The organism is Verticiella sediminum (genome assembly GCF_007558815.1).
In the GTDB taxonomy this organism is placed as follows: domain Bacteria; phylum Pseudomonadota; class Gammaproteobacteria; order Burkholderiales; family Burkholderiaceae_B; genus Verticiella; species Verticiella sediminum.
This window is the reverse complement of record NZ_VLTJ01000004.1, coordinates 112,539-221,215: the sequence shown is the minus strand read 5'-3', so window position 1 is coordinate 221,215 and position 108,677 is coordinate 112,539. Positions and strand designations below refer to the sequence as shown.

The following is a 108,677-nucleotide window of genomic DNA, read 5'->3' as shown; positions in this document are numbered from 1 at the left end:
TGCGGCGAACCGCGGATCGATCTTCGGCGCCGACTTCACTGGTTTGCAATATACCGTGCGGCGTGGCACGCCGAGCCAGCGACACAAACTTGGCGATCGAGACGGCGATACCACCGGCTTGCAGTCCCTGGCGGATCGTTTCGATGACTTGTATTGACCCAGTGAAAACCTGCTCAGGTCATAATCGAGAAAACGACGATGAGCCTGAAGATGGAAGACGAGATCAAACGGTGGACGGCCTGGCGCAAGAGCGCCTTGGTGCTGGACATCATTCAAGGCAAGACGACGGTGGCCGAGGCGAGCCGCCAGTACGACCTATCCCCCTCGGAGATCGAGCAGTGGGTCGATGATGGCAAGCGTGGCATGGAGAATGCTTTGCGGGCGAACCCGCAGGACGTACGGGAACAGCGCGAACGCCAGCTCAAGGACCTTCAGGAAGCGTACGGCGAGGCGATGCTGGAGCTGCGTGCGAGAAAAAAGTTGCAGTCCCTGCTGGGCGAGGACGAGAAGTGATCGAGACAATCCGCCAGGGACTGCAAGCTGACGGCATCACCGTCTCGATCGCCAAGCTGTGCCGCTGGTTCGGGGTGCCGCGCCGCACGGTATATTGCAAACCAGTGAAGTCGGCGCCGAAGATCGATCCGCGGTTCGCCGCATCGATCAAGGCAATGATCGAGGAATTGCCTTCGTTCGGCTGCCGGACGGTTGCGCACCTGCTGGGATTCAACAAGAACACCGTGCAGCGCGTGTTCCAGTTGATGGGCTGGCAGATTCGCAAACGCCCAATTGACGTCAGACTTCGTATTCAGGCGCTACCATCGGTGGCGACGATGCCCAACGAGCGCTGGTCCACGGATCGGTGCCGTGTCTGGGCAGGTCGGGACGGCTGGGCAACGCTGGAGCTGGTGATCGACTGCCACACGCGCGAACTGCTGGGCTGGCACCTGTCGCGCAGCGGCAAGGCCTGCACGGCCGCCAGAGCCCTTGAGCATGCCTTGATCGCTCGCTTCGGGACGCTGGCCGTGTGCCAACACCACTCCTACTGCGCTCGGACAATGGCTTGGTCTTTACCTCACGCAGCGACACCGCGCTGGTGCGCGGCTACGGTCTGCACCAGGAGTTCATCACGCCGCACTGCCTACAGCAGAACGGTATGGTCGAGCGCCTCATCCGGACACTGAAGGAGCAATGCGTGCATCGGCATCGCTTCGAGACGATCCAGCATGCCAGCCGCGTGATCGGTGACTGGATACGCTTTTACAACGACCGGCGCCCACACCAGGCGCTGGGAATGAAGACACCGGCCGAGGCATTTACATTAGCCGCTTAGCCTGAGCAGGTTCCGCTGGGTCAATACATACCGACCGATTGATCGATGACTGGATACGCCTTTACCGCGATCGGCACCCGCATCCGGCACTGGGTATGACGGCCCCGGCTGAAACATTTGCATTAGGAGCTTAACCTGAGCAGGTTCGACTCGGTCAATACACAACTTACGCACGTGCAACAGTCCGAAGCCCTGACCTCGCAACAGGCCGAGCGCGTGGCCCGAGATCATTCAACAGCCAGCTCTGCGGCTGAGTTGGTCACTAATTCACCTGATGGCGGCTTGCTCTTGCTCGAGCCGATTAACGAGACCCGAATACAGGCGCACGATATAAGCGGCATCTAGGCGTGCTCGATGTAACACTAGCATATTAACGGAGTCGATATCTTGGATATCCTCCTTCTCCACGGTGGAGCCCTTTATTGCACCTCCAGCAAGCGCGGCCTTAACGAGCTCCAGCGCCAATTGTTGATTAGAAATTGAAACGTTAGTTTTGTTAGGACGAATTGCCATGGTTTCCTCATATAATAAAACCGAACTATCAAATCGATAAACCTTCGCATCAAAAAAAAGGAAGTATTTGCCGCTCTCCTTAGAAACTTTCGATCCTATAAAACCTAATTGTAGACTTTCGGCCAACTGCCCCTATGTATCCCTACGATACGTCCGCGGGTTGGCTGAAATACCGCGTTCTAGCAGCAGCTTGAGCAATTCGTCCGCGATTATCTCAGGGTCTAATTGCACATTCTGAAGATGCAGACGCATATCGGAAAAATTCCGGCGTTCGCCCTCATCGACAACGTCCCCCACGATATAGAGAGGCACTTGACTTCCTTCAGCCTCCCAAGCACCCACCCGCTTTTCTACCGGCCCGGCAACGAAGCCCGGCGAGGTATAGACAATACCGGGAGCCTCTGTGAACCAGCCGACCTTATGCTGGGTAGTTCCTAGTGGTGATACATAGGCGTCTATATGTCGAGCGTATGCGACCGTCTCCGAAAGACTTCGGCCGACTAGGGAGGTTATAGCGTCCGAGTGCTCGCTCTGCGATATTATGCTATTTACCATCATGTCTAATTTCTGATAGGCAGCAGCCCATGCCGGCGGCACCTGATGGATTCCACTGGGTAGTGAAAAAGCATCTATCAGAAACCTAGCACCGGGATGCGTGTCGACAACCCTGGCTATTATTCTAATTATCCCCTCCTGCTGTCCGATCCAGCTTTTGTCGCCTATACGGACACCGATCCACACTAACGGTTTACCCGCAGGAATTTCTATCTCGCCAGCAAGCTGCGCCACCCTGTTTAGCATGTATCTACTCATAAAATACCCCCCCGGCTGCACCAGCATCTCTTTCATAGAAAAAGGGCATGGATCAATTACAACCTTATTTTCCACTTTTTCTAATGGCTTACCGTAAAAACATCTGAAGACGAGCCTTGGGTCTCCGAAATATAACGTTCCGGAATAGACTATCCTCGAAACGTTTTCAGCGAGGTCTGCTTTGTTTATTCTTTCAAAGCCGGGGTAGAAATTGAACAAGTGATGGGCGAAGTTCTCTATCTTTCCATGAAATAAGACGACCTTGCGGGGCCCGGCATCCTCCGCACCAGCACTTGCCTCGAGATATCGACTGTATGCTTTCTCGGCTCTCTTATAGTAGACAGCCATTACATTCGAGATATAGGCCGGCCCTATATGCCTAGGAAGACGCGCCTCTAAGTCCAAAACCAAGTTATGCGTGGGAATATATATGCAAAGCGCCTTCCCGCCGGCCCCCCCAGACATAAAAATAAAAAGGCTCTTCCCGCGAAACGAGAATACTTGCCTATCATGGATAACCACGCTGTCAAAGGCCTTCGTGGAACGACCGGACCAAGGATCTGGTAATTCAAATACTCCGCTGGAGACTATTCTATCCTGATATGCTGTGTATCTCTCTAGTAAATGAATATGCTCTTTAGCCACGGTCGAGCTGTAAATGGCCTGATCCAGTTCTAGCTCTCGGCTGGACGCTAGCTGCAAGAAATCGGAAAAGAAGCCTTGCAGAACTTGCCATTGGATGCCTAAAGACGAGAGATACTCCTCATCGTCTCGATTCGGTCGCATAATTTTTATAGACCGCATCCCTCCCCGGTTAAATCTTACTACCATATGCGCAGTATTGTGCGGGACACTGGCGACCAGATTCGTCTTTGAGAGGAAGGTAAACGTTGCGATGTTTGCTATTGCTGACGTATATTGTTTTAAGACGTCGCCTTCAGTAAATATGTCAATCTGCTTAGCAAACCGCTCTTTTATTTCTGCTTCCGAGCAAGGGTCGGTCAAGCATAATATGACACTCGGAATAATTGACTTCGCGTTGACCTGTAATTCGGAGAGCAAGGTAACCACATCACCTTTGCGCCCAGTTGCACCGATATAGCTAATCCATTCGTTGCAGATAGAGCGGTCATCGCTGTTCTGAAGGATTACGTAGCGATATATATCATCTACCGCCTCGAAGGGCGCGTTAACCGATCGCAGCGCTTCGATTACACGGCGATATGCTCCCAGCATACCTGGAAGCGGGCTGCTGCCACCCGCTTTTCGCAGAAGAGCTGTAGCTACCTCCCAATTGCCCTGGGATGCCGCACGCTCAGCCGCCAAGGTGAGAAACGGGAGATGATTTGGAAAGGAGCCAGCCGCTTCGTTCACACATTTCCATGTTTCTTCTGAAGCATCTGCGTTTAACATATCTACTGCAGCTGCGCGAAAGGCCTCTGCTCTAGTGTGATCTGACCTCAGTTGTCGTAGCGCATGAACGTAGAATTGGCGCGCCTCCGCTATCTGCCCCAATTTAGCGCTCGCTCGCGCGGCAACCAGACCAAGAGCCGGCTTGCTCGCGCTTCCGCGCATCGCCACTCTAATAGCGTTCAACCAATCTGCCTTCGCTACATATACCGATGCAAGCTCAGTGTCGTACCAATCCGGAAGCTGTGCACCAACAAGATCAGCCATTGCCCCCGCCTTTAGCAACAACTTTTCTGCTTCATTCGCGTGGCCGTTCATGCGCTTTGCGTGAGCCAGACGAACACACAGGCCTATAGGAGAGCTAAGCAAGCGCCTCAAGCCACGCTCTAAAGCCCTCTCGGCTGAACCAGTGTCGCCCGTTGCGATGGCTATTTCTACGTGCTCAAATTCCATCTCAGGCTGCCCATTGCTTCCATGCAGGGCGATAGCAAGAAGAGCCTCCGTGTACTTTCCTTGCGCGCGCAATTGCCGTATCTCAGACAGTTTAGGTGGTGTTGACATACTCATTTTCATCCTTTTCCCAATGAGTGCGGGCGCAACAGCGCTGTCTCGGAAATTAAGAAAGCGAGAGAGACCTTCCGGTACCCCAAACATCCCGACAAGCGAGGTCGGCGATCGTATGTCCAGCCATATCCAAAAAAGCCCTCATCTTCAATTGTTGCTTTCTGCCTTGCACAGCATCGCTTCAACGTTGGCCGAATCCTTCCGGATGCGTGCACTGCCAGCGCCACCCATCTCGACACATTTCCTCAATACCGAACTTTGCGCTCCAGCCTAGCCTCGCTCTAGCCAGCGCGGCGTCTGCCCACATAGAGGCCACGTCTCCGGGGCGACGTGGCCCGATCCGCAACGGAACTGTCTGCGCACTTACGTTCTCAAAAGCTTTCACCAACTCCAAAACACTAGTGCCGACTCCGGTTCCCAGATTAAAAACGCTAACGCCAATATTCTCGGAGGCGCAAAGTTCAAGCGCAAGAGCGTGTGCAGCGGCGAGGTCCATGACGTGAAGATAATCGCGCACGCCAGTACCATCGGTGGTGGCATAATCGTTTCCAAACACCTGAAGTTCCGGTAGTTTTCTAACGGCCACTCTGGTGATATAAGGAAACAAATTATTTGGTTCGCCCACCGGATCTTCGCCTATGAGACCACTAGCGTGAGCACCTATCGGGTTGAAGTATCTCAATATAACGACACGAAATTTCGGATTTGCTAAAGCGACGTCGGTTAAGACCTTCTCGACCATCGCTTTCGTATTGCCGTATGGATTGGTGGGCGCTATCGGATGATTCTCATCGTAGGGCAAATATTGCGGATTACCGTAGACGGTTGCTGAAGAGCTGAAGACAAAATGATCGGCATCATTTTTTCTCATTACGTCTAACAAATTTAATGTGCCGTAAACGTTGTTTTCGTAGTATTGCAACGGCTCCCTCACCGACTCCCCTACTGCCTTTAACGCTGCCAGATGCAGTACACTCGTTATCGGCCTGCCTTCCTCTCTCAATCTGTCAAACACGCCCTGAAGAAACGATTTTTCTCTTATATCGCCAAACAATATCCTTACTGGCGTTCCAATTATTTTCTCCACTGCCGCTATAGAGCCGGCGCCGCTATTGGAATAGTTGTCTATCACCACGAACGGCATACCTCGTTCGTGCAGTTCAACTAGCGAATGGGTTCCGATGTATCCGGCGCCGCCGGTGACGAGAGTAGTCATAATCTACGTAAAAAGTATGAAAGCAGTCTAATACAGCCTAGGTAGCTGATACCTTTGGTATAGAGGCCTATCGGAGCTTCACGGACGTTAATTGAGGCTAATGGTCGTACGCCGGCTTACTTATGCATTTTTCACTGGCTCTGTGAGCCTCTGAAGTCTCTAGTGGCAGGGCTTTCGTAAGGCCTTGCTTGCCTCGAATAACGGGGCTTCGTGGATCGCAATATTGAGATTCGGTACAAATCACTTTCAATAGCCCGATTAGGAGCAGTATCAGATCTGTACTCGGTCACTCAGCAGCCCACGTAAATATTGTCCGTAGCCATTTTTCTGCAGTGGTTTGGCAAGCACGCGTAGGTCCTCATCGCTGATATAGCCTAACCGCCATGCAATTTCTTCGGGGGATGCTACCTTAAGTCCTTGGCGGCGCTCAATTGTCTGGATAAATTGTGCGGCTTCAAGCAAGCTGTCGTGTGTGCCAGTGTCCAGCCAGGCATATCCGCGCCCCATTAATTCCACGTGTAAAGCTTCCTTTTCGAGGTATAGACGATTCAGATCAGTAATCTCAAGCTCGCCTCGTGCCGAAGGCTTTACTCGCTTGGCCATTTCAACGACCTGACCGTCGTAGAAATACAGCCCCGTGACTGCATATCGCGACTTAGGATCTTCGGGCTTCTCTTCGATGCTGATCACCCTGCCATCACGACTGAACTCTGCAACACCGTAACGTTCCGGATCCGTCACCGCATACGCAAAAACGGTGGCCCCTTTCTCACGGGTGGCGGCGCTTTTCAGCAGTGCGGCAAAGTCATGGCCATGAAAAATGTTGTCACCTAAAATCAGTGCGCAAGAGGAGCCGGCCAGAAACTCCTCGCCGATCAAGAAGGCTTGGGCCAGCCCGTCAGGCGACGGTTGAATCGCGTAGTTCAGCTTGATTCCCCATTGTTCGCCGCTACCCAGCATCTGCTGGAAACGTGGGGTGTCTTGCGGGGTGGAAATAATCAGTATCTCGCGAATGCCCGCCAGCATCAGAGTTGATAGCGGATAGTAGATCATTGGCTTGTCGTACACTGGCAGCAATTGCTTGCTGACGCACAGAGTAGCTGGATATAAGCGTGTGCCGCTGCCGCCAGCCAAAATGATGCCCTTGCGCATGATCAGTCCTTCAAGAGTATTTTCAACGTTCTAGTGACCTGTTGCTCCCAACCGGGAAGTGCGAGCGAGAATGTGTCCTGTAGCTGCGAAGTTCTGAGCTTCGAATTGGCCGGACGCGTAGCGGCCGCAGGATAATTCGCGGCAGCGATAGGTTCTACGTTACTGGGACTGCATAAGATCTTGGCGCCCAGCCGACCGGCTTCTGCCATGATGAATTGAGCATATCCATGCCACGACGTTTCGCCGGTGGACGTTAAATGATACAAGCCGCTGGCGTTTGAGTTCCTCAGGGCCTGTTTTAGTGCATGTGCCGTAACATCGGCGATCAAAGCTGCACTCGTAGGGGCACCGACTTGGTCGGCCACAACCCTGACGCTCTTCCGAGTCCGTCCCAATCGCAACATGGTCTTCAAGAAATTACTGCCATGGCTGCCGAATACCCAACTAGTACGGAACACCAAATGCTTAGCCGTGTCACGAGCGCTACGCTCACCTGCGAGCTTGGTCCTACCGTACACGCTCTGTGGGTTCGTCAATGCACTTTCGTCGTACGCGCCCACCGACGCGCCGTCGAATACATAGTCGGTTGAATAATGTATAAGCCACCTACCGCCGCGCTCGGATTCCTCAGCCAGCACACGCGGCAAATCGGCATTGAGTACGGTGGCGGCCGCCTCGTCTGCCTCCGCGCGATCTACGGCGGTATATGCAGCGGCGTTAACGATCACGTCTGGCGCCACTTTGTTAACGAGAACACGCACTTGATAAAGATCAGACAAATCGCATTGCTGACGAGTGATTGGCACGATGTCGCCTAACACCCCTAAGGCCCGCTGTGCTTCCCAGCCAACTTGGCCTTCACTTCCCAGCAGCAGAATGCGGACGTTCATATCGCCCCCGTTGGCTGTTCGCCGTATTGCCGATCAGTCCACTCACGGTAGGCCCCGCTAGTTACTCGTTCCACCCATTTCGGGTTCTCAAGATACCAGCGTACTGTCTTGGCCAATCCTGTCTCGAAGGTTTCCTGGGGACGCCAGCCGAGCTCTCGTTCGATCTTTCTCGCGTCGATGGCATACCGACGGTCATGACCGGGTCTGTCGCCAACAAACGTAATCTGCTCTGCGTAAGACTTACCGTCAGCACGCAGCCTAGCCTCATCCAGCAGGCAGCACAGCAGCTTCACCACAGAAAGATTAGTTTGCTCGTTAAGACCACCGACATTGTAGACTTGCCCAACGATGCCCTTAGCGAGCACCACGTTGATGGCCCGGCAATGGTCCTCCACGTAGAGCCAATCGCGAATCTGCTGGCCGTCGCCATAGACCGGCAGTGGCTCGCCGCACAGTGCCCGGTGCAGCACCAAGGGGATCAGTTTCTCAGGGAATTGTCTCGGGCCGTAATTGTTGGAGCAGTTCGTCGTCAATGTGGGCAGGCCATACGTGTGGTGATAAGCACGCACTAGATGATCCGAACTAGCCTTCGAAGCCGAATAGGGGCTGTTGGGAGCATAGGGTGTCTGCTCGGAGAAGGCGGGATCGTTGTGCTCCAGCGTCCCATATACCTCGTCCGTTGAAATGTGCAAAAAGCGAAAACCTGTTTGGTCTTCGGCAAGAAGCCCGCGCCAGTAACTCAGAGTAGACTGAAGCAACCTAAAGGTGCCCACGACGTTGGTATGGACGAATGCCTCCGGCCCCAGGATTGACCGATCGACATGTGACTCTGCTGCGAAATTCAACACGGCACGTGGACGGAACTCGTCCAGAATCTGGCCCATTTTGGCAGCATCACTGATATCACACCGAACAAAGGTGTATCGTGGATCGTCTTGGACGGACGCCAAGTTCTCTATGTTGCCGGCATAAGTCAGGAGATCGACGTTGACGATTGGTTCGTCGCTTGTAGCCAACGTGTGGAGAATATAATTGGAGCCGATGAAACCGGAACCGCCTGTAATCAGAATTGTCATGATCGGGCACGGAGAGTTACGTTTCAAGACATCTTGATAAGGGTACGCCGAAATATACGGCATGATTAACCATGCTCAACAAGGCTCATGCGTACTCGCGCCGGCCCCTCTCTCAAAAATGCACTATGAGGCCGCACGCAAATATGCGTAACGTTACATATAACGGCTATTTTGTAAAAAACGCCTTAAATTACAACTAGGTACAAGTTACGATAATTACAAATAGAAGTGCCTCAAGTGTATGCGCGATAGGCTGCATGTTGCATTGTGCACCTGCAGCATGCCGTAGTCTAATACCGATTGTCTAGCCCATCTAGCGCGCTGTGGAGAATGCCATGAAAATCGCAACGGCCGGTGTGGGCTATGTCGGCCTCTCGAATGCCGTGCTGCTGGCCCAGAGTCATGACGTCACCGCCGTGGACATCTGCGCAGAGCGAGTGAAGCTCGTCAACGCACGTAAATGTCCGTTCGCAGACATGGAGATGGAAGCGTTCCTGGCTGAACGGCCGCTCTCACTCACAGCGACAGTCGACACCTACGTTGCGTATAGCGAAGCCGACTTCGTTGTGGTAGCTACGCCAACGGATTATGACCACCGCAGTAACGCCTTCGACACCAGCACGGTAGAGACAGTGATTCAAGCGGTACTGGCCGTCAATGACAGAGCAAGCATCGTAATAAAGTCTACGGTACCGGTGGGGTTCACTCGACGCATGTGTGAAGAACACGGTACAGACCGCATCATCTTCTCGCCGGAGTTCCTGCGTGAGGGACGTGCGCTGTACGACAATCTGTACCCGACACGTATCATTGTGGGAGATCGTACTGAGCGCGGCAGAGTGTTTGCTGCCCTAATGCAAGAAGGAGCGATCAGCCGGAACATGCCAGTACTACTCACGGACTCATCTGAAGCGGAAGCCATAAAGCTATTCGCCAACACCTATCTGGCAATGCGAGTAGCGTTCTTCAACGAGTTAGACACGTATGCTGAGATGCGCGGGCTCAACTCACGTCAGATCATCGACGGAGTCGGCCTAGACTCCCGCATCGGAACGCATTACCGCAACCCTTCCTTCGGTTACGGAGGTTATTGCTTGCCTAAAGACACCAGGCAGCTCCTCGCTAACTATGGCGATGTACCGAACAATTTAATACGTGCCATTGTGGACGCAAACACTACACGAAAGGATTTTATCGCCGAGTCGATCCTCTGCCGCCAGCCGCGTACCGTCGGTATCTACCGACTCATCATGAAATTCGGCTCGGACAATTTTCGGACCTCGTCAGTGCAGGGTGTAATGAAGCGCATCAAGGCCAAAGGGGTAGGCGTAGTTGTGTATGAGCCCTCGCTGGACGACGAGCACTTCTTTAACTCACCCGTAATGCGCGACTTAAGCGAGTTCAAAGCTGTATCGGACGTGATCGTGGCCAATCGACTCACCCTGGAGATTGAAGACGTTATAACGAAGGTCTACACGCGAGACCTTTTTGGGACCGATTAAATCCCTATCTTCGGAATCAAACGGGAATATAGTCTCCGGCGCTTTTTTTAGATGGTGTCGGCAATGGTCAGCAACTTCAGTACAGTAGCGATATGCGCGACCTTCTTCTGCTTCTGAGCGTTGGCAAGCGTTGATTAACTTTTCGGTATAGGGCGGTAATGTGCTCAGGGCGTCGCTGTATACGTCCGGGTGCTTCTTTAGGGCTTACCCCTGTTATACGAAAAATTAAGGCACTCCCGTGACGATACTAGGTCAGAAGCTAGGAAGTGATGGGTCCGTGCGGTTCTCAGAATGCTTGTCAAACTTGCGTAGCTCCTGTCGAAGAATGCTCTGGAAGCATTCGAGCGGATGCTGGCGCACTGCAAGACCTGCGGTCTGTCCTGTAATTCTACCGACCTATCCCGGCGGGATCCAAGGCTTACCCTCGCCCTCTCTCCCGCCGCCGGGCCACCTCCGCGATCTCCAATATGTCGGCGTAGATCGCCTATGACGAGCCACCTCTACGCTGCGCACAGGAGTTCGTGTTTGCTTCGCCAGTCCGCAGTACACTGGATTCTCATTTTCGATTTTGAACTGAGCTCAATATCGACTCTGCCGGTCAGACCACGAACCCGTCGGTGTAAGCGAACACCTCTGCACTGAACTGATCATCTCTCCTATGCGCCTCTCGTGCTGTGCAGAACCAACAATCAATGCTATGACGGCATCCAACAGGTGCCTAGTTCTCCGAAACTGTCAGAGCGAAGAATGCGCCCATCGATTTCTCAGCCTTTCCTTTTTTGACTGAGTCATTCTCTCGTGTTTAGGCGAGTGAATGCGGTAGGGAACTGATATTGACGCGCTTTCGGACCGCGGAGCCGTGGGCGTGTGAGCCGGCGGGGCTAATGACTATTGGCATGAAACGGAAAGGTCATCCGACCGAAGAAGGCCAACCGGCATTGACTTCATAGGCAGCCAAGCTGGCTATGGCTACAATGGTATCGTGGTGCGTACGCTTGGCGCTAGCTGGCCCCGAACGAACGGGCTGTTTGGCCGGCGGATCCAGGGGCTTGCGCTTCCCGTGGGTAGCATCGCGGTATCGTAGAGCGGCCGACGGAGATCTCAACAGGCATGTGCAACATGGATGGTTGCCTCGCCACGACCACTACAACGCCAGATCCGATGCGAGCACCACGGATGCTGGACCGCATGGTACGCGTGTCCTGCAAGCAGGTTGGTTAGCCAGACCATATCGTCTGGATAGCTGCTGCTAAGCGGGCGGCCACACCCCGTATATCTTGGCGGCTGTGACTGGCAGGATGACGCGAACTTGCGCCCTGCCGCGCCGCGTCTAATCTCAATACATCGCATATCTGCTGTCTTTCTCCTTTGCATCTGTTCAGGGCCGTAATGTACATGTTTTCTCGTTACCAACGAGGCCTCAGGAAGACCCGAACAGAAGCGTTGACTGGACAAGCCATGGACCATCCTACCCACCGTAATGAGTCACGCTTGATTTCTCGCCGCAAAGTGCTTGCGTATCCGCTGTGCCATTTCGCTTTGTCGCTGTCGCCCCCGATCTCGCTCGCTCAGATGAATGGTCGCACGTCTGCCGCTGATCGAGCGTTCGTAAACCGAATAACCTGGGGGCTCAACTCCCTCGTGGCCACAACCTATGCGCAGGAAGGGCGTAATGGATTTGCGATTCAACAGCTACGGCCTGGCCCGGCAGCATTACCTGTTTCGGTGCAGGAACGCCTTAACGCAATGGAACTAGGGCAGACGCCAGCCGATAACGTGGCAAGAAGCATCCGCGCGGATGAAAAAAGAATTCAGGCGGCGCCAGAGAACGAGGCGCGTCAGGCGCTGCGGGACGAACTAGGCAGACGTATGCAGCGATTGCAAAGCGAAGCCCTGGAGTATTCTTTGCTGCGCCATCTGCATTCGCCTCACCAGTTTCAAGAACGGCTTACTTGGTTCTGGACAAATCACTTTAATGTGTCGATCCGAAAAGCCGCCGTGTCGCGTGTCCTTGCTCCCAACTTTGAAGAACACGCCATACGTCCTCACGTCTTCGGCCGCTTTGAAGATCTACTTATGGCCACACTCCGCCATCCAGCGATGCTGATTTACCTGGACAATTTTCAAAATCGCGCTGGCAAGATCAATGAGAACTACGGCCGCGAGTTGATGGAGCTTCACACCTTAGGCGTGGATGGCGGCTACACGCAGGCGGACGTGACAGCTCTCTCACGTTCGCTCACGGGCCTCGCCGTGAACTACGAAAAGGACGAGACTGGGCTAGCGGAGCAGTACCGCGCGGGTTACGAGCACGATGGGCTGTTCGAGTTTCGTCCGGAGCGACACGACGCAAGCGACAAGGTATTGCTGGGTAAACCAGTGAAGGGCGGAGGCATGGATGAAGTACAAACGGTCGTTCGCCGTCTGGCGCGACACCCTTCCACAGCTCGGCATATTTCGCGCAAGCTTGCCACATGGTTAGTGGCCGATGAGCCGCCCGAAGAGCTGGTAAAGGCGATGACGGCGACGTACAGTCGCACCGGGGGCGACCTGTCAGCGGTACTGCGCACGATGCTCGGACATCAGGGTTTCGAGGCCTCGCTGGACGATAACGATTTCAAAGACCCGATGCGCTATGTGCTCGGGGGGATGCGCATGTTGTATGACAGCCCGGAGACTCTCGTCGTAAATGCTCAACCACTGATCCAGTGGTTGAGCGCTCTTGGCCAAGCACCTTTTATGCGGGATACGCCGGACGGCTACCCGATCCGCCGCACGGACTGGCAGAGTTCCGGGCAGATGGCTGCACGCTTCGATGTAGCCCAGCGCATGGCTGCTGGGCCGACCCAGCTTTTTTTTATCGACTCGCCGCCTAACGATACTAAGCCACTTGTGCCAGACGCCGGCCACCTCCTCTATGACAAATGGCTGGCTAATAACGTACGCCCGGCTACTCGTCAAGTGCTAGCGCAGGCGCGCACTCTTCACGAGTGGAATGTGCTGTGGCTTGCTTCGCCAGATTTCATGCATGCGTAAATTCGGCCTTATCCTTCCCGCACCCAACGTCCCCATCGCCTCGTCTGGCTGGAATGGTCGAAATTTGGCCCATTGCTGAATGGGTATTGGGCTTCATTGCTTGAAGAATTTGCTCGTTTTCTTTGTACGACTCCAAGCTACTCACCTTCGTACATGCCACAGCGACGAGTCGTTGTCGAGCTGCCCCTATTAGAACGCTAAATGTGGATGCAGGGATTTCGCCGAACTCATCTGCAGCGTTACGTAAACACCGTCGGCTCATCCCGAGCTCGGTTTGGGCGGGGCTTAACGGAGAATCGACTCAGAATTACCAACGTGTCATAACAAGCCGTACGCTTTCCTGGCCAATGTAAATGGCATTTGTTTCATGATCGCCGCCGTCCGGACATTGCCGTGCACAAGTCCACTGTCGGCTTGATGATGGAGCTTACCGCGCTGATTCTGGCCACGCTGCTGCCGGTGCCATACTGCCGATGTAGCATGCGATCTTCGGAGAGGCGCCCCCCTGCCTGTTTGGTGCGCCGGCCCGCTCAAAGTGTCTGATGCTGTGCAACGCCAAATGTAACAAAAATGGCAAGCTCTGCGTTGGAACGCGGGGAGAGTTATCCTGCTTGGCGCTCCGTCTGCCGTCACCCTCAGTAGCAATTTTTCCGCACTGCACAATACCGTTGGCGCGTGTTACCAGGTACGATCCCTGCGAAACGAATGGGAATCATATAAGGCGGAGTTGGCGTTCTCAGTACCCCTGCGGGTGCTTTCAGTATCGGGCCCTCGCCTGGATGAAATCGGATCGGTTATAGGCCTGGGTACACATCCGGGCGAATCATCAGGAGTGACGCATGTTCATTCTCGAAATCCATCGTGCAGGTGAATTTGTGGAACATGTCGGCTGGTTTGACGGCCGGGCGCAAGCCCTGGCTGTTGCACCTTCGGTACAACGGGAAGGCGAACTGGTGCTCGTGCACCCGGACGGCCGCGAAGAGAGACTAAGCGCGCTGTCGACGGGGCTTCCGGCGCAGTCTGCCCAGGCCACGGGCACGTGGCAACACGCGGCTTAGCCCCCTACCTGCAGCCTTCGCGTGCAACACGCTCTGGCGTTCCTACGCGCGAGACTTATTGACCGGCGAATTGTTCGCCTGCTGAGTGTGTGAGAGGCACGCGGTGGGTCTCAACAGCCGCCCACTGATGAAGAGTTCCCGGTAGTGACTCACCTTTTTTTGTAGGGCCACTCAAGCTCTGCATATGAGCAGACTGGCAAGGGGAAACCAACTGTCACAGGAAGGCTTCTAGCACGCATTGTCGGCGGACGACATCCCCAGTTCAGCGCTTCTCAAGATCGTACGAGCCTTGGATTACGCGTCGAGGTCTTCTGAGATTTTTGAGACAAAACGGCGTTTGAATTGAGATGATTGAGACATATCTTGTATCAATCGTTTCTATGCCGATACACTCTGCAGCGTTGCCTGTATCCAGGCGTTCGCAGGGGCTTTCCGTGGCTGCTCAACACTTCCCGCCGCATCGTGCGGCAAGACGATGGCTGCGCGCTGGCGCAGCGCTAACGCTGTTGTCAGCCCTGGCCGCCTGTGGCGGCGACGGGAGCGACGACGGTCCGGCGCCATCCGCCGCACGCGCCGGGCATCTGCTCCTCGTCAACGGCGACAACTCCGTCGTGAACTGCACGGTGGGCCGCGACGGCGACATCACGACCTGCGAGGGCGGGTTCGTCGACGGACTGGACGGTCCGGGCAGCATCGAGGTAAGCGGTAGCCGCGCCTTCGTCAGCGATTTGTCGGATCATGCGATCGCGGTGTGCCAGCTCGGCGCCGGCGGCCAGCTCTCCGCCTGCGCCAGCACACCGGACGACAGCTTCGTGGCGCCGCTGGGCATGCACATCGCCGAGGGGCGCCTGTTCGTGGCGCGCAGCGACGATGCGGTGGCGGTGTGCGCCACGTCGGGCGCGGCGCCGTCGGATTGCGTGACGTCTTCCGCCGGCGGGCTGCTGCGCGGCCCGACCTCGGTGGCGGTGCACGAGCGCACGCTCTACGTGGCCAACCAGCACGACCAATCCATCGTGAGCTGCCGCCTGGATGGCGACTTCGCGCCCACGAGCTGCACGCGCCAGGCGGGCGACGGGGTGTTCGACGGGCCCACGGGCCTGGCCTACGAGGCGGGCCGGCTCTACGTGACCAACGTGGGCGACGACTCCATCACGGTCTGCCAGGCCTCGGCCATCGGCCACGTGTCCGACTGCCGCAGGTTCACCTTCGAAGGGCAGCTCAGCAACCCCACGGACATTGCCCTCAACGGCGACCGGGCCTACGTGACCAACCTCGGCGACAACACGCTGGCCACCTGCCGGCTCGACGGCGACGGCGGCATCGCGGGCTGCGAGGCGGGCGAGGCCGGCACGCTGTTCATGTATCCGAGCGGTGTGGCTTTCTCGCCCTCCGCTTCCTGACGCTCCCGCACGAGGTACGACCATGTTCCGACAGATCCAGGCCACGCTGCTGGCAGCGGCGTTGACGACAGGTTTCGGGGCCGGCGCGGCGCACGCGGGCACGGACACGATCATCCACTTCGCCAATCTCTCGCCCTACACCGCCAAGGTGGAGTTCCCCACCGCGATGCAGGATTGCTGGCACGATACCGGCGCCGAGGAAGATTCGCGGGTGGCCGAGTACTACGACTATTTTCGCCGCGCCGCGGTGTCGGCCGACGGCTATCGCGACTTCCTCGCGCAGTTCCAGCAGCACGTGGGCGTGAAGGACTTTGCCGCCCTGCCCGGCAACACGATGGCGGGCACCAGCGCGGCGCTCGCCCCCAGCGCCAACGGCAAGCCGGCCGCGATGGCGGTGTTCCGTGGCGAGACCTCGGCTGAACTCTTCGGCGGCTGCAAGGATGCCACCTCGTCGCGCGGGTTCCGGGTCACGCTGCTCGATGGCGCCGGCAGCGAACTGAGCCGCCAGCACTACGTGATCCAGGATCCGCCGGGCAGCCAGTGGCGCGTGATGCGCCTGGGCGCTGACGTACGCACACCCGACCAGACCGTGGTGATGGGCTCGGGCGGCACCGCGCATCCGCTGGACATCGCCCTCACGGCTTTCGACGTGGTGAGCGTGGGCCTGACCGTGGTGTCGCTGGGCACGGCCACGGCCGAGCTGCTGGCCGCGCGGGTGATGATCCGCGAGGCCGCCGCCGAACTCGCCAAGTACGGTCTGGAGTACAACCTGCGCAAGGCGATGTTCAACTATGCTCTGGTGGGCGGCATGCGCACACTGCAGAGCGGCACCAACGTATACGTACGTGCCGGCCTGACGCGTGCCGTGGCCGCGCGTGTCGTCTATACGATGATGGCCGACGGCGCGGTGTGGTATCTCAATACCCTGCGGGACGACAGCAACCCGAACGGCTTCGACGGCACGACCGCGGACGTCGACTACGACACGGTCGGCCTGGACCTGTCCAAGCCCGACCTGGTGGTGATGAACGGCTTGCCCGACGATCGCTCGATCTGCGTGTACGAAACCACCACCTTCGGCATCCGCGAATGCCGCTTGGTGGGTGTGAGCTTCAACATCATGGCCGATGGCTCGCTGGTGTTCATGCCGCTGCCGGGGGTGGGCGCGGGTGACTGACGGCCACCTCGACTTGTGACCATGTGCAGCCGCCGCCGCAGGAGGCGCGCGGCGGCGCGACGGTCATCGTTACCAAACTGACGGCCGAGCGACTGGACGGTGCGTAGACTGGCGTAAGCCCGCTTTACGTCACGCGGCCACGGCTACGCTCTGCGCCAGCGCCGGGCGCGAGGCCTTCGTGATGGACCAGAGACTGCCATGAACCGCCGCGACACCCTCAAGGCCCTGGCCGCCCTGCCCCTGCTGCACGGCACCCGCCTGTACGCCGCGCCCGAAGCCGGCAGCCGCCTGCTGCTGGTCTTCATGCGCGGCGGCTACGACGCCGCCAGCCTGCTCGTGCCCACGAACAACGCCTTCTATGCGGAGTCCCGGCCGAACATCGGCATCGGTTCGCCGGGCAGCGGCGAGGGCGCCGCCCGGCCCCTGGACGCCGACTGGGGCCTGCACCCGGCGCTGGCCGATTCGCTGCTGCCGCTCTATGAGCGCAAGCAGATCGCCTTCATTCCCTTTGCCGGCACCGAGGATCTCTCGCGCAGCCATTTCGAGACGCAGAACAGCATCGAGCTGGGCCAGTCGCTGGAGGGCTCGCGCGACTATCGCTCGGGCTTTCTAAACCGGCTCGCGACAGTGTTGGGTGGCGAACGCGCCCAGGCCGGCGCGTTCACCCGCCAGTTGCCGCTGGTCCTGCGCGGCAAGCTGGAAGTGCCGAACATCGCGCTCACCTCGCCGCGCCAGGCGGCCGCCGACGAGCGCCAGCGCTCGCTTATCGAGGGCATGTACGCCGGCACTCCGCTGGCCGGTGCGGTGGGCGAAAGCTACCTGCTGCGCGCCGATGCCCGGGCCGCGCTGGAAAAGGAAATGCAGGAGGCCGATGCCGGCGCCATCTCCGCAGCGGGGCTGGAAGGCGAGACGCGGCGCATCGCCACCCTGATGCGCGATCGCTTCCATCTGGGTTTCGTCGACGTGGGCGGCTGGGACACCCACGTCAACCAGGGCAATGCGCAGGGCGTGCTCGCCAACCGCCTGGGCACCCTGGGCCGTGCGCTTGCGGGCTTCGCCGAGGGCATGGGCCCGCGCTGGAAAGACACGGTGGTGGTCGTGATCAGCGAGTTCGGCCGCACCTTCTGCGAAAACGGCAACAAGGGCACGGACCACGGCCACGGCACGGTGTACTGGGTGCTGGGCGGCGGCATCGATGGCGGGCGCATCGCAGGCGAACAGGTGCGCGTGGCGCACGAGACCCTGCACCAGGACCGGGACTATCCGCTGCTCAACGAATACCGCAGCGTGCTGGGCGGCTTGTTCGGGCGGATGTACGGGTTGGATGCGAAGCGCTTGGGCACGGTGTTTGGCGATGCGCCGCCGCAGGAGCTTCGGCTGGTCTGAAAATTGCTGCATCGCAGCATAAACAGCATCAAAATCAGGGAATGAATTGATTTGTCACACATGAGTCGCGTATTTCCCTGTTTTTCGCTGCATAAAGCCGACACTGTAACCTTTTATATCACTTGGTTGTAAGGATTGATAGTAATTTGTGCACTGCAGTAACCCTCGGGGAATGCTATGCACAAATCCATACTGTTCTTCGTGCTGTACGTGCTGGCCATCGCGAGCGCCAGCGCGGTGCTGCTGGTGTCCTACTGGTCTATCGCGCGCGACCTGCGTCTGTTGAGTCTGTTCTCTGCCTAACCCTGGTCATGGAAACGCTACGCGCGTTGTGGAAACAATTGGATGCCGCCGCTGCGGGGCCCTACCCCCTGGCCGCCTTGCTCGGCGCGCTGGCCATCCCGGCGCAATGCGCCGAGATCGAGCATCCCGAATGCAGCACCGCGGCCGACTACCAACGGTGGTTCGATACCTGGGTAGCGCCGACCTACATCGAACATCCCGATCTGCAGCCGGTGCTGGACGGCGAAACCTGTTATGCCTACCGGCTCGCACTGCGCCGCAATGGGCACCGAAGCGACGAATACCTGCCCGTGCGCTTCGTGGTCGGACACCCTGACGTGACCATGCACCGGATTGCGTTCGATGGTGTGCTGCATATCGAGATCCGGCCCTTCGTGCGCGACGTGATCGAGGGCGCCGAACGGTGGCTGCTGCAATACATGGAAACGAACCCTTCCCGGCCCGCCGCTTCCGCGATGCTGGCCGCCTGGTTCGACTGAGCCGCGCCCGCATCGGCGGCGTGCACCGGCGGCGTCAGCCCTGCACGCGCGTGTCGTCGGGCTCGCCGAGGTTTCGGCCCTGCACCGCGTCGTGGAGGACGCGGGCGACGGCGGGGTCGTCCAGATAGCCGGTGATGCCGTGCCGGTTGTCGGTCGCGTTGTCGACATCGGACTTGTTGACGATCCCGGGCGTCACGGGAAAGTGCGTGGCGTCCAGGGGATACAGCGCCACGACGTCGCGCGGGTCCCGGGCGTTGAACCACCCGTTCAAGCCAGGCGGGCGCCGGATCGGGTTCAGGCGCTTGCGCAGCGCGCGCACGCCCAGCGGCGAGCCCAGGGTCACGAGCAACGGCACGCGCCAGCCGCGCTCAGTGGCCAGGCCGTGCATCAGCCGGTAGGCGACCAGGCTGCCCAGCGAATGCGATACGACGATGTTGTCGTCCTGCGCATCGAAGGCGTCGGCGACACCGTCCTCGATGCGCAGGCGGATGCTGTCGTTGCTCAGGTACTGATGCACGTCGTTGACGAGCAGGGCGAGCAGCGCGCCGGCGCCTGCGGTGGTGCGGCGGTCCAGCAGGCGTATGACGGCCTGCACCCAGCCCCAGTTCTGCGGGCCTTTCTCGATGACGCGGCCTGGCTCCAGCGCGCGTTGCTCCTGCTCGACGGCCGCGTCGTCGATCTGCAGGGCCTGCCGGTATTCCTCCAGCATGTCCAGCATGCCGTCGGCGCCGGCGGCGGTCGTCGCCCCACGCACGACGATCTTTGCGGCGTCCGCTTCGCTCATGCCATCGCACATGTCGCGCAGCGTGTCGCCGTAGTAGGCCAGGCGGATGCGAGACTCGGGCAGGGGCAGCTCGAGGCCGGTCTTCTGCAGCCCGCGCCGCCAGGCCTCGATCCAGACGCGCTTGAGTTCGCCAGGGTCCTTGTCCTGCTGGGCGCGGCCGTGGATGAGTACGAGTCGCTTCATGGTGGGCCTCACGGGGTGGGCTGCAGTTGAACGGCATCCGCGTCGGGCACCAGCCAGGTCTGCAGGGCGTGCACGCCGCGCGGCGTGTACCGCGCCCACAGCGGGCCGTGGATTTCGCCGCGCAGGCTGGCGGCGAGTTCCGGCGGGAAGCCAGGGTGCAGCGCCTGCAGGTAGACCCAGTTCTGCGCCAGCATGGGCACGCTGGGCAGGACCGGCTCGACGGGCGGGGCGTCGCGCAGGAATTCCCGCGACAGCAGGGCGAGATCGAAGAGGCGCAGGCCCCAGCGCGCGGCGACTTCGTCCTGCAGGGTGCGAATCCAGTCCAGCCGGCCGATGCGCTCGAACGCGCAGGCTGCGTATATGGCCAGCACGGGGTCGATGGACGGCGCCCCCAGCAGGCGCGCCATGAGCTGCGTCGCGCCCTGCCGGTCCAGTGCGAGTCCGCCCCATGCCGACACCCGGCAGGCGGCCGTGCGCAGCCCGTCCAGCGCGAACCGGCTGGCGTCGGCCGGCGCCGTGTCCACGGGCTCATAGCGGAAGTCGCCTGGGCGGCCATCCTCGAACGGCAGGACGGCCAGTTGCCCCGGCAGGGCCGGCAACAGCACACCGCTGCCATCGTCGAATTCGATGAGCACCTCGGCCGGGCGCTGCAGCGACTCCATGACGATGGCGCTGCCCGCCAAGCCGCGCTCCACGCGCAGCGCCTCGCCCGGGCAGCTCGCCTCGCGCACCTCGCGGCCGGACACCAGGAAACCGACGTGGCGCTCGAATGGCCCATCGCGGACGACGGCCGGGCCGGCATCGCGGCCGAGAGGGCGCCAGCTCCCGGACGAGACGCCGAAGGGCCATCGCGACTTCGGCAGCAAGTCAGCCAGATCGCGCGGCAGTTCGAACGGCCGGCCCAGCATCTCGGTGAAGCGCGCTTCGGCAACCAGGAGTTCATCGGGGGCAAGCGCATCCGCGTCGGTTGCCTGCCCGTCAGCGTCCGTATCCGGCGTGTCTGGCCCCGCGTCCGGGTTCGGCGGCGCCTGCCCGGCAGCCTGCGGCGGAAAATGAAAGCGCGCCAGCCAGACCTCGTCGCCCGAGGCGATGTCCGCGTAAGGGCGCTGCGACGGCGGTACGCGCAGCTTCTTGTCGGCGAGGCTGCGCGGTACCGCCTTCATCAGCCAGTCGCCCAGCGGCCGTGGACGGAGCAGGCCGTTCTGGATCAGCGTGGGCGGCCGACCGTTCAGCGCCTCCGCGAGCACTTCGCTATACACCGCGACGTAGTTTTCGCCGTCTTCCGCCACTTCCAGCGCGGGTGCGCCCAGTTGTGTCGCATAGAACACGTCGGCGGCCTGGGTCGTGTCCGGGTTGCCGATGCTGGGAAAAATGTGGCTGCCGTTCAGGAAGAAGCTGGTTTGCAGTGTGTTGGTGGGCGTGCGGCACGCGTCGGAGATGAACACGACGTGCGGCACGCGGCCGGCCCGGGCCAGCGCCACGCTGCCGGTGAGATTGACCGTTTCGTCGACATCGTAGGGCGCGCGGGACAGAAGCCAGAATTCGCGGTAGTCCCGCACCACGCCGTGTCCGGAAAAGTAGACGATCAACTGTTCCAGATCGTCCCGATCGTCGAGCAGCCCGAAGATGGCTTTCTTGATGCCGCCCGCCGTGACCTCCTGCGTCCCCTCATCCGTGAGCGCGATGACGTCCGGGATGCCCTGGCTGTGCGCCCAGTCCCGCAGGCGCGCGATCGCGTCGCCGACGCCCTTGAGCGGCGGAAAGCCGTGCCCACGGACCTTGCTCACACCGATCAGCACGATAGCCCGCGTCATGTCCACCCTCCCGGCGAGGAGACTCACTGGCAACGATGTTACGCAGGGCGCGGGACGGATTCAATGAGGACAAGCGCGGCCTCGCGCGAGCGTCTGCCGCCATTCATTCCGGCCCTTGCGCATCTCATGGCACACTCGGCCCATCGCACTCGGGAGGAACCACCATGAAGACCATGCTGCTGCGCGCCCCTGGCGGGCTGGACAACCTGCACCTCGTGGACCAGGCCGACCCCGGCCAGCCGGGGCCGGGCGAGATCCGGGTGCGCGTACACGCCACCTCGCTCAACTTCCACGACTACCTGGTCGCCAAGACGCCGGGACGCGCCGCGGGCGAGCTCGTGCCTATGGCGGACGCGGGCGGCGTCGTCGAGGCGGTGGGCGAAGGCGTGACGCAATTCCAGGCGGGCGACCACGTGGTGTCGTGCTTCTTTCCGGACTGGCAGGAAGGCGGCCCCACGGCCGGCGACTTCAAGCGCGTGCCCGGCGACGGCCTCGACGGCTATGCCCGCGAATGCGTGCTCACGCCCGCCACCTGGTTCACCAAGGCGCCCTCGGGCTACACCCATGCCGAAGCGGCCACCCTCACCACGGCCGGCCTGACCGCCTGGCGGGCGCTGGTGGTGGACGGCAACCTCAAGGCGGGCGACGTGGTGCTGGCCCTGGGCACCGGCGGCGTATCGATCTTCGCGCTGCAGTACGCCAAGGCCATGGGCGCCACCGTCGTCGTCACCTCCTCGTCCGACGAGAAGCTCGAGCGCGCCAAGGCGCTGGGCGCCGACCACGTCGTCAACTACCGCAGCACGCCCGAGTGGGGCAAGGCCATCCGCAAGTGGGCCGACGGCGGGGTTGACCACGTGATCGAAGTGGGTGGCCCGCGCACGCTCGGCCAATCGATCCAGGCCTGCCGCGTCGGCGCGCATATCGCCCTCATCGGCGTGCTCACCGGCGCCGCCGGCGACGTGCCCACCGCCGTGCTGATGGCCCGGCAGGTCAAGCTGCAGGGCTTGATCGTCGGCAGCCGCCGCCACCAGCAGGACCTGGTACGCGCCATCGACGCCATGCAGACCAAGCCGGTGATCGACCGAACCTTCGCCCTGGACGAACTGGCGGACGCCTTCCGGTATCAGGAAAGCGGGCAGCACTTTGGGAAGATTTGCGTGGCGTGGTGAGGGGGCGGGCCTACGCGCACCACGCTTTCTCTCCCTTACGTGTCGCGGAGCGTCCGTGATGACTGCAACATCAAGCCGCACGTTTAAACCTACCGGCCCGCAAATGCCGGCGGGCGCTTCTCCCGCCAGGCCGCGCGCCCTTCACGTAGATCATCGGAACGCTGCGCACGTTGGATATCGCCGTCGAGTTCCTGGAGGTCCAGCGCGCCGCGGGCGATGCGATTCAAGTGCTTTTTCATGCCCAGCAAGGGGATGGGCGCCATGCCGGCCAACTTGCGGGCCAGGGCGTCGGTGGCCTGGGCAAGCTGCTCCGGCGCCACCAGCGAGGTCAGGAATCCGCAGCGCAACAGCTCGTCAGCATCCAGGCGATCGGCGGTCAGGAACAGGCGCTTGGCGGTGTCCAGGCCGAGCCGGCTGACGTAGCGTTCGAGCCCGCGTCGGTAGAAGTGCAGGCCGAGGCGGGCTGCGGGCATGAACATGTCGACGCTGGTCGTGCCCAGGCGGAAGTCGCACGCCAATGCCAGGTCGGTGGCCCCGCCGTAGACGCCGCCGTTCAAGGCGGCGATCGTGACGGGGCGGCAATCCTCGAGCGTGTCGACCAGCGCCTCGAAACCGGCCCCCTCCCGCCGGTTCTCCATCCTGCCGATGTCGAAGCCGCTGCAGAAGTACTTGCCCGTGCCGCCAATGATCAACACCAGCGCGCCCGCGGCGTCGGCTGCCTTTATATGGCGTATGAACTCGGCGATCTCCTCGGGCCCGAGCCGATTGGCCACCTCGGGTCGGCGCAGGGTGATCGTTGCGGTCCGCCCGCGCAGCTCGAGCCTGGGCGGGCCCGTCTCGTCTCCTGCGGCGATGGGGCCGGTCATGTGGGTAGGGTCTTGTGAATGCGGCATGATGTCGGTTTCCTGCGCTCAGTCGATCGCAACGCCCGCGCCTTCGGCGAGCTGGCGATGCGATCGGCCCTGTTCCACCACCCAACGGCCAAACGCCTCGGGCGATTCGGACCAGTCGACGGCGTTGCCCGACAAGGCCAGGCTTTTCTTGATTTCGGGATCGCTCAAGGCTTCGACGCTGGCGGCATACAACCTGTCCACGATGTCCTTGGACACACCGGCCGGCGCGAAAAGGCCGAACCAGAAAGACAGCTCGTAGTCCGGCACACCCTGCTCGGCCACCGTCGGCAGCTCTGGAAACAGCGCGGAACGCCCCTCGGACGTTACGCCGAGGGCACGCAGCCGCCCGGCTTCGATGAGCGGGATGACGGACGGCGGGGTGCCGAAGGTCAGTTGTACATCGTTGGCGACGATCGCCTGCACTGCCGGCGCCCCGCCGTTGAAGGGCACATGCTCCATGCGGACCCCGGCCATGCGCTGAAAGAGCAGGCCGGCCAAGTGCGGCGACCCACCATTGCCCGACGATGCATAAAACAGCTCGCCAGGGCTCGCCTTCGCGTACTCGACCAGTTCCGTGACCGACTTCACCGGCAGATCGTTGTTGGCGGCCAGGATCAAGGGCGCCGTCGTCCAGCGGGTAATCGGCGTGAAGTCGTCCGCGCTGTAAGTGACCGATTTGTAGAGCACCTTGTCGACACCGAACAGCATGGGCGTACCCATATACAAGGTGTAGCCGTCGGCCGGGGCCTTGGCAACGGCGGTGGCGGCCAGCGTGGTGCCCGCGCCCGGCCGGTTCTCGATCACGATCGACTGCCCCAGCGCCTCTGACATGCGGTTCGCCACGATGCGAGCCACGGCGTCGGCCCCGCCGCCGGGGGGAAAGCCCACGAACAGCCGGATCGGGCGCTCCGGGTACGACGCTGCCTGGCTCGCACCCGGCATGCCGCCGGCGGCCAAGGCCGACAGGGCCAGCAGCGCGGCAACCACGTTTCTACGATGCATGTTTCGTCTCCTTTTTATTTATCGCGGCATGCCGCGGTACGTCCCGCAGGCGCCGGCGTTCCCGGCACCTGCGACGGTGATGCCCGCCCCAGCGCTAGGAGATGACCTCCTTCGCGCGCAACGCTGCGATCGTCGTCGCCTCATAGCCGAGAGAACGCAGTAATTCCTCGCTATGCTCGCCGGGATCGGGTGCGGGCATCGCGAAGTGCTCGGGACATGGGCAATCCGACAGATTGATGGCCGAACGTATCAGGGGCAGCTCACCCAGTTGCGCATGCTGCGCCGGACGCGTCATGCGCAGATGATGCGTCTGCGGGTTCTCGAACGCTTCCCGGATGTCGTAGATCGGCCCGCAAGGCACGCCCGCACCGTTCAGGCGTTCCACCAGTTCCTGCACGCCGAAGCGCCGCGTGGCTTCATTCAAGGCTTCGTTCAGCCGGGTCCGGTTGGCCAGTCGAGCGGAACGGTCCCGATATTCGGGCGCGGCAAGTAAGTCGCCGGCGCCCAGGACCTCGCACAGATGACGCCACATGCGGTCCGTGCTCGCGGCGATGTTCACCAGGCCGTCGCGGGCCTCGTAGGTCCCCATGGGCACCAGCGTCGGATGAAAATTGCCTTCCGGCGCTGCGACTTCTCCGGCCACGGTGTAGCGCGCGGCCTGGAAATCGAGTTTGTTGAGCATGGCCTCCAGCAAGGAGGTATGCACCCACTGCCCGCGTCCCGTCCGTTCGCGGTGCAGCAGCGCGAGCAGGATGCCTTGGCCGAGGAACATTCCCGCCGTCGTATCGGAAATGGCAACCCCGACGCGCGTGGGGCCGCTCTCGGGCGTCCCGGTCACCGACATGAGCCCGCACATACCCTGCATGACCTGGTCCACGCAGGGCCTGTCCGCATACGGCCCGCTCTGTCCGAAGCCGGAGATGCTCGCCAGGATGATGTCCGGCTTCGCCGCGCGCAGTTGTTCGTACTCCAGCCCCAGCCGCTGCTTGACGTCGGCGCGAAAGTTCTCGACCACCACATCGCACCGGGCCACGAGACGACGCAGGATGGCCGCCCCTTCGGGCGTCTTCAGATCGACGCAGAGGCTGCGCTTGTTGCGGTGCATGTTCTGCTCGTCGGGCCCACGGCGCTTGCCCGTGACCGATCCGCGATCCTGCCGGGGAGGCGGTTCGACGCGGATCACCTCGGCGCCCCAGTCGGCCAGCAGCCGCACCGCCACCGGGCCGGCCCGGGCGACGGAAAGGTCCAGTACCGTGTACCCCGAAAGCGGCAGCGCGCTGCCCATGGCGGATTGACCGTTCAAAACGTGACCTCGCTTCTTGGGCGCCGCGACTGCACGGCGCACCTTCCCTTGGATGGAATGAAGTCTACGAAGACGGCGCAGATAAGGAAAATTGATAGTTCAAATCTACATATCTACTGCGTCAATAAGTGCAGCGCAGTAGCGCGCTTGAGCAGCTCGGTGAACTGCATGGCGGCAGGCGACAGGCTCTTGCCCTTCAGATAGGCGATGCCCAATTGGCGCGACAAGGTGGGCTGCACGAGCGATGAACACCGCAGGCTGCCTGTACGCTGCCCGGCCATGGTGTAGCGCGGCGCGATGCAGGCGGCCCGCAGCGATTCGGTCAGCGCAATCACGCTCAGCCAATGGTGAGACTGGACGAGTGTCTGCACGCCGCGGGCGCACACGGCCTTGAAGGTCTCCTTGACCAGCTTGCCGACGCTGCTGTTGTCGACGATGCCGACCAACCGCTGCCTGCTGAGCAGTTCCCAGGAAACCTGGTCCGGAAGATCCAGCGAAGCATGCGAAAGAACGATCAACGGATCGTCGAACAGCGCCTCGATCTCGATCTCCGAGGACTTTCCCGCGAACGTACCGATGGCGATCTCGATGTTCTGGCTCAGCAGATGCGAAAACAGCTCCGCCGTGGTCGCATCCTCCAGCCGTATGTCGATGTCGGGGTGGAGCAGGTTGAACCGCGCGATCGGGCCCGCCAGCAACGTGCTGCCGAGCAGCGGCGTGAAGCCGACCGCCAGCCGTCCCTTGCGGAGCTGGCCGACAGAGCGCACGTTGTCGACCTGCGCCTGCAGGTCTTCCAGCAACGGGTCGATGCCGCGTACGAACTCGCGGCCGGTGGCCGTCAGGCTGACGGCCTTGGTCGTGCGATCGAAGAGCCGCACGCCCAGCACGCTCTCGGCTTCCCGGATGGTCGTGCTCAAGTTCGACTGCGTCGTATGCAGATGGGCCGCCGCCACCGTGAAACTGCTCGTCGCGGCGAGCTCCTTGACGGCATAAAGCTGCTTGATGGTGAGCTTGATCACCCCCGCGCCAACCACGCCCGCGCCACCTTCGCCAGGAACGTCGCCCCCAGCGGCAGCACCTCGTCGTTGAAGTCGTAGCTGGTGTTGTGCACCAGGCAGGGCCCCGCGCCGTGGCCATGGTCGCGGTGCGCGCCGTCGCCGTTGCCGATGAAGGCGTAGGCGCCGGGCTTGGCCTCGAGCATGAAGGCGAAGTCCTCGGCCGCCATGATCGGGGTCTGGGTGATGAGGCGTTCGGGGCCGACGATGCTTTCGATGACCTGGCGCGCGAAGAGCGCTTCGGCTTCGTGGTTGATGGTCGAGGGGTAGATGCGCTGGAAGTCGAAGTCGCAGCGGGCTTCGTTGGCCTGGCAGGTGAGTTCGGCCACGTCGCGCATGCGGCGTTCGATGAGGTCCAGCGTCTCGGCGGTGTAGGCGCGCACGGTGCCGCGCATCTGGCAACTGTTCGGGATGACGTTGGCGCTGTCGCCGGCGTGGATCATGGTGACCGAGATCACGGCGGCTTCCAGCGGCTTCTTGTTGCGGCTGATGATGTTCTGGAAGGCGGCCAGTACCTGGGCGGCGACGGGGATCGGGTCCACTGCGAGATGCGGCATGGCGGCATGCCCGCCCTTGCCGTGGACGGTGACGGTGAATTCGCTGTTGGACGCCAGCACGGGCCCGGGCGAGAGCGCCATGGTGCCGGCGGGGATGCCGGGCATGTTGTGCATGCCGAACACGGCCTCCATGGGGAATTGTTCGAACAAACCGTCGCGGATCATCTCGCGCGCGCCGCCGGCCTGCTCCTCGGCGGGCTGGAAGATCACGTACACGGTGCCGGCGAAGTCGCGATGCTCGGCGAGGTGCTGCGCGGCGCCCAGCAGCATGGTGGTGTGGCCGTCGTGGCCGCAGGCGTGCATCTTGCCCGGATGCTTGCTCGCGTGCGCGAAGGTGTTGGCCTCGGTCATGGGCAGCGCGTCCATGTCGGCGCGCAGGCCGACCGTGCGGCCGTTGTCCGGCCGGATGCCGCGGATGGTGCCGACCACGCCGGTGCCGCCCAGGCCTCGGTGGATGGGGATGCCCCAGGCGGTGAGGCGCTCGGCGAGCAGGTCGGCCGTGCGGGTTTCCTCGAAGGCGAGTTCGGGGTGGGCGTGGATGTCGCGGCGGATGGCGCGCAGGGCGTCGGCCTGGGCGACGATGTCGTCGATGAGGTTCATGGTCGGTTCTGTCATGGCAAGCTGTCTATGCTACGTGATCGCGCGGCAACGCGTGCCCGGAGGGGCCGTTGCTGCGGATTCGTGCACGCGGCATGCCGTGCCGGCAATGAGCCGCCGGCGCAACGCTACACCGCCATCAACCCGGGTTCAACCCCATCTTCTCGAGCACCGGGTCCCAGGTGGCGCGATCGCTCTCGATGCGCTGGGCGAACTCGGCGGCACTGCCTTCGAGCAGCAAGGCGCCGTGGCTGTCGAAAGCCTGTCGCATGGACGGATCGCGCGCGGCTTCGGCGACGGCGTGGTTCAGCCGTTCGACAGTCTGCGCCGGGGTGCCCTGGTTGGTCACCACGCCCAGCCAGACGACGCCCTCCAGCCCCGGGAAGCCCGCATCCTGCAGCGTGGGCACGCCGGCGAAGGGCTCGCCCGGCACACTCGGGCTGACCGCCAGCAGGCGCAGCCGGCCGTCTCGCACCATGGGCGCGACCAGCGAAGTGCCGGCGAAGTAGATCTGCGTGTCGCCCGCGGCCACGGAGGTGAGCGCGTCGGTGCCGGTCTTGAACGGCACGTGCACGATGTCCGCCTCGGCCTGGCGGCGCATCATCTCGAACAGCACGTGCGGCGGGCTGCCGTTGCCCGACGACGCGTAGTTGAGCGCGCCCGGCTTTTCCCGGGCCAGGTCGAAGAGTTCCTGCACGGTGTTGACCGGCAGCGCGGGGTTGACCACCAGCGCCATGGGAATCGTCGCCACCGGGCTGACCGGCACCAGGTCGGTCTTGGGATCGTAGGTGAGCTTGGCGAAAATGTGCGGATTCCAGACGGCGTGCGCGTTGGTGATGACCGCCAGGGTGTGGCCGTCCGCCGGCGCTGCCTTGAGCGCCTGGATCGCGATCATGCCGCCCGCGCCGGGCTTGTTGTCCACCACCACGGGCTGGCCCAGTGACCGCGAGAGGCGGTCGGCCAGCGGGCGCGCGAACAGGTCGGGCAGGCTGCCCGGGCCACCGCCCACGAGTACGGTCATGGGACGGGCTGGAAAATCAGCGGCCCGCGCCAAGGGCAGCACGCAGGACAGGCCGAGCAGGACGAGACCGAGGCGCTTGAGCAACATGCGAAGGATCCAGAAAGAAGAAGTAACCGTTCATTCTAAGGAAGATGGGCTGTGCGATGGGCTATGCGCAACGCCGAAGCGCCGGGCGGCGCGTATCAGTGCCTCGCCTGGCCGCGGTTCGCGAACGCGGCGATCACGCGCTCGCGAAACACCGACATGGTGGCGGAGAAGTAGGCGCTGCGGCGCCAGAACAGGCCCAGTTGCAAAGTCCAGTGCGGCGCCGGCAGCGGCAACGGCCGCAGCCCCTTGCCATGCGAGGAGGCCAGGGAATCGTTTGCCATGACCGTCAGCGCGTCGGTGCGCCGCAAGAGCTCGGCGAAGACGGCGGGCGTGGCATCGGTGTGCACGAAGGCGGGCGACGACGCGATCCCGGCGTTCACGAACAGCGCATCCACCCAGGCCCGCAGGGAAATATTGGCGGGCGGCAGAACCCAGGGCTGCGCGGCCAGATCGCCCAGCGTGAACCGGCGGCCTTGCAACGGGTGCCCCAGCCGCGCCACGACGTGCGAGCTTTGCGTGCCCAGCACCGTGCTGGCCAGGGCGGACGAGGGCCGCTCGGGATTGACGGCGGCGATGGCGACGTCCAGAGCGCCGGCCTCGAGCTGCTGCAGCAGCACGGCGCTCAATTGAACGCTGGTGTGAAAACGGATGGCCGAGCCTTCGGCCAGGAACTCGCCCAGGACGGGCGTGAGCACCGACTCCACCAGCGCCGGCACCACGCCCACGCGCAGTTCGCCGGATTGGCCGGTCTTGAGATCGTGCACCAGCACCCGGGTGTCGTGCACCCAGCCGCCCAGCAGGCGCGCGCGCTGGTACAGCGCTTCGCCGATGGGGGTGGGCGCCACGCCGCGGGGCGTGCGCTCGAGCAGGCGAACCCCGAACTCGGCTTCGAGCCGGCGTATGGCCTTGGACAGCGCCGGCTGGGATATGCCCAGCGCGTCCGCAGCCGCATGCAGGCTGGCCATTTCCACGGCCTTGCCGAACCAGGCGAGATCCTTGATCACACGACACACTCCGTACTCAGGGCGATTCCTGGAAGTTATCGCAAAACCCCGAAAGCTGGCTGGGCCGGCCCACACGCCCTTCCTATACTTTTCGCCAGAGCGGACGCCGAGCCGCCCACCGAATCCTCGAGGAGACCCCATGATCCTGTACCGCACGTTCCGCGGTCGCATCCTGGCCATGCTGACGGCATGCCTGGCATCCGCGACCCTGGCGCACGCCGCCGCGGCGGACTACCCGGAGCGCCCGCTGCGCGTCGTCGTGCCGTATCCCGCCGGCGGCAACACCGACATCATTGCGCGCGACGTGATGAAAGGGCTGTCGGCCCGGCTCGGGCAGCCCATCGTGATCGACAACAAGCCCGGCGCCAACAGCATCGTCGGCACGGACCTCGTGGCCAAGGCGACGCCCGACGGCTACACGCTGGGCGTGGTGATCGGCGCCTACGCCAACAACACCGCGCTCTACCGCAAGCTGCCGTACCGGCCGGACGACCTGGTGCCGGTGACCCAGCTCACCCGGACCTCGCTCGTCATCGTGTCGGCGCGGCCGGACCTGCGTTCGCTGGACGAGCTGATCCGCGCGGGCCGCGACGGCGCCGCACCGCTCAGCTTCGCCAGCAGCGGCATGGGGTCGGCCGCGCACCTGCTCGGCGAACGGCTGGCCCGCGAGACCGGCATGAAGGGCGCCATGCACGTGCCCTACAAGGGCTCGACGGACGCCACCGCGGACTTGGCGAGCGGCCGCGTGGGCTTCATGTTCGACGCCATCTCGGCGATGGGCCCGCTGATCCGCGCGGGCAAGCTCAATGCCCTGGCCGTGACCAGCGCCGAGCGTTCGCCGCTGCTGCCCGAGGTGCCGAGCATCGAGGAGCTGGGCCATCCCGACCTAGTGTCCTACGCCTGGGCAGGCGTGCTCGCGCCCAAGGGCACACCGCCCGCCATCGTCGAGCGCCTGGCCGGCGAACTGGCCACGGTGCTGCGCGACCCTGCCCTGCAGGCGCGCCTGGCGGACATCAGCACCGAGGCGGTGGGCAGCACGCCCGCCGAGTTCGCACGCTTTCTCGAACAGGAGAGCCGTATCAACGGCGACCTGATTCGCCAGCTCAACCTGACTCTGGATTGAACGATGGACGACCGGATCGTGAGAATCGGCGGCGCCTGCGCCTTCATCGGCGACAGCGTGCTCGGCCCGCGCCAGCTAGCCGCCGTGCCGGGCATGCATTACCTGGTATTCGACTACCTGGCCGAGATGACGCTGTCGAGCTTTGCCCAGGCCCGCAAGATGAACCCCGACGCGGGCTACGCCGGCGACTTCGTCCAGGTGACCCTGCGCGAGATCCTGCCGACGTGCCTGGAGCGCGGCATCCGCCTCGTGGCCAATGCCGGCGGATTGAACCCGCGCAGTTGCGCGGCCGCGATCGAGGCGCTGGCCCGCGAGCTGGGCTGCGCCCCGCGCGTGGCCTACGTCGAGGGCGACGACTGCCTGGCGCTCGTGCCCCGGCTCGCGGCCGAGGACGTGCGCGACTTCTACGCCGGCACGCCGATGCCCGCGGGCATCGACAGCGCCAACGCCTACCTGGGCGCGGCGCCCATCGCGCAGGCGCTGGCGCTGGGCGCCGACGTGGTGGTGACCGGACGCATCGTGGACAGTGCGGCCACGCTCGGCATCCTGATGCACGAATTCGGCTGGACGGCCGACGCGCTGGATTGCCTGGCCGCGGGTTCGCTCGCCGGCCACATCCTGGAATGCGGCGCGCAGGCCACGGGCGGCATCTTCACCGACTGGGAGCAGGTGCCCGATTGGGAACACATCGGCTATCCCTACGTGGAATGCCGCGCCGACGGCAGCTTCGTCGTCGCCAAGCCCGCGGGCACGGGCGGGCTGCTCAACACGGCCACCGTGAGCGAGCAGATCCTCTATGAGGTGGGCGACCCGGCCTGCTATGTCCTGCCCGACGTGGTGTGCGACTTCACCGGGGTGCGGGTGACGCAGGCGTCACCGGACCGGGTGCGCGTCGACGGCGCGCGGGGACGGCCCGCCCCGCCCGCGTACAAGGTGTCAGCCACCTACCAGGCCGGCTATCGCTGCATCGTCCAGCTTTCGGTCTTCGGGGCGGACGCCATCGCCAAGGCCAGGCGCACCGGGCAGGCGCTGGTGGCGCGCGTGCGCGAGTTGCTGGGCGAGGCCGGTCTCGAAGACTTCGAGAAGCTGCAGGTGAGCGTGCTCGGGGCCGAGGACGGCTATGGGCCGCACGCACAGGCGCTGGCCCTGCGCGAGGCCGTGGTGCGCATCGCCGCCGTGCATCCACGCCAGGAGGCCCTGGCGCTGCTTGCGCGCGAATCGCGCGCAGCCGGCGTGTCCTTCGCGCCCGGCACGACCAGCGGCAGCGCCCTCACGCTGAACACCCATGCGCCGGTCGAGCCACGCTATCGGCTTTTCTCCTGCCTGCTGGACAAGCGCCGGCTCGGCCCGGTGCAGGTCTGCATGGATGGCCGAGCCCACGCCGTGCCGACGATGCACGGCCACACCGCCATGCCGCACAGCCCCGTGCCCGAGGCCGGCGCCAGCGCTCCGCCGCCTCACTCGGCCCGCAGCGTTGCCTTGATCGCCCTCGCCCACGGCCGCTCCGGCGACAAGGGCGACTCATCGAACATCGCCATCATCGCGCGCCGCCCGGAGGACCTGCCCGTGCTGCGGCGCGAACTGACGCCCGAGCGCGTGCGCAACTACCTGGCGCACCTGGTGCACGGCGACGTCACGCGCTACGAAGTGCCCGGCCTGCATGCCTTGAATTTCCTGCTCACCGAGGCGCTGGACGGCGGCGGCCCCAGCTCGCTGCGGCCGGACCCGATGGGCAAGGGCATGGCGCAGATGCTGCTGGGGATGGCGGTGTGCCCGGACTAGGGCGGCCCGGGGCCGCCCCCCGGGCCGGATCATTCCGGCTGGATGCCGGCGTCCTGCATGACCTTGAGCCAGCGCTGGTTCTCTTCCAGCGCGAAGGCCTGGGTTTCGGTGTGGCTCAGGCCGCTGGGTATCGTGCCCTGGGCCGCCAGCGTCTCGGCCACCTTGGGTGAGCTGGAAGCCTGGACCATTGCCTGGTTCAACTTCTGTACGACCGGCTCGGGCGTGCCTTTGGGCGCCCAGAGGCCGTACCAGGTAACGATATCGAAGTCCGGCAGCACGGTCTCGGCGATGGTCGGTACCTCGGGCAGATCCTTCAGGCGCTCTCGGGTAGTCACCGCGAGCGGCTTGAGCCGCCCCGATTGAATGAGCGGCATGGCGGGCGCGAGCGGCGCGTACATCACGTGAACATGGCCGCCGGCCACGTCGGTGAGAGCGGGGTTGCTGCCGCGATAGCCCACGTGTTCCAGACGCGCTCCCGTGGAGGTATTGAGCAGCTCGCCCACCAGGTGTGGCAGCGTGGCCACGCCCGGCGACGCGAACGACAGCGCGCCGGGCTTGGCCTTGGCCGCATCGATCAATTCCTGGAAGCTTGAATAAGGCGAATCCGGCGGAACGACCGCGACCATGGGCACCGTTCCCAGCACCCCGACAGCCGTGAAGTCGTCCATGGGATCAAAGGGCAGCGACTTGAACTGCCCAGGGTAGATCACCTGGACCGAGGCGTTCATGAGCAGCGTGTAGCCGTCGGCAGGCGCACGCGCCACTGCAGCCGCGCCGATGGTGCCGCTGGCCCCCGGCCGACTCTCGATCACCAACGGCTGCCCGAGAATCTGTCCCATCTCTGTCGCGATGACTCGCCCGACGACATCGGTGGGACCGCCCGCCGCGAACGGCAGGATCACCTGCATCGGCTTTGTCGGATAGTCGGCGGCGGCGCGCGCGGGGCCGGCGCCGAGAACGCACGCGAACGCGGCCGCCGCGGTCAGCGCAAGGGTTCTTCTTTTCATTCTGGGTCTCCTGTATCGAAATCGATGCGCGTCGGGGCGAGCACATCGGCTAGTTGCTGGCGGATTGCGGGGAAGATCCGGGCGATCTCCTCCTCGTGCTTCTGCATGCGCGCCACGGGGCCGGCGACCACGATGGCGAACGATTGCTCATGGACGCGAAAGCCGAACGCGAGCGACATCACGTCCTCGACGTTCTCGCCCACCGAACGCTGCCACCTGCGCGCTACGCCGGCAGCGACGTCCTGTTCGAAACGCTCACGCGAGGGCAGCGTGTTCGGGGTGATGGGCGTCCAGTCGGTGTAGCTGTCCAGCAGGGCACGGCGACCCTTGGGGTCGAGCACCGATACCAGCGCCTTGCCCGAACTGGTGGCGTGCAGGCTCTTGAATCCGCCGGGCTGATGGCTATAGCGGATCGTCTGGGTGGACTCGACCACGCTGAGGTAGACCACCTGCCTGTCTGCCAATTTGGCGAGGATCGCCGTCTCCCGGGTCGAGTCGCGCACCGTGAGCAGCACGGGTTCCAGGGCCGTCACCAGCGGATCCCGGCGGCAGATGACGCTGGCCACGTGCAGCAGTTTCTGCGTCGGGTAGTAGCCGCTCTTCTTGCCCAGCTCGTACAGATAGCCCTTGGCGACCATCGTCTTCAGCAAGCCGTGACAACTCGACAGCGGAATGCCCATCGCTGAGGCGATCTCGCTGTAGAGCAGAGGTTTCTGCTGCTCGGCGAACAAATTGAAGACGTCGAGGACACGGGTTGCGGTTTTCACATCCATGATGAACATATCCTATACGTGATAAATTAATCGTGTCAATGAGACATCAACACGCTTTAGAGGGAGATCGAGCATGCGATGGAAGCAGCGGCCCGAAGGGTCGAACTGGGGCGATTTCGGGGCCGACGACCAGCGCGGTTGCCTGAATTGGATCACTCCCGAGGCGGTACGCCAGGCCGCCGGCCTGATCCGCACGGGTGAGCGCTTCTGCCTGTCGCTGCCGCTGGACTACCCCGGCGGCACCGCCGTCAACCCGCGACGCCATCCACCGCGCCTGACGCCGACCGAGCGGGACGGCGATCCGTATCTGAACTTTCCACTGGGCCGCTTGCGGCCAGGCTGCGTCGACGTGCTCAGCGACGACAACGTGACAATGAGCCTGCAGTACTCCACCCAGTGGGATTCGCTCGCGCACGTCGGTGCGCTGTTCGATGCCAACGGCGACGGCATTCCCGAGCGCGTTTACTACAACGGCTTCCGGCCGAACGAACACATCCAGGGGCCGGTGGACTACGCGGTAGGCGAAGGCTACGCCAAGACGGATCTGGGCCAGGGCCCGACATCGAAGGCCACCCGGCTGGACATCACCCAGCTCGCCGAATCGGGCATGCAGGGGCGCGGCGTGCTGGTCGACCTGGCCCGGCACTACGGACGCGCTGCGCACTCGGTCGGCTATGACGATCTCATGCGCATCCTGGAGGCGGACCGTATCGAGATCCGCCAGGGCGACATCCTGCTCTTTCACACCGAATACGGCGATGCGCTGCTGGAGATGAACCGCAATCCGGACCCGGAACTCGTGCACGAGATATGCGCTGGCCTGGATGGCAGCGACGAGCGCCTGCTGCAATGGATCACCGACAGCCGCATCGGCGCCATGGCCTCCGACAACCACGCGGTCGAGACGTACCCGGTCAAGAAAGCCAATGCGTGCTGCGCCGCCCTGCCGCTGCACCATCATTGCCTGTTCAAGCTGGGATTGCCGCTGGGCGAGATGTGGTATCTCGGCCCCCTGGCCCGCTGGCTGCGTGCCCACGAGCGTTATGACTGCTTCCTGACCGCCCCGCCCCTGAACCTGCCCGGCGCGGTCGGCTCGCCCGTCACCCCCATCGCCACGGTATAGGCCATGCCTTATCTCATCGAAACCTTCGACAAGCCGGGCACGCTGGCGTTGCGCCAGGCCACGCGCACCGCCCACCTGGCGTACCTGGACGCGCACGAACACCTACTTCTCGCCTGCGGCGCCAAACTGCAGGACGACGGCAGCGACCTCGGCGGCGGCGTGTACATCCTCGACGTGGACACCCGGCAGGCAGCGGACGCGTTCCTGCGTGCCGATCCGTTCTACGCAGCGGGCCTGTTCGAGCGCTACCAGATCGTGCGCTGGCGCAAGGCATACCTGGACGGGCGCTCGTACTTGTGAGAACGCCACCTGCGTATGCATCGGAGGGAGCAGCAGGCGCTGTGGCAGCAGGTGATTCAGGAGGCCGGCATCCGGTTGAGTCGACGGCGGCACCTGGGTCAGGTACCTGAAGTGATGGCGTGTGGCCCTGGCGCTGCAAGGACATGCGTCCATTCAATTCGATTACGATTGCGTGGCCCTGACCGGGCTGCGCGGTGAGTCCGCGTTCGAGGTGGGTACTCCGTTCTCGTTTGCCGACGGAACGGCAATCGTCTTGTACCTGCTCGAGGAAAACCAGCATGTGCTCGTGTCGGACAATGGCGACACGATGGCTCACCTCTCGTCCATGGGGCTCGAGCCCTACAAGCATCGTCGTCTGAACGTCCTGAGAGAGCGTGTCGCGCCTTTTGGCTACGCTCTGGGGGAAAAGGCCGATTTCCGTGTGCTGTCGCCGCGAGATCAGGTCCGGCACGCATTTTCGCAGGGGGTTGCAGCGAACGCATACGTTCGACTACCTGCTGGACGGGGAATACATCGACGTGATCCCTCCGAACCACATGGCGGCAGGTGTCGCCATGCGCAACTGTTTTCCCGACTAGCTGCACTGGCTCAGCAAAGTACGAAGCACTGAGCCAGGCGTTAGCCGATGCCGCGCAGTATCCCCCCGGGTGGCGTACGCTACGAAGGTCGCTAATCCGCAAACACCTCCATCCCCAGCAGCATCTGCGCCATGCCCTTGCCCCTCGGGCAAGGAAGAAGTGGGTTCCGCGCGACGTGGTGGACTGAACGCGCATGGCCGGGGACGGCGTCGGTCGGTACGCGCCGGCCGACGAAACCCCGCAGGCACCCTCGGCAGCGCGCCGGCCGTGCATTATCATGCACCGATGCCCATCCTGCCGCCACGGCTGCTGCAATCACCATGCGCGTGCATTCCCATTACGAGAACCTGAAAGTCTCCCGCGATGCACCGCCGGCGGTGATCCGCGCGGCCTATCGCGCGCTGACGCAGCAATACCATCCCGACCGCAACCCCGGCGACGCCAAGGCGCAGCGCGTGATGGGCATGCTCAACCGCGGCTACGAAGTGCTGTCCGATCCGGCGCGGCGCCGTGCGCATGACGCCTGGATACGCGAGGAGGAAGCCGCCTTGCTGCGCCAGCACGACGAGGCTGTGCGGCGGCAGGCGCTACGGCGCGCACAGGACGAACCACCGCCCGCCGCCTCGCGCCACGGGCTGCGCAAAGGCCGGGTGGCCGGCCTGGCCGCGGTCGCGCTGCTGCTGGTTGCGGCCTTCGTCTGGGCGCCCGGCGGTTCCGATGCGCCGGCACCCAAGCCGCGTGCGGCGGCGGCCGCCGCTTCGCGCTGATGCCATCTCCGGGAACCTTCATGAACACCACCCTGCGTCCCCGCCGTTCCGTGCTCTATATGCCGGCGGCCAACCAGCGCGCCATGGACAAGGCGCGCAGCCTGGATGTGGATGCCGTCATCTTCGATCTGGAAGACGCCGTCGCGCCCTCGGCCAAGGAGCAGGCGCGCGCGCAGGCCTGCGCGCAGGTGCGGGCGGGCGGCTACGGCCATCGTGAAGTGCTCATCCGCGTCAACGGCCTGCACACGCCATGGGGCCGCAGCGACTTCGAGGCGGCGCTGGACGCCCGCCCCGACGGCATCGTGCTGCCCAAGGTCGAGGACGTCGCCACGCTCGAGCACTACCGCGACCGCATGAACGACGTCGGGACGGCCATCCCCCTGTGGCCCATGATCGAGACGCCGGCCGGCGTGAGCCGCGTCGATCAGATCGCCGCGCAGGACGGCGTCGCCGTCCTGGTCATGGGCACGTCCGACCTGCAGAAGGAACTGCGGCTGCCGGACACGCCCGACCGGCAGGGCCTGCTGTACGCCCTGTCGCGCACGGTCAACGCCGCGCGGCGCCATGGCCGCGACGTACTGGACGGTGTCTCGGCGGTGCTCGACGATACCGAGGCCTTCACCCGCCTGTGCGAACAGGGGCGCGCCCTCGGTTTCGATGGCAAGACACTGGTTCACCCCGCCCAGGTGGCGCCGGCCAATCGGGTCTTCGGGCCGACCGCGCAAGCGGTGGAGCACGCGCGCCGCGTGCTCGCGGCATGGCAGGCGGCCGAACGCGAGGGCAAGGGCATCGCCGTGCTCGACGGCAAGATGGTCGAGAACCTGCATGCCGCCGACGCCGAACGGGTGGTGGCGTTCGCGGAGGCGATCGCGGGGCGGGCCGGCTGAGCGCGCGCACTACGCCGTGCGGGCGCGGCGTGCGCCTGCGCAACGCCCTTCCCCTTCGCACCAATGAAAAAGGCCGCCCCGGCAAACCGACCAACGTCTTGGGGGTCGGTTCGCCGGGGCGGCCTGCTCGTTCAACGCCGGGGCGGCTACGCGCTCAACCCTTCACCGCATGCCACTCGGCCGACTTGCCGCCCGTGGTCTTGCCCTTGATCGCACCGCTTTCCACCGTGCCCTCGTAGGTGACATCGCCCACCTTGAAGGTGATCGCGTTGCCGAGCAGCTTGCCCTCGGAAATCGCTTGGCCACCCAGGGTGCCGGTGAGCATCTGGTAATCCTGTTCGAGCACTAGGGGCTGGCCGTCGATCTGCCAGTTGCCTTCGACCTGCGCCGGCACGATCCAGAGCAGCGCGTTGCACCAGCTAGTGCAGTTGTCCGTGACCATCACTTCCTGGTCGGGCTGCCAAGAGCCCATGCGGAAGGAGTTGGAGACGATGCGCGTGCCGGGTTCGAGCTGCACCAGCTTGGGCGCGAGCTTCTCGTTGATCGAGGGCAGCAGGAACATGGTGATGACGTTGGCCTTGCTGAAGTCGGTCTCGAAGAGATCGGCCTGCTCGAAGGTGGCCTTGTCGCTCACGCCTTCCTTCTCGGCGTTGCTCTTGGCGAGCGCGACCATGTCGGGGTTGTATTCGATGCCGCGCGCGGTGAGGCCGCGCTTGGCGGCGGTGATCACCGTGCGCCCGTCGCCGGAGCCCAGGTCCATGAGGTAGTCCTGGGGCGTGACCTTGGCCAGATCGAGCATGGTGTCGACCAGCACTTGCGGGGTGGGCACCCACACGACGTCCTTGCCGGCCTGGCCGACGGTGGGCTCGTACGTTGTGCTCGCAGCGGCGGACTCCGTCGCAGCGGGGGCGGCAGCCTGGGCGCACGCACCCAGCAAAAACAGCGAAGAGACGAGCGCAGCGCCCGCGGTGCTTCGGGCGTTGAAACGGGTAGCGACGCGATCTTGCAAGACGGACATGACGGCTTTCCTGTGAATTTGGCAAAGAGGCGGCCCCGGGGTGAGCCGCGACCAACCCAACCTTACAGCAAGGAGGGTACCCAACGACAGTTCACCGAGGGCGCTGGCGTGCATTGAGGGCTGAATGAACGCGGTGGGAACGCCGGTTGCGAAAGATCACCTGACGATGCGGGTTTCGCATCCCGATGTTTTTACTCGACTTTTCATGCTGTACAGCTCAGGAGACTTCAATATGAAACGCGCTACTCTCGCCCTACTCGTTTCCGCCGCCTTCGCCTCGCCCATGGCCCTTGCTGCCGCTACCGAGAGCCCGGCTACGCCGGCGCCGGCGGTGAACAGCCCGGCCACGGAAGCCTCGGGCGCCAACCCAGGCCCGGCCAGTACGCCGGACACGACCAACCAGGCCATGACGGATGACGAGCGCGGCCGTCTGAACAAGGCCCTGGGAACCGGCACCGCCGGCCCGGACCGCGCCAATGCGAAGATGCAATCCCTGTCGGTGAAGGACATCAACGGCAGGGACGTGCAAAACGGCCAAGGTGAAAAAATCGGCGAAGTGTCCGATGTGGTCGCCAGCAACGACGGCACCCACTACATCGTGATCGGCAAGGGCGGCTTCTTCGGCATCGGTGAAGACCGCGCTGCGCTGCCGGCCGACCGCTTCTGGGTGCGCGACGACGATCTGGTCGTACTGGGGGTGACCGAAACCGACATCGAAACCATGGACGACGCCCGCACGGGCGATGACGAGGCCTACAAGGACGTCGACAACGACGTCATGGTCGAACTGGCGGTCTGGCAGCAGCCCTGACCGAGCCGTTGCCCATCGCCCGCCCTCCAGGGAGGCGGGCATGGCACCCAGCCGCCCGGCCCCTGGCCGGGCGTTCGCTTTTGGTCGATCAGACCATCAGCGCCGCAAGGTTCAGCGGGCGTACGGCACCCATCCAGATCGCGTGATCGCGGTGGTCCGCGAGATCGTCCCCGGTGAGCGGATGCAGGAACACCACCAGCCCCTGCCGGTGGACAGCGAGCCAGGGCACGACGCGACCGAAGGTCTCCTGGTCGAACGCCAACTGGCAGCTCCAGTCCGGATGCGGCCCGACCGGGCGCTCGTGCATGCGCCCCATCTGCACGCCGAATTCGCGCTGGGCGGTTTCGCAAATGGCGCGCGCACGCTCCAGCGTGTCGGCGTCGTAGTACACATGGGCGTGATAGCCGTGGATGGCGGGTTCTGACATGGTGTGTGTCCTCAGCGTTTGCGCATCTCGTGGGGTTGCGCGCCATAGGCGATCTGGAACAGCGCTTCGCGCAGTACGCCGAATTTTCGCGCACCCAGCAAGGCTTCGTACTCGTGTTCGATCTCGGTGATGGCCTCGTGCGTACTCAGCAGGCGTTCCAGGCCAAGCTCTGTGAAGCACACCAGGAACGCCCGCCCGTCGCCCTTGTCCGGGCTGCGCTCGAGCAGGCCGAGCGCTTCCAGTTCCTTCACCACCTTGGCGACCACCTGCTTGGAGATGCCGGCGCGCTGGGCGAGCACGGTGCTGCGGGTGCCCTCGATATCGATGTAGGGCAGCAGGCCGGCCCACGACGGCGGCAGGCTCGCGCCGCCCGAAGCCAGGCGCTCCTGCACCCGGGCGAGAAAATCGCGCCGGGCCAGCAGCAGCATGCGGCCGATGCCGGTCGCGCGCGCGGCTCTCAGCGTGTTGATACGTTCCTGATCGATCATCCGTCTTCCAGATTGCCAGCGGGGTAAGCCGCCCGCATTGTAGACAGGGGCAATGTAGTAACCCTAGTTGACTATAATCCGGCGCTGGATTAGTGTGGGCCCTCGCACGCTCAAGCAGAACACCACGACAACGGCGTGCGCGGGAGGAGACCCATGTCTGTACGTTCGCCATACCGCAGGCGATTCGAGCGCTGGGCGGCTGCCCTGCTGTTCGTTCTCGCCCTGCCAGCCGCCGCGGCGGACTGGCCGCAGCGCCCCATCACCCTGGTGATTCCCTACCCGCCCGGCGGCAGCACCGACATGATCGCCCGGCAGTACGGCGAGCTGCTGGGCCGGCAGTTGGGCCAATCCGTCATCGTCGAGAACCGCCCCGGCGCATCGACCAACATCGGCGCGGACTGGGTGGCCCGGGCGCCGGCCGACGGCTACACCCTGCTTTTCGGCGGCAATGGCCTGGCGCTCAATCGCACCTTCGGCCCGCAGCCGTCCTTCGACCCGGATAAGGCCTTTGCGCCCGTCGCCTTGCTCGCGCGGGTGCCTTTCGTGGTCGCGGCCCACCCCGCCACACCCTACGGCACGCCGGCCGAGCTGATGGCTGCCGCGCACAAGACACCCGGCAAGCTGACCATTTCGAGCGCGCAACTGAACCTGTACGTCGAACTGCTCAAGAAGCGCGCCGACATCGACCTGCTGCACGTGCCCTACAAGGGTGGCGCACAGGCGGTCACCGACGCCATCGCCGGCCAGGTGAACATGGTGTTCGCGCTCACGCCGGTGGTGCTGCCGCACATCCAGGCGGGCACGCTCAAGCCGATAGCGGTGTCTTCGGCCGAGCGCGTCGCGGTGCTGCCGAATGTGCCCACCTTCAAGGAATCGGGCGCGCCCGAGTACGTGGTCACCGTCTGGTACGGCATCCTCGCGCCCGCGGGCACGCCGCCGGCCATCGTCGAGCGCCTGGCGCAGGCCACGCAGACCATCGTGCACGACAAGGACTTCTCGGACCAGCTCACCAAGACCGGCGTGGTGCTCGAGGCGAGCACGCCGCAGGGCCTGGCCGACATCCTCGCCGAGGAGACGGCCTTCTGGCGCCAGCTCGCCGTGGCCGTGCCCACGCTCGTCACCGATTCGCCCCGCTAGCAGGATACGCATGAACCACGACAAGCACATCGCCGAACACGAGGCCCGGACCCGCGCCGCGCTCGCCATGGGCGGCCCCCGCAAACTCGAAGAGCGGCGCGCCCAGGGCATCCTGAACGCCCGCGAACGCATCGACCGGCTGGTGGATGCCGGCACCTTCCTGGAGACCGGGCGCTACGCCACGTCGATCCGTCCCGAGGTGCGCGAGGTCACGCCCGCCGACGGCAAGATCGCCGGCTACGGCCGGATCGACGGCCGCGAGGTCGCCGTGGTGTCCAACGACTTCACGGTGATGGGCGCCTCCAGCAGCACGGTGAACACGACCAAGGTCGGGCACGTCAAGAAGATCGCCACCAGCCGCGGCCTGCCCATGGTGTTCCTGGGCGAATCCACCGGCGCCCGGATGCCCGACGTCATGGGCGCGGCGGGCGTGGGGGCCGGAGACCGGCCCACGCAGTACCGGCGCATGCGCGAGACCCCGTGGGTCTCGGCGGTGCTGGGCCACTGCTACGGCTCGTCCTCCTGGTACGCCGCGCTCGCGGACTTCGTCGTGATGCGCAAGGGCGCCATCACCGCCGTCTCCAGCGTGAAGCTCACCTCCCGTGCCGTCGCCGAGGCGGTCGACCCGGAGTCCCTGGGCGGTTGGCGGCTGCACACCGAGGTCACCGGCATGGTCGACCTGGCGGTCGACACCGACGAGGAAGCGCTCGACGCCGTGCGGCGCTTTCTGTCCTACCTGCCCAGCCACCACCAGGAGCCGCCGCCCGTGGCCGCCGTCCCGGCGGGTTCGGGCGAGGACGCCGAGCGCATCCTCGAGCTGCTGCCCGAGGAGCGTTCCAAGGTCTATGACGTGCGCAAGATCCTGGCGCTGATCTACGATCGCAACTCGCTGTTCGAACTCAAGCCGCGCTTTGGCAAGTCGGTGGTGACGGCGCTCGCGCGCCTGGACGGCCATACGGTGGGCGTGGTCGCGAGCAACCCTCTCTTCAAGGGCGGCGCGATCGACCCCAGCGCCTGCGAGAAGGTGGTGAGTTTCCTGGTGCTGTGCGATTCGTTCAACATTCCGCTGGTCTTCATGGTGGACCAGCCGGGCTTTCTGATCGGCGTGGAGGGCGAACGCCAGGGTGCGATCGGGCGCGTGATGAACTGGATGAACGCGATGTCGCTGGTCAGCGTGCCCAAGCTGTCGGTCGTCATGCGCAAGACCTACGGCCAGGCGGTGCTCAACATGGGCGGCGGCGGCAATGCCGACGAAGTCGTCGCCTGGTTCTCGGCCGAGGTGAACTTCATGGACCCGCGCTCGGCCGTCGCCATCGTGCACGGCGTGGACCCTCAGACCGAACCTGCGCGCTACGCCGAGCTGCTCGCCGAGATGACCAAGGGCACCAGCGCCTACGACGCGGCCGCCGTGCACGCGGCGCACCACGTCATCAATCCGGTGGACACCCGCCAGACCCTGATCCGCCTGCTGCAGGTGCATCGCCTGCGCCTGTCCGGCGGCGTCGGCGAGCACCTGATGCGCACGTGGCCGACGAGCTATTGAGGAGAGGCCGCATGGAGTCGGGGCAACCGCAGGACCGCCGCCAGCCGTGGCGCGCGCTGCTCGACCGGCACGCCGGGCAGGGCTGGCTGGACGAGCCCACCGCCAAGCGCCTGCTGGCCGAGGCGGGCATCGCCGCGCCGCGCGGCGCATTCGTGCCGGGGCCCGGCGCACATGCGCAACTGGCCGCGCTGACGCCGCCCTACGCGGTGAAGATCGTGTCGCCCGACGTGGTGCACAAGAGCGACGGCGGCGGCGTGCGCCTGAACGTCGCCGCGCAGGAGGTGGATGCGGTCATGCAGGCCATGGCCAGCGCCTACCTGCAGGCCCGCATCGCCGGCTACCTGGTCGAGGAAATGGCCGCGCCCGGCGTGGAGCTGCTGCTGGGCGGCGTGGTCGATCCGGTGTTCGGCCCCTGCGTGATGCTCGGCGGCGGCGGCACCCAGGCCGAACTCTGGCAGGACGTGGCCATGCGCCTGTGCCCGGTCACGGCGCACGACGTGCGCGACATGCTGCAGACCCTGCGCATCCGGCCCCTCTTGGCCGGCTATCGCGGCCAGCCCGCGGTGGACGTGGAGGCGGTAGTGCGCGCCGTGCTGGCGCTGGCCGGCCCCGACGGCCTGCTGCCCGCCTGCGCCGATCGCATCGCCGCCATCGACGTCAATCCCCTCATCGCCAGCGCGCAGGGCGTGGTGGCCGTTGACGCCCGCGTGCAGTTGCACGAGCGCCACCGCCCGGCCGCCCGAAGGGGGCGCGATTCCTCCCACGGACAGGAGGATCTCCTCCTTCGTCACCGCCCGGCCGCGCCCCCCCTGGCGCCGGCCTTTGCCGACGACGCCAGCCTGGAGCGCCTCTTCGCGCCCCGCAGCGTGGCCGTGGTGGGCGCCTCGGCGGACGGGGGGCGCTCGGGCAACCATTTCATGCGCAACCTGCGCGAATACGGCTATCCGGGCCGCCTCTACGTGGTGCATCCCACCGCGAGCGAGATCGACGGCGTGCCCGCCGTGGCCAGCCTGGCCGCCCTGCCCGAGCCCGTGGACTACGCCTACATCGCCGTGCCGGCCGCCGCCGTGGCGCCGCTGCTGGCGGCGGCGCCGGGCATGGTGCGGTATGCCCAGGTGATGACCAGCGGATTCGCCGAAGTCGAAGGCGGCGACGCCCTGCAGCAGGCCGTGCTCGCCGCGGCCAGGGCCGCCGGCACCCGCGTGATCGGCCCCAACTGCCTGGGCCTGCACAGCGTGCGCGGCCGCGTCACCTTCATCGACGGCATGCAAGCCGAGGAAGGCGGGCTGGCGGTCATCTCGCAGAGCGGCGGGCTCGGCGTGGACATTCTTCGCCGCGGCCAGGCGCGCGGCCTGGCCTTCTCCAGCCTGATCACGATCGGCAACGCCGCCGACCTGTCGGTGGCCGAGCTGCTCGCGCACCACCTGGCCGACCCCCGCGTGCGCCAGATCGCCCTCTACGTCGAGTCGCTGAGCGATCCGGCGGCCATCCTCGCCACGCTGCGCCGGCAGCGGCACGGCAAGCCCATCGTGCTGCTCAAGGGCGGCACCTCCGAGCAGGGGCAGGCAGCGGCAGCCTCGCACACCGGCGCGATGGCGAGCGATGCGCGGCTGTGGTCGGCGTTCGCGCGCCAGGCCGGGATGGCCACGGTGCAGACGCTGGACGAACTGATCGATGCCTGCCTGGCCTTGCAATGCCTGCAACCGCGCCCGCAGCGCCCGAGCACCCGGGTGGCGCTGTTCGGCAACGGCGGCGGCACCAGCGTGCTGGCCTGCGACGCCTTCGCCCGCGCGGGCTTCGCCGTGCCGGCCTTCGGCCCCGCGACCGCCGCCCGCCTGGCGGCGCTGCCGGTTCCGCCCGGGGCCAGCCTGCGCAACCCGGTGGATACGCCGGTGGGCGTGCTGCGCGTGGACGGTGGCGCCCTCGCCCACCGCATCCTGGAGATATTGACCAGCACGCCGGAGGTCGACGCCCTGGTCCTGCACCTGAACCTGCCCGTGCTGCTCGGCTACGCCGACGAAACGCTGATCCAGCGCCTGACGCTCGCCGCGCTGGGCGGCGAGACGCGCGCCGGCACCCGGCGGCCCCATGTGCTGCTGGTGCTGCGCTCGGACACCAGCGAGCCGGTGGACGCGCTGCGCCGACGGCTGCGCCAGGCGGCCATCGGCGCCGGCGTGCCGGTCTTCGACGAGCTGGCCGACGCGGCGCGCGCGCTCGCCTGCCTGCGCACGACCGAGTCCGCGCTCGCCGCTTTTTCCGTTTTCCATCCCTTGCAGGAGCCCGCATGCCCAAGATAGATATCGTCAGCGAAGTCACCGGCCGCGTCTGGAAGATCGAGGCCAACGTCGGCGATGCCGTGGACGCCGAGCAGACCGTCGTCATCGTCGAATCCATGAAGATGGAGATCCCCGTCGCGGCGCCCGCGGCCGGCCGGGTGGCCGCGCTGCGGGTCGCCGAAGGCGATGCGGTGGAGGAAGGTCAGGCGATCGGCCAGATCGACACCTGAAGCTGGCGCGTTTCTCGCTACTGCATGCGGGCCGGGCGAATGACGCGCCCGTCCGCCAGGAGATAGCGATGCCACGCCCCACTGCAGGCCCTCGTCACGTTGCCCTGCATTCGCTGCGCGCCCGCGAGGCCATCCACGAACGCGAGAGCCATGGCGCACTGGCGCGCCGCCTGGCCGCGCTCTTGAAGGCGGACTTCGTGGGCGACTACGATGCCGCCCTGCACACGCATCCGGGCATGTACCTGGTGCCCAGCGACACGCTGGTCGGCCCGGACTGGAACGAGCGCGGCCTGGACGCCGAAGACCGGCTGTTCGGCGGCGTCGTTCCCTTCGGCTTTCTGGCGACCAAGGCGATCACCCATGCCCTGGTGGTGCCGCACGCGCACGCGCCGCGCGGCTGGAACCCGGCCTTCGGCGCGACCGTGCGCGACTGCGTACTGGTGGGCCTGACGGCCTTCACCCATGCCGATGCACTGGCGGCCGGCCATCGGCTGCTCCAGGCCGGGCCGGTACGCATCAAAGCGGTGCGCGCGAGCGCGGGCCGCGGACAGGAAGTGGTGCGCACGCCCGCCGCGCTGACCGAAGCGCTGGCGGCGCTGGACGCCGGCGAACTGGCCGAGTATGGCATCGTGCTCGAGGAAGACCTGAGCGACGTATCCACCTTCAGCATCGGGCAGGTGCGCGTGGGCGGGCTGCAGGCGAGCTACTACGGGGTGCAGCGGCTGACGCGCGACAATCGCGGCGAGCTGGTCTATGGCGGATCGGCGCTGCACGTGGCGCGCGGCGGTTTCGACGCGCTCGCCGCGCTGCCGCTGCCGCCGGTCGTGGCGGCGGCGCTCGCCCAGGCCCGCGCCTATGACGAAGCCGCGACGCGCTGCTACCCCAGCCTGATCGCCTCGCGCCGCAACTACGACACCGTGGTCGGCCACAATGCACGCGGCGAGCGCCGCGCCGGCGTGCTCGAACAATCCTGGCGCATCGGCGGCGCGAGCGGCGCCGAAGTGCTGGCGCTCGAAGCGCTGGCGAACGACCCGACGCTCTTGTACACCCAGGCGGCCACGCTCGAACTGTTCGGCGCGCACACGCATCCGCCGCCGAACGCCGTCGTGCTGTTTCACGGCGTGGACGACGAGATGGGCCCGCTCCTGAAGTGCGCCATGCCCGAGATTCCCCCCCATTTTGTCTTGCCCGTACTGCCATGACGACCCGCAGCGAACCCCTACGCATAGCGGTGGACGGCGAAGTGATCGCCGGCACCTTCCTCGAACCCAATCTGAAAGTACCCGGCGTGCTGTTCGTGCACGGCTGGGGCGGCAGCCAGAAGACCGACCTGGCCCGCGCCAAGGGCATCGCCGGCCTGGGCTGCATCTGCATGACCTTCGATCTGCGCGGCCACGAGCGCACCTTCGAGCAGCAGCAGCGCATCACGCGCGAACACAGCCTGCGCGACCTGATCGCCGCCTACGACCGGCTCGCCGCCCACCCCGGCATCGACCCCTCGGCGATCGCGGTGATCGGCAGCAGCTACGGCGGCTACCTGGCCGCGATCCTGACCGCGCTCAGGCCCGTGAAGTGGCTCGGCCTGCACGTACCGGCGCTGTACCGCGACGAAGACTGGCACACGCCCAAGCGCCAGTTGAGCCGCGCCGACCTGACGGCCTACCGCAGCGAGCGCGTCGATCCGGACAACAACCGCGCCCTGGCCGCGTGCCTGGCCTTCACGGGCGACGTGCTGCTCGTACAGTCCGAACACGACACCTACGTACCGTCGCAGACCATCATGAGCTACCGCGCGGCCTTCCAGCACACGCATTCGCTCACGCACCGCATCGTGGACGATGCCGACCATGCCCTGAGCAGCCCGGCGAGCCGGCAGGCCTACACCGGCATCCTGGTCAACTGGATCACCGAGATGGTGGTCGGCATCCGTCTGGGCAGCGCCACCATGCGCGAACTCTTCGAGATCGATGCAAGCGGCGAGCAGGGGCCAAAGCGAGTGACTCACAACCCGTAGGAGCGCAGTAGAATCGCCGGGTTGCGGGCAGCGCGGCTGCCTATACTCTGCCGAGAAGTCTCATACATGTGGATCGTGCGCGCTGTCCCCTTTGCTTTCGTGCTCGGCCTGGCCGCCTGCGGCGGCAGTGAAACCGAAGTTCTTCCATCGCCGCCGCCGGCGGTCAATCCGCAAGGGATCTGGACGGGCTCGCTGAGCACCGGCGCCGATCTGTCGGTGGTGATCACCGACGACAACGTCCTCTGGGGCGTGTACGCCGAAGTGGGCGGCGCCCGGGTGGGCCTGGTCCATGCCGACCAGGTGGCGATGAACGGCAGCACGCTGACCGCTACGCTGCGCGACTACCAGTACGGCAATACCGTGAGCACGCTGGACGTGACCGGCACGGTGGCCGAGCGCAGCAGCATGGAAGTACGCTCGGTTCAGCCTGGCCAGGTCGGCAACGCCTCGCTGCGCTACGACAGCAGCTACTACACGCCGGCCACCACCATACTGCTCGAAGGGCAGTGGACCGGCAGCGACCGCGACGGCAACGTCACCACGGTCGAGATCACGGCACTGGGCGCATTGCGCGGAGCCACCGTGGCCACCAGCGGCACTTGCACCTTCCGCGGCAACCTGGCGCCCGTTGCGGGCCGCGGCTACTACGTGCTGAACATCACCTTCGACCCCGTGAACACTTGCCTGCTGCCGGGGCAGCACATCGGCGGCATCGCCGGTATCTCGGGCGCGGGCACGGCACGCCAGTTGGTGGCCGGCGGCATCACGGACAACGGCTCGCAGGGGGGCGCCATGATTCTCACGCCCGTACCGCCGCCCGAACCCACGCCCGCCGCGCCGACGAGCACGACGCCCTGAGTCCCTTGCCGGCTGGTCCCTGCTCACCCGCCAAGGCGCTGCTGGTCGTGCTGGCCGGCGTCGTCGCCGCATTGCACGTGGCGAAGATCCCGCCCGCGGTGCCCTTGCTGCAAGCCGGCCTCGGCCTGAGCCTGGTGCAGGCGGGCTTTCTGATCTCGCTGGTACAGATCGCGGGCGCGCTGTTCGGCCTGGCCCTGGGCCTGACCGCGGCCAGCCTGGGCCTGCGCCGCAGCCTGATGCTGGGCCTGGTGGTGCTGGCCGCGGCCAGCGCCGCCGGCAGCGCCAGCCAGCACCCGCTGCCGCTGCTCGCACTGCGCATGGTCGAGGGCATCGGTTTCCTGCTCATCGTCCTGCCCGCGCCCGAGCTCATCCGACGGCTCGTGCCGCCGCAGAAGTTGAGCACCATGCTCGGCGTCTGGGGCAGCTACATGCCGCTGGGCACCGTGCTCGCCCTGCTGTTCGGCCCGCTGGTGATGCTGGCCACGGGCTGGCGCACCTGGTGGCTGGCGCTGGCCGGCCTGTCGGTGCTGCTTGCCGTGCTGGTGCTGCGCCACATCCCGCGCGACACGCCATCGGCCGACACGCACGCCGGGGCGCGCGGCTGGCAGGCCAGGCTTGCCGACACGCTGCGCTCGCCCGGGCCCTGGCTGATCGCGGCCAGCTTCGGCATGTATTCCGGCCAGTGGCTGGCAGTGGTGGGTTTTCTGCCGGCGATCTACGCGGCGGCGGGCGTACAGGCCAGCCTGGCCGGCCTGCTCACCGCGCTGGTCGCCGCCGCCAACATGGCGGGCAACGTGGCCTCGGGCCGGCTGATCGCGCGCGGCTGGGCGCCCACCACCTTGCTGCGCTGCGGCTTCGTGGCGATGGCGGCAGGCGCTCTCTACGCCTTCTCGAGCCTCGCGGAAGCGCACCCCATGAGCCGCTACCTGGCCCTGCTGGCATTCTCCGGCTTCGGCGGCCTGGTCCCCGGCACCCTGTTCATCCTGTCGATGCACGTCGCCCCCGGCGAAGACACCGTGTCGACCACCATCGGCTGGATGCAGCAGCTCTCCGCGCTGGGCCAACTCGCCGGCCCGCCCCTGGTGGCCTGGATCGCGGCGCGCGCGGGCGGCTGGCAATGGACCGGCGCCGCAACGGCCACCTGCAGCGCGCTCGGCCTGCTGTTGAGCCTCATCATTGCGCGACATCAACGTCGTTCCTTGGCATCTGCACCAAACTGAGACGATAGTGCCGCGACCGTGTCCTCTCGATCACGGGCCCAGGCGCAAGCCTCGTCCACCTCGCGGCCCGCATGCCGCGGCAGTGACTCACTCGCCTGGCGCCTCGTCGGCAGCGCATCCGACCTATACAATCGGACGGCATGCTGGCGGCTGGTGCAAGCGGCCGCTGGTCCGGCCCCGCCGGAAGATAACGAAAAGAGCGCAACGGGGCGACTCATGAGCACGCATCGCGTGGTCCTCACATCGTTCGTGTACGTCACCGGCCTGGTCCTGACCATGCTCGGTGCCCTTTGCCTGATCGGCATGGGCACCCGCACACCATCGGCCTACCTGCCGTTGCGCGAAACCCTGTTCGCCGCCGTTGCCTTCGTCACCCTCGGCGCCGGCCTGCTGTGCGACCTGCACCGGCTGCCGCTGCTGCGCGCTGGCGCCGGTGTCATCCTGGTCGGCATCTCGCTGGCGCTGGCGTACGAGCGGCTGCAGGGCCATGCGCCCGCCACGCCGGCGCTGGCCACGCCCTTCGACGAACCCGGCTGCGCCGTCGTGCTCGCCTGGCTGCTGCTCGGCGTCGAGGCGATCATTGGCCGGCGCAACCGCCGCTGGCTGCGTCAGACGGCGGCGCTGTTGCCGCTGGTCGCGCTGGCGGTAGTGGGCGTGGCGCTGATCGGCCAGATGTTTCCCGCGGCTCCGCTGCCGCGCCTGCATGCGCACGAACCGCTCAGCCTGACGGTGGACCTGTTCACGCTGCTGGCCGCCGGCGCATGGGTCACGCTCTCGCGACTGCCCGCCCGCGCGCACGTCGAACTCTCCGGCCGGCTGCTCGCGGTCGGCATCCTGGGCGCGGCTACCTGCTCCGCGGCATGGGCAGCGCTGTGGCTGCAGGAATACCAGTCGACGCGGCTGCGCGGCGCCCTGCTGCTCGACCAGACGGCCGAGCGGGTGCAGACGAGCATTGCCGAACAGGTAAGCATGCTGCGGCGCATGGCCGAGCGCTGGTCCGCGGCCGACGCCGTGCCGACGGCCGGGCGCTGGGAGGTCGAGGCCACCGGCCATCTGCGCGATTTTCCCAGCGTGGACGTGGTGGCCGTGATCTCGCCCGGCCTGGAGACGGCGTCGATGCGCCATCGCACGCCCGCGCCGCCGCACTGGCTGGGCGCCTTCCTCGCGCAGAACGACACGCGCGAGTGGCTGCGCGCGGTCATGGCGGACGACGCCACCGTGCTCAGCCACGTCATCGGCCTGAGCGGGCAGACGCGGCACGCCGTGGTGGCGGGCCTGAACTCGCCGTCGCTGCACGGCTGGGCGGTACTGGCCGTCGCCAACCCGGGCACGCTGCTGGGCCAGCACCTGGACAAATGGAGCCGCGGCCTGGCGGTGCGGGTCCGCCAGGACGAGCAGGTGCTGTACGAAGATCCGCGCCTGTCGACGGGCGCGGTCGCCGTGGGTACCCGCACGCTGCACCTGGCCGGCGGCGGCGAGTGGCAGGTGGACGCCCTGCACGTGCCGCTGCTGCATCCGCAACGCGGCCTGCTCGCCAACAGCGCGCTGCTGGCCGGCATCGCCTTCCTGGTCACGCTGCTGGTGAGCCTGCGGCAGGCGCAGCTCACGCGGCGCGATGCAGCGCTGGTCGCGAACCAGCGCGATACGCTGGCCGCGATCGCGCACAGCGACGATCTGGCCACGCAACTGGTCGCGATCTGCACCATGACCGAGGCGCTGAACGCCCAGGCGAGCTGTGCGATCCACGAAACCGAGCCCGGTGGCATCGGGCTGCGCCTGGCCGCCGCGCCGTCGCTCTCGCCCACGCTGCGCAGCGCGCTCGCGGAACTGCCTGCGCCCGGGCTCTCGGGCAGCGCCGCCAGCCACACCACGCTCGAGAATCCGCCCTGGCCGCGCGGCGCGCGCGATGCGCTGGCCGCGGCGGGCTATACCACCGTGCTCGCCCAACCGCTGATCTCGCCGGACGGCAAACTGCTCGGCCAGGCCTCGCTGCTGCTCTCGGCCGCCAGCCAGGATTTCGATCTGCGCCTGCTCAACGATGCGGCGCAATACGCGGCCATCGCCCTGGAGCGGGTGCGTGCGCGCGCCGAGCTGCAGCAAGGCGAACAGCGCTATCGCTCGCTGGTTGCGTTCAACCCGGACGCCGTGTTCTCGGTCGACCTGAAGGCGCGCATCTCCTCGTGCAATCCGGCGACGCAGCGCCTGTTCGGCCTGTCCGAGGGCGAACTGCTCGGCCGGGCCGTGCGCGAATTCGTGGTGCCCGCGGACCAGCCCGAGGTGAGCGCGATGTTCCGCCGCACGCTGGCGGGCAACGCCCAGCACCTGCAGGTGACCGGCGTGAACCACCACGGCGTCACTTTCGAGACCGAGGCGACGACGGTTCCCATCTCGGTGGACAGCGCCTTCGTCGGGATCTTCGTGATCGCCAAGGACATCACCGAGCGCCGGCGCATCGAGCGCGCCCTGCAGGAGCGTACCCAGTTCTTCCTGCTCTCGCCGGAGATGCTCGGCATGGTGAACCATGCGGGCGTGCTGCTGCAGGTGAACCCCGCCTTCGCCCGGGTGACGGGCTACCGCGCCGAAAGCGTGGTCGGCCGCCAGCTCACCGACCTGATCCACGAGGACGACCGCACCCTGCTCGACAACGCGCTGCGCCGTCTGGGCCGCGGCGAATCGATCTACGACCTGGACCTGCGCGGCAACCATCGCGACGGCCACGTGATCTGGATGCGCATCCGCGCGGCCCTGGGTTCGGACGACGCGATCTACCTGGCCGCCCGCGAGATCACCGAGGAGATCCGCGTCACGCGCGATCTGGCACGCAAGGAACGCTCGTTCCGCCAGTTGCTGGACGACAACCGCGACGCCCTGCTGGTGGTCAGCCCGCAGGGCCGCGTGCAGTACGCCAACCCCGCCGCGCGCACCCTGCTCGGCGCCGCCCTGGGACGCCGCGGCGCCGAGCTCGCCGAACTCGCCAGCCGGCGCGGCGCCGACACCACGCTCTTCGAATGGCCGCTGGAAGGTCCGCACGGCGAGACCATCGACGTGGAAGTGCTGGGCTCGGAGACCGACTGGGACGGCACCCAGATGCGCCTGCTCTCGCTGCGCGACGTGCGCCTGCGCAAGGCATCGGAAGAGGAGCTGCGCGTGCTCAAGCGCGCGCTGCAGGCCAGCCACAACGCGGTGATGATCATCGACGCGCGCACGCCCGGCTCGCCCCTGATCTACGCCAACCCGGCTTTCGGGCGCATCACGGGCTACCCGCCCAGCGAGACGGTGGGCCGCAACCTCAGTTTCCTCTACGGCTCGGCCACCGACCGCACGCAGATCGAAGGCATCGAACACCGCCTGCGCCAGGAGCAGGACGTCCATGCGGTGATGCTCAACTACCGCAAGGACGGCAGCACCTTCTGGTGCGACCTGTACATCGCGCCGGTGCGCGACGGCCAGGGCGCGGTCACGCACTACATCTGCATCCTGCGCGACGTCACCGACGAAAAGGAAGCCGAGGCGCAGCTTTCCCACATCGCCAACCACGACCTGCTCACCGACCTGCCGAACCGGCGCATGCTCGAGCAGCGGCTCAACGAGCTGGGCCGCGTGCCGCAGGCGGTCGGCCAGGGCATGGCCGTGGTGTTCGTCGACCTGGACGGCTTCAAGCCGATCAACGATTCGATGGGACACGTCGTGGGCGACGCCATCCTGGTCGAAGTGGCCCGCCGCATGCGCGAGAACGTGCGCCCGCGTGACCTGGTCGCCCGCCTGAGCGGCGACGAATTCATCGTGGTGCTGTTCGACGTGCAGCGCGAGCAGGCCGAACGCATGACGCAGCGGCTGATCGGCGCGATCGCCCAGCCCTACGAGATCATGGGCGGCAACCAGCACATCACCGCGAGCGCCGGCATCACCTATGTCGGGCATGCGCTGGACGACCCGATGAGCCTGGTGCAGGAGGCCGACCTGGCCATGTACAAGGCCAAGCACGAGGGGCGCAACAACTTCCAGTGGCACAGCCGGGACATGAGCGAGCGGGTGCACGAGCGCGTGCGGCTGCGCAACGAGCTGCGCGCCGCGCTCGCGACCAGCCAGTTGCAGTTGCACTACCAGCCCAAGTTCGAGCGCGTGACGGGCAAGGTGGCCGGCATCGAGGCCCTCGCGCGCTGGAACCATCCCGAGCGCGGCGCCGTCCCGCCCTCCGAGTTCATCAAGGTGGCCGAGGAGACGGGCCAGATCGTCGCGCTGGGCGCGTGGGCGCTGGAGACCGCGTGCTCGCACAATCAATGGCTGTACAGCCAGGGGCTGTCCAACTTCTGCGTGGCGGTGAACATCTCGCCCATGCAGTTCCAGCGCCGCGACTTCACCTCCGGCCTGAAGGACACGCTCAGGCGCACCGGCCTGCCGGCCTACGCCCTGGAGCTCGAGATCACCGAGAGCGTGCTGCTCGAGGACACGGAGAGCGTGATCGCCACCCTGCACGAGCTCAAGGAGCTCGGTGTGCGCGTGAGCATCGACGACTTCGGCACCGGCTTCTCCAGCCTGTCCTATCTGAAGAACCTGCCGATCGACTACGTCAAGATCGACCGCTCCTTCGTGCGCGACATCAACATCGACGGCAACGATGCGGCAATCTCCAAGGCGATCATCTCGATGGCCCACAATCTCGGCCTGCGCGTGGTCGCCGAAGGCGTGGAAACCGAGGCCCAACTGGAGTTCCTCAAGCGCAACCGCTGCGACGAGTTCCAGGGCTATTTCCTCGCCCGGCCAATGCCCCTGGACGATCTGGTGCGATTCCTGGAACGCATGGGCAACCTGAACTGATGCGCGCCGGGCGCGCGGCCACCCTGGACTAGAATCGGGGCTGGCTTGCCGCGCCCTTTCCTGCGCGCGGCGGCATCATCGCGAGGAGTCCATGTTCCACCGTCTGCTCGCCGGCCTGGCCTTGTGCGCCAGCGCCGGCCTCGCCCATGCCCACCACGTCCCTGGCCACGAAGACGGCCCCGGCAGCGGCCACGCGCATCACGGCGCCGGTGCGCCAGTGGCCGGCCAGGCCATCGAGGGCGTCGCCGTCACCGAATGCTGGGTCCGCGCCATGCCGCAGAACCTGCCCTCGGCCGCCTACTTCACGCTGCGCAACGAGACCGGCAGCGCACTGCGCCTGACCGGCATCGCCAGCGCGGCCTTCGGCCAGACCATGCTGCACCGGACCGTCACCCAGGACGGCACCGCGCGCATGCAGCACACCGACGCGGTGGATATCCCGGCCGGCGGCACCTTCGAGTTCGCGCCCGGCGGCTATCACGCCATGCTGGAGAAGCCGACGGCCGCCCTCGCCCCTGGCCAGACCATCTCGGTCACCTTCGCCTTCGGCGGAGACGGCCAGCTCACCGCCCCTTGTGCCGTGCGCAGCCCGGCCGGCAAGAGCACGCACTGAACCCACAGCCCCGAACCTCACAGGAGTCAGCATGCAGTATCGCAAGCTCGGCAGTTCCGACATCGACGTCAGCCTGATCGGCCTGGGCACCATGACCTGGGGCCAGCAGAACACGGAAAGCGAAGCCCACGAACAGCTCGACTACGCCCTGGACCAGGGCGTCACCCTGATCGACACGGCCGAGATGTATCCGGTGCCGCCCAAGGCCGAGACTCAGGGCCGCACCGAGGCCTACATCGGCACCTGGCTCGCCCGCAGCAAGGCGCGCAGCCGCATCGTGCTGGCCACCAAGATCGCCGGCCCGGCGCGCCAGCCGCACAACCCCAGGCACATCCGCGGCGAGGCCAACCAGTTCGACCGGCCCAACCTCGAAGCCGCCCTGCACGGCAGCCTGCAGCGCCTGCAGACGGACCATGTGGATCTCTACCAACTGCACTGGCCGGACCGCAACACCACCACCTTCGGCCGCCTGTCCTACCCGTGGATCGACGACACGGTCACCGTGCCGATCGAGGAAACCCTCACCGTGCTCTCGGACTTCGTGCGCCAGGGCAAGGTGCGCCACATCGGCGTGTCGAACGAGACGCCCTGGGGCGTGGCGCGCTTTCTGCAGGCCGCGCGCGAGCTTGGCCTGGAGCGCATCGTCACCGTGCAGAACCCGTACAGCCTGCTCAACCGCACCTTCGAGACCGGGCTCTCGGAATTCAGCCATCGCGACGGCCTCGGCCTGCTCGCCTACTCCCCGCTCGCCTTCGGCTGGCTGAGCGGCAAGTACGAGAACGGCGCGCGCCCTGCCGGCGCCCGCATCACCGAATTCACCCGCTTCGCGCGCTACACCAAGCCGGCCGCCGAGGCGGCCACCTCGGCCTACGTGGCGCTCGCGCGCGAGCACGGGCTCTCGCCCGCCCAGATGGCGCTGGCCTTCGTGAACCGGCAGCCGTTCACCAGCAGCAACCTGATCGGCGCGACCTCGATGGAGCAACTGCGCGAGAACATCGCCAGCGTGGACGTGACGCTGTCCGACGAGGTGCTGGCGGGGATCGAGGCGATCCATGTGAGGTATCCGAACCCGGCGCCGTAAGGCGGGGGTGGGTGATCGCGGCCGCGGTTGGCAACGGGGTTATCTTGCGCTAGAGTAGTTAAAATCACTACTAATCGCGTGGATGACATGAAATACGACGTATCCGCCGCCGACGCCAACCGCAGGTTTTCCCGGATTCTTCGAGAAGTCAGGGAAGAAGGCCGCAGCTACGTCGTGACCAGCCATGGCCGTCCCGTTGCCCGCATTGTCCCCATCGACGAACGGCGCTCGGCCGTCACCGATACGCGCGCGGTACTGCTGTCGCGCCTGCGGACCCAGCCCATCGTGCAGGCGGGCTCCTGGACACGCGACGAACTCTATGAACGTCCCCAGCGCCGGGCTGCGCCCAGCCAGCCCTCCGAGGGGGACACGGCAACCCGGGGCGGCCCAGCGTTTCAGGGCGAGGGCGAGCCGTGAGAGTCGCGCTCGACACCAATGTGCTGGCCTACGCAGAAGGCATCAATGACGCGCAAAAACGCGCCCTTGCCCTGGACCTTTTGCGCCGCATCGCTCCCGATCGAGTCATGTTGCCCGTCCAGGTCCTGGGCGAGTTGTTCAACGTCCTGGTGCGAAAAGGCGGCAGGTCGCGGGCCGAGGCCCGCAGCGCCTTGTTGAGTTGGGGCGACACCTTCCCGGTTTTCGGCACGTCCCCGGAAGTTCTGCTGGCCGCAACAGACCTGGCGACCGATCATCACTTGAGCGTGTGGGACGCGATCGTCCTGGCCGCGACATCGCATGCAGGCTGTCGGCTACTGCTGTCGGAAGACCTCCAGGAGGGCTTCACCTGGGGCGGCGTCACGGTGGCCAATCCGTTCGCCGTCTCGCGCCATGCACTGCTGGAGGCCGTGCTGGCACCACCCGCGGGATGATCCTGAAGCCTGCGTGGCCGCCCGCGGCTCAATGGCTCACGCCGCCTTGCCGAGCAGTGCTCGCCATTCGGCGTGAGCCTTGGGCGCGAGGGCGGCACGATAGCGCTCCAGCTCGGCAATCACCGGCCGGCCCGGCCAACCCTCCGGCAACAGCGCCAGAGGCAGGCCAGGGTCCACCGAGGGCAGGCGCTGCAGGGCGTTGACCAGCAGGATATGTTCGCGCAAGGCACCGCCGGAACGACTTCGCCCAGGAATGAACTGCTCATGCAGTTCCTCGTAGTGCGCTCCGACCGCGGAAAGGTCCCATGCCCGATGGACCAGATCGGCTCGTTCAACTCCCACCTCGACGTGACGTGCCATGAATACCAGTGCCTGGCTGACCAGCTCCAGGTCCGTGAGGATCTGCCCCAGATCCGCCTCGCGGTCGCTATGTGGGCAAATCCAGAGGCCGGGCGTCGGATTGCCGAAGCCGGCCCAGCTCAAAGCCCGGTACAAGCGCTGCCGCTGCACGCGCTGGGCGTCCGGAACACTGACGTGCAGCAACAGCCATTGTCCATCCCAATCCGTCATCGGTTCGCGTACCGCACGTAGGCGGCGCGAACCGCGGGCGATGAGTGCATGGCCGCTATCGGTCAGGCGCCATGAAACGCGGCGGCCTTCCCGGACCGCCTCGATCCAGCCGCTTGCCGCGGAACGGTTGATCGCCTGTCTGGCCGAACGTTCCGCAATGTCGACGCATGCGAACGCCTCCAGCAAAGCGCCCGTCGCTACGAGCGTCGACTCGGGATAGACGAACTCGCCCAGCAATGTCAGCAACACGGAGCGGGCACTGCCTGCGTTGACGGGTGACGATGCGGAGGCGGTGACGGCGGGCTCGGTTCGTGGCATGCGACGGATGGGTCGGAAGATGCTCTAAGATTGGCGGCGTGATGTTTGAGAGGCAACACAAAAAATGACGCGTTCCTCACGAAACTCCGATCTGGAGTTTCAGCCCGTGGTCGGACCCCGCCCTGCGGACGAGATTATCGCCCAGGTGCGCGAGCACCTACAGCAAGGTCGCTTGAAGGTCGGCTCCCGCCTGCCGTCCGAACGCGAGCTATCCAGCCAGTTCCAGGTCAGCCGCAATTCGGTCCGGCAGGCCTTGCGTTCGCTTGCGAACATGGGGTTGCTGGACATCCGCCTAGGTGCGAATGGTGGCCCCGTGGTGCGCGGAGGCGGCGCTGAAGCCGTTCTTTCCGGGCTCTCCGATCTCTATGCGCTCGGCACGATCCGCCCGGAGCATCTGACACAGGTCCGCGTCCTGCTCGGGGTGGAAGTCGTCCGCCTCGCCTGCTCGGCTTTCGACGACAGCGAACTCGCCGTGCTTCGAAACAATGTTCAGGAGGCGAGCCAGGCGGCCGATGCCGGCGACCTGGCCCGGCGTACCTCGCTCAATCTGGACTTCTACCGGATCCTGGCACGCATGACGCGCAACCCGATCCTGGAGTTGCTGACCGACGCCGTGCTCGTACTGACCGAGCGCTTCGTCGAGCAGACGGGCCGGACGTCGAACCGTTCCGTCATGCCGATGCGGCGCAAGATGCTACAGCTACTCGAACAGCGGGATGCCGATGCCGCAGCCGACGTGATGCGGCAACACCTGATGCAATTGCAGCGCATCTACCTGAAGGCAGCACCGGCCGGCAACGCAGGGCAAGCGTCGGCGGCTCAGGCCAGCGCCCCTTCCAGGCCGCGCAGCGCGAAGACACCGGCTGCGGCTCGCAACGCGGCGGCAGTCGACTGATCCGGACGGTGCGGCGGCGTCATTGAGGAACGATACCGTCCAGCACTTTCCTCGCATCGGCCGCATCCGCTTGCAACCGTTCCTTGAACGCTTCCGGGGATTGCAACTCAGCGCTGACACTCTGCTGGCGCATGATGGCCTGCGCCTCCGGTAGGTCGTAGGCTTGAGCCACGCCCCGATAGACGGCCTGCACGGTTTCTTCGGACATGCCCTTCGGCCCAAGGAAGCCGTACCACACAGCCGCTTCGAAATTCGGGAGCCCGATCGCCTCCTTCAACGTCGGCACTTGCGGATAGGCCGGCAGGCGCTCGGCTGAACCCACCGCGATGGCCCGCAGCCGACCGCTGTCCAGCAGCGGCGCGGCCGAGACGATCGAGACGAAGGCCGACAGAATATGGCCGGCCGCCACGTCGGTGAGGGATTGCGAAGTCGTCTTGTACAGCACGTGTTCGATGTCTATACCGGCCACGCCCGCCAGTTGCTCCATCGCCAGATGACCCGCCGACCCCGGCCCCGGCGACGCATAATTGGCCGATTCCGGGTGGCTCTTCGCGTGTTGGACGAACGCCTCCATCCCATCGATACCGGAACTCGCCGACACGACGAGCACCATCGGTGTCGATCCGACCATGGCAATGGGAGAGAAGTCCTGCTCAGCGTCGTACAGCGGCTTGTCCTGCGTCATCGGGTAGGTCACGAAGGGCGGACTGGCGTTCATGAGCAGCGTGTGGCCGTCCGGCTTGGCGCGGGCGACAAACACGGAACCGATGGACCCGTTGGCCCCGACCCGGTTCTCGATCACCACGGACGTTCCCAGGGCCTTTTCCAGATGGGGGGCGAACGCCCGGGCGACGACGTCGACGCCGGTCCCGGTCGCGTGGGGAACGATCAGCGTGATGGGCTGCCCGGACAATGGCGCTGCGCCGGCGGCTGCCATGCCGAACAGCGCAACGAACACCGGAATGGCCATGGCGGATTTCGATGGCATTGCTGTCTCCTGGATTGTCTGTGTTTTTGCCGCCGGGCCGTCCCAAGGAAGAAAGCGCCCCTTGGGGGCAGCAAGCCGGAGGCGCAGCGTGGGGGATTTTTTTCGATGGTGCGTCGCGCCTGTGGGCCCGCCGGCGGCGCTTGGATTCAGCCGCACCCGCTGTCTTGGCTCCCGCCGTCGCCCTGGCCGGACAGGACGTCGGTCAACGAACCGAGAGCGCGGGCATGCGAATCGAAGCCGAGCGGCGCATACCAGACGCGCTCGAACCGGATTCGCGCTTCGTCCTGCTCGAGCACGCAACGCTCGACACGGCGCCGCACATCTTCTCCCATGTCCTGGCACGCCTGGACCATCCCGGCCGTCGCCGCGCCGAGCCTGTCCAGGCATTGCCGCAGCGTGTCCACCGGCAGGGGCATGGCGGGCAGCTCGTCCGCCGGCGCACCCGCGCGTGCCGCACCGACCCTGTCGGCGCAGTCCTGCAGCGCACGCTGCAGCGCCGCCCGGGCTTCGAACTGTTCCCCGGCGCTGGCATCGAGCAGCGACCCGGCGAGTGTCATCTGCTGCCTGAGCTCGTGGTAATGCCGTTCGTGAAGATGGTCGATGCGTTCGAGCAGAAAAACCAGGTGGTCGATCGAAAGGTTCAGTTGTTCGCGCGCACGCGCGTTGGACGGGTCCACGGCGGGCGCGACCACGTCCGTGAGCGCGCGTATCGTGGCCGCCAGGTTGACTGCGCTCTGATCCATCAGATTCGCTCCTTGAGCAGTTCGAGAAGTTCGCCGGCGACCAGGGGAGCGATGCCCTTCAGGCGCGCCAGCAGCACGTCTTGATGCGACTTGCCCAGCTTGGCGACCCGATAGGCCGTCGCCATCGTGGTGGTGATGATCTGAAAGCAGTTGAGCACCCGGTAGAACGCAAGCTTGTCCGGGTCGACCGACAGCCCGGAGACGTCTTCGTAACGCCGGTAGAACTCGTCGAGCGGGATCAGGCCGCAGACGTAATAAACCTTGCCGTCTTCACTGAAGTGGCCTTTCTCGAGCTGCGTCATCCAGGCAAGGTCGCGATGACGGTCGCCCAGTTGGCCACGCTCCCAGTCCAGCCAGGCCGTGACCCGGCCGCTGGGTTCGTCGAAAAGGAAGTTTCCGCTGCGAAAGTCGCCGTGGACGACGCTGACCCGATCCAGCTCGGGAAGATTCCTCTGCATCCAGTTCGCCGCCACGTCCATCAACGGGAATGCTTCGGGCCGGTCTTCCTCCCAGACTCGGCGCGCCCGGTTCAACTGCAGCCGCGCACATTCGACAGTCCCGGTTTCGGGGCGATCCATGGTCGTGAAACGCATCGTATCGACATCGGCCGTGTGGATGCGGGCCAAATGCTCCAGGAACTGCGGCGCGAGCTTTTCACGCAGGGCCGGACCGAAATCCGTGCCGAGCCCGACGATGCGCCCGGACGCGTTGTGGCTGGGCTTGGCGACCCCGTTCAGGAAACTGTAGATGATCGCCGGCTCCGGGAACCATCGGCAGGCATGGTCGACCCAGTACACCTTCGGTACGGGAAGCGTGTCCTCGAAGGCGCGCAGGAGTTCGGCTTCCCGCCGTCGGCTGGTGGCATTGGAGCCTTCGGTCGGATCCATCCGGACCACCAGTCGTTCCCGCCGGGCCGGGGTTCCGGGCTTGCCGACTTCGAGCGTGAAGGCCATCTGCACCTTGGAGGCGCCACCCGTGAGCCACCTCGGCTCGAGAATGTCGACGTCGTCCTCGATGAGGTCGCGCAACATGCTGCCCGTCCAGGCCACCATCTCTTCGATGCCGACATGCCGATATCGAGGACCGGCGCGCCGCTGCATCTTTCGGGTCAATAGATCGTCCACATCCGCCTCGGTCGGAAAGCGCGACCGGATGGCGGCAATGAAGTCCTCCGTGGGTTGATCGCGCGGATCGGCGTCCCGCGTCCGGAGAAATGAAACCGTATCCAGGGTGCTCATTGGAGTACCTCCGCCCTGTCGGGCTGCGGTGCGAGTGCCTTCGGGCGGCCGGGCGGCACTCATGCACGGGCCTCGTCGCGTGGAAGATGGCGGGCGAGATACTCTTGTCCGAAGAGCTTGCCGTGCCCGCCATAGCCGACCTTGCCGTTCCAGTGATAGCGCATGAGCGACTGGAAGGCCGAAATGGACGGGTTGATGGAACCCATCGGGCGAGTTCCGATCGCGCCACCGTGGAACTCGTAGCGCGCACCGTTTGCGGTTTCCAGGATCACGTGATCGTTCAGGGTCAGCATGTCCGCGCCCCGCGCCTCGATGGTGGCGCGCGTAATGGGAAAAACCTCGCCGTGGCTGACCAGAAAACCCGTCTTCAGCTCGTCGTAGACGACCATCCCCTCGGACGAAATGCTCAGGGTCATCGTCAGCCAGACCGCCAGCTCCTCGCCGAAGTTGATGGAAAGATACGAGCTGGCGCGACTCGGCGTTTCGTTGCGCGGGCCCCAACTGCGGTCCATGCCCTCGTAGCAGTCCACCGCGTACTCCCTGCCCCGCAGCCATAGGGTGCCCGTGATGCGGCCCTTCAGATCGAAGTGGCCGTTCGACCAGGCATCCCCGACGCGCGGGTCGTGGGCCCCGCCCGGCTCCGCCCTCTGCAGCAGCGGGTTCTCGCGGGAATCCATGGGGTCATGCGGGTGATGCAGCCCCTTGAGCCGAAGATCGAACCGGCACGAGTCGAGCTTGTGGCGGTAGCTGAACCGCCAGTCCGTGAGCGACTCCGCCTTCACGGACAGCCCGTTGTCCAGAGAGAAATCGGCATAGGACGCAGGACACGGGAGATGGATCTGGGGATCGCAGAACTCGGCTTCGTGCGGCCGCCGCGTATAGCCTCGCGTAATGACGACCGAGGACATGGCGACGCCCAGATTCGGGCGGGCGAGAACGTAGAGCGTACCGTGCAGGGCCTCCTCCGGAATTGCGAAAGCGAGATAAGTGGTCTCGGTCCAGATCCGGTCACGCGGATCGCGCGGATGAAATTCGGTGTCGTTGGCGTTGATCATGGCAGATGGGCTTGACGTGTTCCAGGGAGCGGTACAGCGGGCAATGCATGCGGCCACGCTAATGGCCGGCCAGCTTCGTATCCTGAAGCAGCCTGGCGGCGACCTTCACATCCTCGTCCACGATGGCGGCCAGCGCCGCGGAATCCCGTACATGCGGCACCATGCCGAGCCGGGCCATGAAACCGCGCAGCTCGGAGGTCTGCGCCGCTCTGGCGATCGCTTCGTACAGCTTCTGCACGTGCGTCGCAGGCGTGCCGGCCGGCGCGAAAAAGCCGTACCAGACGCCGGCCTCGAATCCCGGCTGATGCAGCACCTCCGCCAGGGTCGGCACTTCCGGAAACCTCGGCAGCCTGTCCGAAGAGCCAACGGCAAGCGCACGCAGACTGCCGCTTTCCAGATAGGGAAGCACGGCGGACACGGACACCAGGCTGAGCAGCACCTCACCCGATACCACGTCGATCAAGGCCTGACCGGTAGCCTTGTAGCGGACTTCCTGGATGTCCGCATCCATCGCGCGGTTGAGCAGTTCGCCGTAGATGTGGCCGGGCGAACCGACGCCGGCAGACGCATAGTTGGCCTTTTCCGGATGAGCCTGCACATAGGAACGCATACCGGCGAAATCGTTGAATGGCGACTTGCCGGACGTGACGAGCACAAGAGGCACCGAACCCACCTGCGCCACCGGCACGAAGCTGCTGCGCGGGTCGTACGGCGCTCGTTCGGGCACCAGCGCCGCCGTCACGAAGGGCGGGTTTGCATGAAACAGCAGGGTGTAGCCGTCGGGCGAGGCGCGCGCGGCCGAGCCTGTGCCGATGACGCCCGCCGCGCCTTCGCGATTGATGACCACCAGAGGCACCTTCAGCTCCGCCTCCAGGCGATGTGAAAACTCCCGGCCGAGCAGGTCCAGGCCATTGCCTGTGCTGTAGGGAATGACGACGTCGACCGGCTTTTCGGGATATTCGGCAGTCAGCCCGGAAATCGGGCACGCCAGCATGCCGAACATGAACCAGGCGGCAAGTTTTCGGTGTTGCATCATGTCTCCTGAATAATCGTTATGTAGGTGCATGGCCTCAAAACGCGTATGCTCGGCAGGCCGGCGTTCAGGACCGCAGCAACGGGTGATGAGTCAGTACGGCGAGATACCCTCCCTGGGGTTCACAGCCGCCGTGGGCTGGTCGTCTCCAGCGCAATCAGCGCGTCGACCGCGATAGGCCGTCCATCCGAAATGACGAGCGGGTTGATATCCAGCTCCTCGATCATGTCGGCTCCGTCGGCGAGCATCTCGCCAACCCTGGCGATTACCTGGGCAAGCTGTGCGATGTCGGTGGGTACCGCGCCTCGAAACCCGTCGAACAGGGCTCGACCGCGCAATTGGTCCAGCATTTCGCGCGCCGCGGCGGGCGAAAGCGGCGCGAGGGCGACGACGCTGTCCCTGAGCAGTTCCACGAAGATGCCGCCGAGGCCGACGACGATCGTCGGTCCGAACTGCGGGTCACGCCTGCCGCCGACGATGAGCTCGAGATCCCGCCGGACCATGGGCTGGACCAGGACGCCATCGATGTGCGCATCTGGGGCGTAGCGCATGGCACTGACGAGGATTTCCTCGTAGGCGCAGGCCACCTCGACGTCACCGTGCAGATCCAGCCGCACACCGCCGGCCTCGGTCTTGTGGGGAATGTCGGCCGACAGGACTTTGAGAGCGACCCTGCCCCCGAACCCTCGCGCCGCCCGCACCGCCTCCTGCGCGCTGCGAACCAGGCACTCGTCCACTACCGGTATCCCGTATGCGGCCAGCACACGCTTTGCCGAGTGCTCCGTCAACGTTGCCGCACCGTCGTTCGCAGCCGATGCCAGGGCGCGTATCGCGTCTGGCGGGGCCAGCCGTCCGGCCACCGTCCCATCCCGGCGCAATCTCTGATCGTACCTATGCCAAGCACGCAGGGTCGCCATGCATCGATCCATCGAACGAAACAGGGCGACATGGGCGCTCGCTTCGGCTTGCACCGTGCCGGGCCCGCCCAGCGACTGGCTCAGCCAGACGCAGCACACGGGCTTGCCGGCCTGCCCCGCGACGAGGTCCAGCGTTGCCAGACGGTCGATTGCCGGAGCGTAGGCGTAGGCATTCGGAAACACCAAGGCGCCGTAGCTCGCATCGTCCAACAAGGCGCGAGCGCACGCCTGCAGAGCACCGGGGTTGCTCAGGATCTGCGCGGTCATGTCACAGGGGTTGCGCACCGTGCCGAACTCCGGGATGTGCGAGCGCAGCACCTGCGCAGCGGTTTCCGATGGCTGGGGAAGAGCGACCCGGTGCCGCTCCGCGGCATCCGCGACCATGATGGCAGCTCCGCCGGACGTCGACAGCGCGGCCACGCCATGGGCGGCGGGCCGCCCGGCCTTGGCGAAGAAGGCTGCGGTCTCGACCAGGGCCTCGAACGCCTCCACCGCGACGAAACCCGCGTCCTCGAAAGCGGCGCGATAGACGGCTGCCGACCCAGCAAGGGAGCCCGTGTGCGACATCGCGGCACGTGTTCCCTCCTCGCCGGTGGCTATCTTGTGCACGACAACCGGCTTGCCCTGGCTCAGTGCGAGACGGCCCGCAGCGAGCAAACGCTGAGGATCCGCCATACCCTCGAACAGACAAGCGATCACCCGGCAATCAGGATGCTCGGCCAGGTAGGCGACCTGATCCGCCACGTCCACATCGCAGGAGTTTCCGGCCGTCAGGACGTGCGAGAACGCAACGCCATGCTCTGCAGCCTGTGCAAGCGCAAGACCAAGCCCGCCCGATTGGCTGACCAGGCCGATGCTGGCCCCACGCGGCTGACCCAGGTCAGGCGCTTCGGCGAACGTCAGCCGCAGGCGGCCGCCTTCCGACAGAATGCCGATGCAGTTTGGACCAAGAATGCGCATACCCGTATCGCGAGCCAGTCCGGAAAGCCGCTCCTGCATGACGCGATGGCCTGCCGCTCCGGTTTCGGAGTAGCCCGAGGCATAGACGATCGCGCCTTTCACCCCCAGGCGGGCGCAGTCGCCGGCAACGCCGTAAACAGCATCGCGCGGTACCGCGATCACGACGCACTCAGGCACTTCCGGCAGCTCCTGCACGCTGCGGTAGATGCCCTGCCCGGCATCTGCCTGAAGTTTCGGATTCACCGTCCACAGCCGCGCACCACTGCCGGCCAGGTTTTGGACAGTGCGCGCACCGAAGGACCGCGCCTTCGACGAAAAATCGACGACGGCGATGCTGGCAGGCGCGAACAACGGCTGCAACTCGCGTGACGGATAGAGACTGCGGGATATGGACATGGGCCGGCCCGACGAACAATCGATTGACACGACGGTATGGCGCGCTTCACTTCAAAGCGTTGGATTCGATCCGGGATCACACAACGCGCGATCGTGCACAGCGCCTTTCTTTTGGGTCACCCATTCTCATGCGGATTCATGGCAGTGTCAATCGGATTGTTTCGTTGACGGCCCCACTTTCGGGACGCCATACTTATTGGGTCACCCAAAAAAGGGGGCGTGCACTAAGGAGAGAGACATGATGAAGCCGATTTCACGCACAGGGCAGCGCTATACCCGTGCGGCCGGTACTTTGATGGTCCTGGCGGCGCTGCTCTGCACCGCGCCCGAGGCCTGGACGCAATCGTTTCCTGCCAAGCCGATAACCCTGGTCGTCCCTTATCCTCCTGGCGGAGCCTCCGACGTCTTTGCCCGCCTGCTGGCCGAAAACCTTCGCCAGCCTCTCGGCCAGCCGGTGGTGGTGGAAAACAAGCCTGGCGCCGGCAGTCTGGTCGGCACGCGCCACGTCAGCCGGGCAACCGCGGACGGCTACACCCTGCTGCTCACCGGCTCCGCGCTGACCATCCAGGCGGCGATCAACAAACAGTTCGGTCTGAACCTGGAGCGCGATTTCACCCCGGTCAGCGAAGCGGTTCGCGGCTCGTTCCTGATCGCGACGCCGGCCAGCCAGCCGTTTCGCAACCTGGGCGAAATGGTCGCGTACGCGCGCGAGCATCCGGAAGCCTTGCGGTTCGGCACCAACGGTGCCGGCACATCCTCGGCCATGATCTTCGAGTACCTGATGTCGATTACCGGCGCGCCTCTGCTGCACGTGCCTTACAAGGGCAGTTCGGAGGTGGTGAATGCGCTGCTGGCGGGAGACGTGCAACTCATCGCAGATCCTGTCTATACGCTGCACAAGCACGTCGAAGCAGGCACGCTGCGCGCCCTCGCCGTAACGGGCTCGACCCGCTCCGAGCTGCTGCCCGACGTTCCGACGGTTCAAGAAAGCGGGGTGGAGGATTTCGATATCGGCTACTGGATGGGCGTGCTCGCGCCGGCCGGCACGCCCACCGCAGTCGTGGAGCGCCTGAGCCGCGCCATGTCCGACGCCATCAAGGACCCTGACATGGGCAAGCGTATCGCCACGCTCGGCTTCGAACCCAGCGGCTCGACACCCGAGGCGTTCGCGAAGACGTTGCAGCAGGAGCAAGCGATCTGGACCGACCTTGCCCGAACGCGCAATCTCTGGCTGGAATGACCGCGGAAGGCCACGGATGTCGGTTCAGGCGTGTCGGTATCCCGCTTTCAAATGCGCAGAGCCTGGAAGGAAGGCGCTCGCTTCTCCTGCATGGCCTTCACGCCTTCCCGGCAATCCGGGTGCTTCAGCAGTTCCCCGGTCAATTGCCTGGCGTCCTCGACCGCCCGGCCCGGCTGCAGATGCATCTGCTCGGCGTAGATCTGCCGCTTGGCCGCGCGGACCGCGATCGGCGATACCGTCGCTGCGAACGTCCGCGCGCGCGCCAGCACTTGGGCCTCGAAGTCGTCGGCGGCCAGGACGTCATGCACGAAGCCCAACGTGTGCATCTCTTCGGCAAGGGCCACTCGCCCGGTGAACAGCAGGTCCACGGCGGGTGCCAGGCCGATCAGGCGCGGCAGAACCCATGACAGGCCGTACTCGGCGGGCAGCCCCAATTTGGACGTGGCGGCGGTGAATTTCGCACCCGCCGCCGCATAGCGCAGATCGCAAAATGCCGCGAGCGAGACGGCAATGCCGGCACACGCGCCGTTGACCGCGGCGATGACCGGCTTGTTCAAACCCCAGTGCCACACCAGTTCATGCTCGAATTCTTCGTGCACGTCGCTGCCCGGGTTGGCCAGCTCCAGTTCGCGCGCGCTCTGCACGTAGTCCTTGGTGGACTCCTGGTGGTGCTCGAGCGCCCGGAAATCGGCACCGACGCAGAACTGCCGACCCGAGCCCGTCACGACAATCACGCGCACGTCGGGGTTTGCATCGTGCGACTTCATGAGCCAGCGGTATTCCGCGTTCATGCGATGCGTCCACGAGTTGCCGCGCTCGGGCCGATTGAGGCGGATCAGCGCGACGCCGTCCTGGACGTGGGATTCGGTGACTTTGAGTTCCATGGTCAGTGTCCTTTCAACGTTATTCGTCTTGATCGTCCGGTGCTTCGAACCGCTGGTCTCGTTGCTTGAACGTAGCGGTGGTCCCTTCCTGGGAACGGGCACGCAGGATGTTGAACTCGTCAGACTCGAAGCGCAGGTTCGTACCCAGGGTGTGCCCTACGTATCCCCGCGAGAACTGGGCAGCGCCGCCCAGGCTTTCCAGAGCCATCTGATGCATGGCCTTGCCCGTGACCAGCGCGTCACGCGGGTGCTTGGCGATACGTTGCGCCCAGTCATGCACCGTGGACTCCAGTTCCTCGCCAGGCACCGACAGATTGACCAGCCCCAGGCGCTCCGCGGTCGGACCGTCGAAACTGTTGCCCAGCAACATCAGCTCGCGGGCCTTTTTCGCGCCGTACATCAGGATCTGGCTGTTCATGTGCCAGGTATTGCCCGCCAGCCCCAGCCGCTGTTCGGCGTGACTGAACTGCGCATCGTGCGCGCACACCGCGAGATCCACGAGTTCGACCAGATACATGCCCACGCCGGTGCAATGGCCATGTACCTGGGCGATCACCGGCTTGAGCGAGTTCTGGAACGCCATGTAGTTCATGCCGAGCTTGCGGTCACGCAGCAGCCGGGAACGCTGGCTCGGACGACGTGGCCTCTGGCAGCCAGCCTCGGGTTCGAGCCCATAGGACCTCAGCGCATCGTTGTAGTCGTGCCCGGCGCAGAACGATGGGCCGTTTCCCTTGAGGACGATGACGCGGACCCGGTCGTCCTCCTCGGCTGCGTGCAGGGCCTGCACCATGCGGTCCAGGTCATCGAAACGCAACGCGTTGTGCTTGTCCGGGCGGTTCATCACCAGCCTCGCCACCGGTCCTTCGTTTTCGACGATCACAGCATCGTCCATCGGTATACCCCCTAGCTCGAAATGATACATAATTTGATCCGTACATCCATTTAATGTAGCATGTTGCCATGAACTCCACATACGCTCCACGCCCTCTCTCCGATCGCCCCGCCTACCCATTGAAAGGCGTGCGCGTCGTCGAGTTCGCTCACTGGATGGCTGGCCCCCTCGCGGGCGGCTTGCTGGCCGATTGGGGCGCCGACGTCATCAAGGTCGAGCCGCCCGGCGGCGAGCCCATGCGCACCATCTTTTCGAGGATGGGCGCGCAGGCGGGCACTCCCAACGCGGCGTTCACGCTGGCCAACCGTGGCAAACGTTCGCTCGTGCTCGATGTGAAGACCGACATCGGGCTGGCCGCGCTGGGCAGGCTGCTCGCCGGTGCGGACGTGTTGCTGACCAACCTGCGCCCGGATGCGCTGCAGCGGCTGGGGTTGGGAGCTGTGCAGATCCGTGAGCGCTACCCTCGGCTCGTGTACTGCACGGTGAGCGCCTATGGTTGGGGCGGGCCCGACCAGGACCGTCCGGGGTACGACATTGCCGCGTTCTATGGCCGCACAGGGGTCGCGCACGAAACCACCACCGCGGGCACGCCACCCCCGGCCTTGCTGCAGGGCATCGGCGATGCCTTCACCGCCATGACGGCGGCCACCGGCATCCTGGCGGCGCTCATGGAGCGCCATCAGACCGGCCAGGGCCGCTTCGTGGAAGCCTCGCTCATGCGCACCGGCATGTGGGCCCTCGGCAGCGAGCTGGGGCAGAAGGCCCTGGGCGGCAACCCCAAGCCGCCTCGCCCGCGCGAGCAGTCGCGGACTCCCATGTACAACTCTTATCGCACCGCCGATGACCGCTGGTTCTTCCTGGTGGGCGTGGAGGCGCGCCGCCATCTCCCGGCGGTATTGCGCGCCATCGGCCGGGAGGACCTGATCGACGACGAACGCTTCAAGGACGGGCGCGGCATCGGCACGCACGCCGCCGAGTTGATCGCGCTGTTCGATCAAGCATTCAACAGCCAGCCCCTGGCATATTGGGCCGAGCAACTGGACCGGCACGAGGTGTGGTGGGCGCCGATCCAGATTCCGGAAGAAGTGCTTTGCGACGAACAGGCCAGGGCCATCGGGGCCTGGACCGAAGTCGAGGGCCACCTGTCGGTCGATGCGCCTGTGCGCTTCGACTTCCTGCCACGACGCAAGGTATCGCCCGCACCGCACGCCGGCGAGCACACGGAGCAGGTGCTGGCCGACTATGGATTCTCGGCTGATGAAGTGCGGCAGCTCACTGCCGTAGCGCCACGAGAGCAGACGTGAACATGATGAGCCAGGAACCGATAGCCCCATCGGCCACGTGGGGCCGCGAGGTCGAACAAGGGTGGCTGCTGGGCCATCCCTGCCGGATCTACCGCCATCGACCGCGCTCGGTCGGCGCGCTGCTGCGCGACGCACGGCGCTGGCAGGGCCGCACCTATGTCGCGGAAGGCGGGCGGCGCCTGTCTTTCGAAGCATTCGAAGGCGCGGTGGCGCGTGTCGCCGTACGACTGCAAGCGCGCGGCGTCGGCACGGGCGATCGCGTCGTGCTGCTGGCCTACAACAGCATCGAATGGCTGGCTGCGTTCTGGGCGGTGCAGTCGCTGGGCGCGGTGGCGGTGCTGTGCAACGCCTGGTGGAGCGTACAGGAAACCAACGAAGCGCTGGAGGACACACAGCCGTCCCTGGTGCTGGCGGATTGGCTGCTCAAGCGAGGGCTGCAGCACGACCCCCGGGTGATCGACATGGCTTTCGTGCGCCAATGGGTGGACGACGGCGCCGTTGCCGCCGTGCTGCCGACGGCCGAGGTGGCCGAGGAAGCGCTGGCCATCATCATGTTCACCTCGGGCACCACCGGCCGCGCCAAGGGCGCACTGATGTCGCAAGGTGGGGTCGTGGCCAATCTGCAGAACCTCCTGGTGCTCACTGGACGCCTGCCGAACGAGATACCGCTGGACGCTCCCGGCACCGTCAGCTTGCTCACAGTGCCTTTGTTCCACCTCGCGGGCGTGCAGGTCAGCATGTCGACCCTGCTCACGGGCGGACGGCTGGTGCTGCAGGAAGGGCGCTTCGACCCGGCGGCGGTGCTGCGTTTGATCGAACAGGAGCGCGTACGCGTCTGGGGGAGCATCCCGACCATGGTGTCGCGCGTGCTGGAGCACCCGGACGTCGGCCGGCGCGATCTGTCCAGCCTGCGCTCCATCCCCATGGGCGGCGCCGCGATCACCGCCGAACTGAGGGAGCGGATTCCACAGGTCTTTCCCGGTGTAAAGAAGAGCGTGGGCAGTCTGTACGGCTGTACGGAAGCCGGCGGCATTCTCGCGGCGGGCAGCGCGGACGATCTGCGCGAACGTCCAGGCTGCGTTGGCAAGCCGCTGCCCGTCGTCGAGCTGCGTATCGCCAATCCCGACGAGCAGGGAGTGGGCGAGATCCAGGCCCGCACGCCCACGGTCACCGTCGGCGTATGGGGCGAAACACAGACGACGACCGACAGCGACGGCTGGGTACGCACCGGCGACCTGGGGCGCTTCGAGAACGGCTATCTGTATCTCAGCGGCCGCTCGAAGGACATCGTGATCCGCGCGGGTGAGAACATCGCCTGCGCGCACGTCGAGCAGTGCCTGTTGCGCCACCCGGCCGTACAGGAAGTGGCGGTGTTGCCGCTACCGCATGCGGACCTGGGTGAGGAAGTGGCCGCCGTGGTGGTCGTGCGCGATGGTCAGTCCACGACTGCGGAAGCACTGGCGATGCACGCCCAGGCGCAGCTTGGCAAGTTCGAAGTACCCAGCCGCTGGTGGCTGCGCAGCGAACCCCTGCCGACGAATGCGAGCGGCAAGATCGCCAAGGCCGAGCTGAGGACGGGCTGGCCGGGCGGCCAGCCGACGACAGAATCATCGAATCACCCATGAATCAATATCGGAAAGGAGGCGTCATATATGGCTAGCGTGGCTCTGTCTGGAAAAGTCGCCGTCGTCACAGGGTCCGGGGGCGGCATCGGCCGCGCCGTGGCCATTGCCATGGCCGAGGCCGGCGCATCCGTGGTGATCAACGATGTCGGCGCCTCGCTGCACGGTGAAGGCGCCTCCGGCAGTCCGGCGAATGAAACCAAAGCGTTGATCGAGGCAACGGGCGGCCGTGCCGCGATCAACACCGACAGCGTGGCGGAGTGGGACGGCGCGCAGAAGATCGTGCAGTGTGCGCTGGACAACTTCAGCCGCATCGACATCGTGGTCAACAACGCCGGCATTCTGCGCGATTCGATCTTCCACAAGATGGACCCGAACGACTGGCGCGCCGTGATCGACGTGCACCTGCACGGCACCTTCAACGTCAGCCGCGCGGCAGCCGAGCACTTCCGCCGGCAGGAGAGCGGCGCCTACGTGCACATGACCAGCGGCTCAGGGCTGGCGGGCATGGTAGGCCAGGCCAACTATTCAGCAGCCAAACTGGGCATTACGGCGTTGTCCAAGGTCATCGCGCTGGACATGGGCCGCTACAACGTACGCTCCAACTGCATTGCACCGATCGCCTGGAGCCGCATGACCAGTTCGATTCCAGAGGATTCGCCGGAGAAGAAGGCCCTGGTGGAAAAACTGAAGCGCATGACGCCGGACAAGAATGCGCCGCTGGCCGTGTACCTGGCTTCCGATGCCGCCAGGCACGTCAACGCGCAGATTTTCGGCGTGCGTCTGCACGAAATCTACCTGATGGGGCAATCGCGCATGCTGCGCAGTGTGCACCGCAGTGAGGGCTGGACGCCGGAATCCATCGCCGAACACGCCATGCCTGCGCTGCAGGGCAGCTTCATGTCGGTGCAAAGCAGTTCGCAGTTGATTCCTTGGGATCCGATCTGATCGTTCGACCCCTGTGAAGACATGACAACGGCCGGGTTCACCCGGCCGTCGTTGTCTGTGCAGGCAGGCTCAGCGATGGGCGTGCGCCACACCGTCCCGGATCACGAGCAGATCACGTTCCCGGCTGCGCGCCTGGAACGCCAGCGTGCCGGCGCCAGTGTCCCAGATTTCCACTTGCAGCGCTTCGCCGGGAAAGAACGGTGCGCTGAAGCGGCCTTGTACCGAACGCAGCCGTGCAGGCTCGTGACCCAGCGCGGTGGCGAGAATGGCCCGCACGCAGCCGGCGAAGGTGGCCAGGCCGTGCAGGATGGGGCGCTCGAAGCCCACGGCGCGCGCACGCTCGGGGTCGATGTGCAGGGGATTCATGTCGCCCTGCAGGCGGTAGAACGCGGCTTGCCCGGACATGGTCTGCCAGATGAACACATGGTCGGCCTTCCCCGTGACCTCCCACGCGGCGCGCGCGGGCGGTGCGTCGCCGCCGAAGCCGCCGTCGCCCCGGCATAGGGCGGACATCCGGGTCGTGGCGAGGAGTACACCGCTGGCCTTGTCGTGCAGTTCTCGGTCCAGCTCGAGCAGCGCACCTTTCGCGGCGCCCAGGTCCCAGACCTCGGCAATGCGCGTCTTGCACAAGACGGTGGCACTGGCGGGCAGTGCCGCATGCAGGTGCAGCGCCTGCGCCGCGTGCACCACCTTGCGGTAGTCCACCCCGATGTCCATGGTGGACAGCGAGCGAAAGCACAAGGTCAGCGCCAGCGAGGGTGCCGCCTTCAATGCCCGCTCGTAGACGAAGTCCAGTTCGCGCGCATCGTCGGGGCTGAAGCCGACGCTCAAGGCGTGGAACATGGTGTCGCGCGCGTCATAGTGCTGCTCCGTCTGCGGCAACACGAGCGCCTTCAGGCGATCGGGGTCCATCGCCATGATCAGGCCGCCTCCGGAGCCAGGCGTGCCAGGACGGCCACGGCGGCGGGCTCACCGCCCGTCAGCGCGTTGATGACCAACTGGCGCCGGTAGTGATGTCCCACGGCGAACGCCTCGGTCATGCCCATGCCGCCGTGCAACTGAATGGCCTGCCGTTGGATCCAGGTGGCGGACTCGCATCCCACCAGTTGGGCCTGCGCGGCGAGGCGCTCCCGGGTAACGGTGTCATCGAATTCGGTGGCTGCGAGCGCAAGCTCCTCGGCGCTGCGCAACTGCTCCATGGCGATGTACATCTCTGCGATACGGTGGCGCAAGGCCTGGTAGTCGGCGAGCGGCTGGCCGAACTGCTGGCGCGTGCGCAGGTACTGCGCAGTCAGATCCAGCGCGGCCTGGGCACCGCCCGCCATTTCGGCGCAATAGGCCGCGATCTCGACCGTGCGCAATTGGCTGCTCAGGGCGGCGCGCCCCTCGCCCGACAAGGGTGCATCTAGCCGCTCGGCCGCCGCGTTCTTGAACACGACATCGGCACACCACGACTGGTCCACCAGCCGGTGCGGCTGACGCTCGATGCCGGTCTGCGTGGCCTCCACCCGGAACCAGGCTTGCGCGCCATCGGGCAGGCGAGCGGACACCAGCAGGTGGCTCACTGCCGCGGCGTGGAGCACGTTGGCCTTGCGGCCATCGATGCGCCAGCCGCCATCCGACGCGAGCGCGAGCGTGGGTGCCGATGCGTGTCCCGGCGCCGGCGTGTCGTCGCGCGCCAACGCAATGGTCATGCTGCCATCGGCGAGCCCACCCAGCCATGCCGCCTGCTGCGTCGGGGTTCCCGCGTGCCGGATGACCTGCGCGCCCAGCGCCACGCCCAGCCATGGCGCAACCACCAGCGCGCGGCCGAGTTCACGCTGCACGCGTTGCAGGTCGGCCACCCCGCCGCTGAAACCGCCCTGTGCTTGCGGCACGACCAGGCCAGTCAGCCCCAGTTCAACCAACCAGGCCCAGACCCGGGGCAGCGCATCGGCCGGGGTGGCGATATCTCGGCGGCGGGCGTCGGCGAAGCCATAGCGGTCCCGCAGCATCCGCTGCAGTGCCTCGCCCAGCGACGCACTGTCTTCTGTGGAAAGTGTAGTCATGGCGTGGTATCGAAAACGTGCTTGGCCAGAATGTTCTTCTGCACTTCGTTGGTGCCGCCGTAGATGGAAGCGGCGCGAGAGTAGAGATGGGCTACGCCCAGCGGTTCGCGCACGTCGGGGCCGAAGCCATGCGCATCCGGCAACCGCAAGCCGGCGGTGCCGCTGATCTCCACCAGCAGGTCCTGCACGCGCTGAAATAGCTCGGTCCCCTTGACCTTGAGTACGGAGGCGCCCGCCACGCGGCCCGCCGGGTCGCCGTCGCCCAGCATGCGGTACTGTGTGCGGTCCAGAGCTTCCAGGTCTGCCTCCAGGCGCAGAACACGCGCCTGAAACCATGGGTCATCGGCCAGCGTGCCTCCGTCGCCTCGTGCGGCGGCGCCCGCCAGCTCCCGCGCATAGCGCAGACGCTCGCGCGAACGGGCCACGCCGGCGATGCTCGCGCGTTCGTTGCCCAGGAGAAAGCGCGCGTAGTCCCAGCCGTGATTCTCTTCGCCCACCCGTTGGCCGGCGGGCACGCGCACATTGTCGAAGAACACCTCGTTCAGGCTGTGGCGTCCATCGATCGAGATGATGGGCCGCACGGTGATGCCGGGAGACTTCAGATCGATCAGCAGGAAGGAGATGCCCTTCTGCTTCTTCGCCTGCGGATCGGTGCGCACGAGGCAGAAGATCCAGTCGGCGTAGTGTGCAGCGGTGGTCCAGATCTTCTGGCCGTTGACCACGTAGTCTTCGCCGTCGCGTTTCGCAGAGGTGCGCAAGGAGGCGAGGTCGGAGCCCGAGCCGGGTTCGGAGAAGCCCTGGCAGAACAGCACGTCGGCAGACAGCAGGCGCGGCAGCCATTCGTCTCGCTGCGCCGGCGCGCCAAACCGGATGAGCACGGGCCCCAGCATGGTGATGTTGAAGACGTGGGGCGCGGGAGCACACACCGCGGAACATTCCTCCAGAAACACCAGTTGCTCGAAATCGTTCCAGCCGGTGCCGCCGAACTCGGAAGGCCAGTTGGGCGCACCCCAGCCGCGCTGATGCAACTTGCGTTGCCAGTTCACGAGATCGGAACGCTTCGGAAACTCGCCACGGCGCAGGCGCGCGCGCAGGTCGGGATCCAGTTCCGCGTCGAGAAAGGCGCGGATCTCGGCGCGCAGCGCCTGCAAGGTTGCGCTTTCCCGCGTCATGTCGCAGCGCCTGCCATCGTCGGGGTGAACATCGGGATCATCGTGCCGTTGGTCGTGGGCTTGAAGACCACGCGCACCGGCTGGTCGATGTCCAGTGCATCGAGGTCGCAGTCGACCACGTTGGTCATCATGCGCGGGCCTTCCTCGAGTTGCACGTAGGCGAGCGCGAACGGGGTCGGCGTGCCGGCCCGCAATACGCTGAAGGTGTAGATGCGGCCATTGCCGCTGGCCTCGGTCCAGCGGGTGCGCTCGCTGAAGCAATGCGGGCAGAGCGCCCGCGGATAGTGGTGGTGACGCTGGCAGTCGTCGCAGTACTTGAGCATCAGCACGCCGCGCGCGGCCGCGTCGAAGAAGGGCTTCGTCTCCGGCGTGATGGCCGGCGGATGCAGTTCGCGGCCCTGGGCGATGGTCGTCATTGAATCACTCCCTTTCCATGATCAAGGTGGCGCTGCCGTGGCGGCCGGCCAGGAAGCCGCCCAGGCCCTGGGCCAACGCCAATTGGCAGTTGGGCACCTGAACGGCCGGATGGGCCTCTCCACGCAGTTGGCGCACGGCTTCAATGATCTTGGTCATGCCGCCCCGGTTTCGTGGATGGTTGTTGCACAGGCCGCCGCCGTCGGTGTTGAACGGCAGCTTGCCCACGCCAGAGATCAGACCGCCGTCGGCCACGAACCTGCCGCCCTCCCCCTTGCGGCAGAAACCCAGGTCCTCGAGCTGCAGCAGCACGGTGATGGTGAAGCTGTCGTAGATGGAGGCGTACTGGATATCGGCCGGTTTGACGCCGGCTTCCTCGAAGGCGCGTGGACCGCTCCACACGGCGCCGGTGTAGGTGACGTCGATATCGCCGCCGTCCAGCCCCTTCAGGGACTCGCCGGCGCCGATGAGCTTGACGCGCGGGCGCTTGAGCTCACGCGCGATCTCGGGCCGCGCCAGCACCACCGCACCGCCGCCGTCGCTGACCACGCAGCAGTCCAGCTTGTGCAGGGGATCGGCCACCATTCTCGAGTTGACGACGTCTTCGACCGTCACCACGTCGCGCAGCATGGCGTGCGGATTGTGCTGGGCGTGATGCGAGGCGGCCACCTTGACCCACGCAAGCTGCTCGCTGGTGGTGCCGTATTCGTACATATGCCGCTTGGCGGACATGGCATACACATTCGCGGTACCCATGCCGTAGGCATATTCGAACGCCGCATCAGGCGCTTCGTCGCCAAAAGTGCGGGCCTGGGTGCCGCTCCAGCCACTGGAGCGGGGTTTGCCCGCCAGCGTAACGAGCGCGACATCGCACTTGCCCAGTGCGATGGCCTGCGCCGCGTGGTTCACGTGCGCCAGGTAGGACGCGCCCCCGATATCGGTCGAATCCAGATGGCGCACTCGCAACCCCAGGTAGTCGATCATCGACATGGGCCCCAGGCCCGGTGCGTCTGTGGCGCAAAAGAACCCGTCGACGTCGCGGTGCGTCAGGCCCGCGTCATCGAGCGCACCCTTGGCCACTTCCGCGTGAAGCTGTGCAAGCGATTTGTCACTCGCTTCGCGGGTGGGGTGCTCGTAAGCCCCCACCAGATAGGCTTTTCCATGGTTGCTCAATTGTCCACCATCCCTTCGTCTCGTGTCATTGATTATTTGGGTCATCCATTCTAGAACATCGGCAACCACAAGCCAAATTCCGGAATGGTTTCCCGGCACACGGTTGACGCCTGTTTTCGGCTCGCTCATAATGGCTGCGTCTAAATGGGTCACCCATTAATCGATTACTGTCAATGACCGTTCCCGTACCCATGAACCTCAGTCGCAACCTGTACAACGCGAGCGGTCTGCGCCCCTTGCTCGAGCCACGCAGCGTGGTCTGCGCCGTCATCGCAGCACCGCGCGATGCCGCGCACGTGCATCGCGCGGCCGTCGAAAGCGTGGGCATCGCAAAAGACATGACTCCCCTGGTCGTCTCCCATGGCCGGGTGGTGACGGTGGACGCGCGGATCGTCTGCAACGCTGAGGTGGAGGCGGCTCAGCAGCCGTGCGCGCATGCCGTCTGACATCTGCCTCACCGAATCCTATTGGCCGGGTGATGTCGATCAACCTCTGATCGACATCACCATCGGCGACCTGTTGCGGCAGCTCGCCGCCGAAGTGCCCCATCGCACCGCCTTCGTGGAAGCGCCGCGGCCGCCTCTGGCCACCCGGCGCTGGACCTATGCTGAGCTGCTGGCCGCTGCCGAGCGCTCGGCACGCGCGTTGTTGCGTCACTTCCAGCCTGGAGAGAAGGTGGCCGTGTGGGCGCCGAACTGCGCCGAATGGGTGCTGCTGCAGCACGGAGCGGCCATGGCCGGCCTGGTGCTGGTCACCGTGAACCCGGCGTATCTCGGAGAAGAGGTGCATCACGTGCTGTCGAGCTCCGGAGCAGTCGGCCTGTTCCATGTGCATGACTACCGGGGTGTGGACGTGGCGCACCTGGTCGGACAACTGCGTGCCCGACTGCCCGCGCTGCGCGAATGCTATGACCTCGCACGCTGGGACGACTTCATCGCGCAAAGCCTGCCGAGCATTCCCCTGCCCCGGGTCTCGCCCACCGACGTGGCGCAGATCCAGTTCACCTCGGGCACCACAGGCAAGCCCAAGGGAGCGTTGTTGCATCACCTGGGTCTGGTCAATGCGTCCCGCTTCGCGGCGCAGCGCGCCGGGTTTCCCAATGGCGGCGTATGGGCCACGGCAATGCCGCTGTTCCACGTCGGCGGCAGCGCAGGCAGCCACCTGGGCGCGCTGACCTCGCGCGGTACCTTCGTGCTGCAGCCGCAGTTCGATGCCGGCGACATGCTGCGCATCGTCGAAAGCGAACGAGTCAACCACATCCATGGCGTCCCGACCATGGTGATACGCATGCTCGAGCACCCCGACCGCTCGCGGCGCGACCTGCGCTCTCTACGCACGCTCATGAGCGGCGGCTCCCTGGTGCCAGACTGGCTGGTGCGGCGCGCGCGCGAAGAGTTGGGCAGCCGCTTCACCATCACGTACGGGCAGACCGAAGCCAACGGCGTGATATGCCAGACCTCGCCCGACGACACGCTGGAGCGCCAGACCACCAGTATCGGCCGCCCGACGCCGCGCGCGGAACTCAAAGTCGCGGACCCAGCCAATGGCGCGGTACGTCCCGTCGGCGAGCCGGGCGAAATCTGGGTGCGCGGCTATCAGGTCATGCACGGCTACTTCTCGTTGCCGCCCGGCGTGGAAGACGCCGTCACCGCCGATGGCTGGCTGCGTACGGGCGACGTGGCCGCCATGGACCATGAAGGGTATCTGCGCATCACCGGTCGGCTCAAGGATTGCGTCATCCGTGGCGGAGAGAACATCTATCCGATGGAGATCGAGGAAGTGCTCCGACAGCATGCCGCCGTGCAGGATGCGCAAGTCGTCGGCGAAGCCGATACCCAATGGGGCGAGGTCGTCGCCGCCGTGGTCAAACTCGAACCAGGCCTTGCACGTCCATCTGCGTCGCAACTGTATGAACACTGCCGCGCCAGACTGGCTGCCTACAAATTGCCGGTGCGCTGGTACTACGTGGATGCCTTTCCGACGACCAGCTCCGGAAAGATCCAGAAGTACGTGCTGCGCGAGCAGATCAGCCTGCGTGGCCTCGCGCCGGAGCCTTTCGAGAAGCCGTCGCGCAACCAGGCGCAGGATTGAATCACGGATGGGACGGGGGCTGCGCGCCCCCGCCATCACCGCTCGGCCTCAGAACGCGTGCCGCATGCCGATGGCCAGCCCCGTTTGATGGGTCTTTCCGGCGGCCAGAGTATAAGGCGGGCCTCCAGCCTCGCCATGCGAACCGAGGTTCAGGGCACCGTTCCTGGCATGGGCCGCCAGAGCATACAGATTGGTCCGCTTGCTCAGTTTGTAGGTGCCGCGCAGCACGTACTGCTGCCAGGTATCGTCGGTGGTGCCAAGGTATCCCGCGGGGCGGGAACGAAATTTCTCCCGGTAGTAGGCGAGCTCGGCGGTTGCGGCCGGGGTCACGTCGTAAGCGAAGGCGAGCGCGTACATATGGCTCTTGATGTCGCTGTCCGCCACCTGCTCCACCGTGCGATATCGGTACATGGCGCGCAAGGTGGCGTCGCCGAGCCGCGCATGGGCGCCGACGAGATAATTGTCGGTGTCGCCCACGGCGCTGTTGACCGGGCCGCGCACAAGGTCGTATGCGGCGACGGCACCCCAGACGCCGGAATCATAGCTCGCGGCGGCGCCTGCCGATCCTGTCGGGCTCGCGTTTGCCGAGATCTGGTCGGCCTGGTTTCGAAAGGCGTAGTAGCCCATGACCCGAACTCCGCCGAAACGGCCGGAATAGCGAACGGCATTGTCCGCCCGTACCGGCACGAGCCGGCCGCTGGGCGAATACTGGGGCGAGAACCCCAGCGGATCGAACGGCGTTGCGAGCAGGAACGACGAAGTGTACTGACGGCCGAAAGTCAGCTCTCCCCAGCTTCCCGCCAGACCCGCGGCGGCCGTACGCTGAAACAGGCTGGCGTCGCCCTGGCCGGAACGTATGCTGAAACCGCTCTCCAACTGAAAGACGGCTTTCAATCCGTTGCCGAGGTCTTCGCTGCCGCGCAGGCCCCAGCGGGTGCCGCTTTGCCCTCCGGAACGCATCCCCGTGCTTCGCCCGCCAGGAGCGTTGTCGAAGGATTCGATATTGACATCGACCAGTCCGTACAGTGTGACGCTGCTCTGCGCCGTCGCCAGGGCTGGCCCTGAAGACCCTGCAACGACAGCGCACAGGAGGATTTTCTTGATCGTCATGATGGTGGCCTGGGCCGGCCCGCGGCTGCGGGCGGCGCCAAGTGTCTCCTTTTGTTTTTGAGCCCGACATTCGGCGCGGGCGAACCGTCCCGCCCCGGCCGAGCTTGCTGCCGGCCGAGTCGGTGATCAGTAGATGAACGATGCGCACTCCGGCCCCGAAAGGCTTCGGATCATCCAACGCTCAGGGGAGTGCAATCACGTCATTCAGCCCCGTGGCTGAGCGCGGCCGCGTGCCGGTGAGACGCGCGAGCGCTTCGACCAGGCATTCATTGCTCTGGCTTGATGTCCAGGGCATGCACCAAGTCGTCCCAGGTCTTCATGTCTGCCAGGATCTCTTGCCGGAACGGCTCGGGGCCACGCCAATTGACCACGACATCACGGTCAGCCCACTCAGTGCGGAAATCCGCGTTCTGCGCTACGGCTTGCGTCGCCAGTGTCAGACGTTCGAGCACGGCTTCAGGAGTCCTGGCAGGTGCGAACACTCCGAGCCAGGTGCCGGGCCATCGATACGTTGAGAACCCCTGTTCGAGCAGGGTGGGAACATTCGGGAACGATGGGCTACGAGTGGCGGACAGATTACCGATAGGCTTGAGCTTGCCCGCCTGAGCCAACGACTTGACACTCGGCACCGAGAAGAAACCGCCCTGAGTCTGGCCGCCCACGACGTCGGTAATGGCGGGGGCTTCGCCTTTGTAGACGATCACCGGTATATCCAGCCCTTCGTCCTTCAAGATCGCCTGGCTGAAGACGGCGCCTGCCGATCCCGCGGCATATGTGCCTACGGACCAGTTCTTTGCGGCTCTTGCTTCAGCCAGAAACTCACCCATATTGGCGGCCTTCACCTGGGGATTGACGGCAAAGATCAGCCCGGTCGCGCCCAGTTGCGCGACAGGCGCGAAATCATTGATGACATCGTAGGGAAGCGTGCGTACCAGCGACGGGATCTGGATATGCGTGCTCGTCGTGAACAGCAGCGTATAGCCGTCAGGCTCAGCGTTGGCGACGGCCGTCGCACCGACCTGCGTATTTGCGCCAGGCCGGTTCTCGACGAGGACAGACTGGCCGAGTTCGGTGCCGAGCCTGGCCGCGAACAATCTCGCCCATGCATCCGTCCCGCCGCCAGCGGCGAACGGCACGATGAGCCGGACCGGACGCTCCGGATATGCCGCCGATGCAACGGTCGTACCGGCCAGTGCTAGCAGCAACAACGCCGCCTCGACGGTCCGCTTGAAGGGGTTCAAGTTGGTCTCCTTTTTTTGTGCTTGTCACCGTCCCTCTCCATCCCTGCCTTGTCTCGGCTCGTTAATGGATGACCCATTTTCCATGGAGTCCGCGCAGGCTGTCAAGGGTTTGCGCCATGGAATGGTTTTTCTCGGCACAATGACGCCAGGCACCGCACATCAATGGGTGACCCTAATGACAGCCGAATGACAGAATGCGGGAAGCGTGCCGGCACTGCTGGACCGGCGTAGGACAGGCGCGGCGTGTTCAGTCAGCGCAAAACGACGAACCCCCTGCTCGCGAGAGACAGGGGGTTCGTCGTTTCCGGGCTGCGCAAGCGCACAACCGCGGCATCCGGCGGCGGGGCTGGTGAACCCCGCGACCCAAGATCAGCGGAAGCTGTCCATCAGGTTGTTGTCGTTGTCGCTGCCGGACCCATAGCCGTACGAATCGGTGCCGTAGGAGCTGTCCAGGTTGATCTGCACGGTGTCCGGATCGACCTGCGACAGGTCGTCCTTGTAGTGCGTCACCAGGCGGGGGAACAGCATGACCACCGCCACCATGAAGAGCTGGATGCAGATGAACGGCACCGAGCCCCAGTAGATCTGGCCGGTAGTGACCTTGTCGATCTTCTTGTGGGTGATCTTGTCGATGTAGTCCTTCTTGGGCGCCACCGAGCGCAGGTAGAACAGCGCGAAGCCGAACGGCGGGTGCATGAACGAGGTCTGCATGTTGACCGCCAGCAGCACGCCGAACCAGATCAGGTCGATGCCCATCTTGTCGGCCACCGGACCGAGCAACGGCACGATGATGAAGGCGAGCTCGAAGAAATCCAGGAAGAACGCCAGCAGGAAGGTCATGACGCTGACGACGATCAGGAAGCCCCATTCGCCGCCCGGCAGGTCGATGAGCAGGTGCTCGACCCAGAGATCGCCGTCCACCGCGCGGAAGGTCAGGCCGAACACCGTGGAGCCGACCAGGATGAACACCACGAAGCAGGTGAGCTTGGTCGTGGTGTCCATGGCCTGCTTGAGCAGAGACCAGGTCATGCGGCGACGCGCCATCGCCATCAGCAGCGCGCCGACCGCGCCCATGGCGCCGCCCTCGGTGGGCGTGGCCACGCCGATGAAGATGGTGCCGAGCACGAGGAAGATCAGCGCCAGCGGCGGGATCATCACGAAGGTCACGCGCTCGGCGATCTGCGAAAGCAGGCCCAGCTTGAAGATCCGGTTCACGCCGGCGATGACGAAGGCAGTCACACCCCATACCAGCAGGCTGACCACGATGACCTCGTCGACCGGCGTGGTGTCGTCGAACTCGAAGCGGCTGAAGACGTAGGCAATGGCCACCGAGACCAGCATCAGCACGATCAGCGAACGGTTGCCCGAGGCGCCGTTGGGCTCGCGAAAGGCCCTCGCCTCGGCCGGCATCGCGGGCGCCGCCTGTGGCTTGAGGTAGGCCACGATCACGATGTAGACGATGTACAGGCCGGCCAGGATGAAGCCCGGCAGGATGGCGCCGCGGTACATGTCGCCGATCGAGCGGCCGAGCTGGTCGGCCAGGATGATGAGCACCAGCGAGGGCGGGATGATCTGCGACAACGTGCCCGAGGCCGCGATGACCCCGCTCGCGAGCCGCCGGTCGTAGCCGTAGCGCAACATGATGGGCAGCGAGATCAGGCCCATCGAGATGACCGAGGCCGACACCACGCCGGTGGTCGCCGCCAGCATGGCGCCGACCAGCACCACCGCGATCGCCAGGCCGCCGCGCAGCGGGCCGAAGAGCTGGCCGATGGTCTCGAGCAGATCCTCGGCCATGCCGGAACGCTCGAGGATCAGCCCCATCAGGGTGAAGAACGGCACCGCCAGCAGCGTGTCGTTGGTGATGATGCCGAAGACGCGCTGCGGCAGGGCCTGGAACAGCGCCGGCGTCAGCATGCCCAGCTCGATGCCCACCAGGCCGAAGAGAATCCCGTTGGCCGCCAGCGCGAAGGCCACCGGAAAGCCGAGCAACAGGAAGCACACGAGCACCCCGAACATGACCGGGGCAAGGTTTGCGGCGATGAATTCCATTTAGCGACTGCCTTGGCGGGTGGTGTCGGTGACGGCGATGGCGTCCACAGGGGCGCCCGTGCCGCGCTCGGCGGCCTCGCGGGCGATCTCGGCCGCCAGCACTTCTTCGGCGGTCGGACCATCGCCGCGGTCGCGCGGGTCGGGGCACCGCCCCGCCAGGAAGCCGATGCACTTGATGAGGTGGGAGATCCCCGCCAGGACGAGCAGGAAGAAGCCGACCGGGATGAGCAGCTTCACGGGCCAGCGCACCAGGCCCCCCGCGTTGGAAGACTGCTCATTGGTGAGATAGGAATCCATGAACATGGGCCAGGACAGCCACATGATCCAGATCGCCATCGGCAGGAGGAAGAACAGCACGCCGAAGATCTCGATGTAGATCTGCTTGCGCTGGCTGAGCTTGCTTGCGAGGATGTCGACCCGTACGTGCTCGTTGCGCAGCAGGGTATAGCCTGCCGCGAGCAGGAAGATCGCGCCGAACAGGTACCACTGCACTTCGAGCCATGCGTTGGAACTGGTATGCCAGACCTTGCGCACGACCGCGTTGCCGGCACTGATGAAGACGACGATGAGCGTGACCCACATGACGGCCTGGCCCACGCGTTCGTTGATCGCGTCGATCAGGCGCGATAACGCTAAGAGGGATCGCATGAAGACTCCTGAAGGTAACCAGCTGCAACATGACCGGATCGGATCGCGACTCGGCCACCAGCGTAAGCGGCCGGCGGATAACAGCGCAGGATACCGATAAGCGCAATTCGACGCGCCTAGGGATTGCCCGGGTTAGTACCCGAAGCGGTGCGGACGGGCGACAATTATAGACACGGGCGGTGACGCTCTTTTGCCGCTGGCGCCGGCGCTGGCCCCCCGCCGGGGCCGGTACCGGTGCCCGGCGGGGCGGGCCGGCCTCGCCCCCTCCTGCGCCGCCAGCGGGCTTGCGGCCGGCCCGCCGGGTGCGCGATTTGCTGCGAGCCGCAGTCGAACTTTTTACGGAACTCCTCATGAAGAAGACCCTGCTCTGCGTCCTGTTCGCCACCTTTGCCGGCACCGCCGCGGCCGCGCCCGTCACCTACAAGATCGACCCGCAGCACACTTATCCCAGCTTCGAGGCGGACCACCTGGGCGGCCTGTCGGTCTGGCGCGGCAAGTTCAACCGATCGCAAGGCAGCGTCGTGCTCGATCGCGAGGCGAAGGAAGGCACGGTGCAGATCGAGATCGACATCAGCTCGATCGATTTCGGCAACGACGAACTCAATCAGCACGCCCAGGGCGCCGAGATGTTCGACGCCAAGCAGTTTCCCACCGCCACCTACAAGGGCCGCTTCAGCGACTTCGATGGTGACGAACCCGAGGAAGTCGAGGGCGAATTCACGCTGCGCGGCGTGACCAGGCCGCTCAAGCTCGAGATCGAGTCCTTCAAGTGCATGCAGCACCCGATGGAGAAGGTCGAAGTGTGCGGCGCCGACGCGCGCGCCAAGTTCGACCGGGGTGACTTCGGGCTGAACTTCGGGCTGGACATGGGCTTCAAGCCCGACGTGGAGCTGCGCATCCAGGTCGAGGCCCTGCGCGAGCCCTGAACGTCGTCCGTCGAACGAGCGGACGCGGCTCTCCCGGCGAGCGGCCTTGTGCCGCCGTCCGGGCTATCTTTGCGCGGCGCACGCCGCCAGGTAGTCGCGCCAGGCTTCGGGACGGCCGAGGAAGGGCCCGAGCTGCAACAGCCGCTCGGGCCGGCCCGTCACGGCCAGCACCGCGCACGGAAAGCCCTGGCCGCCCGCTGCGGCGAGCCGGGCGCGCGCTTCGGCGATATGGGCGATAACGGGCACGCCCGCCATGTCCTCGTAGGCCGCCGCGTAGGCATCCGGGTCCAGGCCCAGCATGCAGGCGATCTCGGCCAGCACGCCGGGCGCCGCAACCCGCTGCCCGTCGACGAAATGCGCGCGCTGCACGGCGGCCAGCATGTCGTGGCCGCGCCCCAGCGTCGTCGCCGCCAGCACGGCCGCCGCGGGCGGCGCGGAATCCAGCACAGCCCCCTCGTCGTACAGCAAGCCGGTGAAATAGCCGTCGCCGAAGCGCTGGCCGGTGAGCCGGGCGATGTGCTGGTCGTGCGGCAGCACATATTCGCGCCAGGCGCGGTCGACCTGCCGACGCGTAGGCCCGGTGAGCATGCCGCCGCAGTGCAGCACAAGCTCCAGGCCAGGCAAGGTATGCGCCTCGGCGAGTAACGGGGCCGCTGCATAGCACCAACCGCAATAAGGATCGTAGATGTAGTGCAGGACAGGGGAAGCCATGCTGGCTCCGCAGCGTAACGTCGTGCGCCAGCATACGTTACAGAAACTGATACAAAAACCCGATAACATGCAACTATTTGTTGCATATTTTGATCAAATGGATAGGCTGGAATCGGTCCGCGTCTTCGTCGCCATCGTGGAGCACGGCAGCCTGTCGGCGGCGGCCCACGCGCTGGACATGTCGCGCGCCATGGTCACGCGCCATCTCGCGCACCTGGAATCCTGGGCGGGCGCACGCCTGCTGCATCGCACCACACGCCGCATCGGGCTGACCGGCGCGGGCGAAGCCACGCTCGCGCGCTGCAAAGGCCTGCTCGCGCTGGCGAACGACGTGCCGCTGCCGGAAACCCAGCCTGCGGGCGATGGCCAACTGCAGGGCCTGCTGCGCATCACCTGCCCGCGCATGCTGGCGGCTCGCGTGCTGGCCCGCGCCATCGCCGACTTCCAGCGCCGTCACCCGCGGGTGCGCATCGACCTGCAGGTGTCCAACGCCACCGTCAACCTGGTCGAGGAGCGCATCGACCTCGCCTTGCGCATCACCCGCGAGCCCGCGCCCGGGCTGATCGCCCGTCCGCTGGGCGACTGCGCCTCCGTGATCTGTGCGGCGCCGGGCTACCTTGCCAGCCGGGGCACGCCGGCCGGGCCGCTCGAGCTCACGGCGCACAACTGCCTGGGCTATCAGTACTTCGGCCACGCGCTTTGGCATTTCACGCACCCCGACGGCGAGCTGGCCGTGGCCGTCGAGGGCAACCTGAGCGCCAACGAATCCGACGCCCTGCTCGCCGCCACCCTGGCCGGCGCCGGCATCTCGCAGCAGCCGCGGTTCGCCGTCGCGCCACTCATCGCCCAAGGCCGCCTGATCGCGCTGTTCCCGCACTACCGCCCCCGGCTCATGCGCCTCTATGCGGTGTACGTCTCACGCCGCAACATGCCCGCGGCGCTGTCGCGCCTGATCGCATTCCTCGCGGACTGGCTGCCCGCCGATCCGGTCTGGCGCGACGCCGCCTAGCGCCGGCCGCGCATGCTATACACGGAAGCCTGGCTTCGAGGGACCCATGCGCCCACAACACGACATCCAGCTACTGCGCACCATCGACCTCAACCTGGTGGTGGCCCTTGCCGCCCTGCTGCGCACCCAGGGCGTCACACGGGCGGCGGACCAACTGGATGTCTCGCAACCGGCCATGAGCCGCATGCTCGAACGCCTGCGCGCACAATTCGGCGACCCGCTGCTGGTGCGCGTGGGCAACGACATGGCGCTCACGCCGCGCGCGCGTGCGCTCCTGCCGACGCTCGACACCCTGCTCGCGCGCATGAGCGGGCTGCTCTTCGATGCCGGCATCTTCGATCCGGCGCACAGCAACCGGCACTTCGTGATCGGCTGCAACGACTACCTGCAACTCACCTTCGCCGCGCCGCTGCTGCGCCGGCTGCGTTCGATCGCGCCCCACGTACGGCTGGATCTGCGCCCGGTGACCGTGATCGGCGACGACACCGAACTGGCCGATGGTACGGTGGACCTCAAGCTCGGCACCGCGAACCCTGCCCGCGACCTGGTGCGCACGCACTACCTGTACAGCGACATGTTCGTCTGCCTGATGCGCCGCCGCGGCGACGGGCGCACCGCGCCCATCGGCCTGGAGACGTTCTGCGCCACGCCGCAGCTCTCGGTCTCGCCGTCGGGGCAGGGGCTGTTGTCGCAGATGGTGGACGCCCAGATCGCCCATCTGGGCGGACGCCGCAACGTGGTCGCCACCGTGTCGAGCTTCCTGTCGGCGCCCGCGGTGATCGCGGATACCGACCTCATCTGCGCGATGCCGGGCCGCATGGCGCACCTGCTCAACCTGCCTCCCGGGCTGGAAATCGTCACGATGGGCTTCGAGCCGCCGCGGCTCGACGTGCTGATGTACTGGCACAACGTCGCCCAGCACGACCCCGGCAGCCGCTGGCTGCGCGAACAGGTCGTGGCCTGCGCGCACACCTTCAGCCTGCCGAACGCCTGAGCGGGGAGCACACGAGCCACGCGCGCGTGGCCCCCTGCACCGGGTGCGCCAGATCCGCCAGGGCGATCCGTCGGTCAGAATCGATACTTCGCGCTGAGCAGCCACGTGCGCGGCTCGCCCCAGTGCACGCCATTGTAGAAGCCGACGTTGCGGTAGTAGTGCTTGTCGAACACGTTGTTCACGTGCAGCGCGGCCGAGAAGTTCTCGGTGAAATCGTAGCGCGCCATCAGGTTGACGAGCGCGAAGCTGCCCTGCTCGATCCGCGCGGTCTGCGTGACCGGCGTCCCGTTCGCATTGAAGGCACCCGTCGGCCGCGACGCATTGGCCCAGATCGCGCTCTGCCAGGTGACGCCGCCGCCCACGGTCAGGCGGTTCCAGTCGCCGGGCAGGCGATAGCTGGTCCACACCCTGAGCAGCCTGACCGGGCGGTTGCCCTGGATCTGGTTGCCGTCGGCATCGCGCACCTTGGTGTAGGTGAAGCCGGCCGCAAGGTTCCAGTTGTCGGTGACCTGGCCCTGCAATTCGGCCTCGAAACCACGCACCTTGTTGCCCTTGCCGGTGCTCTTGTAGGGCTGCGAGCCGTCCGGCAGCAGGAAGTGACCGCTGCTGTCGTAGCCCTCGGGCGGGTCGGCGGGGTCGAAGCTGCCCGGGGCCAGGTCGCGCGAGTCGTCGAGCTCGGCGAGGTTGTCCTGTTTGCCGCCGAACACCACGAACGCGGCATTCATGCGGCCCTCGAACAATTCGCCCTTCAGGCCCAGCTCGACGTTATTGCCGGTAACCGGATCGAGGAAGGCGTTATCGGCGTCGCGCCGGTTCTGCGGCTTGAAGATGTCGGTATAGCTGCCGTACACCGACCACTGCCGGTTCAGGTCCAGGATCACGCCGGCATAAGGCGTAAGTTCGTTGTCCACCGAATAGCCGGTGGCCGAGGCATAGCTGCCGCCGTTGCTCACGTTGTAGTTGCGGGTTTCGGCGCGCCAGTTGCTCAGGCGCGCGCCGACGATGACGGTGAGCGGGTCGGCCAGGCTGAAACGGCCGGCGGCATAGGCGCCGCGCTGGCGGGTCTCGGTTTCGGACTGGTTGAAGTCGTACACCGTGACGCCGTACTCGGGGATGTCGGGGTCGAAGTTGCGCCAATCCGGCACCACCGTGTAGCTGGGCGGCATGGGGTCCATGACCGAGTACGGGCTGTCCTGCACGCTGCGGCTGCTGGTATAGCCGAAGACGAGTTCGTGCCGGCGGCCGAAAAGCTCGACCGGGCCGCTGGCGTTCAAGTCCAGGGCCTGCGTGGTGATGTCGTATTCCGCGCCGCCGCCGGTCCACGCGCTGATGCCCGTGCCGTCGGCCTTGGGATAGCCCGAACCGGCGAACCAGCGCTTGCCCGAACCCGTCTTGACGTCGTGGATGTAGCCGCCGTTGAGTTGCCAGCCGTTGTCGAAGCGGTGTTCGATGGTGCCGAAAGCCTGTTTCTGCACCAGCGCCCACGACGCCCAGGCGGGCGACCAGTTGGTGTTGCGCGGCAGGTTGGCGAGCGAGCCGTCGGCCATCCAGTAGGGTACGGTTCCCCAGGTGACGCCGTAGGTGCGCGGGGCCTGATAGTCGTAACCCACCGACACCGTGGTGCGCTCGCCCACGTCGGCTTCGAGCACACCGTACAGCACCTTCTTGTCGAGCGTATAGCGATCGCGGAAGGCATCGGCTTTCTCGCGCACCGCCACCAGGCGCCCGCGGATCTTGCCGTCGAAGGCGATCGGGCCGGAGAGGTCGGCCTCGACGCGACGCGTGTCCCAGCGCCCAAGCGTGGCGCCCACGCTGGCCTGGAAGTCCCGCGTCGGTCGCTTGCGCTGCAGGTTCACCGAGCCGCTCGGATCGCCTGCGCCGGTCATCAGGCCGGTCGCGCCGCGCACGATGTCGATACGGTCATACACCGCAGGGTCGGGGTTGAGCGAGATGTAGCCGTCGCCCTGCACCAGCGAGATGCCGTCGATCTGGTAGTTCGAGATGGCGTAGCCGCGTGAAGAGAAGCTCGTGCGCTCGGTGTCGTTCTCGGTGGCGTAGACGCCGGTGACCTGGCCCAGCGCCTGGCGCACACTGGTCGAGCCCATGTCCTCCAGGCGCTGGCGCGTCAGCACCGTCACCGACTGCGGCGTTTCGCGCAGCGAGCCGGACAGGCGGTTGGCCGCCCGCGTGGCGGGCGCCAGGTACGAGCCCGAGTCCTCCGTGACCTCGCTGCTGCCCGTCACGGTGATTGCCGCCAGCGTGCTGACCGCGCCGCCGGCCTCGGGCGCGCGGCGCCGCAGCGTGTAGGCGTCCAGGCTGATGGCGACGGCGTCCAGGCCAGTGCCCGCCAGCAGGATCTGCAATGCGGCCGGGACGGTCTGCGGCCCCTGCACACCGGCCGTGCTGACGCCCTCCAGCAGCTCCGGCGGCGCACTGACGCTCACGCCGGCCGCGGCGGCGAAACGCTGCAATGCCGCGCCGAGCGGTCCGGCGGGAATATCGTAGCTGCGCACGGCCGCCGCCGCGGCCTGGACCGGGGCGGGCAAAACGGCGCCGGTCGCGGCACCGGCCGCAGCGACAACGTGCAGAGCAAGGCAGACGGCACGCCGGCGCGGCGTGCCGGCCAGCGCCGAAACCGGCGCATGGGGTCGGACGGGGGACATCCAGGGACTCCTAGTCGAGGTGAATGTCCATAGGACACGCGAGCCGGCGCAAAGGGGCCAAGCCAACGCTGCAGCGCTCAGGCACGCTGCCCGCGCGGGCTGATCCGCACCCAATAGCGCGTGAAATGGTGTACCTCGACCGGCAGCACCGCCGGGAGCATGGCCAGCACGGCATCGGTATCGGCCAACTGAAAGCCACCCGACAACCGCAAAGCGGCCACCTCGGAGGCGCACTGCACCCAGCCGGGCCGGTGACGCGACAGCTCGGCGAGAAAAGCGTCCAGCCGCATCGCATCGGCGGCGAGGATGCCGTGCACCCAGTCCGCGGCGCCCTGGATCGGCCCGGCGGGAGACACGCCCGCGTCGGTGACCCAGACCTGGGTATGGGCGTGCACCCGGACGAACGCGGCCTGCGTGACCGCGCGGGCGAACAGTTCGCCGTCGCGCACCGCGACCTGCGTACCTCCCTCATGCAGACGCACCACGAAGCGGGCGGCGTCGACGCGCAGCTCGCACTGTTCGGTGCGCACCTGCAGCGGCGCCGCGGTGGTCACCATCATGTCGCCGCAGCGCAGCCACAACCAGGGGCCGTGAGCATCGGCGCCCGTCTCGACGGTGCTGCCCGCGTTCAGGTGGACACGGGTGCCATCGGCCAGCGCATACTCCCGGCGCTCGCCGGTGCCGGTGGACCAACGGCGCGAGTCGCCCTGGACCAGCCTGGCCGTCCCGCCAACCAGCGCGCCGACGGCGACCAGGCGCAGCAGCGCGCGCCGCCCTACACGCTGCGGACGCCGCAGCACCGATCCCGCGAACGCCGGCAGCGCCGCGGCCTGGCGGCTGACCTTCGCTACCCGCTCCCAGGCCGCGGCATGCAAGGCATCCTGCTGGTGCCAGCGCGTCCAGGCGTCCCGCAGCGCGGCGTCCTGCGGCGCGTCCGCCAGGCGCACGAACCAGCTCGCGGCGGCCTGCACGGCGTTGCGGAATGCCGCATCCTGAGCCGGCGGCCCCTCGGCCCCGGCGCCTGGAATCGCGCCGCCTTCGGGCGGCCGGGCGGCGGCGCTTGGGCCTGGGCCCTCCTGTCGCTCGCGCGACATCCTCCCCACGGGAGGAATCGCGCCGCCTTCGGGCGGCCGGGCGGCGGCGCTCAACGCCCCTCCAGCAAAGCGCACTGCACGAGGGCCTGGGCGGCGTAGCGTTTGACGCTGCGCAGGCCGACGCCGAGTTCGTCGGCGATGGCGGCGTAGGTGAGGCCTTCGATCTGGGAGAGGACGAAGACAGCGCGCACCTTGGGCGGCAGTCCGGCCAGCATGGTGTCCAGGGCTTGCAGGGTCTGCAGGATGGCGACCTGCTGCTCGGCGCTGGGCACTTCCACCGATGGCATGAGCGCGAGCTGCTCTGCGTAGGCACGTTCCAGCGAAGCGCGCCGCTGATGATTGAGCAGCAGGCGGCGCGCGATGGTCGCGAGGTAGGCGCGCGGTTCGCGTACCTCGGCGGCAGCGGCCGGCGCGCACAGGATGCGCACGAAAGTATCCTGCGCCAGGTCGCCGGCGTCGAACGCATTGTCCAGGCGTCGGGCCAGCCAGCCGCGCAGCCAGCCGTGGTGGTTGTACAGGGATTCGGCGTTGCGCAGCGCGGCGCTCGAGGGTAGGGACACGGCCAGTTCTGGAATGGGACGGCGCATCGGTTCCGGCGATGGCAGCGCGACTGGCGCCGCGCCCACTCATCCGTGTCGAGATGACCCGCCTGACAATGTAATGAGAATCATTATTGATTCCATTATAGAAAAGTTCTGCCGGTTGTGGCACGAAGCGACAAACCGCAAGTTCAGTGAACGGGTTTGTTACGAGCCGCCCCGGGGGATGACACGACCGGAGCCGGCGCGGCGTGGAGATCGCTGGCGGCGTACCCTGGCGCGCAGCGCCATCCAGCCCGGCGTTTACGCCGGGCGAGGACGCGACGGTTTCTTCCCTTCGCTGGGACTCAGCCCGATACGCCGGTCAGATGCTCCCAATGAGCCGCGCCGCCGCGCAGGATGGCGCGCTCGCCCAGCCAGCGCGCCCACTGCGCCTCGCCGCCGCACTCCGCGCGCCAGGACCACAGCCGCCGCGTGGCGAAATGCAGGCTGTGCTCGTAGGTGAAGCCCATGGCGCCGTGCACCTGGTGCGCCATGGCCGCCACCTCGCCGGCGGCGCGCGAAGCGGTGACCTTGGCCACCGCCACCGCTTCGTCCCAGACCGCCGTACCGGCGGCCTCGCAGGCCTGGGCCACCGCCATGCGCGAGGCCACCACGTGGTTGGCCACCTGGGCGACGAGGTGCTGGATCGCCTGGAAGCGGCCGATGGGCCGGCCGAACTGCACCCGTTCATTGGCGTAGGTCACGCACTGGTCGAGCACGCGCTCCAGGGCGGCCTGGATGGCGATCGCCCGAAGCTGGGCGCCCACCACCTGCGCACTCTCGCCGGGCAAACCCGGCACGCGGGCGAGAATCCGGGCCTCGCGCAGACCCAGCACATCGCGTGGCTCGCCGGCGATGTTGGCGCGGACGTCCACGCTCGCGCCCGCGAGATCGACCAGCAGCCAGCCGGCATCCTCGCTCCACAAGAGCGCGCGCGCGGCGTGCCGCCCCCACGGCAGCGACACATTGCCGCTGCAGCCATCGCCCAGCACGGCGAGCCCGCCGGCGTCGCCCAGCGTCCATACCGCGTCGGCCGGCACGGCGCCGAACGCGCTTCGGCTGTCGGGCACGCGGTGCAGCATCCAGGCGCAGGCCACGCCTTCCAGGAAGGGCACCGGCGGCAGGTGGCGCTGGGCGGCCAACAGCACCGGCATCGCCTCTGCCCAGGCCAGCCCGGCTCCCCCCGCCTCCTCGGGCACGAGCAGGTTCTGCAGCCCACTGTCGCTCACGGCCTGCCACAGTCCGGCCTGCCAGCCGCCGGCTTCCGCCGCCTCCTGCAGGTTGCGGGACACCTCAGCGCCGAACAGGCGCTCTGCGCTGTCCGCCAGCATTTCAGCCATGTCGTTCATCTCAGTTTTCTCATAGCGTTGGCGCCACCCACGGCGCATGAAAGTACGCCGCCCCATCCAGGGCACAGCGGATCCGGCTTCGCCAGTCCGCCAGTGCCGCTCCGCCGGGGGCACGCGCGAGCGCGTCGGGGGGAGCCTTCACCTCAACCCCATGCCCTTGGCGATCATGCCGCGCAGAATTTCCCGCGTTCCCCCGCGCAGCGAGAAGGAAGGCGCGACCTGGGTCATGTAGGTGTGCACCCGACCCAGCGCCGTGTCGTCCATGCCGGGCACGGGCGCGAACAGGCGATGCGCGCGATCCGGCAGGCTCTGCTCGAAACTGGTGCCCATGTCCTTGACGCTCGCCGCGGCGTACTGCGGGCTCTGCCCCTGCTGCAGCATCCATGCGACGCCGCGCGACATCTGGCGCAGTACCGACATTTCCGCCACCGCGTAGCCGAGTTCGGTCGCGTGGCGCGGGTCGGCCACGTCGGCCGCATCCAGCATGGCGACCAGCAGGCGGTAGCTGCTCAGGTAGCGCTCGGGGCCGCTGCGCTCCAGCGCAAGCTCGGCGGTCACCTGGCGCCAGCCGTCGCCCGGCGCGCCGATGAGCATGGCATCGGGCACGAAGACATCGCGCAGCACGACTTCGTTGAAATGCGCGCCGCCTTCCAGGTTGCGGATCGGCCTCGCCTCGACGCCCGGGCTCGTCATGTCGATCAGCAACTGCGACAGGCCCGCGTGCTTGTCCGCCTCGTGGTCGGTGCGCACCAGGGCGATCATGTAGTGCGCCTGATGCGCGCCGGAAGTCCAGAGCTTGGTGCCGTTGACGCGCCAGCCGCCGGGCTCCGGCACCGCGCGCGTGCGCACCGAAGCGAGGTCCGAGCCGGCATCGGGCTCGCTCATGCCGATGCAAAAGCGCAGCTCGCCGCGCGCGATGCGCGGCACGATGGCCTCGGCGACCTCGGGCCGCGCGTAGCGCATCAGGAGCGGCCCGCTCTGGCGCTCGGCCACCCAGTGCGCGCCCACCGGCGCGCCGGCCGCCAGCAGCTCTTCGAGCACCACGTAGCGCTCGAGCGCGCTGCGCTCGCCGCCGCCCAGCCGCTTGGACCAGGTCATGCCCAGCCAGCCGCGCTCGCCCAGCGCCAGGCTGAACGCCGGGTCCGAACCGCCCCAGGATTTCGCGCGCAATTCGGCCGGCATGCCGGCAAGCGCTTCGCGCAGAAACGCGCGCACCTGCAAGCGCAGGTCGTCGCAATCGACGTCGGGCGGCGCGGGCTGTATGACCACTGCTTGAGCCGTGCTCATCGTGTACTCCTCGTCTGTGCTTCTTGTCCATTCATGCTAGGGGGCGACGCGGCATGCGGCCATGCCGCGGGCGGCATATCGGTCATGCGCGGGACACATGACGGATATGCGGACCACGGCATGGCCCCTGCGCCACCGTGCGGATAGGCTGGAAAAAAGAGGAAGGCCCACGCCGCGCCTTCGGCTGACAAGAAAAACACAACCCACTCCAGGAGACCCGCATGAAAAGGTTCGGTGCTTTGCTCGCTATCGCCATGGGCTGCATCGCCGCGGCGCCGGCTTCGGCCGCGAGCTATCCCGACAAGCCCATACGCTTCATCGTTTCGTTCCCCCCCGGCAGCGGTGCGGATACCAGCGCACGCTTCTATGCCCGCGAGCTGGAATCGCGCGTGGGGCAGACCGTGGTGGTCGAGAACAAGCCCGGCGGCAACAGCTTCATCGCCGCGCAGACCGTGACGCGCGCGCCCGCCGACGGCTACACCCTGTTCTTCTCCAGCAATTCGCCGGTGACGACGAATGTCGCGACATTCAATGAACTGCCCTACGACCCGGTCAAGGAACTGACCCCGGTGGCGCGCCTGAGCATGGGCGTGATGGCCGTTGCCGTGCCGGGCGACGCGCCCTACCAGAGCTTCGCGGAGTTCGTCGAGACCCTGCGCCGGAACCCCGGCAAGTTCAACTACGGCAGCGGCAGCGCGTCCTACCAGATCGCCACCGAGCTGTTCCTGCACCGCGCGGGCGCCAAGGCCACGCATATCCCCTACAAGGGCGCGGCGCCCGCCCTGGTCGATCTGGCCGGCAAGCAGCTCGACTTCGTGTTCGCCGACCTGGGCGCCGTCATTCCGCACCTGCAGTCCGGCGCGCTGCGCATGCTGGCACAAACCGGAGACCAGCGGCTCAAGGCCTATCCCGACACGCCCACCCTCGCCGAGACCTTCGACGACTACTACATGGTCAACTGGACCGGCGTGTTCGCCCCCGCCGGCACGCCCGAGCCCGTGGTGACGCGGCTGGAGCAGGAACTGCTCGCCATCGAGGCCACGCCGCAGGCCAAGGAAATGCAGGATCGCCTGAGCAGCATGGGCTTTCCAGCCGACCGCAAGCAGTTCGCCCGGTTCCAGCGCGAGGAAATCCAGCGCTGGGACAGCGCGCGCGAAACCGCAGGCATTCCCAAGCAATGAGGCAGCCCATGAACCAAGACCCGACGCCGCCGCGGCGCCAGCCGCTGGCCGGCATCACCGTCCTCGACCTCGGCCAGATCTACCAGGCGCCCTACTGCGGGCTGCTGCTCGCGCTGGCCGGCGCCGACGTCATCAAGATCGAGCCGCCGCACGGCGAGCCGGTGCGCTCGCGCCGCGCGGCGTCCCTGCCGCTGGCCATGCTCAACTCGAACAAGTCCGGCATGACGCTGGACTTGAAGAACCCGAAGGGGCGCGAGGTGTTCCTGCGGCTGGTCGAGCAGGCCGACGTGGTGATGGAGAACTTCATGCCCGGCGTGATGGAACGCCTGGGCCTGGGCGCGCAGACGCTGCTCGAACGCAACCCGCGGCTGGTCTATGCCTCGGCCTCGGGCTACGGCAGCAGCGGGCCGAACCGCGACCTCCTGGCCATGGACCTCACTATCCAGGCCATGAGCGGCACCATGCACGTAACGGGCTATCCGGACCGCCCGCCCGTGAAGGCCGGCCCCGCGCTCTCGGACTTCCTGAGCGGCACGCACCTGTACGGCGCCATCCTCACCGCCCTGTTCGATCGCGAGCGCACCGGCAAGGGCTGCATCGCCGAAGTGGCCATGCAGGACACCATGTATCCGGCGCTCGCCTCGAACCTGACGCTGTACTACGAAGGCAAGGACACCGTACGCACCGGCAACCGGCACGGCGCGCTGGCCATGGCCCCCTACAACACCTACGAGGCGAGCGACGGTTACGTCGCGGTGATCTGCGTGACCGAAGGGCACTGGCGCGGCCTGGTGCAGGCCATGGGCCGCCCGGCGCTGCTCGACGATCCGCGCTATGCGAGCCATGCGACGCGCTGCCAGATCATGCAGGAGGTCGACGCCGTGGTGAACGACTGGACGCGCGAGCGCACGCGCGAAGCCGTGATGCAGGCCTCGCGCGAGTTCCACTTCCCGTGCGCCCCGGTACGCACGCTCGACGAGGTGGTGCACGACCGCCACATGCACGAACGCGGCATGCTGCAGTATGTCGAGCACCCCGAGCTCGGCCGCGTGGTCCTGCCGCACAGCCCCTTGCGCTTTGCCGACGTACAACCCGCACCGCTGCGCCCGAATCCCGAACTGGGCCAGCACAACCGCCAGATCCTGCGCGAGCGCCTGGGCCTGGACGATGCCGCCATCGACGCGCTCGCCCAGGCTGGCGCCTGGTGAGCACGGCCGCTTCTCCAAGGAGTCTGCATGTCTTCGTTTCTTGCCATCGAACGCCGCGACAACAGCGTCGTCGTCCTCACCCTGAACCGGCCCGAGACGCGCAACGCGCTGTCGGGCGAAGATGCGATCAACGAGATCGTCGATACGCTGCACACGCTCGGCCATGATGAAACCACGCGGGCCATCGTGCTCACCGGCGCCGGCAGTGCCTTTTGCGCGGGCGGCGACCTCGCTTCGCTGCAGGCACTGTCGGAGACGCCCGGCATGAAGGTGCGCAGCCGCTATCGCGGCGGCATCCAGCGCATCCCACTGGCCTTCGAGCGGCTGGACGTACCGGTGATCGCCGCGGTCAACGGCCCCGCCGTGGGTGCGGGCTGCGACCTCGCCTGCATGTGCGACATCCGCATCGCTTCCACCCAGGCGCGCTTTGCCGAGAGCTTCATCCGCCTGGGCATCATCCCGGGCGACGGCGGCGCCTGGTTCCTGCCGCGCGCCATTGCGCTCTCGCACGCCTACCAGATGGCCCTCACCGGCGAGACCATCGACGCCGAGCAGGCGCTGCGCTGGGGTCTGGTAAGCGAAGTGGTGGAACCCGACCAGTTGCTCGCCCGCGCCCTGCGGCTGGCCGACCTCATGGCGGCCAACCCGCTGCATGCCCTGCGCCTGACCAAGCGCCTGATCCGCGAGGGCCAGCACGCACGCCTGGATTCGCTGCTGGAGATGTCGGCCGCCTATCAGGCGCTTGCCCACCAGACCGACGAGCACCGCGGCGCCGTCGCCGGCATGCGTGCCAAGGTGAGCGGGAGGAAGGCATGAGCGATCCCGCACGGCCGCCCGACGACGGCCCTCCGGTCCTGCTCGCCCGCAGGGACGGCGTCGCGACCCTCACCCTGAACCGCCCCGAGCGCATGAACGCCTGGAGCCCCGAGATGGAGCAGGCGGTGCGCGAGCACATGCTGGCGCTGGGCGCCGACCCGGATGTGCGCGTGATCGTGCTGAGCGCCACCGGACGCGCCTTCTGCGCCGGCGTGGACATGGCCGCGCTCAAGGCTGCCGGCGCCGGCAGCCGCGTGCCCGCGGCGCTGCCGGTGTCCGACGACGACCTGGGCCAGCGCTACAGCTACCTGCTGGGCGTGCCCAAGCCCGTCGTGTGCGGTCTGAACGGCGCCGCGGCCGGCGTGGGCCTGGTGATTTCGCTGTATTGCGACATCCGCTATGCAGCGGCCAGCGCTCGCCTGGGCGCCGTGTTCGCCAGGCGCGGCCTGATCGCCGAGCACGGCATCGCCTGGCTGCTGCCCCGCCTCGTCGGCCTGCCGCGCGCCACCGAGTGGCTGATGTCCGCCCGCTTGATGGACGCGGCAGAAGCCGAGCGCATCGGGCTCGTCGCCGGCATCCTGCCGGACCAGGATTTTCACGCCCAGTTGCAGGCGCGCGCCCGCGACCTGGCCCAGGCCGTATCGCCACGCTCGCTGGCCGTCATCAAGCGCCAGTTGGTCGACGCTACGCTGGGCCAGTCGCTGGCCGAAGCGACCACCATCGCCAATGCCGAGACCCAACGCGCTCTGGCGAGCGAGGATTTTCGCGAAGGCGTGGCGCACTTCGTCGAGAAGCGGGCGGCTCGGTTCACGGGGCGATGAGGGACGGGCGGTAGGGCCTGCGGCAGCTTCGCAGCGTCAGGCCGGCGCGGGCGCCGTGGCGGGCACGAAGGCGTCGGCGTGGAAATCGTGCGGCGCCAGGCCGAGGCCTTCGATCGCACGCCGGCGCACGGCGTCCACCATGGCCGGGGCGCCGCAGCAGTACACCTGGGCGCCGGCCAGCGCGCCCACGCGTTCGGCGAGCGCGGCATCGACGCGGCCGGCATAGGCCTGCGGATGCTCGGCCGCGGGGCCGGTCTCGAGCGCGATCACCGCCCGAAAGCCGGGCAGGGCCTTGCGCCAGCGCGCCAGCGCGTCGGGCAGGTAGATGCCGGCGGCGTCCCGCGCGCCCCAGACCAGCGTGACCGGGCGCGCAGTGCGCGCGCGCGCCAGATGATCCAGCAGCGACTTGACCGGTGCGAAACCCGTGCCGCCCGCCACGCAGACCAGGGCACGCTCGCCCTCGGCGTCCAGCGCCACACTGCCGAAGGGCAGTTCCACCTCGAGCACATCGCCCCGTTCCAGCGTCCGCAGGCGCTCGGTGAACTGCCCACCGGGGACATGCCGCACGTGCAGGGTGAGCATGTCGCTCTCGTGCGGCGGATTGGCCATGGAATACGCGCGCACCTGCCCGTCCGGCAGCGACACCTGCAGGTACTGGCCCGCCCGGAAACGCGCCCGCTGCCCGGCCGGCAGGCGCAGTTGCAATACCGAGACGTCCGGCGCGGCCTGTTGGCGGCGGAACACTTTGGCGGCGTAGCGCTTGCGCGCATCCGGGTCGACGCGGCGCCAGGATGTCGGCTCGATGGTCACGTCCGATACCGGGGTGCAGACGCAGAACAACACCTCGCCCGGCAGACAGGCTTCGTTGTTCTGCGCTGTGCCCTGCACGGCGGCCACGCTACCTTTCTCGACGCGCCCGGCGCAGCTCGCGCACACGCCCTTGCGACAGGAATACGGCAGTTCGATGCCGGCGGCCATGCCGGCCGCCAGCACGGTCTGGCCCGGCGCGCACGGGAACGCCACGTCGGTGCCGGCGATGCGGATTTGATGGGTCATGCGCGGTCTCCCGGCGGTGCGGCGGCCGGCATGCCGGCGAACAGATCGATGGTGCGCAGCAGCGCCGTCGGCTCGGCCAAGCCCTTGCCGGCGATGTCCATGGCGCTGCCGTGGCCCACGCTGGACAGCAGCACGCCCGCGCCGATCGACAGGGCGCTGGCCGCGCGCGGCGCCAGCAGCTTGACGGGGATGTGGCCCTGGTCGTGCCACATCGCCACGTAGAGATCGTGGGCGCGATCGGCGAGCAGGGTGTCGGCGCCCAGCGGGCCGTCCACGGCGATGCCCAGCGCGCGCAGGCGCTCGGCGGCCGGCACGGCGAGCGCCTCGTCCTCGCCGCCGAACAATCCGCCCTCGGAGGCGTGCGGATTGATGCCGAACAGCCCGATGCGCGGACGCACCAGGCCGAGCCCGGCACAGGCGCGCACACCGGCGCGGGCGGCCGCCACGATGCGCTCGATGCTGATGTCGTCCAGCGCCGAACGCAGGCTCTGGTGCAGGGTGACGTGCACGATGCGCAGCCCGCCGCCCACCAGCATGAGAAACACCTCGGCCTCCGGCTGGCCGCCGACCTGGGCCAGCAGCGAGGGATAGCCGCTGAACGCGATGCCGGCCCGGTGGATGGCCGTCTCGTGGTGCGGGCAGGCGATGACCGCGTCGTGCACCCCGGCCCTGCAGGCGCGGATGGCCGCGCTGGCAGCGGCCACGGTGGCTGCGCCGGCCTCGGCGTTCACCTGCCCGGGCGCCCAGGCGCCCGCGGGCAAGTCGCCGGTGGGTACCCAGGCGGCGCGCGCGAGGATGTCCTCCAGGCCGAGGGCTCGCGCCGTGCCGAGCAGCGGGCCGCTGGGGCCGTACAACGTCAGCGCGAGGTCGCTGCGTGCGTCGCAGGCCTGCAGCGCCTTCAGGGCGATCTCCGGCCCGATGCCGTTCGGATCGCCGACGGCCAGGGCCAGGCGCACGGGCGCACGGCCGGCACGCTGCGCCGTCGTCTGCATGTCCGGCGGCCTCACAAGGGCAACGCCAGCAAGGTGTCGGTGGCCGTGCTGTCGCACACCGCCACGCGCTCGGCGAGGAGAACGCGGCCCTGCTCGCGCACGTAGCGGTCATGGAACGCCCCGGTGGCGAAGAGTTCCGTCTCGCCGGTGGCCATGATGCGCGCCACCATGAAGGGCACGCGCGCCGCAGTGCGCCCTTCGTCGGACGCAGTGACGAGCGGCATGCCGAGCAGATGGCGATAGCGCTGGCGCTCGTAGATGTTGGCTACGCGCAGGGCGGCGATGCGGTCTTCCAGCATGGCCCGCGAGTCGGCGTAGACGATGCCCGCGGGCAGGCCTTCGCGTTCGTTCTCCACGTGGGTGATGCGATAGTGGCAGGCCTCGGTGAAGAAGGCCGGCCAGCTTTCCAGGTCATCGCGGTCGATCGCGTCCGCGTAGGCCGCGTTGAATGCGCAGAGGTCGATGAAGTCGATCATGGCTGCTCCCCCCGGCTCAGGCGGTCATCATCTGGCGATAGGCCTTCCAGAAGCCTCGCACCGAGGCTTCGGTCGCCCGGCCTTCGCTGGATTCGGCCTCTGCGCCGCCCATCTCGACCACGGCCTGCTCTTGGCGCGCGCCAGCGATGCCGCGCTGCACGAAGCCGCCCACGGCGCCATCCTCCATCGAGATGAAACCGGCCGGACCGATCAGGTTGGATTGCTTGAGCCGCACCTGGCGCTGCTCGGGGCTGTCGTCGACGTAGCCGAGATAGGTCCAGTTCAGCTCGGTGCGCTCGGTGCCCTTGGGCAGCACCTGGCGCACCGCGAGGCAGTTCTGGATCTGCTGCAGCACGAAGCCGGGAAACACCGACAGGATCTGCAGCGTGATGCCGTCGTCGTACTCCTCGAAGCCGGCGAGCAGGCTCGGATCCTTCAGGCGATAGCGGTCGGTGTCCGAGCGCAGGCCTTGTTCGCGATAGGAAGCATCCTTCTCGGCCTCGCGGTCGATCATCGAGAAACTGACGTGATGCCCACCGCTCTCGTCCACGATGACGCCGCCGCGCTGCGACAGGCGATTGATCTCGAAGGTCGTGAAAAAAAGGTGCAGCAGGCTGGCGTGGTAGCTGTCCTTGACGTTCTCGACGTACAGCTTCCAATTGTTGGGCAGTTTCTGCGTGAAGCGGCCGATCACTTCGACCGGCTTGTGCAGCACCCGCTCGATGCGCGTACAGATCTCGTCGCCCAGGTATTCCTCGATCGGCGGGACATCGTCGTCGAAGCTGCCGAAAACCAGGCCGCAATAGGCGGCGATGCGCAGCGGGCGGGGCCCGTGCGCCTCCTTGCAGAAGCTCGGCGGCATGCCGCCCTTGCCCTTGACGCCGTGCTCGAAGGCCACGCCGGTGAGCTCGCCCTGCCGGTTGTAGCTCCAGGCGTGATAGACGCACTGGAAACTCTCGGCCTTGCCGGACTTCTCCAGCGCGATCAGCGCGCCGCGGTGCGCACATCGGTTCTCGAAACCGTACACCTCGCCGTCGTCGTCACGCACGACCACCACCGGCGTCGTGCCGACGAACGTGGTGCGGTAGCTGCCCGGCTCGGGCAGCTCCGCGTCCAGACAGAGGTAGTTCCAGGCCGGGCCCTGGAACACGCGGCGCTGCTCCTGGGCATAGATGCCGGCGTCGTCGTAGACCGCGTAGGGCACCCGCGTCAGCGTCGCGGGATGGAATTCGATGGGATGTTCGTGCTTCACAGGTGTCGTCTCCTTGCCGGGCGGGTGCCATGTACCGTGCCGGACCGCCATGGACGGACACCTTAGGGAGGGGGGGAAACCCCGTCAATCATAATCGGACTTTCATTCGCTATGCGAACAATCAAAGTACGGTCGCCAGCATGCGGCGGGCGCTCTCCAGGTGCGGCAGCAAGGTCTCGACGATCATCTCGGTGCTCATGCGCGGCATGGCCGAGACCAGGCTCAGGGCGGCGATCACGCGCCCGTGGTGATCCTGCAGCGGCACAGCGATCGAGCGCACGCCGAGTTCGAGCTCCTCGTTGCACACGGCATAGCCGTCCACGCGCACCTGCCGGATGGTGCGCGAGAGTTCCTCCGGGTCGGTCAGCGTGCGCGGCGTGAGCTTGCGCAGGGGCACCATGCGCAAACGCCGTTCGATCTCGTCGTCCGGCAGCTCGGACAGCAGGACGCGGCCGGTGGCGGCGCTATGCGCGGGCAGGCGCGAACCCATGCCCAGCCCGTTGGAAAGACTGCGACGCGCCGTGGCACGCGCCACGAATACCGCTTCCATGCCGTCCAGCACGGCCACCGAACTCGACTCGTGGGTACGCTCGGTGGTGGCTTCCAGGATGGGCTGCACCAGCCGTCCGAGGGGATTGGATACCACGTACGCATGCCCCAGGCGCAGGGTGCGCGGGGCGAGCCGGAAATACTTGCCCTCGGCATGGACGTAGCCCAGCCGCTGCAGCGTGAGCAGCGAACGCCGCGCCGAGGCCCGCGAGTGCCCAGTGATCTCGGCCGCCTCGCTCAGGGTGAGCGCGCCGCCGCTCAAGCCGAAGGCCTCGATGACGGCCAGGCCCTTCTCCAGGCCCGCCACGTATTCCTTGTCTTCCTTGCTGCGCGTGTCGTCCATCGTGGCCCCGTTCGGTTTGCGAACATTTTATTCGAATTGTTTGCCACTCGTTCGACACCAAATTAAGGTTCGCCCGACACCACACAACGTTGAAGGGCAGGCCAGCACTGCCCGAGGAGACAGACATGCCATCGCGTTTCGCTGCGGCCGCCCTGCTGGCCGCGAGCTGTGCCCTGCCCGTCGCGACACTCGCGGCGGGCTTTCCGGACAAGCCGGTACGCATCATCGTGCCGTACCCCGCCGGCGGCACCGCCGACGTGCTGCCGCGGCTGATCGGGCAGAAGCTGGGCGACCTCTGGGGCCAGCCCGTGATCATCGACAACCGCGCCGGCGCGGGCGGCAACATCGGCGCGGATGCCGCCGCCAAGGCCGCGCCCGACGGCTACACCCTGCTCGCCACGCCGCCGGCGCCCCTGGTCATCAACCAGTACCTGTACGCCAACCTGCCCTACGACGCCGAAGCCCTCACGCCGATCACCACGCTTGCGGCCGCGCCCAACGTGCTGGCCGTGCGCAAGGACTTTCCGGCCAAGACGCCGGCCGAATTCATCGCCTATGCGCAGGCCAACCCCGGCGCCGTGTCCGTCGCGACCCAGGGTAACGGCACCACCTCGCACCTGACGGGCGCGATGTTCGGCGTAGCCATCGACACGCGATTCATGTTCGTGCCGTACCGCGGCACCTCGCCGGCGCTGGCCGACCTCATGGGCGGGCAGGTCGACGTGTTCTTCGACAACATCGGCTCCATGTACCCACAGCACAAGAGCGGCACCACGCGCATCCTGGCCGTCGCCGGCCCGGAACGCAGCCCGCTGCTGCCCGAGGTGCCCACGCTCGCCGAGAGCGGGCTCAAGGATTTCGAATCGGTGACCTGGTTCGGCCTGGTCGCGCCGCCCGGCACGCCCGACGCGATCGCCGACCAGTTGAACGCGGACATCGCGCGCGTGCTCGCCATGCCCGAGATCGCCGAGCGCTTCCGCGAGCAGGGCGTCGCGCCGGTGGGCGAACCACGCGCCGAGGCCGCCGCCTTCATGCAGCGCGAACGGGAGCGCTGGAAGGCAGTGATCGACGCCACCGACGTCGCGGTCAACTGATCCCCCGCCCCCCGGGGGACAATCCGGATGGAGCCGGGCGCGCGCGCCTGTTAGCGTGACCCCTCACAACCGAGGGGGAGACCGACATGCAAACGAATCGCCTGGCCGCGAGCATCATCCTCGCCTGGGCCGCCGCCCTGGGCCCGGCCCACGCCGCCAGCACCGGCGACCAGCCCTGCAAGAGCACGGCCGAGTGCGCCGCGCAGGCCGAGAAACTCGGCGTGAGCGCTGCCTCGCCCCGCGACGCCGCGCCGGCCAAAGCAGACGCGGCCGACGCCAGCCGCGACACCGGGCAGTTCTCGTGGATGAACCGCATCAACAAGGCATCGATCGTGATGCTCGCCGAGCAAGGCGTCCTGCCGGCCGAGCAGGCGGCCAAGATCGCCCAGGGTGTGCGCCACGCCATCGAGCAGGCCGACAAGCCCGACGGCAAACGCCCCTCCGACGTGCTGCAGGTCGAACGCATCATGATCGACGCGATCGGCCCGGAAGCCTCGCTGATCCACGCCGGCCGCAGCCGCCAGGACATGTACGCGACCTACCGCATGGCGGTGCTGCGCGCAGCGGTGCTGGCCTACGCCGACGCCATGGACGACACCCGCGAGCAACTGCTGCGCCTGGCCGGCGAGAACGTCGACACGCTGGTGCCCGCCTACACCAACGGCGTGCAGGCGATGCCGATCAGCTACGCGCACTATCTGCTCGCCTACGCGGCCTCTTTCTCGCGCGACGCGCAGCGCATCCGCGAGCTGTATGCCCGCATGAACCTGAGCGCGATGGGCACGGCGGTGCTCGCCAACTCGAGCTGGCCGCTGAACCGCGAACGCCTGGCCGAGCTGCTGGGTTTCGACGGCCTGGTCGAGAATTCGCTGGACGCCGGCCAGGTCATCACCTTCGACGTGCCGATCGAGGCCGCCGGCATCATGTCCTCGGGCGCGATCCGCCTGGGCGCGCTGCTGGGCGACATCCACACGCAATACCATCAGACCGAACCCTGGCTGCTGCTCGCCGAAGGCGCGACCTACAGCAGCAGCGCCATGCCGCAAAAGCGCAACCCGGGCCTGGTGATGCGCGCGCGCGAGGCGGCGTCGGACGTGGTCGGGCTCGCCCACACGGTCACGATCCGCGCGCACAACGTCACCACCGGCATGACCGACTACAAGTCGGCCGGCGAATCGCTGGGGCTGAACGAGTCGGCGGTGGACATGTTCAAGCGCATGGATCGGGTGCTGGAAGCCCTGGTCGTCAACAAGGAGCGCGCCCTGGCCGAGCTGGAGGCCGAGTGGACCACCTCGATGGAGCTCGCCGACACACTGCAGCGCGTGCACCAGGTGCCCTTTCGCATCGGCCACAGCTTCGCGTCGATGATCGTGTCCTATGCGCGCGAACACCACATCGCGCCCAGGGACTTCCCCTACGCCGAAGCCCAGCGCCTCTACGGCGAAGCCGCCGCCAAGTACCAATGGCCGGACGCCTCCCTGCCCCTGGACGAAGCGGCGTTCCGCGCCACGCTGTCGCCCACCGACATGGTGCGCACGCGGGTCGGCACGGGCGGGCCGCAGCCGCAGGAGGTCGAGCGCATGCTCGAGGCCGCGCGCGAGACACTGGCCCGCGACCGGCAGTGGCTGCGGGAGCGGCGTGCAGCGCTGGCCGAGGCCGATCGCCGGCTGGACGAGGCCTTCGGCGCGCTCCTGGCCAAGGCGGGCGACGCGCCGCCGGCCCAACCGGGCACCGCGCCCGCGCCGGGGGCGGCACACTGAAGGCAACGCACGGAAACCAGGTAGCTCGCCAGGTTGGCCGGGCCTG

98 protein-coding genes are annotated in these 108,677 nt (G+C 66.2%); 49 read left to right on the top strand and 49 right to left on the bottom strand.

Going from position 1 to position 108,677, the window contains the following annotated elements:
* Nucleotides 1-198: 198 nt before the first annotated feature.
* Genes FOZ76_RS02770 through FOZ76_RS27810 form a run of 3 tightly spaced genes read left to right on the top strand, consistent with a single transcriptional unit; the run spans nt 199 to nt 1,330 of the window.
* Nucleotides 199-513 (top strand): DUF1153 domain-containing protein, encoded by a 315-nt coding sequence (locus FOZ76_RS02770; RefSeq protein WP_143946593.1) that lies wholly within the window; start codon nt 199-201, stop codon nt 511-513.
* A complete protein-coding gene (locus FOZ76_RS02765; RefSeq protein ID WP_246129259.1) occupies nt 510-1,181 on the top strand; it encodes a DDE-type integrase/transposase/recombinase in 672 nt (223 codons plus the stop codon). The genes FOZ76_RS02770 and FOZ76_RS02765 overlap by 4 nt, the downstream gene beginning before the upstream one ends.
* Nucleotides 1,154-1,330 (top strand): integrase core domain-containing protein, encoded by a 177-nt coding sequence (locus FOZ76_RS27810; RefSeq protein ID WP_246129258.1) that lies wholly within the window; start codon nt 1,154-1,156, stop codon nt 1,328-1,330. Before FOZ76_RS02765 ends, FOZ76_RS27810 begins: the two co-directional genes overlap by 28 nt.
* Nucleotides 1,331-1,597: 267 nt before the next feature.
* On the opposite strand, the gene FOZ76_RS02760 is transcribed toward FOZ76_RS27810, so the two are convergent.
* The 6 genes from FOZ76_RS02760 to rfbB form a co-directional block, all read right to left on the bottom strand.
* Entirely contained in the window at nt 1,598-1,969 is a 372-nt protein-coding gene (locus FOZ76_RS02760) for a hypothetical protein (RefSeq protein ID WP_143946592.1), read from the bottom strand.
* A 6-nt stretch (nt 1,970-1,975) separates the two neighbouring features.
* Nucleotides 1,976-4,384 carry a tetratricopeptide repeat protein gene (locus FOZ76_RS02755; protein ID WP_143946591.1) on the bottom strand — a complete coding sequence of 803 codons (2,409 nt, stop codon included), beginning with the start codon at nt 4,382-4,384 and terminating at the stop codon, nt 1,976-1,978.
* Nucleotides 4,385-4,811: 427 nt separating this feature from the next.
* Nucleotides 4,812-5,846: a UDP-glucose 4-epimerase GalE gene (gene galE / locus FOZ76_RS02750; protein ID WP_143946590.1), complete on the bottom strand. Its 1,035-nt coding sequence runs from the start codon at nt 5,844-5,846 to the stop codon at nt 4,812-4,814.
* A 270-nt stretch (nt 5,847-6,116) separates the two neighbouring features.
* Nucleotides 6,117-6,998, bottom strand: coding sequence for a glucose-1-phosphate thymidylyltransferase RfbA (gene rfbA, locus FOZ76_RS02745; protein WP_211365963.1), 882 nt, complete (start codon nt 6,996-6,998; stop codon nt 6,117-6,119).
* Nucleotides 6,999-7,000: 2 nt separating this feature from the next.
* The gene (rfbD, locus tag FOZ76_RS02740; protein ID WP_143946588.1) at nt 7,001-7,888 is read right to left on the bottom strand and encodes a dTDP-4-dehydrorhamnose reductase; all 888 of its coding nucleotides are present in this window, start codon (nt 7,886-7,888) and stop codon (nt 7,001-7,003) included.
* Complete coding sequence (gene rfbB / locus FOZ76_RS02735) at nt 7,885-8,964, bottom strand: dTDP-glucose 4,6-dehydratase (RefSeq protein WP_143946587.1); 1,080 nt, start codon at nt 8,962-8,964, stop codon at nt 7,885-7,887. The genes rfbD and rfbB overlap by 4 nt, the downstream gene beginning before the upstream one ends.
* Nucleotides 8,965-9,299: 335 nt before the next feature.
* On the opposite strand from rfbB, the gene FOZ76_RS02730 reads away from it, so the two are divergent.
* From FOZ76_RS02730 to FOZ76_RS02700, 8 genes are all read left to right on the top strand, one after another.
* The gene (locus tag FOZ76_RS02730; protein WP_143946586.1) at nt 9,300-10,466 is read left to right on the top strand and encodes a nucleotide sugar dehydrogenase; all 1,167 of its coding nucleotides are present in this window, start codon (nt 9,300-9,302) and stop codon (nt 10,464-10,466) included.
* Between the two features lie 1,458 nt (nt 10,467-11,924).
* The gene (locus FOZ76_RS02725) at nt 11,925-13,502 is read left to right on the top strand and encodes a DUF1800 domain-containing protein (RefSeq protein ID WP_170235266.1); all 1,578 of its coding nucleotides are present in this window, start codon (nt 11,925-11,927) and stop codon (nt 13,500-13,502) included.
* An 839-nt stretch (nt 13,503-14,341) separates the two neighbouring features.
* The gene (locus tag FOZ76_RS02720) at nt 14,342-14,560 is read left to right on the top strand and encodes a hypothetical protein (RefSeq protein WP_143946584.1); all 219 of its coding nucleotides are present in this window, start codon (nt 14,342-14,344) and stop codon (nt 14,558-14,560) included.
* 506 nt (nt 14,561-15,066) lie between these two features.
* Nucleotides 15,067-15,960, top strand: coding sequence for an NHL repeat-containing protein (locus tag FOZ76_RS02715; RefSeq protein WP_143946583.1), 894 nt, complete (start codon nt 15,067-15,069; stop codon nt 15,958-15,960).
* Between the two features lie 22 nt (nt 15,961-15,982).
* Nucleotides 15,983-17,137: a hypothetical protein gene (locus FOZ76_RS02710; RefSeq protein ID WP_143946582.1), complete on the top strand. Its 1,155-nt coding sequence runs from the start codon at nt 15,983-15,985 to the stop codon at nt 17,135-17,137.
* Between the two features lie 198 nt (nt 17,138-17,335).
* Nucleotides 17,336-18,523, top strand: coding sequence for a DUF1501 domain-containing protein (locus tag FOZ76_RS02705; protein WP_143946581.1), 1,188 nt, complete (start codon nt 17,336-17,338; stop codon nt 18,521-18,523).
* 177 nt (nt 18,524-18,700) lie between these two features.
* Nucleotides 18,701-18,826: a hypothetical protein gene (locus FOZ76_RS28115; RefSeq protein ID WP_281282922.1), complete on the top strand. Its 126-nt coding sequence runs from the start codon at nt 18,701-18,703 to the stop codon at nt 18,824-18,826.
* Nucleotides 18,827-18,864: 38 nt separating this feature from the next.
* Complete coding sequence (locus FOZ76_RS02700) at nt 18,865-19,305, top strand: hypothetical protein (protein WP_143946580.1); 441 nt, start codon at nt 18,865-18,867, stop codon at nt 19,303-19,305.
* A 34-nt stretch (nt 19,306-19,339) separates the two neighbouring features.
* Here the strand turns inward: FOZ76_RS02700 and FOZ76_RS02695 are convergent, their stop codons facing one another.
* Together FOZ76_RS02695 and FOZ76_RS02690 are read right to left on the bottom strand one after the other, a co-directional pair.
* Nucleotides 19,340-20,272, bottom strand: a complete 933-nt coding sequence (locus tag FOZ76_RS02695) for an alpha/beta hydrolase family protein (RefSeq protein WP_143946579.1) — start codon at nt 20,270-20,272, stop codon at nt 19,340-19,342.
* Nucleotides 20,273-20,280: 8 nt separating this feature from the next.
* Entirely contained in the window at nt 20,281-22,086 is a 1,806-nt protein-coding gene (locus FOZ76_RS02690; protein ID WP_143946578.1) for a caspase family protein, read from the bottom strand.
* A 164-nt stretch (nt 22,087-22,250) separates the two neighbouring features.
* Here FOZ76_RS02690 and FOZ76_RS02685 point away from each other — a divergent pair, with 164 nt between their 5' ends.
* Nucleotides 22,251-23,255 (top strand): zinc-dependent alcohol dehydrogenase family protein, encoded by a 1,005-nt coding sequence (locus FOZ76_RS02685; protein ID WP_143946577.1) that lies wholly within the window; start codon nt 22,251-22,253, stop codon nt 23,253-23,255.
* A gap of 89 nt (nt 23,256-23,344) precedes the next feature.
* Here the strand turns inward: FOZ76_RS02685 and FOZ76_RS02680 are convergent, their stop codons facing one another.
* The 7 genes from FOZ76_RS02680 to FOZ76_RS02650 form a co-directional block, all read right to left on the bottom strand.
* The gene (locus FOZ76_RS02680) at nt 23,345-24,121 is read right to left on the bottom strand and encodes an enoyl-CoA hydratase/isomerase family protein (protein WP_143946609.1); all 777 of its coding nucleotides are present in this window, start codon (nt 24,119-24,121) and stop codon (nt 23,345-23,347) included.
* A gap of 45 nt (nt 24,122-24,166) precedes the next feature.
* Nucleotides 24,167-25,150 (bottom strand): Bug family tripartite tricarboxylate transporter substrate binding protein, encoded by a 984-nt coding sequence (locus FOZ76_RS02675; protein WP_143946576.1) that lies wholly within the window; start codon nt 25,148-25,150, stop codon nt 24,167-24,169.
* A 94-nt stretch (nt 25,151-25,244) separates the two neighbouring features.
* The gene (locus FOZ76_RS02670; protein ID WP_143946608.1) at nt 25,245-26,435 is read right to left on the bottom strand and encodes a CaiB/BaiF CoA transferase family protein; all 1,191 of its coding nucleotides are present in this window, start codon (nt 26,433-26,435) and stop codon (nt 25,245-25,247) included.
* A 131-nt stretch (nt 26,436-26,566) separates the two neighbouring features.
* A complete protein-coding gene (locus tag FOZ76_RS02665) occupies nt 26,567-27,472 on the bottom strand; it encodes a LysR family transcriptional regulator (RefSeq protein WP_170235265.1) in 906 nt (301 codons plus the stop codon).
* On the bottom strand, nt 27,469-28,665 hold the full coding sequence (locus tag FOZ76_RS02660; protein ID WP_143946607.1) for a M20 aminoacylase family protein: 1,197 nt from the start codon (nt 28,663-28,665) through the stop codon (nt 27,469-27,471). Before FOZ76_RS02660 ends, FOZ76_RS02665 begins: the two co-directional genes overlap by 4 nt.
* Before the next feature lie 136 nt (nt 28,666-28,801).
* Nucleotides 28,802-29,770 carry a Bug family tripartite tricarboxylate transporter substrate binding protein gene (locus FOZ76_RS02655; protein WP_246129257.1) on the bottom strand — a complete coding sequence of 323 codons (969 nt, stop codon included), beginning with the start codon at nt 29,768-29,770 and terminating at the stop codon, nt 28,802-28,804.
* 95 nt (nt 29,771-29,865) lie between these two features.
* Nucleotides 29,866-30,774, bottom strand: coding sequence for a LysR family transcriptional regulator (locus FOZ76_RS02650; protein ID WP_170235264.1), 909 nt, complete (start codon nt 30,772-30,774; stop codon nt 29,866-29,868).
* A 139-nt stretch (nt 30,775-30,913) separates the two neighbouring features.
* Here FOZ76_RS02650 and FOZ76_RS02645 point away from each other — a divergent pair, with 139 nt between their 5' ends.
* Entirely contained in the window at nt 30,914-31,897 is a 984-nt protein-coding gene (locus FOZ76_RS02645) for a Bug family tripartite tricarboxylate transporter substrate binding protein (RefSeq protein ID WP_170235263.1), read from the top strand.
* A 3-nt stretch (nt 31,898-31,900) separates the two neighbouring features.
* Complete coding sequence (locus FOZ76_RS02640) at nt 31,901-33,679, top strand: acyclic terpene utilization AtuA family protein (protein WP_143946572.1); 1,779 nt, start codon at nt 31,901-31,903, stop codon at nt 33,677-33,679.
* 29 nt (nt 33,680-33,708) lie between these two features.
* Here FOZ76_RS02640 and FOZ76_RS02635 read toward each other — a convergent pair whose 3' ends face one another.
* Both FOZ76_RS02635 and FOZ76_RS02630 read right to left on the bottom strand, forming a co-directional pair.
* Nucleotides 33,709-34,686 carry a Bug family tripartite tricarboxylate transporter substrate binding protein gene (locus FOZ76_RS02635; RefSeq protein WP_143946571.1) on the bottom strand — a complete coding sequence of 326 codons (978 nt, stop codon included), beginning with the start codon at nt 34,684-34,686 and terminating at the stop codon, nt 33,709-33,711.
* Nucleotides 34,683-35,459 (bottom strand): IclR family transcriptional regulator, encoded by a 777-nt coding sequence (locus FOZ76_RS02630; RefSeq protein ID WP_143946570.1) that lies wholly within the window; start codon nt 35,457-35,459, stop codon nt 34,683-34,685. The genes FOZ76_RS02635 and FOZ76_RS02630 overlap by 4 nt, the downstream gene beginning before the upstream one ends.
* Nucleotides 35,460-35,532: 73 nt before the next feature.
* Between FOZ76_RS02630 and FOZ76_RS02625 the strand changes: the two genes are divergently transcribed.
* The 5 genes from FOZ76_RS02625 (at nt 35,533) to FOZ76_RS02605 (ending at nt 39,114) form a co-directional block, all read left to right on the top strand.
* On the top strand, nt 35,533-36,582 hold the full coding sequence (locus FOZ76_RS02625; RefSeq protein WP_143946569.1) for a cyclase family protein: 1,050 nt from the start codon (nt 35,533-35,535) through the stop codon (nt 36,580-36,582).
* Between the two features lie 3 nt (nt 36,583-36,585).
* A complete protein-coding gene (locus FOZ76_RS02620) occupies nt 36,586-36,882 on the top strand; it encodes a YciI family protein (protein ID WP_143946568.1) in 297 nt (98 codons plus the stop codon).
* Nucleotides 36,883-37,003: 121 nt separating this feature from the next.
* Nucleotides 37,004-37,492, top strand: coding sequence for a DUF1828 domain-containing protein (locus tag FOZ76_RS02615; protein WP_143946567.1), 489 nt, complete (start codon nt 37,004-37,006; stop codon nt 37,490-37,492).
* A gap of 288 nt (nt 37,493-37,780) precedes the next feature.
* Nucleotides 37,781-38,227, top strand: coding sequence for a J domain-containing protein (locus FOZ76_RS28260; protein WP_143946566.1), 447 nt, complete (start codon nt 37,781-37,783; stop codon nt 38,225-38,227).
* 20 nt (nt 38,228-38,247) lie between these two features.
* Complete coding sequence (locus FOZ76_RS02605; RefSeq protein WP_211365960.1) at nt 38,248-39,114, top strand: HpcH/HpaI aldolase/citrate lyase family protein; 867 nt, start codon at nt 38,248-38,250, stop codon at nt 39,112-39,114.
* A 154-nt stretch (nt 39,115-39,268) separates the two neighbouring features.
* Here FOZ76_RS02605 and FOZ76_RS02600 read toward each other — a convergent pair whose 3' ends face one another.
* A complete protein-coding gene (locus tag FOZ76_RS02600) occupies nt 39,269-40,132 on the bottom strand; it encodes an SAM-dependent methyltransferase (RefSeq protein ID WP_143946565.1) in 864 nt (287 codons plus the stop codon).
* Between the two features lie 124 nt (nt 40,133-40,256).
* Between FOZ76_RS02600 and FOZ76_RS02595 the strand changes: the two genes are divergently transcribed.
* Nucleotides 40,257-40,943, top strand: a complete 687-nt coding sequence (locus FOZ76_RS02595; protein ID WP_143946564.1) for a PRC-barrel domain-containing protein — start codon at nt 40,257-40,259, stop codon at nt 40,941-40,943.
* Nucleotides 40,944-41,031: 88 nt separating this feature from the next.
* Here the strand turns inward: FOZ76_RS02595 and FOZ76_RS02590 are convergent, their stop codons facing one another.
* On the bottom strand, nt 41,032-41,370 hold the full coding sequence (locus FOZ76_RS02590) for a DOPA 4,5-dioxygenase family protein (RefSeq protein ID WP_143946563.1): 339 nt from the start codon (nt 41,368-41,370) through the stop codon (nt 41,032-41,034).
* Between the two features lie 11 nt (nt 41,371-41,381).
* Nucleotides 41,382-41,858 carry a MarR family winged helix-turn-helix transcriptional regulator gene (locus FOZ76_RS02585; protein ID WP_143946562.1) on the bottom strand — a complete coding sequence of 159 codons (477 nt, stop codon included), beginning with the start codon at nt 41,856-41,858 and terminating at the stop codon, nt 41,382-41,384.
* 153 nt (nt 41,859-42,011) lie between these two features.
* Between FOZ76_RS02585 and FOZ76_RS02580 the strand changes: the two genes are divergently transcribed.
* The 13 genes from FOZ76_RS02580 (at nt 42,012) to FOZ76_RS02520 (ending at nt 58,517) form a co-directional block, all read left to right on the top strand.
* On the top strand, nt 42,012-42,995 hold the full coding sequence (locus FOZ76_RS02580; protein ID WP_143946561.1) for a tripartite tricarboxylate transporter substrate binding protein: 984 nt from the start codon (nt 42,012-42,014) through the stop codon (nt 42,993-42,995).
* 10 nt (nt 42,996-43,005) lie between these two features.
* The gene (locus FOZ76_RS02575; protein WP_143946560.1) at nt 43,006-44,538 is read left to right on the top strand and encodes an acyl-CoA carboxylase subunit beta; all 1,533 of its coding nucleotides are present in this window, start codon (nt 43,006-43,008) and stop codon (nt 44,536-44,538) included.
* A gap of 11 nt (nt 44,539-44,549) precedes the next feature.
* Nucleotides 44,550-46,835, top strand: coding sequence for an acetate--CoA ligase family protein (locus tag FOZ76_RS02570; protein WP_143946559.1), 2,286 nt, complete (start codon nt 44,550-44,552; stop codon nt 46,833-46,835).
* Nucleotides 46,823-47,044: an acyl-CoA carboxylase biotin carboxyl carrier protein subunit gene (locus FOZ76_RS02565; protein ID WP_143946558.1), complete on the top strand. Its 222-nt coding sequence runs from the start codon at nt 46,823-46,825 to the stop codon at nt 47,042-47,044. The genes FOZ76_RS02570 and FOZ76_RS02565 overlap by 13 nt, the downstream gene beginning before the upstream one ends.
* Nucleotides 47,045-47,112: 68 nt before the next feature.
* The gene (locus FOZ76_RS02560; protein ID WP_143946557.1) at nt 47,113-48,246 is read left to right on the top strand and encodes a DUF3182 family protein; all 1,134 of its coding nucleotides are present in this window, start codon (nt 47,113-47,115) and stop codon (nt 48,244-48,246) included.
* Nucleotides 48,243-49,058, top strand: coding sequence for an alpha/beta hydrolase family protein (locus tag FOZ76_RS02555; protein WP_143946556.1), 816 nt, complete (start codon nt 48,243-48,245; stop codon nt 49,056-49,058). The genes FOZ76_RS02560 and FOZ76_RS02555 overlap by 4 nt, the downstream gene beginning before the upstream one ends.
* A 66-nt stretch (nt 49,059-49,124) precedes the next feature.
* Complete coding sequence (locus FOZ76_RS02550; RefSeq protein ID WP_143946555.1) at nt 49,125-49,916, top strand: hypothetical protein; 792 nt, start codon at nt 49,125-49,127, stop codon at nt 49,914-49,916.
* A 5-nt stretch (nt 49,917-49,921) separates the two neighbouring features.
* The gene (locus tag FOZ76_RS02545; protein ID WP_211365957.1) at nt 49,922-51,136 is read left to right on the top strand and encodes an MFS transporter; all 1,215 of its coding nucleotides are present in this window, start codon (nt 49,922-49,924) and stop codon (nt 51,134-51,136) included.
* Nucleotides 51,137-51,352: 216 nt separating this feature from the next.
* On the top strand, nt 51,353-55,954 hold the full coding sequence (locus FOZ76_RS02540) for an EAL domain-containing protein (protein ID WP_143946554.1): 4,602 nt from the start codon (nt 51,353-51,355) through the stop codon (nt 55,952-55,954).
* A 91-nt stretch (nt 55,955-56,045) separates the two neighbouring features.
* The gene (locus tag FOZ76_RS02535; protein ID WP_143946553.1) at nt 56,046-56,567 is read left to right on the top strand and encodes a copper chaperone PCu(A)C; all 522 of its coding nucleotides are present in this window, start codon (nt 56,046-56,048) and stop codon (nt 56,565-56,567) included.
* 31 nt (nt 56,568-56,598) lie between these two features.
* Entirely contained in the window at nt 56,599-57,648 is a 1,050-nt protein-coding gene (locus tag FOZ76_RS02530) for an NADP(H)-dependent aldo-keto reductase (protein ID WP_143946552.1), read from the top strand.
* A gap of 87 nt (nt 57,649-57,735) precedes the next feature.
* Nucleotides 57,736-58,065, top strand: coding sequence for a type II toxin-antitoxin system Phd/YefM family antitoxin (locus tag FOZ76_RS02525; RefSeq protein WP_143946551.1), 330 nt, complete (start codon nt 57,736-57,738; stop codon nt 58,063-58,065).
* The gene (locus FOZ76_RS02520; RefSeq protein WP_143946550.1) at nt 58,062-58,517 is read left to right on the top strand and encodes a PIN domain-containing protein; all 456 of its coding nucleotides are present in this window, start codon (nt 58,062-58,064) and stop codon (nt 58,515-58,517) included. The genes FOZ76_RS02525 and FOZ76_RS02520 overlap by 4 nt, the downstream gene beginning before the upstream one ends.
* Before the next feature lie 36 nt (nt 58,518-58,553).
* Here FOZ76_RS02520 and FOZ76_RS02515 read toward each other — a convergent pair whose 3' ends face one another.
* A complete protein-coding gene (locus FOZ76_RS02515; protein ID WP_143946549.1) occupies nt 58,554-59,405 on the bottom strand; it encodes a PaaX family transcriptional regulator in 852 nt (283 codons plus the stop codon).
* Between the two features lie 64 nt (nt 59,406-59,469).
* Between FOZ76_RS02515 and FOZ76_RS02510 the strand changes: the two genes are divergently transcribed.
* Nucleotides 59,470-60,300 carry a FadR/GntR family transcriptional regulator gene (locus FOZ76_RS02510; RefSeq protein WP_143946548.1) on the top strand — a complete coding sequence of 277 codons (831 nt, stop codon included), beginning with the start codon at nt 59,470-59,472 and terminating at the stop codon, nt 60,298-60,300.
* Between the two features lie 19 nt (nt 60,301-60,319).
* On the opposite strand, the gene FOZ76_RS02505 is transcribed toward FOZ76_RS02510, so the two are convergent.
* The 6 genes from FOZ76_RS02505 to FOZ76_RS02485 form a co-directional block, all read right to left on the bottom strand.
* Nucleotides 60,320-61,288 carry a Bug family tripartite tricarboxylate transporter substrate binding protein gene (locus FOZ76_RS02505; RefSeq protein ID WP_170235262.1) on the bottom strand — a complete coding sequence of 323 codons (969 nt, stop codon included), beginning with the start codon at nt 61,286-61,288 and terminating at the stop codon, nt 60,320-60,322.
* 146 nt (nt 61,289-61,434) lie between these two features.
* Complete coding sequence (locus tag FOZ76_RS27365; RefSeq protein ID WP_170235261.1) at nt 61,435-62,031, bottom strand: hypothetical protein; 597 nt, start codon at nt 62,029-62,031, stop codon at nt 61,435-61,437.
* A complete protein-coding gene (locus FOZ76_RS02500; protein WP_143946546.1) occupies nt 62,031-63,269 on the bottom strand; it encodes a phosphotransferase family protein in 1,239 nt (412 codons plus the stop codon). The genes FOZ76_RS27365 and FOZ76_RS02500 overlap by 1 nt, the downstream gene beginning before the upstream one ends.
* Nucleotides 63,270-63,328: 59 nt before the next feature.
* Nucleotides 63,329-64,324, bottom strand: a complete 996-nt coding sequence (locus FOZ76_RS02495; RefSeq protein ID WP_143946545.1) for a DUF7064 domain-containing protein — start codon at nt 64,322-64,324, stop codon at nt 63,329-63,331.
* A 58-nt stretch (nt 64,325-64,382) separates the two neighbouring features.
* The gene (locus FOZ76_RS02490; protein WP_170235260.1) at nt 64,383-65,360 is read right to left on the bottom strand and encodes a Bug family tripartite tricarboxylate transporter substrate binding protein; all 978 of its coding nucleotides are present in this window, start codon (nt 65,358-65,360) and stop codon (nt 64,383-64,385) included.
* A 119-nt stretch (nt 65,361-65,479) separates the two neighbouring features.
* Complete coding sequence (locus FOZ76_RS02485) at nt 65,480-67,630, bottom strand: acetate--CoA ligase family protein (RefSeq protein ID WP_143946543.1); 2,151 nt, start codon at nt 67,628-67,630, stop codon at nt 65,480-65,482.
* 238 nt (nt 67,631-67,868) lie between these two features.
* On the opposite strand from FOZ76_RS02485, the gene FOZ76_RS02480 reads away from it, so the two are divergent.
* A complete protein-coding gene (locus FOZ76_RS02480; RefSeq protein ID WP_170235259.1) occupies nt 67,869-68,870 on the top strand; it encodes a Bug family tripartite tricarboxylate transporter substrate binding protein in 1,002 nt (333 codons plus the stop codon).
* Nucleotides 68,871-68,917: 47 nt separating this feature from the next.
* Here the strand turns inward: FOZ76_RS02480 and FOZ76_RS02475 are convergent, their stop codons facing one another.
* On the bottom strand, nt 68,918-69,754 hold the full coding sequence (locus FOZ76_RS02475; protein WP_143946541.1) for an enoyl-CoA hydratase-related protein: 837 nt from the start codon (nt 69,752-69,754) through the stop codon (nt 68,918-68,920).
* A gap of 19 nt (nt 69,755-69,773) precedes the next feature.
* A complete protein-coding gene (locus FOZ76_RS02470; RefSeq protein WP_170235258.1) occupies nt 69,774-70,676 on the bottom strand; it encodes an enoyl-CoA hydratase/isomerase family protein in 903 nt (300 codons plus the stop codon).
* Nucleotides 70,677-70,714: 38 nt separating this feature from the next.
* Between FOZ76_RS02470 and FOZ76_RS02465 the strand changes: the two genes are divergently transcribed.
* Genes FOZ76_RS02465 through FOZ76_RS02455 form a run of 3 tightly spaced genes read left to right on the top strand, consistent with a single transcriptional unit; the run spans nt 70,715 to nt 74,520 of the window.
* Nucleotides 70,715-71,950, top strand: coding sequence for a CaiB/BaiF CoA transferase family protein (locus FOZ76_RS02465; protein ID WP_143946539.1), 1,236 nt, complete (start codon nt 70,715-70,717; stop codon nt 71,948-71,950).
* Between the two features lie 2 nt (nt 71,951-71,952).
* Nucleotides 71,953-73,575 carry a class I adenylate-forming enzyme family protein gene (locus FOZ76_RS02460; protein WP_246129256.1) on the top strand — a complete coding sequence of 541 codons (1,623 nt, stop codon included), beginning with the start codon at nt 71,953-71,955 and terminating at the stop codon, nt 73,573-73,575.
* Nucleotides 73,576-73,602: 27 nt separating this feature from the next.
* The gene (locus FOZ76_RS02455) at nt 73,603-74,520 is read left to right on the top strand and encodes an SDR family NAD(P)-dependent oxidoreductase (RefSeq protein WP_143946538.1); all 918 of its coding nucleotides are present in this window, start codon (nt 73,603-73,605) and stop codon (nt 74,518-74,520) included.
* Nucleotides 74,521-74,589: 69 nt separating this feature from the next.
* On the opposite strand, the gene FOZ76_RS02450 is transcribed toward FOZ76_RS02455, so the two are convergent.
* Genes FOZ76_RS02450 through FOZ76_RS02430 form a run of 5 tightly spaced genes read right to left on the bottom strand, consistent with a single transcriptional unit; the run spans nt 74,590 to nt 79,327 of the window.
* Nucleotides 74,590-75,438: a MaoC/PaaZ C-terminal domain-containing protein gene (locus FOZ76_RS02450; protein ID WP_143946537.1), complete on the bottom strand. Its 849-nt coding sequence runs from the start codon at nt 75,436-75,438 to the stop codon at nt 74,590-74,592.
* Nucleotides 75,439-75,440: 2 nt separating this feature from the next.
* Nucleotides 75,441-76,568, bottom strand: a complete 1,128-nt coding sequence (locus tag FOZ76_RS02445) for an acyl-CoA dehydrogenase family protein (RefSeq protein ID WP_143946536.1) — start codon at nt 76,566-76,568, stop codon at nt 75,441-75,443.
* The gene (locus FOZ76_RS02440; RefSeq protein ID WP_143946535.1) at nt 76,565-77,740 is read right to left on the bottom strand and encodes an acyl-CoA dehydrogenase family protein; all 1,176 of its coding nucleotides are present in this window, start codon (nt 77,738-77,740) and stop codon (nt 76,565-76,567) included. Before FOZ76_RS02440 ends, FOZ76_RS02445 begins: the two co-directional genes overlap by 4 nt.
* Nucleotides 77,737-78,156, bottom strand: coding sequence for a Zn-ribbon domain-containing OB-fold protein (locus FOZ76_RS02435; protein ID WP_211365954.1), 420 nt, complete (start codon nt 78,154-78,156; stop codon nt 77,737-77,739). The genes FOZ76_RS02440 and FOZ76_RS02435 overlap by 4 nt, the downstream gene beginning before the upstream one ends.
* A gap of 4 nt (nt 78,157-78,160) precedes the next feature.
* Nucleotides 78,161-79,327, bottom strand: a complete 1,167-nt coding sequence (locus FOZ76_RS02430; RefSeq protein WP_143946601.1) for a thiolase domain-containing protein — start codon at nt 79,325-79,327, stop codon at nt 78,161-78,163.
* A gap of 173 nt (nt 79,328-79,500) precedes the next feature.
* Between FOZ76_RS02430 and FOZ76_RS02425 the strand changes: the two genes are divergently transcribed.
* The gene (locus FOZ76_RS02425) at nt 79,501-79,773 is read left to right on the top strand and encodes a hypothetical protein (RefSeq protein ID WP_143946534.1); all 273 of its coding nucleotides are present in this window, start codon (nt 79,501-79,503) and stop codon (nt 79,771-79,773) included.
* Complete coding sequence (locus FOZ76_RS02420; protein ID WP_211365951.1) at nt 79,763-81,418, top strand: AMP-binding protein; 1,656 nt, start codon at nt 79,763-79,765, stop codon at nt 81,416-81,418. Before FOZ76_RS02425 ends, FOZ76_RS02420 begins: the two co-directional genes overlap by 11 nt.
* Before the next feature lie 48 nt (nt 81,419-81,466).
* Here the strand turns inward: FOZ76_RS02420 and FOZ76_RS02415 are convergent, their stop codons facing one another.
* The 4 genes from FOZ76_RS02415 to FOZ76_RS02400 all read right to left on the bottom strand — a co-directional run bounded on the left by FOZ76_RS02415 (nt 81,467) and on the right by FOZ76_RS02400 (nt 86,469).
* The gene (locus FOZ76_RS02415; RefSeq protein ID WP_143946533.1) at nt 81,467-82,528 is read right to left on the bottom strand and encodes a porin; all 1,062 of its coding nucleotides are present in this window, start codon (nt 82,526-82,528) and stop codon (nt 81,467-81,469) included.
* Nucleotides 82,529-82,794: 266 nt separating this feature from the next.
* The gene (locus FOZ76_RS02410; protein ID WP_143946532.1) at nt 82,795-83,769 is read right to left on the bottom strand and encodes a Bug family tripartite tricarboxylate transporter substrate binding protein; all 975 of its coding nucleotides are present in this window, start codon (nt 83,767-83,769) and stop codon (nt 82,795-82,797) included.
* Between the two features lie 369 nt (nt 83,770-84,138).
* On the bottom strand, nt 84,139-85,821 hold the full coding sequence (locus FOZ76_RS02405) for a TRAP transporter large permease (protein ID WP_143946531.1): 1,683 nt from the start codon (nt 85,819-85,821) through the stop codon (nt 84,139-84,141).
* Nucleotides 85,822-86,469: a TRAP transporter small permease subunit gene (locus FOZ76_RS02400; RefSeq protein ID WP_143946530.1), complete on the bottom strand. Its 648-nt coding sequence runs from the start codon at nt 86,467-86,469 to the stop codon at nt 85,822-85,824.
* A 350-nt stretch (nt 86,470-86,819) separates the two neighbouring features.
* Here FOZ76_RS02400 and FOZ76_RS02395 point away from each other — a divergent pair, with 350 nt between their 5' ends.
* Nucleotides 86,820-87,395 (top strand): YceI family protein, encoded by a 576-nt coding sequence (locus FOZ76_RS02395; RefSeq protein ID WP_143946529.1) that lies wholly within the window; start codon nt 86,820-86,822, stop codon nt 87,393-87,395.
* Between the two features lie 63 nt (nt 87,396-87,458).
* Here FOZ76_RS02395 and FOZ76_RS02390 read toward each other — a convergent pair whose 3' ends face one another.
* Nucleotides 87,459-88,106: a DsbA family protein gene (locus FOZ76_RS02390; protein ID WP_143946528.1), complete on the bottom strand. Its 648-nt coding sequence runs from the start codon at nt 88,104-88,106 to the stop codon at nt 87,459-87,461.
* Between the two features lie 97 nt (nt 88,107-88,203).
* On the opposite strand from FOZ76_RS02390, the gene FOZ76_RS02385 reads away from it, so the two are divergent.
* The gene (locus tag FOZ76_RS02385) at nt 88,204-89,115 is read left to right on the top strand and encodes a LysR family transcriptional regulator (protein ID WP_143946527.1); all 912 of its coding nucleotides are present in this window, start codon (nt 88,204-88,206) and stop codon (nt 89,113-89,115) included.
* 46 nt (nt 89,116-89,161) lie between these two features.
* Nucleotides 89,162-90,109 (top strand): LysR family transcriptional regulator, encoded by a 948-nt coding sequence (locus tag FOZ76_RS02380; RefSeq protein ID WP_143946526.1) that lies wholly within the window; start codon nt 89,162-89,164, stop codon nt 90,107-90,109.
* 74 nt (nt 90,110-90,183) lie between these two features.
* Here the strand turns inward: FOZ76_RS02380 and FOZ76_RS02375 are convergent, their stop codons facing one another.
* The 5 genes from FOZ76_RS02375 to FOZ76_RS02355 all read right to left on the bottom strand — a co-directional run bounded on the left by FOZ76_RS02375 (nt 90,184) and on the right by FOZ76_RS02355 (nt 97,083).
* Entirely contained in the window at nt 90,184-92,772 is a 2,589-nt protein-coding gene (locus FOZ76_RS02375) for a TonB-dependent siderophore receptor (RefSeq protein WP_143946525.1), read from the bottom strand.
* 77 nt (nt 92,773-92,849) lie between these two features.
* Nucleotides 92,850-93,920 (bottom strand): FecR domain-containing protein, encoded by a 1,071-nt coding sequence (locus FOZ76_RS02370; protein WP_143946524.1) that lies wholly within the window; start codon nt 93,918-93,920, stop codon nt 92,850-92,852.
* On the bottom strand, nt 93,917-94,426 hold the full coding sequence (locus FOZ76_RS02365; RefSeq protein ID WP_246129255.1) for a sigma-70 family RNA polymerase sigma factor: 510 nt from the start codon (nt 94,424-94,426) through the stop codon (nt 93,917-93,919). The genes FOZ76_RS02370 and FOZ76_RS02365 overlap by 4 nt, the downstream gene beginning before the upstream one ends.
* A 326-nt stretch (nt 94,427-94,752) precedes the next feature.
* The gene (locus FOZ76_RS02360) at nt 94,753-95,796 is read right to left on the bottom strand and encodes an acyl-CoA dehydrogenase family protein (protein WP_143946522.1); all 1,044 of its coding nucleotides are present in this window, start codon (nt 95,794-95,796) and stop codon (nt 94,753-94,755) included.
* 138 nt (nt 95,797-95,934) lie between these two features.
* Nucleotides 95,935-97,083 carry an acyl-CoA dehydrogenase family protein gene (locus tag FOZ76_RS02355; RefSeq protein ID WP_143946521.1) on the bottom strand — a complete coding sequence of 383 codons (1,149 nt, stop codon included), beginning with the start codon at nt 97,081-97,083 and terminating at the stop codon, nt 95,935-95,937.
* Nucleotides 97,084-97,304: 221 nt separating this feature from the next.
* On the opposite strand from FOZ76_RS02355, the gene FOZ76_RS02350 reads away from it, so the two are divergent.
* From FOZ76_RS02350 to FOZ76_RS02335, 4 genes are read left to right on the top strand one after another with little or no spacing between them, the layout of a single operon-like run.
* Complete coding sequence (locus FOZ76_RS02350; protein ID WP_143946520.1) at nt 97,305-98,264, top strand: Bug family tripartite tricarboxylate transporter substrate binding protein; 960 nt, start codon at nt 97,305-97,307, stop codon at nt 98,262-98,264.
* 8 nt (nt 98,265-98,272) lie between these two features.
* Nucleotides 98,273-99,472, top strand: a complete 1,200-nt coding sequence (locus FOZ76_RS02345; RefSeq protein ID WP_143946519.1) for a CaiB/BaiF CoA transferase family protein — start codon at nt 98,273-98,275, stop codon at nt 99,470-99,472.
* Between the two features lie 27 nt (nt 99,473-99,499).
* Nucleotides 99,500-100,288, top strand: a complete 789-nt coding sequence (locus FOZ76_RS02340; protein ID WP_143946518.1) for a crotonase/enoyl-CoA hydratase family protein — start codon at nt 99,500-99,502, stop codon at nt 100,286-100,288.
* Entirely contained in the window at nt 100,285-101,109 is an 825-nt protein-coding gene (locus FOZ76_RS02335) for an enoyl-CoA hydratase-related protein (protein ID WP_143946517.1), read from the top strand. Before FOZ76_RS02340 ends, FOZ76_RS02335 begins: the two co-directional genes overlap by 4 nt.
* Before the next feature lie 36 nt (nt 101,110-101,145).
* Here FOZ76_RS02335 and FOZ76_RS02330 read toward each other — a convergent pair whose 3' ends face one another.
* The 5 genes from FOZ76_RS02330 to FOZ76_RS02310 all read right to left on the bottom strand — a co-directional run bounded on the left by FOZ76_RS02330 (nt 101,146) and on the right by FOZ76_RS02310 (nt 105,777).
* The gene (locus tag FOZ76_RS02330) at nt 101,146-102,165 is read right to left on the bottom strand and encodes an FAD-binding oxidoreductase (RefSeq protein WP_143946516.1); all 1,020 of its coding nucleotides are present in this window, start codon (nt 102,163-102,165) and stop codon (nt 101,146-101,148) included.
* Nucleotides 102,162-103,157 (bottom strand): PdxA family dehydrogenase, encoded by a 996-nt coding sequence (locus tag FOZ76_RS02325; RefSeq protein ID WP_143946515.1) that lies wholly within the window; start codon nt 103,155-103,157, stop codon nt 102,162-102,164. Before FOZ76_RS02325 ends, FOZ76_RS02330 begins: the two co-directional genes overlap by 4 nt.
* Nucleotides 103,158-103,168: 11 nt before the next feature.
* Nucleotides 103,169-103,633 (bottom strand): aromatic-ring-hydroxylating dioxygenase subunit beta, encoded by a 465-nt coding sequence (locus tag FOZ76_RS02320; RefSeq protein WP_143946514.1) that lies wholly within the window; start codon nt 103,631-103,633, stop codon nt 103,169-103,171.
* Between the two features lie 16 nt (nt 103,634-103,649).
* Complete coding sequence (locus FOZ76_RS02315) at nt 103,650-104,885, bottom strand: aromatic ring-hydroxylating dioxygenase subunit alpha (RefSeq protein WP_246129254.1); 1,236 nt, start codon at nt 104,883-104,885, stop codon at nt 103,650-103,652.
* Between the two features lie 121 nt (nt 104,886-105,006).
* On the bottom strand, nt 105,007-105,777 hold the full coding sequence (locus tag FOZ76_RS02310; RefSeq protein WP_143946512.1) for an IclR family transcriptional regulator domain-containing protein: 771 nt from the start codon (nt 105,775-105,777) through the stop codon (nt 105,007-105,009).
* Between the two features lie 125 nt (nt 105,778-105,902).
* Here FOZ76_RS02310 and FOZ76_RS02305 point away from each other — a divergent pair, with 125 nt between their 5' ends.
* Complete coding sequence (locus FOZ76_RS02305; RefSeq protein ID WP_143946511.1) at nt 105,903-106,871, top strand: Bug family tripartite tricarboxylate transporter substrate binding protein; 969 nt, start codon at nt 105,903-105,905, stop codon at nt 106,869-106,871.
* An 86-nt stretch (nt 106,872-106,957) separates the two neighbouring features.
* Complete coding sequence (locus FOZ76_RS02300) at nt 106,958-108,631, top strand: argininosuccinate lyase (protein ID WP_143946510.1); 1,674 nt, start codon at nt 106,958-106,960, stop codon at nt 108,629-108,631.
* Nucleotides 108,632-108,677: the final 46 nt, after the last annotated feature.

Coding starts and splice junctions, on each gene's coding strand:
- FOZ76_RS02770 (WP_143946593.1), top strand. CDS start 199: ATGAGCCTGAAGATGGAAGACGAGATCAAACGGTGGACGGCCTGGCGC.
- FOZ76_RS27810 (WP_246129258.1), top strand. CDS start 1,154: ATGGTCGAGCGCCTCATCCGGACACTGAAGGAGCAATGCGTGCATCGG.
- FOZ76_RS02755 (WP_143946591.1), bottom strand. CDS start 4,384: ATGAACGGCCACGCGAATGAAGCAGAAAAGTTGTTGCTAAAGGCGGGG.
- galE (WP_143946590.1), bottom strand. CDS start 5,846: ATGACTACTCTCGTCACCGGCGGCGCCGGATACATCGGAACCCATTCG.
- rfbA (WP_211365963.1), bottom strand. CDS start 6,998: ATGCGCAAGGGCATCATTTTGGCTGGCGGCAGCGGCACACGCTTATAT.
- rfbD (WP_143946588.1), bottom strand. CDS start 7,888: ATGAACGTCCGCATTCTGCTGCTGGGAAGTGAAGGCCAAGTTGGCTGG.
- rfbB (WP_143946587.1), bottom strand. CDS start 8,964: ATGACAATTCTGATTACAGGCGGTTCCGGTTTCATCGGCTCCAATTAT.
- FOZ76_RS02730 (WP_143946586.1), top strand. CDS start 9,300: ATGAAAATCGCAACGGCCGGTGTGGGCTATGTCGGCCTCTCGAATGCC.
- FOZ76_RS02725 (WP_170235266.1), top strand. CDS start 11,925: ATGGACCATCCTACCCACCGTAATGAGTCACGCTTGATTTCTCGCCGC.
- FOZ76_RS02720 (WP_143946584.1), top strand. CDS start 14,342: ATGTTCATTCTCGAAATCCATCGTGCAGGTGAATTTGTGGAACATGTC.
- FOZ76_RS02710 (WP_143946582.1), top strand. CDS start 15,983: ATGTTCCGACAGATCCAGGCCACGCTGCTGGCAGCGGCGTTGACGACA.
- FOZ76_RS02705 (WP_143946581.1), top strand. CDS start 17,336: ATGAACCGCCGCGACACCCTCAAGGCCCTGGCCGCCCTGCCCCTGCTG.
- FOZ76_RS28115 (WP_281282922.1), top strand. CDS start 18,701: ATGCACAAATCCATACTGTTCTTCGTGCTGTACGTGCTGGCCATCGCG.
- FOZ76_RS02695 (WP_143946579.1), bottom strand. CDS start 20,272: ATGAAGCGACTCGTACTCATCCACGGCCGCGCCCAGCAGGACAAGGAC.
- FOZ76_RS02690 (WP_143946578.1), bottom strand. CDS start 22,086: ATGACGCGGGCTATCGTGCTGATCGGTGTGAGCAAGGTCCGTGGGCAC.
- FOZ76_RS02685 (WP_143946577.1), top strand. CDS start 22,251: ATGAAGACCATGCTGCTGCGCGCCCCTGGCGGGCTGGACAACCTGCAC.
- FOZ76_RS02680 (WP_143946609.1), bottom strand. CDS start 24,121: ATGACCGGCCCCATCGCCGCAGGAGACGAGACGGGCCCGCCCAGGCTC.
- FOZ76_RS02675 (WP_143946576.1), bottom strand. CDS start 25,150: ATGCATCGTAGAAACGTGGTTGCCGCGCTGCTGGCCCTGTCGGCCTTG.
- FOZ76_RS02670 (WP_143946608.1), bottom strand. CDS start 26,435: ATGGGCAGCGCGCTGCCGCTTTCGGGGTACACGGTACTGGACCTTTCC.
- FOZ76_RS02660 (WP_143946607.1), bottom strand. CDS start 28,665: ATGAACCTCATCGACGACATCGTCGCCCAGGCCGACGCCCTGCGCGCC.
- FOZ76_RS02655 (WP_246129257.1), bottom strand. CDS start 29,770: ATGTTGCTCAAGCGCCTCGGTCTCGTCCTGCTCGGCCTGTCCTGCGTG.
- FOZ76_RS02645 (WP_170235263.1), top strand. CDS start 30,914: ATGATCCTGTACCGCACGTTCCGCGGTCGCATCCTGGCCATGCTGACG.
- FOZ76_RS02640 (WP_143946572.1), top strand. CDS start 31,901: ATGGACGACCGGATCGTGAGAATCGGCGGCGCCTGCGCCTTCATCGGC.
- FOZ76_RS02635 (WP_143946571.1), bottom strand. CDS start 34,686: ATGAAAAGAAGAACCCTTGCGCTGACCGCGGCGGCCGCGTTCGCGTGC.
- FOZ76_RS02630 (WP_143946570.1), bottom strand. CDS start 35,459: ATGGATGTGAAAACCGCAACCCGTGTCCTCGACGTCTTCAATTTGTTC.
- FOZ76_RS02625 (WP_143946569.1), top strand. CDS start 35,533: ATGCGATGGAAGCAGCGGCCCGAAGGGTCGAACTGGGGCGATTTCGGG.
- FOZ76_RS02620 (WP_143946568.1), top strand. CDS start 36,586: ATGCCTTATCTCATCGAAACCTTCGACAAGCCGGGCACGCTGGCGTTG.
- FOZ76_RS28260 (WP_143946566.1), top strand. CDS start 37,781: ATGCGCGTGCATTCCCATTACGAGAACCTGAAAGTCTCCCGCGATGCA.
- FOZ76_RS02605 (WP_211365960.1), top strand. CDS start 38,248: ATGAACACCACCCTGCGTCCCCGCCGTTCCGTGCTCTATATGCCGGCG.
- FOZ76_RS02600 (WP_143946565.1), bottom strand. CDS start 40,132: ATGTCCGTCTTGCAAGATCGCGTCGCTACCCGTTTCAACGCCCGAAGC.
- FOZ76_RS02595 (WP_143946564.1), top strand. CDS start 40,257: ATGAACGCGGTGGGAACGCCGGTTGCGAAAGATCACCTGACGATGCGG.
- FOZ76_RS02590 (WP_143946563.1), bottom strand. CDS start 41,370: ATGTCAGAACCCGCCATCCACGGCTATCACGCCCATGTGTACTACGAC.
- FOZ76_RS02585 (WP_143946562.1), bottom strand. CDS start 41,858: ATGATCGATCAGGAACGTATCAACACGCTGAGAGCCGCGCGCGCGACC.
- FOZ76_RS02580 (WP_143946561.1), top strand. CDS start 42,012: ATGTCTGTACGTTCGCCATACCGCAGGCGATTCGAGCGCTGGGCGGCT.
- FOZ76_RS02575 (WP_143946560.1), top strand. CDS start 43,006: ATGAACCACGACAAGCACATCGCCGAACACGAGGCCCGGACCCGCGCC.
- FOZ76_RS02570 (WP_143946559.1), top strand. CDS start 44,550: ATGGAGTCGGGGCAACCGCAGGACCGCCGCCAGCCGTGGCGCGCGCTG.
- FOZ76_RS02565 (WP_143946558.1), top strand. CDS start 46,823: ATGCCCAAGATAGATATCGTCAGCGAAGTCACCGGCCGCGTCTGGAAG.
- FOZ76_RS02560 (WP_143946557.1), top strand. CDS start 47,113: ATGCCACGCCCCACTGCAGGCCCTCGTCACGTTGCCCTGCATTCGCTG.
- FOZ76_RS02555 (WP_143946556.1), top strand. CDS start 48,243: ATGACGACCCGCAGCGAACCCCTACGCATAGCGGTGGACGGCGAAGTG.
- FOZ76_RS02550 (WP_143946555.1), top strand. CDS start 49,125: ATGTGGATCGTGCGCGCTGTCCCCTTTGCTTTCGTGCTCGGCCTGGCC.
- FOZ76_RS02540 (WP_143946554.1), top strand. CDS start 51,353: ATGAGCACGCATCGCGTGGTCCTCACATCGTTCGTGTACGTCACCGGC.
- FOZ76_RS02535 (WP_143946553.1), top strand. CDS start 56,046: ATGTTCCACCGTCTGCTCGCCGGCCTGGCCTTGTGCGCCAGCGCCGGC.
- FOZ76_RS02530 (WP_143946552.1), top strand. CDS start 56,599: ATGCAGTATCGCAAGCTCGGCAGTTCCGACATCGACGTCAGCCTGATC.
- FOZ76_RS02525 (WP_143946551.1), top strand. CDS start 57,736: ATGAAATACGACGTATCCGCCGCCGACGCCAACCGCAGGTTTTCCCGG.
- FOZ76_RS02515 (WP_143946549.1), bottom strand. CDS start 59,405: ATGCCACGAACCGAGCCCGCCGTCACCGCCTCCGCATCGTCACCCGTC.
- FOZ76_RS02510 (WP_143946548.1), top strand. CDS start 59,470: ATGACGCGTTCCTCACGAAACTCCGATCTGGAGTTTCAGCCCGTGGTC.
- FOZ76_RS02505 (WP_170235262.1), bottom strand. CDS start 61,288: ATGCCATCGAAATCCGCCATGGCCATTCCGGTGTTCGTTGCGCTGTTC.
- FOZ76_RS27365 (WP_170235261.1), bottom strand. CDS start 62,031: ATGGATCAGAGCGCAGTCAACCTGGCGGCCACGATACGCGCGCTCACG.
- FOZ76_RS02500 (WP_143946546.1), bottom strand. CDS start 63,269: ATGAGCACCCTGGATACGGTTTCATTTCTCCGGACGCGGGACGCCGAT.
- FOZ76_RS02495 (WP_143946545.1), bottom strand. CDS start 64,324: ATGATCAACGCCAACGACACCGAATTTCATCCGCGCGATCCGCGTGAC.
- FOZ76_RS02490 (WP_170235260.1), bottom strand. CDS start 65,360: ATGATGCAACACCGAAAACTTGCCGCCTGGTTCATGTTCGGCATGCTG.
- FOZ76_RS02485 (WP_143946543.1), bottom strand. CDS start 67,630: ATGTCCATATCCCGCAGTCTCTATCCGTCACGCGAGTTGCAGCCGTTG.
- FOZ76_RS02480 (WP_170235259.1), top strand. CDS start 67,869: ATGATGAAGCCGATTTCACGCACAGGGCAGCGCTATACCCGTGCGGCC.
- FOZ76_RS02475 (WP_143946541.1), bottom strand. CDS start 69,754: ATGGAACTCAAAGTCACCGAATCCCACGTCCAGGACGGCGTCGCGCTG.
- FOZ76_RS02470 (WP_170235258.1), bottom strand. CDS start 70,676: ATGTATCATTTCGAGCTAGGGGGTATACCGATGGACGATGCTGTGATC.
- FOZ76_RS02465 (WP_143946539.1), top strand. CDS start 70,715: ATGAACTCCACATACGCTCCACGCCCTCTCTCCGATCGCCCCGCCTAC.
- FOZ76_RS02460 (WP_246129256.1), top strand. CDS start 71,953: ATGATGAGCCAGGAACCGATAGCCCCATCGGCCACGTGGGGCCGCGAG.
- FOZ76_RS02455 (WP_143946538.1), top strand. CDS start 73,603: ATGGCTAGCGTGGCTCTGTCTGGAAAAGTCGCCGTCGTCACAGGGTCC.
- FOZ76_RS02450 (WP_143946537.1), bottom strand. CDS start 75,438: ATGGCGATGGACCCCGATCGCCTGAAGGCGCTCGTGTTGCCGCAGACG.
- FOZ76_RS02445 (WP_143946536.1), bottom strand. CDS start 76,568: ATGACTACACTTTCCACAGAAGACAGTGCGTCGCTGGGCGAGGCACTG.
- FOZ76_RS02440 (WP_143946535.1), bottom strand. CDS start 77,740: ATGACGCGGGAAAGCGCAACCTTGCAGGCGCTGCGCGCCGAGATCCGC.
- FOZ76_RS02435 (WP_211365954.1), bottom strand. CDS start 78,156: ATGACGACCATCGCCCAGGGCCGCGAACTGCATCCGCCGGCCATCACG.
- FOZ76_RS02425 (WP_143946534.1), top strand. CDS start 79,501: ATGACCGTTCCCGTACCCATGAACCTCAGTCGCAACCTGTACAACGCG.
- FOZ76_RS02420 (WP_211365951.1), top strand. CDS start 79,763: ATGCCGTCTGACATCTGCCTCACCGAATCCTATTGGCCGGGTGATGTC.
- FOZ76_RS02415 (WP_143946533.1), bottom strand. CDS start 82,528: ATGACGATCAAGAAAATCCTCCTGTGCGCTGTCGTTGCAGGGTCTTCA.
- FOZ76_RS02405 (WP_143946531.1), bottom strand. CDS start 85,821: ATGGAATTCATCGCCGCAAACCTTGCCCCGGTCATGTTCGGGGTGCTC.
- FOZ76_RS02400 (WP_143946530.1), bottom strand. CDS start 86,469: ATGCGATCCCTCTTAGCGTTATCGCGCCTGATCGACGCGATCAACGAA.
- FOZ76_RS02395 (WP_143946529.1), top strand. CDS start 86,820: ATGAAGAAGACCCTGCTCTGCGTCCTGTTCGCCACCTTTGCCGGCACC.
- FOZ76_RS02390 (WP_143946528.1), bottom strand. CDS start 88,106: ATGGCTTCCCCTGTCCTGCACTACATCTACGATCCTTATTGCGGTTGG.
- FOZ76_RS02385 (WP_143946527.1), top strand. CDS start 88,204: ATGGATAGGCTGGAATCGGTCCGCGTCTTCGTCGCCATCGTGGAGCAC.
- FOZ76_RS02380 (WP_143946526.1), top strand. CDS start 89,162: ATGCGCCCACAACACGACATCCAGCTACTGCGCACCATCGACCTCAAC.
- FOZ76_RS02375 (WP_143946525.1), bottom strand. CDS start 92,772: ATGTCCCCCGTCCGACCCCATGCGCCGGTTTCGGCGCTGGCCGGCACG.
- FOZ76_RS02360 (WP_143946522.1), bottom strand. CDS start 95,796: ATGAACGACATGGCTGAAATGCTGGCGGACAGCGCAGAGCGCCTGTTC.
- FOZ76_RS02355 (WP_143946521.1), bottom strand. CDS start 97,083: ATGAGCACGGCTCAAGCAGTGGTCATACAGCCCGCGCCGCCCGACGTC.
- FOZ76_RS02350 (WP_143946520.1), top strand. CDS start 97,305: ATGAAAAGGTTCGGTGCTTTGCTCGCTATCGCCATGGGCTGCATCGCC.
- FOZ76_RS02345 (WP_143946519.1), top strand. CDS start 98,273: ATGAACCAAGACCCGACGCCGCCGCGGCGCCAGCCGCTGGCCGGCATC.
- FOZ76_RS02340 (WP_143946518.1), top strand. CDS start 99,500: ATGTCTTCGTTTCTTGCCATCGAACGCCGCGACAACAGCGTCGTCGTC.
- FOZ76_RS02335 (WP_143946517.1), top strand. CDS start 100,285: ATGAGCGATCCCGCACGGCCGCCCGACGACGGCCCTCCGGTCCTGCTC.
- FOZ76_RS02330 (WP_143946516.1), bottom strand. CDS start 102,165: ATGACCCATCAAATCCGCATCGCCGGCACCGACGTGGCGTTCCCGTGC.
- FOZ76_RS02325 (WP_143946515.1), bottom strand. CDS start 103,157: ATGCAGACGACGGCGCAGCGTGCCGGCCGTGCGCCCGTGCGCCTGGCC.
- FOZ76_RS02320 (WP_143946514.1), bottom strand. CDS start 103,633: ATGATCGACTTCATCGACCTCTGCGCATTCAACGCGGCCTACGCGGAC.
- FOZ76_RS02310 (WP_143946512.1), bottom strand. CDS start 105,777: ATGGACGACACGCGCAGCAAGGAAGACAAGGAATACGTGGCGGGCCTG.
- FOZ76_RS02305 (WP_143946511.1), top strand. CDS start 105,903: ATGCCATCGCGTTTCGCTGCGGCCGCCCTGCTGGCCGCGAGCTGTGCC.
- FOZ76_RS02300 (WP_143946510.1), top strand. CDS start 106,958: ATGCAAACGAATCGCCTGGCCGCGAGCATCATCCTCGCCTGGGCCGCC.